Origin of the sequence: Paenibacillus sp. NRS-1782 (assembly GCF_050467685.1) — a bacterium.
Classification (GTDB): Bacteria; Bacillota; Bacilli; order Paenibacillales; family Paenibacillaceae; genus Paenibacillus; species Paenibacillus terrae_A.
This window is the reverse complement of the sequence record NZ_JBITPH010000051.1, coordinates 57672-173014: the sequence shown is the minus strand read 5'-3', so window position 1 is coordinate 173014 and position 115343 is coordinate 57672. Positions and strand designations below refer to the sequence as shown.

The window sequence follows — 115343 nt, the reverse complement described above, 5'->3', positions numbered from 1 at the left end:
CCCCAACCGTGACTTCAACGGCGGGGATTTTTTGTTATATCAACATATTTATCAAAGCTGTCTGTCGAGCAGTTCCTCCAGCGCCTCTGCGATCCACTTCGACAAGCACATGCACGCCTTCAGGCTCCAACTGCATAATTAGCTCCAGTTTCTCGATATAATGAAAGCCGTCGGATACCTTGACCCGAGCGATGCAGCAGGTGGAAGTGGTTTTCTTGTCATCGTGCTCTTCGATATATTCTGTTTTGAGTTCGATGTCAATTTTGCCGATTCCTGCGCTTGCCAAGATCTTGTTGAAAAAACTCTGCTGGTTGTCGTGCCTTTATCGCAGCCTGATGGCAAATTTTCCGTGCTAATCGCAGTTCACTTTATGGGGTGGTATAAAGCAATTACGGCAACGTGGCTCATACGCCTCTGAGTCGCCGATCATTACAATAGGCCCTACAGTGGAAGGCTTTCCGTTCACCATACGCTGGGTATATACAGCTTCCGAGCTTCCACATACGGCACAAAAGGAAGCTAGCTTTTCGATGTCATCTGCCATGGCGAGTAAACCGCCGACATATCCGAATTCCTTACCCCGGTAGTCCAAATTGAGTCCATCTGCAATGACATGCTTGCCACAGTAGGCTAACTCCTCCACCAACGTCATGATATGACGACTGAAAAACTGTACTTCATCAAAGGCGACCACATCGGCATCCTTCGTTTCTTCCAAAATCCGCTGTACGAGCTCATCTGTGAGTTTTTTTGGAATGGAGATGGCAGGCAGCCGATATCCGATGCGGCTTACAATTTCGTCCTTGGCGTAGCGATTATCCTCAGCTGGTTTGTAAGCGACCACCTTGCGGTGTCCGTATTGAATTAATTTTTGACAGCGGCGAATGAGTTCGCCGGATTTTTCGCTAAACATGGGGCCTGTAATGATCGTAATTTGTCCTGTATGCAACGCGAATTCCCCTCTCTGTAACATGCGCATAACGCTGTGAATCTATTATTCCCGAAAGAAAAGGCCATTATAGATTACCATAATGTGCAGCAAACAGACTAGGGAAAATATATTGTATTTCGACATGTTATTGTATATCTGTTCTTGGAACGTAAAAGTGGATGTCATTGCTCTGTTGCCGTGAGCATGATAAGGTGAAGTGTAGTGGAATAAAGGGAAGAGGGGACAGGCATGGACCAAAAAGATACGGATTATAGTGCCAAAAAAGAAGCATTGCTGGAGCAAGGCTTGGTAAGCCCACAGGCTCAGGAGTTGATCACGGAGCTGGAGACAGAGCTTGATCTTCTGCGCAAGCAAAATGAATCGTTTCGCAAAGCACTACGGGCCAAATCAGCCCAAACGCCGAGGATGTCTACCAAGTTACGGGACGCCTTGTATGAATAATATATGTCAGATGCCGCGAGCGGGTTGCTAGACGGCCCGTGGTCTATGCATAAACACTATATTTTGTACAGTGAAATAAAGAGAGTACAATAAGCTATATATAATCAATGTTAATGGAGGAGAAGTATGACTATACATTGTGATGTTGCCATTTTGGGCGGAGGAACCGGGGGATATGTGGCAGCCATTCGTGCAGCCCAGCTCGGCAAGGAAGTCGTTATTATTGAAAAGGACAAGCTAGGTGGAACCTGTCTGCATCGTGGATGTATCCCGAGCAAGGCTTTGCTGCGTAGTGCAGAGGTATATGCGACGATTAAGGAAAGTACGCAATATGGCATTGAGACCTCGGGAGCGCAGCTTGTTTTCCCTAAGGTGCAGGAGCGCAAGGAAGCCGTTGTGGAGCAGCTACATCAGGGCGTGCAATTTTTGATGCGTAAAAATAAAATTACGATGCTGAGCGGCAAAGGGCGCGTGATTGGGCCGTCTATTTTCTCACCAAAAAGCGGTGCAGTTGCCGTGGAGCTGGAAGATGGCGAGATGGAGACGGTTGTTTCTGCCCATCTTATTATTGCAACGGGATCACGCCCGCGTGCACTGCCCGGATTGGAGCCGGATGGCGAATTTATTTTGAGCAGTGACGAAGCGTTGATGATGGAAGAACTGCCCGCTTCCCTGATTATCGTAGGTGGTGGCGTTATTGGCGTGGAATGGGCTTCCATGCTGAACGATTTTGGCGTGGAGGTTACGGTGGTCGAGGCGGCGAATCGGCTTATTCCAACCGAGGACGAGGATGTTTCGCGTGAAATGCAGCGCCTGTTAACCAAGCGTGGAGTCAAGGTTCTGACGGGCTCGCAAGTGCTGGCTGAAACGTACGGTAAGGATGAGGAAGGCGTACAGATTGACGTACAAAAAGGGGAAGAAATCGAAACCCTCAGCGCCTCCAAGCTGCTTATTTCGGTGGGGCGTCAGGCGAATGTGGAAAATATCGGGCTGGAAAATACGGATATCCGAGTAGAGCGTGGCTTTATATCGGTTAACGAGCATTTGCAGACGAATGAGCCGCATATTTATGCGATCGGGGATTGCATCGGAGGCTTACAACTGGCGCATGCGGCGAGCCATGAAGGGCTGCTGGCGGTCCATCATCTGTCCGGCGAAGTGGTTCACAGTGTACCGAATCATCTGATTCCGCGTTGTATTTATACACGTCCTGAGGCAGCCAGTGTCGGCTTGACAGAGCAAGAAGCCCGTGAGCGTGGACATCAGGTGAAGACAGGGAAGTTCCCTTTTCAAGCTATCGGAAAATCGCTGGTGTACGGTAGCCGGGATGGATTTGTCAAAGTGGTTGCCGACGAGAAAACGAATGATATTCTCGGTGTACATATGATCGGTACACATGTAACGGATCTCATCAGCGAGGCGGCTCTTGCGCAGCTGTTGGATGCTACGCCGTGGGAAGTCGGACAGCTGGCTCATCCGCATCCAACATTGTCGGAGATTTTGGGAGAAGCGATGCTGGCGGTTGATGGACAGGCAATAGGGATATAATTTTATCTTAATAAATCGGTGCTTTTCTTTTTGGGGAGAAAAGGATTATAATGGGGTTAGCCAGAGTTTAGTACCAGGTTTTAAGACAAGATGGTACTAGGTGCTGGTAGTAGGATGTTTGACACTTAAGGAGGTGCCTCAATGAGTTCAAAAGGCGCTGTAGACGCTGGCTTCAGACATGAACAGCTGGGACTGACTCACGGACAAGTTATTGACATGTACAGATATATGCTGCTCGCAAGAAGATTTGACGAGCGGAACATGCTCCTGCAACGGGCAGGGAAAATTAATTTTCACGTTTCCGGCATTGGGCAGGAGGCGGCACAAGTAGGTGCGGCTTTTGCACTGGACCGGGAGAAGGACTATTTTCTTCCCTATTATCGGGATTACGGATTCGTACTTGCGGTCGGTATGACGCCACGCGAACTGATGCTGTCGCAATTTGCCAAGGCGGATGATCCCAACAGCGGTGGCCGACAGATGCCCGGTCATTTCGGCAGTAAACGGCTGCGTATTGTGACAGGCTCCAGTCCGGTGACGACGCAGGTTCCACACGCAGTGGGTGTAGCGCTGGCTGCCAAGATGCAGAAGAAGGATTTTGTATCGTTCGTTACATTTGGTGAAGGCTCCAGCAACCAGGGGGATTTTCACGAAGGCTGTAACTTTGCAGGTGTGCAGAAGCTCCCAGTCATCATTATGTGTGAAAACAATCAATATGCGATATCAGTTCCGATTCATAAGCAAATGGCAGGTAAGGTGAGCGACCGTGCTTTGGGATACGGATTCCCTGGGATTCGGGTCGATGGTAACGATGCGCTGGCAGTGTATGCAGTCGTCAAGGAAGCGCGTGAACGTGCTATTCGTGGCGAGGGGCCAACGCTTATTGAAGCGATGATGTACCGCCTGTCTCCTCACTCCACCTCGGATAATGATCTGGCTTACCGGACCAAAGAGGAAGTGGATGAGAACTGGGCCAAGGACGGCGTAGCCCGTATGAAAAATTATTTGCTGGATTGCGGCATTTGGGATGAGGCCAAGGATGCGGATTTGTCGGCTGAGCTGCTGCTCGAGGTCAAGGAAGCGATTGAATATGCGGATAAAGCGCCTTTTCCGAAGCCCGAAGATACGCTACTGCATGTTTATGCTGACAGCGATGGGGAGGGCCAGTAATTATGGCGGTTATGGAATATATTGATGCGATTCGTCTTGCCATGAAGGAAGAAATGGAGAAGGATGAAACGGTTTTTGTGTTAGGTGAGGATGTTGGTGTTAAGGGTGGTGTCTTTACGACCACCAAGGGTCTTATGGATCAATTTGGTGAGCAGCGTGTCATGGATACGCCATTGGCAGAGTCGGCTATTGCCGGAGTTGCGATTGGTGCGGCCATGTACGGAATGAAGCCAATTGCCGAAATGCAATACTCGGACTTCATGCTTCCGGCAACCAATCAGATTATTAGTGAAGCAGCTAAAATTCGCTATCGCTCTAACAACGATTGGAGCTGCCCTATTGTAATCCGTGCGCCTATCGGTGGGGGGATCTTTGGCGGATTGTATCACTCACAGTGTCCGGAATCTATCTTTTTTGGTACACCAGGTCTGAAAATTGTAGCGCCTTTTACACCTTATGACGCCAAAGGATTACTGAAGGCAGCCATTCGTGACCCTGATCCGGTGCTGTTTTTTGAAAACAAAAAATCCTACAAGCTCATCAAGGGTGAAGTACCTGATGATGATTACATTGTTCCGATTGGTAAAGCCAATTTACTGCGTGAAGGTGACGATATCACGGTCATCGGGTACAGCCAACCGCTACATTTTGTTATGCAGGCTGCTGAGGAGCTGGAGAAGGAAGAGGGTATTACCGCACATGTTGTGGATTTGCGCACACTCCAGCCCTTAGACCGTCAGGCCATTATTGAAGCTGCAAAGCATACAGGCAAGGTACTCATCGTGCATGAAGACAACAAAACGGGCGGCATCGGTGCCGAGGTATCCGCTATTATTAATGAGGAATGTCTGTTCGAGCTGGATGCGCCGATTGAGCGCCTGTGCGCTCCAGACGTGCCTGCCATGCCGATCAGCCCGCCGATGGAGAAGTTTTATATGTTGAACAAGGATAAGGTTAAGGAAGCGATGCGCCGTCTTGCAATGTATTAATATAGAGCGGATTGGACGAAAGCATTCCAAAAGTGTAGCGGGGGTTGCGGTAAAATGTGCCCTCCTATGATGTTAAGGAGTTGAAAAAATGTCAGACCAAAAACAATGGACCGACGTGACCATGCCCCAATTGGCAGAATCGCTTGTATCGGCGACAATTGCAAAATGGCTGAAACAACCTGGCGAAACGGTGGAGCAATTCGAACCGATTTGCGAGGTCATTACAGATAAAGTGAACGCTGAAATTCCATCCACATTGGACGGAATTATGGGTGATCTGTTAGCTGAGGAAGGTCAGACGGTAGCCGTTGGAGAATTGATATGCCGTATTCAGACGAAGTCGGTTGCACCTATGGCATCAACTGGAGCGACTCCCGTTGCGCCAGCACCTCAAGGCAACGCACAAGCACAAGTACAAGTACAATCCCAACAGGGTGCTGCCTCAGATCAATCCATGCGAGGTCGGTTTTCTCCGGCGGTGCAAACACTGGCTGCTCAGCACAGCATAGACCTGAATCGGGTGACAGGCACAGGCATGGGTGGACGAATTACTCGCAAAGATGTGCTGAGTTATGTACAACAGGGTGGTTCCGCTCAGGCAGGGGGAGTATCCGAACAGCCAACTGCAACGACACCAGCGCAAGGCTCTCCTTTTGCCGGAAGGCAGCAGTCTGCTGTTCAGCAAAGTACACCGATTCAAAATATGGACCCTGCAATTCCGGTGCGCAACAGCGGCATTCATTTGACGGAAGCTCCGAAAGCTCCTGTGATCGAAGTTGAGGGTGGCAACAATAACAGATCGGAGTATTTTATCGACGTTACACCGATTCGCAGTGCGATTGCCCGCAATATGCGGCAAAGTGTCTCTGAAATTCCACATGCCTGGACGATGATTGAGGTGGATGTAACCAATCTGGTGATGCTCCGCAACAAGATCAAAAATGAGTTCAAGCAAAAAGAAGGCATTAACATTACGTACCTGGCTTTCCTCATGAAAGCGGTCGTGAATGCCATCAAGGAATATCCGATCATGAATTCGGTATGGGCTGTAGACAAAATTATCGTCAAAAGAGATATCAACATTTCGCTGGCTGTGGGTACAGAGGACGCAGTTCTTACACCTGTTATTAAAAAAGCGGATCAGAAAAACATTGCTGGACTGGCGCGTGAAATTGAAGATTTAGCACGTAAAACACGTGAAGGTACGCTCAAGCTGGACGATATGCAGGGCGGGACGTTCACTGTGAACAACACGGGCTCCTTTGGTTCAATACTGTCATATCCGGTGATTAACTATCCGCAGGCTGCGATTCTGACCTTTGAATCCATCGTTAAAAGACCAGTGGTGATTGATGATATGATCGCGGTTCGCTCAATGGCTAACCTGTGTCTGTCGCTGGATCATCGCATTTTGGATGGTGTGATTTGCGGACGATTCCTGCAACGGATCAAAGAAAACCTGGAAGGCTACACCTTGGATACGAAGCTGTACTAATCATCCGAACAGTTGGGTAAATGGACGGAGAGGAAGTGACAGGCCGTGAACAGACGACCGCTGGATGTAACCTATACGAATAGGATGGAGTACGCCCATGCATGGGATATCCAGAAGGATATTGTAGGGAAGCTGGATGCGGGGGAGGCGAGAGAAACACTTATGCTTCTCCAGCACCCGCCAACCTACACGATTGGCTCTCAGCGGCATCCTGAGCATTTGCTTCTCACTCCGCAGCAGTTGAAGGCTCAGGGAATCAGCGTTTTTCAGATTGACCGTGGGGGAGACATTACATATCATGGTCCGGGGCAACTGGTCGGATATCCCCTGCTTATGCTGGGCAACCAGAAGGCACTTGACCTGCACGGATACCTCAGGAGTCTGGAAGAGGTGATCATTCGGTTGTTGACTTCCCATGGTATTGAAGGAAGTCGCAAGCCTGAATACACAGGGGTATGGGTCGGGAATCTTAAAATCGCGGCCATAGGAGTCAAATTCAACAAATGTAAGCACCGTCGGGGCTTTGTGACCAGTCATGGTTTTGCCTTCAATATCAAATCAGGGATACAGCATGAGGGCTTTCAGGGTATCGTTCCATGCGGAATTCAGGAATATGGAGTAACTTCATTGGAGGACTGCACACAGCAGACTTTTTCAGTGGAGCAGATTGCGAAGGAGATTGTACCTTACTTTGAGGAGCAATTTTCATTTGCGGCGGAATGGCAAAGTCATTCCCTCCTATAAAGCAAAGGCGGGTTATTCTGTGATGTACACGGAAGCCCGCCTGTTTTCTTGTGCCACAGCTTGTCCGCCTACAGTCTCCATGGAGCACTGGGATGGGAGGATATCTGGAGCGGCGCAATCCATTATAGTGGCATAATCAACGGCTCAATCACCATGAACAGCGTAGAGCCAATCATCGCGGCGAGCATAATGTAGACGAAAAAACGAACCCATTTTTTGTTCTGCATGTGTAACTCCTTTAGGATAGGTTTAAGTCAGATATAAGACTATCTATCCGTATTGTAGCGTAAACGGGAAAGAGAGGGAAGTTCAATGACAGCAAAAGTAGTGAAAGACCGAATCGTACAAGAATTTATGGAACTCGTACAGGTGGATAGCGAAACCAAGCACGAGCAGGAAATATCGCGTGTTCTGAAAGAAAAATTCAATGAACTTGGGCTGGAGGTAATAGAAGATGATTCGCGCGAAAAAACCGGACATGGTTCGGGTAATCTGATCGTAACCTGGAAAGCGGAAGGCGCGGAGCAAGCACCTAAATTGTTTTTTACCTGCCACATGGATACCGTTACACCAGGCAAAGGCATAAAGCCGCAGCTGGGTGAGGATGGCTGGATTCGCAGTGACGGTTCAACCATTTTGGGGGCAGACGATAAGGCAGGGATCGCCGCTTTGTTCGAGGCGATTCGTGTCGTGCGTGAGCAGAAAATTCCCCATGGACAAATTCAGTTTGTGATTACGGCAGGTGAGGAGTCCGGTCTGTTCGGCGCACGGGCAATGAAACCGGAATTGCTGGATGCGGACTTTGGGTATGCATTGGATTCCAATGGTGAAGTAGGCTCCATTTGTGTGGCTGCGCCAACGCAGGCTCGTATTGAAATGAAAATTACTGGAAAATCTGCTCATGCGGGTGTAAATCCCGAAGATGGCATCAGTGCCATTCAAGTAGCCTCCAAGGCCATTTCCAACATGAAGCTGGGACGGATTGATAAGGAAACGACTGCTAACATCGGCAGCTTCGAGGGCGGCGGAGCAACGAATGTTGTATGCGATTTTGTGCTGATCCGGGCAGAGGCACGCAGTATTGTGCAGGAGAAGGTTCATCATCAAATCCAGCATATGCGTGAAGCATTGGAAACTACCGCGTGTGAATTTGGTGCACAAGGAGAATTCCGTAGCGAAGTTATTTATCCGGCATTCAGCTTCACAGAGCATGATGAAATTGTGCAGGTTGCGCAGCGTGCTATACAAGGGCTGGGACTGGCAACGCCGACCTTCCATTCCGGTGGTGGCTCGGATGCCAATGTATTCAACGGACTGGGAATTCCCACGGTGAATCTGGCTGTTGGCTACCAGAACATTCATACGACACAGGAAAAAATCAAGGCAGATGATCTGGTGAAGGTTGCCGAAGTGGTCGTAGCTCTTATCCAAGAGGCGACGAAGTAAGACTGGCGCGATACACATAAGGTTCAGGCTAAAGACAGGGGTAGCGTTCCCTTGTCTTTAGACCTGAACCTTTTTTGGAACCATGAGCGAGGCGATCGTGGTAGCGGAGTCGTGTTCTTTTTGCCATTGCCGCAGTAGGGCTTGAATCTGCCAGGCTTTGCCGACAATATGGAGAGTGGTTTCGGTACGGTAGCTTTTCATTGGCGAATCTCCTTTGAACAGGGAAATTTGTTATAATACCACCATATGTCCGAAGTGGACAAGTTAGACTAAAGCTGGCGATGGATAATGAAGAGATAAATGATGAAGGAGGCAACATGCTGATGAACAATCATAAGAAAGATCCAGTGAACGAACAGGTGAACAACCCAGACCGCAAGCCTTATTCCAATCCTGCGTTGGAGGAAAAAACGGTATCCACGCAGCCCATTTTTGAAGGAAAGGTGATTACGTTACAGGTGGATACGGTAGAGCTTCCCGACGGCTCCACGGGTAAGCGTGAAATCGTGAAGCATCCGGGGGCGGTGGCCGTGTTGGCGCTGCATGAGGGGAAAATGCTGGTCGTGGATCAGTACAGACAGGCGATGGGCCGCTGTGAGGTGGAAATCCCGGCAGGCAAGCTGGAGAAGGGCGAAGATCCAATGGAAGCGGCGGGACGCGAGCTGAGAGAAGAGACAGGCTATACTGCCAAGTCGCTGAAGCTGCTACATTCCTTCTATACTTCCCCCGGATTTGCGGATGAAATCATTCATCTGTATGTGGCTGAAGAACTGGAACTGGGAGAAATGGAACTGGATGAGGATGAGTTTCTGGAGCTGTTTGAGGTGACGCTGGAGGAAGCACAGGCACTCATTCGCGAAGGTCGGATTAGTGACGCCAAAACGATTCTGGCCGTCTATGCGTGGCAGCTTCACCAACACACAGGGAGCTTCTAAGCGGTATGAATGGAAATACGGTGGAACTTACAGATTACTATGCTGATCTCCATATTCATATCGGCAGAACGGAAAAGGGAGATCCGGTCAAAATTAGCGGCAGTCGGGACCTGACTTTTGCCAAAATTGCCAAGGAAGCATCTGGTCGCAAGGGGATCGGACTGATCGGTATCATTGACTGCCATGCCCCGAACGTGCAGGAGGATATCCACGCTTATTTGCAAACAGGTGAAATGGCGGAAATCAGGGGTGGCGGTATCGCGTACCGGGATACGGTTGTGCTACTGGGAACGGAGTTGGAGATTCGGGCGGAAGGTCGTCCCGAGGCGCACATCCTGGCCTATTTTCCCAATTTGGCGGCGATGGAGGATTTTACGCAATGGATGGCTCGGCACATGAAAAATGTTAATCTCAGCTCGCAGCGTATCTATGCCCCCCCACGCGAGCTACAGCAGCAAATTTACGGCCGTGGAGGCATAATGGTGCCAGCGCATGTGTTCACCCCTCATAAGGGCATATACGGCAGCTCTGCGGCCCGTATGGAGGAACTGCTGGATATGCAGCTCATTAGCGGGGTGGAGCTGGGGTTAAGTGCGGATTCGTCTATGGCCGGATTGATATCGGAGCTGGACCGTTTCAGCTTCCTGACCAATTCGGATGCCCATTCGCTCGGCAAAATTGGACGGGAGTATAACAAATTATCCATAGCAAAGCCAAGCTTTGATGAATTCAGAATGGCTTTGGAGCGCCGGGAGGGACGACGGGTGTCTGCTAATTACGGATTAAATCCGAAGCTGGGCAAGTACCATCGTTCCTACTGTCAAAGCTGCGGTACGATTATGGACGAGCAAGAGATGGCGGACGAACGCTGCCCTGCCTGTGGTCATACCAAGCTGGTGCGGGGCGTACTGGATCGGATATGGAGTATTGCTGACCGTGAGCAGCCCGTGATTCCATCGCATCGTCCACCTTACATTTACCAGATTCCGCTGGAGTTTATCCCCGGTCTGGGCAAAGCCAAGCTGAACCATCTGCTGAATGCGTTCGGAACAGAAATGAATATTTTACATGAGGTCACACAGGAACAATTGGCGGCGGTTGTCGGAGAAGTGTTGGCAGAGCAAATTGTCCTTTCCCGGGAGGGACGACTTTCCCTCGTCTCCGGTGGTGGCGGAACCTACGGCAAAATAGCCAAGTCTTAGTAAAGTCTTGTCCGCATAAAGTCATGTCCTATTAAAGTCATATCGGCGTCTGCTTGTTCATAACCATTAAATATCTATGCCGTTGGCTTGGCACATCACTCGTGAATCTTCTTTTGCAGCGCAAGCTGCCCCGAACCCTAGCCATCAGCCGTCGGATTACGGTTGTTTTTTGGACAAACAAGCAGATGAAAGGGGCAGGACGCCGATGCAATGGTTTCGTCATACGTTAAAGGACCAGACGCCGTATTATGTATTTTTGGCCGTGCTGTTTCTGGTAGGAGTCGTCTTTGGTGCACTGATGGTCAACGCGCTCTCGCTGGAGCAGCTTCAGGATTTGTCGCGTTATCTGAAGGATTTTTTTGTGACGGTTAATCAAAATGAGCAGGGCTTTGCTGGTTCGCAAGCGACCTCAACCTTTTGGGATAGTGTGTCTCTACATCTGAAATGGGTCGGTTTAATCTGGGTATGTGGTCTTTCGGTCATCGGTCTTCCCGGCATTCTCGTACTGAATTTCCTCAAGGGTGTGTTGATCGGATTTTCGGTAGGGTATATGGTAGGACAATATTCGTGGAAGGGGCTGTTATTTTCCCTCGTCTCCGTGGCTCCTCACAATTTAATCGTCATTCCGGTACTGCTCGTGTGCAGTGTGGCTGCGATGACCTTTTCCATTCATATGATCAAAACTAAAATACTCGCTACACGGCCATCTGACGGAATGCTGCGTCCGTTGCTGTCCTACGCAGGGCTGACCGCTGCAATGATGTTGCTCCTCATTGGAAGCGCGTCCTTTGAAACTTGGGTCACCCCGGTTATGATGCAGTGGGTTACTCCCATGCTGACTGCTTCCGTGTCTCCTTGACTCCGTTTCAAAATGTTTGACTTTATTTGTATAGACCCCCTATAATAATAGGAGTGAAAAAAAGTGTAGTGGGCAGTAGCTTTTGCAGGGGGAGGGAGACACATGGAAGCACGGATCGAAAAAATTAAGCAGCAGTTGCAATCCCAGGGCTACAAACTAACGCCTCAGCGGGAAGCCACCGTCAGAGTTTTACTTGAGAACGAAGATGATCATCTGAGTGCGGAAGATGTATTTATGCTCGTTAAAGAGAAAGCTCCCGAAATCGGTCTGGCAACCGTATACCGTACCCTAGAACTGCTAAGTGAACTGCACGTCGTGGAGAAAATCAATTTTGGTGATGGCGTTGCGCGTTATGACCTGCGTGGCGATACGACCAAGCATCACCACCACCATTTGATATGTGTGCAGTGTGGCAGTGTGGATGAAATACTGGAGGATTGGCTTGGACCGCTGGAAGAGCGTCTGGAACGGGAATATAACTTTACCGTAGTGGACCACCGTTTGGACTTTCACGGTATTTGTTATCGTTGCAAGGCTAAGAACGATACGACCGCTCAGAAATTTTTGGGTAAAACCAAGAAAAACAAATCTCAGGATTAATAAGCTGACAACCCAAGCTCTCACCGGCGAAGACGCGTTCGGGGAGAGCTTTTTTGGTTCAGAATCCGCTATACGAGATTAAGCAGTATAAAAATGAACAGCTTGTCATACCCTTCCATATAGAGCCTTAATAGGGCTATAATCTGGAAAAAAGGCGGCTGATTTACATGGTACTATCGTTGCGGAGAGGACTGAAATGGCTGCGTCTGGTCATACTGTTCGGGGCTTTGGCATGTATGTTCTACTATAGCCTTGGGTTGTTCAGGGATTGGATTACACCTGTGGATCATTACCGTATACCGGAAGGACATGCAGTCAAGGTATTCGGCGGGCAGGAATTATCCGACGTATCCGAGCATAAGACGGCAGTGTCGGAGCGTCTACGTTTCTTTTACTGGTATGGAGAATAGTCCATGTAGACGCTGAGACCCATCTGACTGAACCGTTGTATGCAGGACAAGGAGACTTCTGGAACTCATGAAAATGTATATTCAACCTTTTGTTCGATATATGGAAGACGAAAAGGGCTTGTCGCCCAGCACATTGGAAGCGTATCATCGGGACGTGCAGCAGTTTGTCGAGTTCGCTGAAAGCTGCGGCATTGAGCAGCCGGACAATATTCAACGCTCCCATCTGGTGCTGTATTTGGGACGTTTGAAGGAACAGGGAAAAGCGGCAGCGACCATTTCGCGCAGCGTAGCCTCTATCCGCTCTTTTTTCCATTTTCTCATTCGGGAGGGAATTACGGGGCATGATCCTTCTGTCTTGCTGGAGCTGCCGAAGGCCAACAAAAAGATGCCTTCTGTGCTCACGCAGGATGAGATAGGGCGTCTGCTGGCAGCGCCGAATGTTTCCACTCCGCAAGGGGGACGGGACAAGGCGATGTTGGAACTGCTGTATGCGACAGGCATCCGTGTATCCGAGCTGATCGCCCTGAACGTGCGTGATGTACGCACTGACCTGCGTTTCGTTCACTGTGGCGGTGAGGTGGGGAAGGAGCGTGTCGTGCCGATCAGCCGTGAGGCATCGCAGTGGGCACAAGCGTACATGGACGAGCAGCGTGCGTTGTTGCTGCGGTCCGGGCAGGGTGAGGAGGCTCAGATAGAACAGGAAGCCTTGTTTCTCAATATGTCCGGTCAGCGTCTCAGCAGACAGAGTTTCTGGAAAATGATCAAGAAGTATGGTCAGGAAGCAGGTATAAGCGGGGATATTACACCGCATACCCTGCGGCATTCTTTTGCGGTACATATGCTGGAGGGCGGAGCGGATTTGCGCTCCGTACAGGAGATGCTAGGCCATGCCGATCTGTCCACGACGCAGGTTTATGCGCAGACAGCCAAGCGAAGTATGAAGGAAGTCTACGAAAAGCATCACCCGCACGGCGGCAATCGTCCGTCCAGCGACAGCAAGGATCGTATATGACGAACGATAACGGCAACTATAACTAACGATTGTACAAGACAGGAGAGATATTGATGTCAACAGCCAACCAAACTACGATTCAGGAAGCAGCAGATTATATCCGTGCCAAGAGCGGAATCCGTCCGGAAATCGGCCTTATTTTAGGCTCGGGTCTCGGCATTATAGCCGATTTGATTCAGGATGGAATTAGTATTCCCTACCAGGATATCCCTCATTTTCCCGTATCGACGGTAGAAGGTCATGAAGGAGAATTGCTGCTTGGTACCATTGAAGGTCGCGCTGTAGTTATGATGAAGGGCCGCTTCCATATGTATGAGGGCTATGGCCCGCAACTTACAGCTTTCCCGGTTCGGGTCATGAAGCAATTGGGCATTCAAAGCTTGCTGGTGACAAATGCGGCAGGCGGTGTCAATACGTCTTACGAGTCGGGCGATCTGATGGTTATCTCGGATCATCTCAATCTGACCGGACAAAATCCGTTGATTGGACCGAACGATGCGGCTCTGGGTGTTCGCTTCCCTGACATGTCGGAGGCATACAGCCGTCGCTTGCGCGAGATTGCCAAGCAAACCGCTGCTCAGCAGGGCTTCAGCTTGCAGGAAGGCGTATATGCCGGATTGCTGGGTCCAAACTATGAAACGCCTGCTGAAATCGTTATGCTGCGCACACTGGGTGCAGATGCGGTAGGTATGTCCACGGTGTCCGAGGTCATTGTAGCTCGTCATGCAGGTATTGAGGTGCTGGGCTTCTCCTGTATCACGAACATGGCGGCAGGCATTTTGGATCAGCCTCTGTCCCACGATGAAGTAATGGAGACAGCAGAGAAGGTACGTGAGAAATTTTTGAATCTCGTATTGGCGATTATTCCACAAATGTAGGTTGTCACATCCCAAGAACCCCGTTCCAAACGCCATTTAAGGCGCAGGAAAACGGGGTTCTTTTTTGCGTGCTGTTCGGTTGGTAGTTTCTAATGTGATGGAGGCGTGCTGTATGCTTGTCGTAATTTCCTTTTCTGCTACTGTCTGTCTATGCCGTTCCTGTACCTTGATCACAATAACAACAAATATGATCCAGTAGATGGCCAGAGAATTCAGAAAGCGGCTATCCGTAATATTGTTCAATACAATGAATAGGAAAAAGACAGCTGCCGTCAGCCATGTATACATATCGGTTTTACCAATTCTGAATTTAAATAAAGTGGTCATGGCGAGTGTAATGGTTGCCAACATTCCTGTGAGGCCGATATCAATCCACAGATCCCGAAACCCGCTATGGCTGCTTGTCAGATCAAATCGGATTCCATTGGCATAGATGCTGGGCCGGTTTGCCCAGAAGGAGCCGTAGCCATGACCAAACCAGTAGTGACTGTCAATGGCGCCTGCAATCCCCTGCCAGATCTCTGTTCTTCCAGTCAAGGTTGTTGTCTTGCCGAATTCCGATGCAATTGCATCCCCGTAACTAAAGGCGAACACGATACCCAAAAGCACAAGCAGGCAGGAACTGCTAATGAAGAAACCACGCAGCGAAACGCTTCGGATTCTTTTGAATAGCAATATAAACAGGATGAACATAAACAGGGAAGAAGTGAGCAGCAACGAGGTGGTGGATTGGCATTTGATGAGCAGTAAGGCATTCAGCAAAACAAAGCCAACATGCAAAGCTTTGCGTGTTCCCCTGAAAAAATAAATGACATGTGAAACAAAACATAGCAGAGAGAGCGTTCCCAGTGTGTTTTTATGACCAGAAATGCCTTTCCACAGCCCTGTATGTTCGACGCCCCCATGAATGGCAAAGGAGGGAACGAGCACTACCGCCAGTAGATTAAGTACGCTCAAAATACTTAACGTAATGACCAGCAGGCGGATGCAGCCTTGCGTCGTATAATGGGTAACCAGATAAAGTCCAAAGGTGGAAAAAGTAACGAATTTAAGCACCATCAGCATGGATGAGGTCTGTTCCTGTTCAGCCCATAAACAGGAGGCAGCTATGTACATCATGAGCAAGGTCAGCAACGGATTATCAGCCAAGGTTGCGATCAGTGGCTTTAGCGAGGGCAACAGCATCAGATAGCTAAACAACAGGATAAGCAGGGAAATTGCGATCACTCTGGGAGACAAGCCCTGACAGGCATAAGGAATGGAAAAAGCCAGTAAACCGACCACTGTAAGGACAGTCTTCACACATTCACCACCCGGATACGATATGTATCTATTTTATACAAAATGTATCTTTTTGTACAATAATAAATTGTTATTTTCTCATTGTAGAGCAGCTGTCCCGTGCATATACTCAGTCCATGCTAAGAAAATGCAAAATCTTTTGGCTCTGTCTGGAAGATATATTTTCAAAGTTTTTATAAATGGGGGTGTTCGGGTGACGGATCGTTTCACAGATCGTTTGAAGTTGAATTTGAGTGGTACGGGCACAGAGCTAACGCCGCCGCAATTAAACGAAAATTTTAAAAGCATTGAAAAGGAATTCATCCAACGTAGTGTAAATGCAAGCTGGTTTGGAGCAGCAGGTGATGGTGTTCAGGACGATACGGAGGCTTTGCAGGAACTGATCAATAAGACTCCCGACTATTCCATTCTTCATATCCCAAGTGGACGATACAAAATAACCTCCACCCTTCAGATTCGCAAACAGGGCGTACGCATTTTTGGCATTCATAAGGGCAGATACCGACAGGGTAAGGGGGTTACGTCGATTGAATACTATGGTACGGGTCCTTGTTTTCAAATTGGAGACGAGAGTCTTCCATCGTTTAGCGGCTTTCAAAATGTACAGTTTCATGACCTGGCCATCCGGTACGAAGGGACGGATCGAGCATCATTAAATAATCCTTTTTCTCAGGAAGTAAAGCGCGGATATTATGGAAAAGGTACTTTAGGCATTCAAGATTGGAAGGGCGGCGGAGTAACGCTGGATAATGTGTTAATTGAGCATTTTGAGACAGCTTTTTGGGGCTACGAAAGCGATGTGGATTTATTTAATTGTACGGAGATTAATTACAATAAAACGGGTATTCACTTGCAGAACAGAAGTTCACAGTTTACCAGCCTTGCGCTTTTTACACTGGGGAATGATACGGCGCTCGATCTGAATAGCTCCAATGGGGCCAGATTTTTGGCCAGCCAGCACATTAAGGAAGGAAGCTCAAGTGATATCCCCATTCGAATTGATGATTTTATGAATGCCGAATTTATAGGCTGCTGGTTTGAGGGGCTAAGCTTAGAACATAGAGTGACGGTTCCGTCTTTTATTCAAATTGGGGCCACGAAGGAGACGAAGAATGTCGCTCTTCGCGACTCCATTTTAGCTATCGCAGACAAATTCAGGGACAAAAATGACGACAACTACGGATCAGTGTGTGACTATTTTGTAGATGTGGTCATTGGTAAAAAAATTTTAGTGGATGAGGTGGGTGGATATCCACGCAATTTGAGGAATTTGGTTTCCTTCTCTGGTAGCTCATCCACTCAGCAGGTGACGCTTCGTTCGCATTTGGATTTCAATTACGTAGATAACCGTTATTATAAAAACAACGGGACAGGGCAGGCTTTACTACTAGTGGAGAAATATTCGAACAACGGAATAGAGCATTTGGACAAAACCTTTGTCAAAGCCTATCTGGGAGCAAGACAAAATATCCTCGCAGGCAGTTGGCAGAAGGTAAAATTCAACCGGATCAGCTATGATGAACTGACCGAGTTTGAGGCAACGGGCAGCCGTTGGCGGGCCAAACAAGCCGGAAAGTACAGAATACAAGCCTATATTTCGACCGATCCTCAAGTGGCTGGCAATCGTACACGGCTGGCGCTCCATGTGAATGATGAGCAGGTTGCTGGCAGCTCGGCGTATGCCTATCTTGATGATCGGGTGATTGGCGGGCCGAACTACAGTGCCTTGAGTGGAACGATTGAACTGAAGCTGGAGGCCGACTCTTTTATTGATATACGGGTGTACAGCCAAAATAAAACGGATATTTTACCGGGTGGAGGACTTACGTACCTCACGATCAGCCGAATGTAAGTCGCTGTCACGCAGACCATAGACGTTCTTTCATTTTTGGGTAGTAATTGTTGTGAAACTTCCTTAAGGTGTTTAATGCGAAGGGTTTCATCTGCTTTGCATAATGATCGTAGATACCCGACTTCATATAATTCTCAAGCAGACCTTGGAATAGCACTGAGGTGCTTAAACCCGCTGTATGTTTGTGCCATTGCATGTTTACCGATCATGGTACATTTATTATAGGATTTAGCGTTGCCAAACATCATTTGGCTGAGAAACCTGAAAAGGCAGGAATTAATCATTTTCGATAAAATTGTGAAGGCTGGCTATGATCACACCAAAAAGTTGGTGCGTATCTGGTGGGATGGCCCGGTTGATTTCTCATTACTGGAGAGAATGATTGAATTCAATATTACGAAGAAGGCAAACTGTTCAACTTTTTGGCGGAAATAGGCATAGCGGATACCCTAAAAGAAATGACCCTGCTCTCATATACAATGGAGAGCGGGGTCTTTGGGATGGTCATTCATCAATTGGTTTGGGCATTGCACCGAAATAGTCTATAACAACGCTGCGAAACGCGATAGCTGCTTTCGAGATATATCTGTTTTTTTGCGACAATAAAGCAATCTCCCGCACAAGTCTCTGATCTTCTATCGGAAGATATGCAATGCGTTGCTGTGGGTTTCTTGCTGTACTTGGTATAAAGGCAAGCCCAATCTCCGCTTCCACTAGTGCGATTAATCTTGCAGGCTCATCTCCTTCATATACATACTTCGGTACAAACCCGACTGATTGGCATTTGGAGTCTACCAGATCACGAATGCCGTATCCTTTTTTCACACCCACAAACCACTCATCCTTAAGCTCTGCTAATGTGATGCTGCTTCGATCCGCATATCGATGACCAAGAGGCACCGCTACTACGATGGGGTCCTCGAATAGGATCTGACAGTCGATATCATCACCTTGGATCGGAGGAGAGGACAGGCAAAAATCGATCTCCCCTCGATGAAGAAGTGTAGACATGTCTTCCAAATTTACCATTTGTACATGAAAATGGGTGTTCGGCTTATTTTTCCGGAATTCCCGCAAGATACCTGGCAATGTGCTTGCTGTGGTGACCGCCAATTGGAGTGTACCGTGATCCGGGTTGGAGAGGTCAGCAATTTCCTGCTTTCCCTGTTCCAATTCGAATAGGGCTTTTTCGGTCCGGTGAAGGAATGTTCTTCCGAATTCGTTTAGCCGCAGCTTTCTGCCCAATCGATCAAATAACGGTGAACCCAAGTCATCCTCCAATCGCTGTATCGTTTTGCTCAGTGAGGATTGAGTGACATGCAACTTACCCGCAGCTTCCGTAACATGTTCACACCGGGCTAACGTCAGAAAATAGCGTAGCTGAAGAAGCTCCATTTCGCACCACTCTCTTATTCCTTTTAGTTCATCAAATCATAACATAAAATGCGTTGGAATAAATAACAGGATTCCATTAAGATGATCAGAGAAGAAGGGGGTATATACAAAATGAACGCTCGAAATATATGGTTAATGATATCTGTCGGCTTGGGAATCATGCTGAATCCGTTAAATTCCTCCATGATATCTATAGCCATTGCAAGACTGCAACATGTGTATCAACTTGATGTTACGACCGTTTCGTGGATTATTTTTTCCTTTTACATTGCGAGTGCTGTTGCTCAACCGGTCATGGGCAAGTGCAGTGATCTGTTCGGCCGCAGAAAGATATTCCTTATCGGTCTGGTTGTTGTCTTCGTTTCCTCCATGTTAGCTCCGTTATCTCCCGGCTTTTCTTGGCTCATCGTATTCCGGATCGTTCAATCTGTCGGCACAAGCATGATGGTAGCCGTCGGAATGGCGATTGTAAGAATCCATGTTACTGAGAAACAGGCAGCCGCCTTGTCAGTCCTTGCGATGTTCCTATCTGGAGCAGCAGCGGTAGGCCCTTTTATTGGTGGTGTATTGATTCATTGGTGGGACTGGCCCAGCATATTCCTTGTTAATATTCCATTTGTAATCGCTAGCTTTATCTTCGCCTGGAAAACCATTCCCAAAGAGGAGTCATTCAAATCCACCTCTGGTGACATGTCCATCAGGAAATGGCTCCTGCTGATTGATGCGCCGGGCATATTCTTGTTCACAGTCGCATTGGTGACTCTGCTAATTAGCTTGCTTTCAGTCAAATCAATCGGACATCTTTCAACATGGCACCTTATGGTAGGGGGGATCGGATTGATTGCAGTAGCAACTTTTATACGACATGAATTGAAAACACCATCCCCCTTTATTCCTCTGCGGGCATTTGCTATATATCCCGAAATGACCTGGGTGAATGTACAATTTATGCTGGTTAACACTCTTTTTTACGCTCTGTTTTTTGGAATACCGTCTTATTTGCAGCAGGTACGTCATCTCAACGAAATTCAAACAGGAATAATTATGCTAACCCTCGGTTTATGTTCACTGATCAGTTCTCCTCTCGCAGGACGCTGGATCGACAAATCTGGAACGCGGCTGGCTTTAATCCTTTCTGCAGTGTTAATGACATTCGGGTCCGTATTAATCATCACCATGAATGAAGCTTCGCCGATGTTCAGTGTAATCCTCGCCTTGGCTGTATTTGGAATAAGTAACGGATTGAATAGCGTCGGTATGCAGGCTGCCCTGTTCAAGAGCACACCAAAAGAAATGATTGGTGTCTCCTCGGGTATTTTTAATACATCGCGATACCTCGGTACTATTTTGTCGTCATTGTTAATTGGAATCATCATGGGAGATACGTTCAGTGTAATGGGAATCCACTTGCTAGGGGTCATCCTTACGGTATTTTCCACATCTTTGATTATCATGAACTTACGTCCCAAGCGATCCTCGGGCACGCAAGCGTTATAGTTCGGACATAATCAGGATTCAACGTCGAATTAGAACCGCCGTAATGTCGTTTTTTTGTTTTGAGCTATTTAAAACATCGGATATTCGTCCAACCCTTAGGTGAGGAAGGTCACTCGCTCTGGTTCTGACAGCATGTCCAATCATGAGTAAGGCATCCAGGAGATGGGGTTTGCCCGTGAAGTTGCGGATCGGGTTGTCTTCATGGACGGTGGCTATGTTGTAGAGCAGGGCACCCCTGTTGAATTATTCAGGATAAAAAATCTTTTTGAAATAATGGGTACAGTTTAATTTTGAAAATTAGCACCATGCTGACTCAGCTTGGTGCTATTTGATGTTTTCAGGCGTATGGAATATTTTTCATCCAATCTGACGACAATGGTTAGCAGCACGCGAATAGGCCGGAGGAGTAGCTTACGGGCTCCGGTGCTTTACGCCAATATGTTGAGGAGGGAACCGATTGTGAAGAAAAAAGTGGTAGCGTTCATCCTGGCTTGTCTGGTAGCCTTGACTGCTGTCCCCGTCGGCGGTTGGGCCGAGGAAAGCAAACCTGAAAGCAAGCCCAAGGAGGGTTCTGCGGCTGAGCTGGCTCCCGAGGCTCACTCGGCGATTCTGATGGATGCGGATACGGGTACAGTCATCTATGAAAAAAATAGCCGTGAAAAGCTTCCTCCGGCGAGTATTACCAAAATTATGACTATGTTGCTGACGATGGAGGCTATTCATGATGGCAAACTCAAGCTGACCGACAAAGTACGGGCCAGCGAATATGCGGCTTCGATGGGCGGATCTCAAATTTTTCTGGAGCCAGGAGAAGAAATGACGGTCGATGAGATGCTTAAGGGAGTGGCGATGGCTTCCGGCAACGATGCTTCCGTGGCGATGGCTGAGAAAATTGCGGGCTCTGAGCAGGTTTTTGTCGAATTGATGAATGCCAAGGCGCAGCAGCTTGGTTTAAAGGATACCCACTTTGCCAATTGCAATGGTTTGCCGGTAAAAAATCACTATTCTTCTGCGCATGATATTGCGGTCATGAGCCGTGAACTGTTGAAATATCCTCAAATTACAAAATATACAGGAGCGTATCAGGACTATTTACGCAAATCCTCGGCCAAGCCGTTTTGGTTGGTGAATACGAATAAGCTGGTTCGTTTCTATACAGGAGCGGACGGGCTGAAAACAGGCTATACAGGGGAAGCGAAATTTTGCCTTTCCGCTACGGCCAAGCGTGATGGTATGCGTGTAGTCGCTGTCGTACTTGGCGAACCGAATACTAAAACACGTAACAATGAAGTATCTTCCATGTTCGATTATGCTTTTTCCCAATACACGATGAAATCAGTGTACAAACCGGGTGACCTTCTGGGAAGCGTGAAAGTCGAGAAGGGTGTACTGCCGGAGCTGAAAATTCAGGCAGATCGTTCCTACAGTGTGCTGGTGAAAAAGGGAGGAACGAAGGAAACACTGCGTCATGAGCTGCAACTGGCTCCAAGTCTGAAAGCTCCTGTCCGTGCAGGGGATCCGGTCGGCAAGCTGGTTGTCTATCAGGATGGTAAACGGCTTAAGGAATTTAACATAACCACACCTGTAGCAGTGGAGAAGGCTGGATGGTGGAAATTGTTTAAACGTACTATGTCGAATCTGTTTTCTTTGTAGATTTTAAGGGGTTTTCTTCTAGTTTTGTCGGAGGGCAGGAATCGTCTGCGGCTGCGTAGAAATCCTTGTCCAAGACCGGGAGGAGAGTGAGTAAGCATGAACCTGCAAATTGAAATGGAGCATCACCGAGGGGTGCTGATTGTAAGGCTGTCCGGTGAGCTTGATCACCATACGTCGGACATGGTCCGTATGCAAATGGATGAGGCGATTCAGCGCCGCCAATGCGAGCATATCGTGCTCAGCTTGAAGAATCTACAGTTTATGGACAGCTCCGGCATTGGCGTTATCTTGGGACGTTACAAGCTGATTAAACAAAAGGGCGGGAAGATGGCTGTCTGTGATGTCAATCCGCCGGTACACCGACTGCTGGATATGTCAGGTCTGTTTAAAATCATGCCTGTATATGAAGATGAGGGAAATGCGCTCACGGAACTGGAGGTGGTGTCATGAGAGAAAGTACAGGAAACAATTTCATGAGCTTGCAATTTGCCGCCAAATCCGAGAACGAAGCGTTTGCCCGCGTCGCTGTCGCTGCTTTTATTTCCAGGCTTGATCCGACGATGGACGAGCTAAGCGATATGAAAACCGTGGTGTCCGAGGCGGTGACGAACAGTATTATTCACGGCTATGACAGCGATCCCTCTGGAGTCGTGACGATTAAGGTTGGGATTGAAACGGACGTGGTTACATTGGTGATTGAAGATGCAGGAAGAGGGATTGAGGATTTGGAGCTGGCGAAGCAGCCACTGTATACGTCGAAGCCTGAATTGGAACGGTCCGGCATGGGTTTTACCATTATGGAAAATTTCATGGATGAGTTTGAAGCAGTCAGTGAGCCGGGCGGAGGCACGTCGGTCCGGATGAAGAAAAGGATTGAATCCAAGAAAGCTTTATATAATTAGGGGTTGATCCTATGGAAGCAGGAGGAAAAAAAACTTCGAACAGCTATTTGGAGGATGCGGAAGTCAAACGGCTCATTGCACTGAGTCAATCCGGTGATAATGATGCCCGTGAGACGCTGGTCAATAGTAATATCCGGCTCGTCTGGTCTGTCGTGCAGCGCTTTATGAACCGGGGATATGAACCTGACGATCTTTTTCAGATCGGCTGTATCGGTTTGTTAAAATCGGTGGACAAATTCGATCTAAGCTATGAAGTCAAATTTTCAACGTATGCGGTCCCGATGATTATTGGGGAAATTCAACGTTTTCTACGCGATGACGGCACGCTCAAGGTTAGCCGCTCCTTAAAGGAGACGGCCAATAAGGTCCGCAAAATGAAGGACGAGCTGTCCAAACGGCTGAACCGTTTACCTACGATCAAGGAAGTCGCAGATGAACTGGGAGTTACACCAGAGGATGTTGTTTTTGCCCAGGAGGCTAACAAGCCGCCAACCTCGATTCACGAAACGGTGTTCGAAAATGACGGTGATCCGATTACGCTCATGGATCAGATTGCTGATGAATCGCAGGAGCGATGGTTCGATAAGCTGGCGCTGAATGAGGCCATCGGTGGGCTGACTGAGCGGGAACGGCTCATCGTATATCTGCGCTATTATCGCGATCAGACCCAATCGGAGGTCGCAAGCCGACTTGGTATTTCCCAGGTGCAGGTATCACGGCTGGAAAAAAAGATTTTGCAGTCGATTCGCGATCAGATTGCTCAATAATATCGGTTAGGAATTTTGCTAAATCCTCATGTCTGTGTAATTCAAAAGGGTATTCCCAAGCCATGTTAATGGTCGGGAATACCCTTTTTGCGCGGAGAAAAAGAAAGGGCACGGAATATGTTTCTTAGCTTCGCCTCATACTAACCGGTAATTACGAGGATAAGGAGGGGATCGGATGACTCATAATCCGGCTCCTACAGTGGCTCCCATAGTCTACTTACGTCTCCGCAGTCGTGTACGCATGTTACAGGGACATGACTTGCGTTTGGGAGATGTAGCCCATCTGCTGGCAGATCCCGAATGGGAAAACGATCTGTTGGAGCTTGTTCTCAAGCGGCCGCAGCAGCAGGACGGTAATCTGATACTGGTGGACATGCTGCAAATCATTTCGAAAATTAGAGAACGCATTCCGGGTGTTGTCGTGGAATCTCTCGGCAAGCCGCATGTGCTTGTGGAAATCGTGGAGAAACCGCGTAAGCCATCCAGGATATTGTTTGTTCTGGTATGGTTGCTTCTGTTCTTTGGATCTGCGCTCACGATTATGAATTTCCACGCTGACGTCAGCATGATGGAGGTGCAGGTGCGGATTGTTGAGATGATTACCGGACACAAGGATGAGCATCCATATCTGTTCCAGATTGCGTATTCGATCGGCATCGGCTTCGGCATGATTGTGTTCTTTAATCATTTATTCAAAAAAAAATGGAACGAGGAGCCGACGCCGCTGGAAGTGGAAATGTATCTGTACCAGGAAAACGTAGATCAGTACGTTGTAGCGGAGGAATATGAAAAGATGGCCCGCATGCATACGAAGGATAAGCGCCGATGATGATGTATGTACAGGGTGTACTTCAGATCATTTTAGGTATCGCTGGAGGCGTAGCGGTGGGTGGTGGCGTGATCGCACTTTTTATTGTGCTGGATATGATTCCTCGGCTGGCACAGCTAACCCGTACCTATAACCAATCACGAGCATACGAAAAATCTATGATTTTGGGTTCAGTGGTGGGAACGGTGGCCGATTTTTGGAATATTTGCTTGCCGTTGCCGGGTGTACTTACGTGGATACCGGGGTTGTTTTGCGGAGTGTTTATCGGTTTACTTGCCGCAGCACTGACGGAGGTACTGAATCTCTTGCCTATACTCGCCAAACGGCTCCATATGACCGTGTATATGTTTGGCCTGCTGATGGCGATGGTGCTGGGTAAGGTGACGGGTTCGTTTTTTGACTGGTTCGTATACAACCGATAACGAGGAAAGTGAAGGGGGCAATAGAAATGGAGCATAGACCGGATCAAGATCGTCAGGAGGACGAAGCCATCGGGAATGAAGGTTATACTGCTGGCAAGGAAGAGATGAGCCCGTGGAAAAAAAGGCAGGCACAGGAGTCAGCACATTATAAGCATAAAAAAGAGAATGAGCGCTCTGATAACGTAGAGGAATCCGTCCTTTACTGGCAGGGTAAGGATGATATATCGCCAAGAATGAAGGATAATCGTGAAACGCTTAAATCAGTAATCGGTCTGGGGGAGACCTTTGACGTCGTATTCAGGGAGATGACACTAGGAGGGCGTCATATCGGCTATCTGTTTCTGAATACCTTTGCCAAAGACCAGGTCATGGTTGAAGTGCTAAAGCGGCTCACCTATCTAACACCCGATGAACTGTCTACGGATGGACTGCAATCGTATTTTGAAAATTATATTCCGCATATTCAGGTGGAAAAGAGCGAAAAAATGTCGGTTGTCATCAACAAAGTGCTGACAGGCTATAGCGCCTTCTTTATGGAAGGTGAGCGCTTTTCGGTCATTTTGGATACCCGTAATTACCCGGTACGCAATCCCGAGGAGCCGTCACTGGAGCGCGTCGTACGCGGTGCCCGTGACGGCTTTACAGAGACGATGCTGACGAATGTGGGTCTGGTTCGCCGCCGTTTGCGGGACCCCGGCCTTAAATTTGAGGCGATGCAGGTTGGTCGCCGCACCCGGACAGACGTATGCTTGGGCTACATTGATGATATCGTGGATAAAGTGATGGTGGATACCGTACGCGACAAAATTAAAAACGTCGATCTGGACGGCATCCCGCTGGCGGATAAGCAATTAGAGGAGACGATAATTAATAAAGGCTGGAATCCATACCCATTAGTGCGATATTCGGAGCGACCAGATGTTGTGGCTTCGCATATTATGGAAGGACGACTCGTTATTTTCGTCGATACCTCACCCAGCGTGATGATTTTGCCTACCACCTTTTTTGACCTTTGTCAGCATGCAGAAGAGAATCGGCAAACGGCTTTTATGGGGAGTTATTTGCGCTGGGTTCGCTTTATAGGGATTTTTGCCTCGATGTTTTTGCTTCCGATGTGGCTGCTTATGGTCATCAATCCCGAGCTAAAACCGGCGTTTCTCGATTTTATCGGTCCTCAAAAGGAAGCCCATCTTCCGTTGATCGCCCAGTTTATCATTGTGGAGCTAGGGGTCGATCTCATGCGCATGGCGGCTGTCCATACACCGACACCGCTGGCTTCCGCGATGGGCTTGATCGCCGCCATTTTGGTCGGGGATATTGCGGTCAAAACGGGGCTGTTCGTCAACGAAGTTGTGCTGTATATGGCTGTGGCTGCTATCGGTATGTTCGCAACACCGAGCTATGAATTGGGATTGGCGAATCGGCTAATCCGGCTGTTTTTGCTGATCGCTGTGGCTATTTTCCACGTTCCGGGTTTTATCGTTGGCACGACACTGATCATTGTGATGTTGACACTGCACCGGTCATACAATTCTTCCTACCTGTGGCCGTTCATTCCTTTTAATGCCAAGGCTATGGCTTCCATCTTGTTCCGTATGCCTGTGCTGAATGCGCCTAACCGTCCGTCATCGAACAAAACGCGGGACAATACGCGCATGCCGAACACGGATGCAAGCACGGATTCGAACTCTGGCAACAGGCAAGAACATTAATATAAATGATCTGCATAAAAATCCATTCTTCTTGATGCTTTTTTTGCTATACTGGTGTTAACATTCGATGGAATATGACTTTGTTTGTTCCAGAAAGAGAGGCGCCAGAACATGTATTTGCATGGAAGCAGTAAAATTAACAGCAATGGACATTTGGAGATTGGCGGATGTGATACAACGTTTTTGAAGGAGCGTTTTGGAACACCGCTATATATTGTAGATGAACAGTTAGTACGCCAGCGTTGCCGGGAGTTTATAGAAGCTTTTCATGAAACCGGGTTGAAGTTTCAAGTTGCATATGCAAGCAAAGCATTTTGCGTAATGGCGATGTGTGCTTTGGCTGCAGAAGAAGGGATGTCGCTCGACGTCGTTTCCAGTGGAGAGCTGTTCACCGCGCTGCAAGCTGGATTTCCGGCAGAGCGAATCCATTTTCACGGCAATAACAAAACACCGGAAGAAATTGAAATGGCGCTAGATGCGCAAATTGGTTGCTTCGTGGTTGACAGCGAGATGGAGCTGCATTTGCTTCAGGCCCTTGCCTCCGAGCGGAAACAGCAGGTAAATATTTTATTGCGGGTTACACCGGGGGTTGAAGCGCATACGCATGAATATATGGCCACAGGCCAAGAGGATTCAAAGTTCGGTTTTGACATTGCGAACGGTACAGCACGCCATGCGGTGGAGCAGGCTATCAGGCTGGATCATCTGAACTTACTGGGAGTACATTCCCATATCGGATCGCAAATTTTTGAAGTGAACGGCTTCCAAATGGCTGCCGAACGGGTTGCCGCTTTTTCCAGAGAAATCAAGGAACAGCTGCAGTTTTCTTTCAAGGTTATTAATCTGGGCGGGGGATTCGGCATTCGTTACACAGAAGAGGACACACCACTGAAAATTTCCACCTATGTCCAGGCTATCGGCGAAGCGGTAAAAACTCATTTTTCCGGGCTTTATGATGAGCTTCCAGAAATCTGGATTGAGCCGGGACGCAGTATTGTGGGCGATTCAGGCACAACCTTATACACGGTAGGAAGTATCAAGGATATTCCGCAGGTACGGAAATACGTCTCGGTAGACGGTGGAATGACGGATAATCCGCGTCCAGCGCTATATCAGGCGAGGTATGAGGCCATGCTGGCTAACCGAGCGGACGATGTGAACGAGGAGACGGTATCCATTGCGGGCAAATGCTGTGAAAGCGGCGATATGCTCATTTGGGATGTCGAGCTGCCGCGTCCGACCAACGGAGATTTGCTCGCTGTTGCTTCAACCGGTGCCTACAATTATTCCATGGCGAGTAATTATAACCGGATACGCCGACCAGCGGTTGTATTTGTAAACAATGGTGAGGCTGAGCTGGTGGTGCGTCGGGAAAGCTATGAGGATATCGTTCGGAATGATGTCGTGCCACAGCGCCTGGTTCGTGACCAAGCCGGTACATCGGTTCATCCCAACGCCAAGATAACGGTTTCTTCCTGATTTTGATAAGCGTGACGAAGTAGACCATTTAGCCGGAAGGGATATACCGGGGATAATGGTCTCTTTTTTTGGACAAGGCTTTGCTAAGCACGGCAATTCATAGTAAACTGGAACTTGATGCTATTTAGCTTTCAAAACAGGTTGAAAAGGAGCTATAAACAATGAAAAAAGGTAGAATAGATCTTGAAAATGGCGGTATCGTGGAAATTGATTTTTTTCCAGAAGAAGCGCCAAACACGGTTGCTAACTTTGAAAAACTGGCAAACAGCGGCTACTACAACGGCTTGAGCTTTCACCGTGTCATTCCAGGCTTTGTTGCCCAAGGTGGTTGTCCGACAGGTAATGGTACAGGCGGCCCTGGCTACACAATCGACTGCGAAACAGCTACGAACACAACGAAGCATGCCAAGGGCGTTCTGTCCATGGCACATGCAGGCCGTAACACTGGCGGAAGCCAATTCTTCATCTGCTACGCTCCACAGCCGCATTTGGATGGAGTACATACTGTGTTTGGTCAAGTGACCAAAGGTATGGAATTCATTGATGCTGTAAAACAAGGCGACAAAATGAAAGAGGTTAAAGTATTTGACGCGTAATATACCGTTAAATGCATGATCTTTTTGTATAACGTTACACCTAAGCCGTTCTGTCTTTGGACAGGGCGGCTTTTTGTTGTCTTTTGTTTGTCGGTTTGCTGTTTTATAGCAATCACACAGGTATTAAAGTGAATAATATCACATTCGAAAAGTAAGCGTTGTGATAGCCTTTTCATTAGAATGCATCTTCCATTTTTGGATATGAGATTTTCAAGCACAGTAAGGGTTGAAAAGAAGGGGGCTTATCACATTGTCTATTTTAACGCGTACAAATCGACTCGGATTTTTTGAAATCCGGCTGGAATCTATTGGTGGACTCGGTGCTAATCTGGCTGGTAAAATGCTGGCCGAAACGGGCGTGCTTGGTCTGGGGCTTAATGCTTCCAATTTTTCGTCCTATGGTTCTGAAAAGAAGGGGTCCCCGGTCAAAAGCTTTGTACGGTTCTGTGATCCGGGGGTAGATATCCGTGATCACAGTCCGATCGAGCAACCGCATGTGGTAGGCATTTTTCATGAAACATTGTACAAAACGGTCAATGTCATCAGCGGGCTTCCAGCGGATGGGATCGTTGTGGTCAATTCCACGCGTCCGGCAGAGGAAATACGGGCTGATTTGGGAATGGTATCCGGCACGCTGGCGGTAGTGGATGCGATGGGCATCGCACTGGAGGAGCGGACCAAGCTGAACACGTCCATGTTGGGTGCGCTGTTCCGAGTCTGTGATTTTTTAGATCCGGAGGCGATGAGATCGGTTATTCGCAGTACCTTTGAGAAGAAAAATCCGCAGCTGGTGGAGCCCAATTTGCGTACGTTTAACCGGGGCTTTGAGGAAATGGAGCTGCACGTATATCCAGTTACAAACGATGCCCAGGATCACATTTTTGAACGGCCACAGCCTTTGCTGGGCAATGAAACACAACCCTCGGGAGGTGTTATTGCCACACAGGGAAACAGCATGACGAGAGATGTCAGCGGTTCACGTCAGGGCTTTGTGCCTGAATATGAAGCTGATAAATGTACGCATTGTGCCAAGTGTGATTCCATTTGCCCGGATTACTGCTTTGTATGGGAAGAGCAGGCGGACAAACGGGGAAGAATACTGCCATTTTTGCAAGGCATTGATTACCAGTATTGCAAAGGATGCTTGAAATGCGTAGATATTTGCCCGTCGGGGGCATTAAGCTCGCGCCGTGAGCAATGGGGATGGGCCGAGCAGCATCGGGTTGCGCATTCGTTTCCGGTATATGAAGGAGGTCGTGTGTAATGGCGAAACTGGAGGAGGAGCTCAAGCAGACAGGCGCCGCACAGGTGACAACGTTCGAATCCGGCAATGAAATGGCGGCGACGGCGGCTGCGCAGATCAATTATCATATGATGGGATATTTTCCGATCACACCCTCGACTGAAGTGGCGCAATATCTGGATCAGATGAGAACGAGAGGTCAGCATGACATTAAGCTGGTCGCAGCAGACGGTGAGCACGGTTCGGCAGGGATATGCTATGGTGCTGCGGCAGCAGGAGCGAGGGTTGTGAACGCAACAAGTTCGCAGGGCTTTCTGTATATGCTGGAGCAGCTGCCTGTGCAGTCCGGCACTCGTTTTCCTATGGTTATGAATCTGGTGACCCGGGCTATCAGCGGCCCGCTGGATATCCGTGGGGATCACTCAGACTTGTATTATGGTTTGAATACGGGCTGGGTGATTTTGACCGCAAGCACGCCGCAGGCTGTGTATGATATGAACATCATGGCGCTGAAAATCGCAGAGCACAGTGATGTTCGGCTGCCTGTGATGGTCGCTTATGACGGTTTTTACACGTCCCATCAGAAGCGTAAGGTGCAATATTTTGCCGATGCCGAAACCGTGCGCGGTTTTGTGGGGCCGAACCCGAATCTGAATTATCCGAATATTTCCGATTTTGACCATCCGGTTACTGTCGGGGCGCATATGAACGGCGATGACCTGACGAATAATCATGCTCAGTTATCTGAGGCGTTAAAGCTGTCAGAAGGAGTATATGAGCAGGTTGCCGCAGAATATGCCGCATTATCCGGGCGGGAATATCCGATTTTGGATCTCTATCATATGGAGGATGCCGAGGTTGCAGTATTCCTGCTGAATTCGGCGGCTGAATCGGCTAAGGACGTAGCCGATCAGCTCCGCGCGCGCGGCATTAAGGCCGGTGTGATTCGTCCGAATATCATTCGGCCGTTTCCGGCCGCGCAGCTGCGCGAGGCATTGCGCCATGTCAAGGCGCTGCTGGTGGGTGAACGTGCGGATTCGTACGGCGCCGATGGCGGTAATTTGACGCACGAAATCAAGGCGGCCTTGCAGGAGGACCCGCTGAACCGGACGCTTGTATTGTGCCGCATTTTTGGCTTGGGCGGCAAGGATTTTTATGCGGAAGACGCTGAGGCGTTCTTCCAGCTTGCGATTGAGGCGGCGGAAGCCGGACGGACCGAGAAGCCTTTTGCTTATTATGGGCTTAATCCGGGGTCCCCGGACAAGGTCATGCCGCAGGTTATGCAGCCGCCACGGGGAGATGCGTACCGTACGGGTCTGATTCAGGTTACGCCGGATGAGGCGACCGGGAAGCTCAAGGTCAAGGTGCCGCCGCTGCGTTCGCTGACGACCAAACCACGCCGTCTCACGCCGGGTCATGGGGCGTGTCCGGGCTGTGGAGCGCTGTCTGCGTTGGAGCTGTTTTTCAAAGGCATCGAGGGCGATATCGTCGTGTTGTTCCAGACAGGCTGCGTATACGTGGTCACGACTGGTTATCCGTATACATCACACAAGCAACCGATGATTCATAATCTTTTTCAAAATGGGGCTGCTACGCTCTCTGGAGCGCTGGAGGCTTACATGGAGATGAAGCGCCGTAATGAGATTGAGATGGCAGATGATCCGACCTTTATTATGATCAGTGGTGACGGCGGGATGGATATTGGCATGGGTTCGGCTGTCGGGGCTGCTCTGCGCAACCATAAGCTGATTATGCTGGAATATGATAACGAGGGGTACATGAATACAGGCTCGCAGCAATCGTACTCGACTCCGGTAGGCCACATGACGAGCACATCAGGTGTAGGGAAGATGCAAAAAGGGAAGCAGGGTCACCACAAGGATACGGTGCAAATTATGGCAGCCTGCAACATTCCATATGCCTTCACCGCAGCCGAAAGCCATCCGCAGGATATGCTGCGCAAAGCGGCCAAGGCACAATGGTATGCGAATAACGTGGGGACGGCTTATGGTAAAATCCTGTGCGCCTGTCCGCTGAACTGGAAATCCGAGGATAGACTGGGTACCAGTATTGTGGGTGCCGCTGTGGAATCTTGCTTCTTCCCGCTGTACGAAATTGAGCAAGGCAGTACGACGATTACGTACAATCCGGAGGACAAGGGAAAACGGATTCCAGCCGCGGAATGGCTCAAATTAATGGGCAAAACGAAACATCTTCTCAAGGAGGAAGCCACGCTGGCTACTTTTGAGCAGGAGATTGAGCGTCGCTGGAGTATCCTAAAAAAGAAACATGAAATTTCGGAGCTATAATCCATTTTTTTGTATAATAAGCTTTCAGCATTGTTATAAGATGTTTCCATACTGGTTCGATCAAGATTCTTTGCGCTTGTTGCGCGAAGAATCTTTTTTGTCGTTTATGGGATGAAGCATAAAAAATCAGGTAATGATTTCCGATATAGGAGTGGAGGCCTACGTGAAACATGTTGAATTAGAGCTTTTTCTGAATTTTAAGATGCAATGAGGTGCAGGTATGATTAAGCTGAATACAGCTGAGATAATCGAAATTATAAAGAAGCAAATTCCCAAGGTCATGAATATCACGCCAGTGGAGCTGAAATTTACGGATGACTTTGGACGGACATCGCTGGCAGCGACGGATCACAAATTCACGCTGACGAACCAGCATTATTCTGCCAAGGTGATGGATTGTGTACTGGAGACGCAGGTGCGCCCCATTTTAATGTGCGAAATTATTTATTTTCTGAAATGTGAGTTTATCGACGGGCATGTTGATGTACGACTGGATTACGATATATGCGCGGAGGGTGGTCCTAGACCAACCGCTTCAGCGGTCATTACGTTCGATCATGCTACGCAGCTCGGGGTCGAAGAACTGGCCGATCTGATTGATCTGGCGCTTCACATGAATGATAAAACATGGTTTGAAGAGCTTTCCAGCCAATATGTTAAAACAAAAACAGAAGCGTCCATTAGATAACTTGCTTTTTTTAGAAGTCGGTGCTAATATACGAAACAAGTTTAATGCTAATTTAATTGAATAAGAGCAAGATCCTTCGGGGCGGGGTGCAATTCCCCACCGGCGGTGATGACGTGTCTGTAAATCGCTTCTGCGATGAACAGTGCGACTTAGTCCGTGACCCGGATGCTGAGCGATCAGCAGAAGGTGGACCTGGTGCAATTCCGGGACCGACAGTATAGTCTGGATGGGAGAAGGATACGAAGCGCATGTGCATGACGTGACATGTGCCGATTTTTAGCATACGTAATGGTACGTACGGCTTATTTCGTTGCAGATGGCATACGGAAGATTGCTTGTTCATCAAGCTTTTTTCGGAGGCTCTTCTGAGCGTATTTGGTTGTATGCTCATTCATGCTTTCTATTGGCAAACTTATCATTCATGTGGTCTCAAGATGTATATGGACTGCGCCTGTATAATACAAATTCGACTCTCATCACCCCCATGACGGATATGTTCCGGACTGGGGGTTTTTTGCGCTTACGCCTGTTGAATCAGGGATAAACTGAACTTTAGATGGAAAGGAGTGAAGGCATGTTTACCGGACTGGTTGAGGAAGTGGGACGAATTCAGCAGATTTCCAGAAGCGGAGAAGCGATGGTGCTGGGCATTACGGGTTCTGTGGTATTGGGCGATTTGAAAATAGGAGACAGTGTTTCCGTGAATGGTGTTTGCCTGACCGCAACACAGGTGGGTACTAAGGATTTTAAGGTAGATGTAATGCCGCAAACCTTTCGCAGCAGCAATCTGAAAGAATTGAAATCCGGTAGCCGGGTCAATCTGGAGCGGGCTATGGCGGCGAATGGCAGGTTCGGAGGGCATATCGTACAGGGACATGTGGATGGAACGGGCACGATTCGTCGGGTGACATCAGACCAGAATGCGGTTGTGTACGAAGTTACACCTACAGATCAGGCAATATTCAAATATATTCTTCTCAAAGGCTCGATTACACTTGACGGTATCAGCCTGACGGTTGCCCAGCGGACGGGAGATACCTTTGCCGTATCTATCATCCCCCATACCTTATCCGAGACGGCCTTGCATGCCAAACGTGAGGGAGACACCGTCAATATTGAATGCGACATTTTAGGTAAGTATGTGGAGCAGCTTTTGAACTACGGGAAATCATCGGTGACGGAGGGACTGGAAAAAGCTCCTATGAGTCTGGATTATTTGGCGAAGCACGGCTTTGCCTGATGCCACAAGAAATAAGGAGGAAAGCGTAATGGAAAGCGGGAGCAGAGAGAGCCATTCAAATATAGCGGCTGACGTAGTGGAATATGGTGTGCTGGAGCAGGAAGTGGAAATTCGTCTGGATTCCATTGAAGAAGCGCTGGAGGATTTAAAGAACGGTAAAGTCGTGATCGTGGTGGATGATGAGCAACGGGAAAACGAAGGCGATTTTATCGCTCTGGCTGAAAAGGCGTCCCCCGAGGTCATAAATTTCATGATTACCGAAGGCCGCGGGTTGGTCTGTGTGCCGATTACAGGGCAAAGAGCCAAGGCACTGGGATTACAGCCGATGGTGGAGAAGAATACAGATTTCCACAGCACAGCCTTTACCGTGTCGGTGGATCATAGAGAGACGACAACGGGGATTTCAGCAGCCGAGCGTTCATTGACCGTGCGTGCGCTGACCGACGAGATAGCCACAGGGAGCGATTTTCGCAAGCCCGGTCACATGTTTCCGCTGATCGCTCACGATGGGGGTGTTTTGCAGCGTGCGGGTCATACTGAGGCGGCTGTTGATCTGGCCCGGCTTTGCGGCTCCAAACCCGCCGGGGTCATTTGCGAAATTATAAAGGAAGATGGGTCCATGGCTCGGGTGCCTGATTTGGTAGTGATCGCCAAGCGTCATCATTTGAAGCTGATCAGTATTCAGGCTTTAATTGATTATCGTCGTCGTTTGTCATTGTAGGTTCAGTTTTGTCACTCATTATTTTAAAAAAGAGAGGTTGATTTATATGGCACGTTTTCTGGAAGGTAATCTCGTATCGGATGGTTTGAAGTATGGTATTGTAGTGGGTCGGTTTAATGAGTTTATTACAAGTAAGCTGTTAAGCGGGGCAATCGACGCACTTCAGCGGCATGGAGCAGAGGAAGATGAGATTGATGTGGCCTGGGTACCAGGCGCTTTTGAAATTTCACTGATTGCTCAAAAAATGGCTGCAAGCGGTAAATACGATGCTGTGATTACGCTGGGTACGGTGATCCGTGGTTCTACCTCGCATTATGATATCGTCTGCAATGAAGTGGCCAAGGGTGTGGCGGCAAGCAGTCTGAAAACAGGTGTGCCTGTTATTTTCGGTGTAGTGACGACGGAAAACATTGAGCAGGCTATTGAGCGTGCAGGTACGAAGGCTGGTAATAAAGGCTGGGATTCCGCACTGGCTGCGATTGAGATGGCGAATCTGGGCAAGCAGTTCTAATTTTGCGATTACCTGAATAGAACGGCATAACGATAGCCGGAAAAAGGGATTGGATTGTTAAGCAAGGCGATGACGTATATACTACAGAAAGAGGGATTGATAAAGTCGAGCATAAGTGCTAACGGGGAAAGGTATTGTTGAATGATGATTGGAGTAAGGCAGGGGGAAGCACATTGACAGTCGTAAATTACAAGCTGGAAACATTCGAGGGTCCGCTGGACCTGCTGTTGCATCTGATTGATAAGGCCGAGATCGATATTCAGGATATCCCGATTAGTGATATTACCGATCAGTATATGGCTTTTTTGCACAGTATGCAGGAGCTGGAGCTGGACATTACGAGCGAGTTTCTGGTGATGGCGGCGACGCTCTTATCCATTAAGAGTAAATTGCTGCTTCCCAAGCCACCTGTAATGGAATATGATGACTTGGACTTTTATGAAGAAGAGGATTATGATCCACGGGATGAACTGGTACGCAAGCTGGTGGAGTATCGTAAATATAAAGGGATTGCCCGCCATCTGAGCGAACGTGAATGGGAACGAAGTCTGATCTATGGCAAGGAGCCGGAGGATTTGAGCGAATTCCTGCCCACCGAGCCCGCCAATCCGGTGCATGGGCTACATGCAAGCGATTTGGTCGCGGCCTTTCAGCGTGCGCTGCGTAAAGCAGAGCGACGTACAACGGTAACCCGTATTCACCGCGATGAGATTTCGGTCAGGGACCGTATTCGGCAGGTCATTGGGGCGTTGGAGCTGGTAGGTACGGGAGGACGGCTTCTGTTCTCCAAGCTGATGCATGAGGATATGTATCGGCATGAAGTGGTAGTCACCTTTTTGGCTATCCTCGAACTGATGAAAATGAAGCAGATTTTCTGCTATCAGGAGAAGCTTTTCGATGATATTGTAATGGAGTGGAGAGGGGATTTACGGGTTAATGGATTATCTGAAGCTGAAATCAATTATTGAGGGACTGCTGTTTCTCGCGGGAGAGGAAGGGTTGTCCGCCAAGCAGATCGCCGACATTATAGAGCAGCAGCAAGAGCTGGTTGAACAGAGTCTGGAGGATATGAAGCAGGATATGGAGCAGGGAGGAAGAGGTTTGCAAATTGTCCGTATCGCCGGGCATTATCAGCTGGCAACCTTATCCGAACATGCACCTTATTTTGAAAAGCTCGCCTATTCTCCAGCACGTGCTTCGCTGTCTCAAGCGGCTTTGGAGACACTTGCCATTGTAGCCTACCGTCAGCCCATTACAAGAGTTGAAATCGAAGATATTCGCGGTGTCAAATCTGAGCGGGCTATACATACTCTGGTCAACAAGGAGCTTATTGAGGAAAAAGGTCGGGCTGAGGCCATAGGACGGCCGATTTTGTATGGAACGACGAAGTCATTTCTGGACTATTTCGGTTTGGGTTCTTTGGCGGATTTGCCGCAGCCTGAGCTGTTTGAGGACTCGGATAATCTGGAGGAAGAGACACAATTGTTGTTCGAACGTTTGGAGAACAGCCAGCCGGATATGAAGGATACGGAGTCTTGATGCCTGGCAGAAGCCTGTTTTACGGGTTCCTCTTCATGGCTACAGGTTCGAAATTTAGAAAACAGCCAGTCCTCGCATAATGGGGCTGGCTGTTTAGCGTTTCAGGATGCATGTTTTCCGGGCGAAGGGTCATACTATTTTTGCCATGGTATATCCATGGAGAAAAAAGGAAGGGAGGACTCGCCAGTGTGGAAATGGATCGGTATCGCCATCATCGTCGTTTTGTTACTTGTGCTGGCTGTTCTGCTCTCTCGTATCCGATTGAAGCTGGATATTGCCAAGCATGATAGTGATGACCGGGCGCATCTGGAGATCAGATTTCTGTACGGGTGGATTAAAATAAATTATGACATTCCGGCTATTCTGCTGGCAGGTTTGCAAAAAGGGCTTCTCTATCGACTCGATCGCAACAAAAACATACATAAAACGGATGCCACCATTGACAGCGGCACCATTGATAAAGAGAAAATGAAGCGATTTATACACGATGTTCGGATACTTCTGAAAGGAACGCGGTCCTTCCGTCGATGGATACGTCATACGCTAGCCCATGTGACGATGTCGAAAATGGAATGGTCCACCAATATCAGTCTTGCTGACGCTGCTTATACGGCTACCTCTACCGGTATTCTGTGGGGGCTGAAAACAGCACTGATCGGTTTTGCCTCCAGCTTTGTGCGCATGAACTGCACACCCAAGCTGTTTGTCGTGCCCTATTGGGTGGATCGTCTGCGTTTTACTACCACTTTGACCTGTGAGGCAAGTATTTCACTGGGTTATGTCGTTTATTCGATGCTCATGCTGGCTTACCGCATATGGCGCGTACCAGGCGGTCCAGAGGCGTGGAAACGTGTATTCTCCAAGAAACCAGTAAAGCATGAGGAATAATGAGCCATACATATTTCCTTGAACCCCTGCGCACAATAGCGAAAGAAAAGGCAGTCTACGCTTGAACAAAGCAGAGGAGGAATAATCATGTCAGATCACCCGATTCAAGGGCTCATGCAAACCGCAATGGAGAACATCAAAGCCATGGTGGATGTGAATACGATTGTGGGAGACGCGGTGGAAACACCCGATGGTTCCGTTATTTTGCCGATTAGTAAGGTGGGATTTGGCTTCGCAGCCGGGGGCAGCGATTTTAATGTAGATGAAGAGGCTCTTCATACATCATCGTCGTCAGGTACTCACAGCAGCAAGGAAGGACATCCTTTTGGTGGCGGTAGCGGTGGCGGGGTATCCATTCATCCAATCGCTTTTCTGGTTGTTGGCAAACAAGGTGCACAAATCGTTCCGCTGGATAATCAGACTCATCTGATTGAAAAATTGATCGACTCTACACCATACCTGATTGATAAAGTCCAATCTATCTTCCGGAATGCCGACGTGGATATGCATACTCCGCCTCCTCAGGTCCCGGTAGATGTTAACACAGATCACAATCACACTGGTCCGGCTTCTTTGTAAGGGTTATGGAGTAGGATTTTTAGCACAGGAGGGTATTCCAAAGCCAACTATTGGCTAAGGAACACCCTCCTTTTTACATACACCTAACTATCATACTTTTATGCACGGATATACTGTCTTCCACCAATACTCGCATGTATACGGGCAGGGTACTCTTGTGAAGGGCTTAACACAAGTTCTTTTTCCCGGTTTCCTTCAGGGGCAAACTGCGACAGATAGGCAAAATCGGGGTAGATCACTTCATTTGTCAAATAAGCAGAAGTGGTGGCCCCCGGTCGTCGATGACGATTGAGGGAGTCAATGATGCCTTCCGCTGTTCGAATGCCAATGCCGTGACCATAAAACGAGTCTTCCCTTAGCTTGACAACATTTTCTCCTTTCCACTCTGGCGTTTCGGGTGATACATTGGGATTGTTGAAATACAGGATGTCGCCAGGAACAGCCTTGTGACTCCCTTGCTCCTGTATGAGTCTGAGATCACTGTCATAGTGCCAATCATACAGCAGCATATCAGCAAAAATCCGATTAAATTCACTTTCCAGAATGGAATCCAGCACTCCTTTGTAGAGTACAATGACCATAGCGGTCGCACACTCAAAGGCATATTTATGTCCATTCACAAAAATATCCCTGATCCCCTGCGCCGGAGTGATACCTGCTTTGATCTGAAATCCGCCTTTTTCCGTCAAATTCCAAAATTGCTCATTACAGCGTGCGGTATCAAAGGTGGCAAAGGATACACCGCTTCGATTCAAAGCTTCCGCTGCCTCGACAATTCGGCTTCTTAAGATCGTTTCAAACTGTTGCCGCTGCATGTGGGCACCTCCATTCATTCATCAAGTTTAGTAACTATTATATATATGTCATCTGGAGTGCAAGTTGCCTGGTTTCCTTCAAAAAGTAAGCGGAAGAAAGGGACGGTACACCCATATTCCTGGAGGGATTTTCTGTTATAAAGGTGGACATACTTTGAACAGCTTGGACATAGAATGTTACAAGACTTGTTCAAAACCGGAGGAATCCAAATGTTTAAAAGAAAGCCGAAAAACTACGCAGGATACAGCCAGCTTTTGCCTAAGACACGCGTTTTTGTGTTGCCGATGGCACTGCTGCTCGTCTTGACATTGCCACTCACACTGCTAAGTACGCAGGCTGCTTGGGGAGCAGTGAAGAAGGAGGAATTCCCACCTGCTTTTACTACACATGCACAGGCCTCATCTCTAATGGATGTCACATCAGGAAGAATCATATATTCCGCCGAGGGTGACCGAGAGTTGCGTATTGCCAGTCTGACCAAAATTATGACCGCGATCGTAGCCATTGAACATGGACGCTTGCAGGATCCGGTAAAGGTGAGTCCGACGGCTTTTGCCAAAGAGGGCTCCTCGCTTTTTCTCCAAAAGGGTGAACAAATGACACTGGAAAATATGCTGTACGGCTTGATGCTCCGTTCTGGTAACGATGCGGCTTCCGCCATTGCTGAGCATGTGGGAGGGACGGAGGAAGGATTTGTTCATTTGATGAATGAGAAGGCGGTTGAGCTTGGACTAAGCCATTCCCACTTTGCTAATCCGCATGGACTGGATGCCGAGGGTCACTATTCCTCTGCCAATGATTTGGCTCGGCTTACCGCTTATGCGCTGCATAATCCGACCTTTGCCCGCATTGTGAAGACGGAGTTAAAAAAAGCGCCTAATCCAAATGAATCATGGGATTATTCATGGCATAACAAGAACAAGATGCTGAGGCTCTATGAGGGAGCTGATGGTGTGAAAACGGGTTATACAAAAAAAGCGTTTCGCTGTCTGGTCAGCTCAGCCACACGGGACGGTCGCCAGCTTGCTGCCGTTACCCTGAATGACGGAGACGACTGGAACGACCATGCTCGCATGCTCGACTACGTTTTCCAATATTATCCACTCATTCCGATTACGGACAAGCAGCAGCCGATTGACGGTTATCCGCTGCTGACAGGCACAAGCTTTGCCTATCCTTTGCATGATGGGGAGAAGGAGCAGCTGCACAAAAGACTGGTCCTGTATAAAAAGGCCACGTCTGACAGAGCTGACGTATCCTTTGGTTTGCGGGGACGTGTCGAGTTCCTGCTGGAAGGCAAGCTTATTGGCTCGGTTCCTGTGTATGACAAAGGGAGCTTGCTGCCCGTCCGAAGCACAGTACAGCCACAACAGGAAATTCCGACAGCACAAGCTCCTGCAAGCCGTGGCATCCAAGAGCGTACCTGGACGAGCGGATGGAGCGAGATTTTAAGAAATCTGTTCGGAGCATAGGGGTTTGGTTACATTCATCGGTGAAAGGGAGTGATCGGCCTTGATCCATCTTATATGGGTGGCCCTGATTTGTATTGGATTTGTGTTTGCCGCCGCTCAGGGAAATATTGAAGTGGTGACCAAGGCGGCATTTGATGGGGCGGCTACGGGCGTTACGGTATGCTTTGGACTGATTAGTGTGCTTGTATTTTGGATGGGGATGATGAAGCTGGCGGAAGACGGTGGGCTTTTGCAGAAAATATCCAAACTGCTCGCCCCGTTAGTAGCCTTTCTGTTTCCTGATGTTCCGCGTAATCATCCGGCAATGGGGTATATCTTGTCCAATATGAGCGCTAATCTGCTCGGGCTGGGAAATGCGGCGACCCCGATGGGCATCAAGGCGATGCAAGAGCTGCAATCGCTCAATCCCGACAAGCAGACCGCTACACCTGCTATGTGTACGCTGCTTGCTTTGAACACGGCCAGCATTACGCTTATTCCAACCACACTGATCGCGATCCGGCTCAATTATCATTCTGCCAATCCGACAGAAATCGTTGGGACAACGCTGGTGGCGACTGCCATAGCCACCTTTGCCGCGATCGCGGCGGATCGCTGGTACCGTAGCCGAGAGCTGCGTCGTCCTCCAGCCAGTCCACCTTCCACATCATCATTGCCGTCACAGAAAACACAGGCTCCACAGGGCACGCCAGTAGCTGCGTCCTCTCCGGCTACGCCGCCCGTTTCTTCACCTGCCGTTCAGGGAACTGGAATGACGGCTGCCAAGGGCAGAAACACCACTTGGAAAGGATGAGGGAGGCATGCTTTATTTCATTAACCTCGTATCGACGTGGGCCATTCCGGTTATTCTTGCCTTTATTCCTTTATATGCTTATGCCCAAAAGGTACCAGTCTACGATTCCTTTGTGGATGGAGCCAAAGACGGCTTCTCTACGGCCATCAGTATCATTCCTCATCTCGTAGGCATGATGGTGGCTATCAGCATTTTTCGAGCGTCCGGCGCTCTGGATTACCTGATATCCTGGGTAACGCCATGGATCAAAAGCTGGGGCGTACCTGGTGAGGTACTGCCATTAGGACTGTTGCGCCCGTTGACGGGCACCGGCTCGCTTGCGTTTACGACGGATCTGATCCGCACGTATGGCCCGGATTCCATGATCGGTCGTATTGCCTCCACGATACAGGGCAGCACAGACACGACACTCTATGTACTGACTGTATATTTTGGCGCGGTAGGTATTCGAAATGGGCGTTATGCCTTGAAGGTGGGGCTGTTTTCAGACGTGGTCGGTTTTGTGGCAGCGATTGCGATTTGCCTGCTTGTCTTTTGATTCCTGCATTGATTTGTGAACGGGGCTTGTGATTTTGTTCATGGATGGGTATCATTAGCATGAGGTGAATTAGCGAACATGGAAAGATTGCAGAAAATACTGGCCCAGGCTGGTGTAGCTTCCCGACGTAAATGTGAGGAGCTTATTCAGGCGGGTAGCGTGGAAGTGAACGGGGTTACCGTAACAGAGCTGGGAACGAAGGCAGACCCTGATCAGGATATAATTACGGTAAAGGGTAGACCAATCAAAACCGAGAAAAAAATCTATTTAATGATGAACAAGCCTAAAGGCGTGATTACGAGTGCTTCCGATCCGGAAGGACGTAAAATCGTGTCCGACTATCTGAAAGGCGTTAAGGAACGCGTCTATCCGGTAGGTCGTCTTGATTACGATACGGAGGGGCTGTTGTTGCTCACCAATGACGGCGAGTTCGCCAATCTGCTCACCCATCCGAAGCATCATGTGCCCAAGACGTATGTAGCGACAGTCAAAGGCGTTCCGCACGGAACCGAGCTGGACAAGCTGAAAAAAGGGATCGTGCTGGAGGATGGCATTACCGCACCCGCTGAGGTAGAATACAAGGATGTGGACCCGAACGGCAAAGAGTCTGTGATCCAGATTACTATTTATGAAGGCAGAAACCGTCAGGTCAGACGAATGTTTGAGGCCATTTCCCATCCGGTCATCAAGCTTAAACGAATTGCCTTCGGCGATCTTTTGCTGCAAAACCTGAAGCGCGGTCTGACGAGACCCCTTACTAAGGACGAAATCAACCGTCTCATTCAACTTGCACAGTCAGACAACACGAAAAAGAAACGGACAGGACGGGGGTCATAACCCCGGCCTTTTTGGTGTAAAGAGAGCTGAATGAACAGAGTAAGGTTTGACCGGACACGGGAAAATAGTAAAATAGAGAGAATGCTTTTTTTAGCGAAGGGGCTGGGAATATGTCAGAACAAAGCAACCGCATATTAATTGTAGATGATGAAGAACGCATTCGCCGCCTTCTGCGGATGTATCTGGAAAAAGAAGGATATGAAATTGATGAAGCTGAGGATGGCGAAATTGCACTCCAGAAAGCGACTGCAAGTGATTACAGCATTATTCTGCTCGATGTGATGTTACCGGGCATGGATGGAATTGAAGTTTGCACACGTTTGCGACAGACCAAAGCTACACCTGTGATCATGCTGACTGCCAAAGGCGAGGAAGTGAACCGCGTACAGGGCTTTGAAGTCGGGGCCGATGATTATGTGGTCAAGCCTTTTAGCCCGCGTGAGGTGATTTATCGGGTGAAGGCGATTTTGCGCCGTTCGTCAGAAACTGCTTTTTTGACCAAGGAGACGGTGCCGAGCAACAGCATTGTTTTTCCGAATCTTATTATTGAGCATGATGCGCATCGTGTAAGTGCAGGCGGGATTGAAATTAGTCTCACTCCTAAAGAGTACGAGTTGCTGCATTATTTGGCTGTATCGCCGGACAAGGTGTTTTCGCGCGAAGAGCTGCTGAAAGACGTATGGAATTATGAATTTTTTGGTGATCTACGAACGGTGGATACGCATGTCAAACGGCTTCGTGAAAAGCTGAACAAAGTATCACCGGAGGCAGCGGCTATGATTACAACGGTTTGGGGTGTCGGCTATAAGCTGGAGGTTCCAAAATAACGTGAGCTTCTGGAGATCGCTGGTAGGCAAGCTGTGGATTACCATCATTTGTTTGGTAGGCTGTGTGCTTATTTTTCTGGGACTTTTTTTGTTGCCTTACATCAACAGGAATTTCGCCGCATATGAATCGACGGAAATCAAGCATTTGTTCACCTATACATGCATTGTCGGCTTTTTACTTACGACTTTTTTTGCTCTGTTTCTTTTTACTAAAATCACGCAGCCTATGCAGCTGTTGATTCAGGCGGCGAATGCGATCCGTGAGGGAAGATATGATACACGACTTTCGCTGGTAACAAGTGACGAGATTGGCGAACTGGCGAAAACTTTTAATCATATGTCTACGGAGCTGGAAGCGACGATCCGCAGTCTGAATGAGGAGAAGAATCATCTGTCCAGCGTGCTGAGAAGCATGTCTGATGCTGTAATGACCTTCGACAGAAGCGGACAAATCATTTTGACGAATCCGCCTGCACAAATTCTGCTGGATAGATGGAAAAAGCTGGAGTGGCAAGAGCATGATCAGGAGGAATTCGGAGTGTCTGTACCTGGGCCGTTGCTGCCGTTGTTCCACACCGTTATGGACAGGGGAGAGGACGCCGGAGACTATATTCATGTAAAACAGGGCTCTTGGTCGGTACAGATGGCGCCGTTGTACACGGATAATGTGATTCGTGGCGCTGTCGCTGTGCTCAGAGACATCACGGAGGAAGTCAAGCTGGAGAAGATGCGGAGTGACTTTGTTGCTAATGTGTCCCATGAAATTCGTACACCGCTTTCCATGATGCAGGGCTACAGCGAGGCCTTGCTCGATGGAATGGCTGGTTCACCAGAAGAATCCGAGGAATTGGTGCGGGTCATTCATGATGAATCGTTGCGTATGGGAAGACTGGTCAAGGATCTGCTTGATCTGGCTCGAATGGAGGCAGGTCATACAGACATGCACCGTCAGGAAGTGAATGTCAATGAACTGATCGAGCGTGTTCAACGTAAATTTACGGTGCGTTCGAAGGAACAGGGGCTGACGCTTGATTATTATCATGAGCAAGGTCAGCCTCTACTGCTACCTGAAGCAGATGAAGACCGATTGGAGCAGGTGCTGACCAACTTGTTAGATAATGCGTTCAGGCATACGCTCGGTGGAAAAAGTGTTACCATTAGTGCGGATCAGATTTTGGGGGAACGGCATGAGCTGATTCGCATTCGGATTAAGGATGAAGGTGTGGGCATTGCCAGTGAGGACCTGCCTTATATTTTTGACCGCTTTTACAAGGCAGACAAGGCTAGAGTACGGGGCGTGGACAAAGGAACCGGTCTTGGGCTTGCTATTGTCAAAAATATTGTAGAGGCTCACGGAGGCTCTGTCTCCACAGCCAGCGTATTGGGAGAAGGGACGGAGTTCACTATTTTGCTGCCGATCTCCAAAAAAACAAAGTCGGGCTCTGTAACAGGCTTGTAAGCCAACAGAAGAATGTACCCCGGTTCGCAGGCATCCTCGGAAGAGGGTGCTTTTTGTTGAAAAATCAACATTTATCTTGTTCAACGTGGAACATTCAGCTTCTCAGAGCAGTAGGTCTGATGCTGGTATTGGGAATGAGGCGTGAATATATAAAAAAGACGCCCGGTTCGCCGGACGCCTCTCTGATTAGGTAAAGCATGTTAACATTATTCAGCAATGCTGATACCTTAATCGAGTACTACTTCTTGAGCGGTATTCAGTTCAGGCAAGCCAACCAGTTGGATCAGCACGTCTTTAGGAACGGCTTTATCAACGGTCAGAATCATGATGGCTTCACCACCGATAATTTTACGTCCTACCTGCATGGAGGCGATATTCACGCCGTTCTCCCCAAGCAGAGTGCCGACACGCCCGATAATGCCGGGTTTGTCATTGTGGGAGATGAGCAGGAAATGCGCTTCTGGTGCCACGTCCACCGGGAACTGGTTCAACTGGACGATACGTTCGCCATAGCCTGCGAGCAGGGTACCTGCTACACGTTGCTCCTCTCCACTTTGCGTTTTGAGCGTGACGGTGATCAGGTTGGTAAAGCCCTTGGTAGCCGGAGCCTGAGACACGACAAGATGGATGTCACGTGTTTTGGCAAGGTGGACAGAGTTTACAATGTTAACATCGCTGCCCAGATGGCGACTGAGCACACCTTTCAAAATATAACGTGTCAGTGGTTGTGTATCCACTGAAGACAGATCACCTGCGTAATCCACCTGGATTTCACGTACAGCCTGATTCGTCACTTGAGCGGCAAAGCTGCCCAGCTTCTCGCCAAGCGAGAAATAAGGCTGCAATTGCGTCATCACGTTGGATGGCACCGGAGGCATGTTGACCGCATTTTTGAACGGCTCATCACGCAAAATGTGCAGCACCTGCTCGGATACGTCGATCGCTACATTCTCCTGAGCTTCTACCGTGGATGCACCCAGATGCGGAGTAACGATAATTTTCGGATGGCTCAGGAAAGGGTGATCCTGTGCTGGCGGCTCCGATTCGAATACGTCAAAGGCTGCGCCGGCAACGATGCCTTCATCAATGGCTTCAACGAGAGCCATTTCATCGACAACGCCGCCGCGGGCACAGTTGATGATACGCATCCCTTTTTTCATCACTTCAAACTGCGGACGGGCAATCATATGCTTCGTTTCCGGTGTTAACGGTGTGTGTACCGTCATGAAATCCGCGTTGCGGATAATTTCGTCCACACTTGCCAGCTTGATGCCCAGCTTCTCAGCGCGTTCTTCCGTCAGAAACGGATCATAGCCGAGAATGCTCATGCCGAAGGCTTTGGCACGTTTGGCCACCTCGCTGCCGATGCGTCCCATACCGAGTACGCCAAGCGTTTTGTTACGCAGCTCAACACCGAGGAATGTTTTACGATCCCATGTACCGCCGATGGTTTTGGCATACGCCTGTGGAATATGACGCGCCAGAGCCATCATCATGGCAAAAGTATGCTCACATGTCGTAATTGTGTTGCCGTCAGGGGCATTAATGACGATAATTCCGCGTTGTGTTGCTGCTTCCAGATCAATATTGTCCACTCCGACACCAGCGCGTCCGACAACCTTGAGGTTCTTACCTGCTGTCATGATGCGTTCTGTTACCCGGGTTTGGCTACGAACGAGCAGTGCATCATAGTCACCAATAATTTGAACTAATTCGTCCTCGCTGAGACCTGTGTTCTTGTCCACCGTTACATCGTCTGCATCCATCAGTTGCTGGATGCCCAGGTCACTGATCGGATCGGATACTAAAACTTTAAACATTTGGTTTCCTCCTCAAAGTTAACTTCTTTTATGGACAGGATGTACTTCAACTGAAATACATTCCATAAAGAACGTGAAAAAAACTTGAAATGCTTCTGAAAAACAGAAGATCGCGGACAGCACTAACGTGATAACGCATTGACGCAGAAAAGGGGTAAAATAGCATTTGGCACCAAGCTGACGGTTAAAAAGGTCATATGCAGAACCGCTTTGCGGTTTGCGGGCATCAAAAAAACTCCCGAATCGCATACTATCTCCATAGTAAGGGACGAGAGTTTATCGTGGTACCACCCTAATTCGCAGCCGTTTCACAACGGACTGCCTTCAGCGGTCATAAATATGACCGAAAGGATAACGGTTTTCTGCCGATTGCATCTAATGCCGGGAAATCATCCGAGGCTTCGGTGCAATAACTCAGGAGCGCTAAAAGTAATTACTCCGCCACCGGCTTCCACCCAAGCACCGACTCTCTGAAGACGAAATCAAGACCTTTTCTCCATCATTGTTGTTGTCGCTAATAATTTTTTCATAATGTATCATGGCTTACATGGACATGTCAATAGGACATGTGACATGCGTGGACACCGGGCTAGATACATAGCTGCAGAATAATAAGTTTTAAGCCTTCTTGAATCCGTTCGACTTTTTGGCTATGATGCTTAAGAAGACTATGCAGAGGACTAACTACTATGAAAAAGCTTAAAGTGAAATGGAAAAGAGCGCAAATTCATGAATTGAATGACCGCTTGCTGCTTTACAATTTGTATCTAACCCAGGGACTGACCCTGATAGTCGGCGCAATCTGGATTATTTTTCAGAAAAGAAATGTGCTGGAGTTGTTTGCGTGGCCGAACAGTCTGCATGTCTTATGGTGGGGGTTGGGACTGGCTGCGGCTATGCTGCTAGTGGACCTGCTCCTGTCACGGGTTATGCCCGAGGATGCTATGGATGACGGGGGCATTAACCAGATGCTGTTTCAAAATCGACCCATCTGGCATATTGTATGTATAGCAGCCATCGTTTCGATCTGTGAGGAACTATTATTCAGGGGGGCGATTCAGTACAGCTTTGGGCCTTACTGGACAAGTATCTTGTTTGCGGTCATCCATATCCGGTATTTGCGGCATTGGATTCCGACAGGCTGGGTTTTTCTGAGCAGTTACGGTTTGGGGTACATATACGTGCAGACCGGTAGCCTGTGGGCGCCGATCATTTGTCATTTTGTGATTGACCTCATATCCGGTTTGGCGCTACGCTTTCGGAGGTATGAAGCATGAATCAGGAACTTAGCAGAGTGCAGACCTATGGCACCCGCCGAAATGGACGCAAAGGCAAGGGAGATAACAGTCCAAAACCAGTTCGCTCCCGTGCTTCACGTCCCGCACCGGAATGGACTGACGTTGCTGCTGCACCGGAAGTTGCTGTGACGATGGAGGATGATGCTCCTGTCAGCGAGTACCAGACACGGGCAGAAATGTTTCCGTCCCGCCGTATCCGGGTGAGTAAGTGGTTTTTAAATTTTTTGAGCACACTTTTTGTGCTCATTACAGCAGCATTGCTGTGGTGGGGCATCAAAGGGGCACCACCCATTAGTAAAATGCTCTGGTAATTATAAACCAGTGTGATCGCTTGTGCCTAGAGTTATTTATAGGTGCAGGCACTGCAAACGGTATACTAAAAGAGCCTCCTTACCCGCTTATATGACTTGCGGGAAATGGAGGCTCTTTTGCAATCGTTTAGGATCGGTAATAGAAGCACAAGGGCCTGTTAGCTGGCAGGTACCTCAATACTTTGTGGATCGACAAATTGGTAACCCTTTTGCTCCAGACGGGTCAACAGGCTATCCAACGCTTCTGCGGTCCATGGCAACTCATGCATTAAAATATTGCTACCCGGATGCAATTGCTCCGTAACATTCTTGAGAATTGTATCCGTTTTATTCGGCTGTCTCTTTTTCATTGTCCAATCGAGCGAACCAACGGACCATGTCGTATATAAAAGTCCGTAATCCTTGGAGACCTTGCGGCCGACATCCCCACCTGCACCATGAGGAGGACGGAAGAACACAGGCGTTTGCCCCGTTGTTTCCTCAACAATTTTTTGCACCGATTCAATTTGCTTTTTCACTTCGGCCTCCGATTTGTTCTTTAGCACAACGTGATCCCAGCTATGGTTGCCGATAGGCTGCCTACGGTCATGTATGAGCTTGAGCTGCTCAGGGTGCTCCTTCACGCGGTAACCGTTTACGAAGAAAATGGCTTTGGCCTTGTGCTTGTCCAGAATATCAATGATTTTGTTGATCATGACCGCTACCTTGGGTCCGTCGTCAAAGGTCAGTAAAACAATCTTTTTCTCCGCCTCTTGTTGGTTAGGAACCACGTTGTAAGCCTTGTCCCAATGATACGTTTTGTTAACGGTATCCGTTGAATTTGTAGCCTCGTTGCTGTCGGCGACAGTCTTGCCAGTTTGCGGCGTTGTTTGGGCTATTAAGTTATTACCATGATTACTGCCTGCTTGCTCACTGTTGTTGGTTGGGGAAGAAGCTGCGCCCAGACCTTTGTCTGTGTTGTTACTGGTTTCAGACGTTGTATGGGTCTGGTTATTGCTTATGACTGCCGATTCTGGCTTGGGCGCAGCGCAAGCACTTAGCAGCAGACATGCGGTCAACAAAATGGCTGCTGTTTTTGTACCCATTAACTCACCTTCCTGTATTTATACCGTATGAGTTTGTCTCTGCTGACGAACACTATGCTTGATTCTACCACAAAGGGAGGTTCTAATTTTGAAAACATCTTCGTTTTTCCTGGGAATCGTTTTGGGCGCAGTGGCGAGCACTATGATCTCCCGTAACCGCAGTATGTTAGGCTTATCTATGGACATGGATGGAAAAAAAGGCGGTAATTTGGTTCAAAAAGCCCGTACCAAAATGATGGACGCGGCGTTCCCCGGAATGGGTGATATTACGCTTAATAAGCAAGACACCCATAAGGATCAGGATCACCGTTCCACAACAGATAAAACAGCTCATAGCGCCCATACAGCCCAAACTAAAGAAGAAAATATGAAGCTGATTAAAGATTTTATCAGCACCAGTCCCGATGTTAAGCGTGAGGTCGAGCAAATCCTGAAAGAAACTCATACAGCCGTACCGGGTTTGTAACCCGGAACCTCTATCCTGAATCATTTTGCGGCTTTTTTGTAAAAGCCGTTCAAATGATTCTTTTTTTTATCATTTTTATTGCGTGCATTTACGATTATAAAATGATAACATGATTACATAGAACCATTTTCTTCACAAGCACCATAAATGCATCATAATCTGTTAATAACACTCGGCTGCCAGGAGGAGGGTCCAGTATGAAAATAGAAAGATTAAGCCAGGACAAGATACGGATTTTCCTTACCTTTGATGATTTGAGCGAACGCGGTATTCAAAAAGACGACATGTGGCAAGAGATTCCAAGAGTCCATGAGCTGTTCACCGAAATGATGGATCAGGCATATAGCGAGCTGGGCTTCGACGCCACGGGACCTTTAGCCGTCGAAGTATTTGCGCTTCCTGCTCAGGGTATGGTAGTTATCGTCACTCGAGGGAAATATGACCACCAGCAATATGGTTCGGGTCCTGATGATGAGCTTCCAGAGGAAGTATATGAAATGGAAGTTACGCTGGAGCACAGCGATTCCATCGTCTACGCGTTTAGAGATTTCGAAGTACTCATAGAAGCGGCTCACATGCTCCGTAGTAACACCACGGATGCAGGTAAGCTGTATCATTATAGAGGAAAATGGATTCTGCATTTGGAACCGGAAGAAGTAGAAGAGTCCAAGCTTGCGGCCTTGATCGCGGTTCTTGCTGAATTTGGGGAAGGCTCATCCGTAACACCGGCAATGCTGGAGGAGTATGGCAAGCTGGTCATTCCTGAACAGGCGATTGATGTCATCTGCACTCATTTCGACAGCCGCTCTTAATGAGCTTAAAGAAAAGTAATATCGAAGTGACTTTGTCGGCTCTGCGCTGAATGCAGGGCCGACTCATTTTTATGGAGGGATGATCGGTGCTTCTGTTTTCTGTTTTAGCGGCAGCAACTGCGCCGGGTCTCGCCTTATTAATGTATTTTTACTTGAAGGACAGATATGAATCTGAGCCGCTGCACATGGTTATCAAAGTGTTTTTGCTCGGCTTTTTGGTGGTACTGCCTGTCATGATTTTTCAACGTGGGTTGCTGCTTTGGCTGGGGGATAGCACGTTATTTCAGGTATTCGGCATTTCGGCCGGAGTGGAAGAGTTTTTCAAATGGTTTTTGCTGTACCACTTTATATATAATCACACCGAGTTTGATGAACCTTATGACGGTATTTTGTATGCCGCCGCAATCTCCCTTGGATTTGCAACCGTTGAAAATCTGTTGTACGCATGGGCAGGCCACGCTTCTGTTAGTATGATGCTGATGAGATCATTGCTTCCAGTATCCGGTCATGCGATGTTTGGAGTCATGATGGGCTATTACATGGGGAAGGCCAAGTTTTCAGAGGACTGGAAAAGCAAATATATGTTGCTTCTGTCACTGGTACTTCCGTGGTTCTGGCATGGCATATATGACCTGATTCTAACGACAATTTCGCATGACTGGATCTGGTTTATTATTCCTCTGATGGCATTCCTCTGGTATGGAGGGATGGCGAAAATCAGTAGGGCCAACAACCGCTCTCCATTTCGACTATTCAAACGGGAAGAAAAGGTTAATATGTAACGAATTGGGGCACACTGATCTGACAAACCTGTTAGAGAGAGGTGTCTTTTTTTTGCGTATTAAAGTGAGAATACATTGTAAAAGGTGTGGTGAACGTTTCGTACTGAGAGGACGGATGGAGCAAGGGGGTGTTCAGACCGGCTTTAAGCGCTGTATCTGCGATCACTGTGAGTTTATTATCGAAGTTATGGAAAACCATGCATAAGAGAGCATTCTTCTTGTCACACTATCGTTAGTGTACTTGAAGAAAGGAGACTCCCAAAATGTATAGACGACTTAGTACCGTAATGTTTCCGATTGTGACCCTGATTATGATAGGAGCTTTTGTGTGGGGTTATCGGGAAAGCCAGATGAGAAAAGAGGTGTCTCTTCAGGCAAATAGCATGTCGATTAAAGCGGAAAATCAATACCAGCGTGCGTTCCATGATTTGTCGTTTCGTATGGACCAGTTGCACTCCCAACTTGGTAACGCGGTTGCTGTCCATAATACTTCACACGCGATGCATCGCAAATGTTTGATGAACGTGTGGAGGATTACAAGTGAGGCCCAAAATGATGTTAATCAGTTGCCTCTCAATATAATGCCATTTAATCATGCAAAGGATCTGTTGTCGCATCTATCTGCATTTGCGTATCAGACGTCTGTCCGTGATTTGGATCACGAGCCATTGAACGAGAAAGAATTATCAAACCTGAAAACCTTATACACTAATTCCAGAGAAATTTCGAAGAATATGCATGAAGTCCGGCAAAAAGTCCTCAGCAAAAATTTGCGTTGGATGGATGTCGATACAGCGCCAGGCTCAAAGACCGGGCCTAAGGACAACACCATTATTGACGGCTTCCAAACGGTAGACAAAAAGGTGGAGAACTATAAGGAGCTGGATTGGGGACCATCCGTGGCTAGCATCTATAATAAGCGCTCTGTGAAGAAGCTGAGTCTTCCTGCTGTGAACGCGGAGCAAATTAAGCGGAATGCGGCAGAATTTACAGGGAAACCGGAAAGCCAAATCCGTGTCCATGAAAATGGTAAAGGAACGGAATGGGCCTCTTATACAGCTACTCTGAATAACAATCAGAAGCCTGTAGCCAGCATGGACTATACCAAAAAAGGCGGCAAGCTTATTTCTTATCATGATATGAGAACGGTTGGCCCGAAAAAATCAACTCGCAATGAGGCAATCCGCTATGCGAGTGAATACCTCCAACGTAAGGGATATCCGGGGATGAAGCCTGTTTCTTATGATGAAAGTGGAAATTTAGCCAGCATCACATTTGCCACTCTACAAGGGGATGTGATCATCTATCCAGAAAAAATCACAGTTAGATCCGGTCTGGATAACGGGCAAGTGATCGGTTTTCAATCAAGTGACTACGTGTACGAGCACAGCCATCTCCGCCGTATTCCGAAGGCTAAGCTGGATGTGAAGGCAGCACGTGCGAAGCTGAACCCTGAGTTTCGTGAGACTTATCACCGGAAAGCGCTAATTGAAAATGAACTGTCCAAAGAAGTTCTGTGTTACGAATTTGGCGGGAAAATCAACGGTTCCATTTATCGAATCTACATTAACGCTGACACGGGGATGGAAGAAACGATTGAGCAAGTTAAAGATTCGGACGAACCGGCTTCTGGAAGTAACGTTTAAGAGTAAATAGGGTAAATACGTAAAAATGAACCATTAATCACGCTAGACCTCCTTCATTAAGGAGGTTTTTTTGTACTTTTGACATGGTTATAACAAATATAATGCTTAAAATAGGCACAAAGTCGTGGTATTATATACCTTAATAAGGCTTTTAAATGGACAAGGATGGTGGGCGGTTTGTTTCCTGCAATTAATGATGTGCTATATATACAAGTGGCTGGTACCGATCATGCGGATGAACATTTTGAATTTAAGTCGCGTATTGCGGAAGAGGAATCCCAGAACTTTCTAATAGAAATACCCATGTCCCAAACGAGCGGGCAACTGAAAAAACTGTTTTTAGGAGAAGAATTGTCGATATTTTTTATGAGCGAGGGCGGGATAAAAAACTATTTCAATACCCATGTTACTGGTTTTAAAGAGGATGTGCTCCGGATGGTCCGCATTCACAAGCCTGTCCCAGACAGCATCAGCAAAATTCAGCGTCGAAATTTTCTACGGGTTCAGGCCAACCTGGAAATAGCAGTAAAGTATGGATTAAACGAATCGAGGTTTGTAGCTGAGACGCATGATGTAGGAGGCGGAGGCGTTTCTTTTCAGACTCAAGAATCACATCACCTGGAAGAAGGTGAATCATTGTCCTGCTGGATTTTAGTCCCTTATAAAAATGGAACTCAGGAGCATGTCCCGTTCCAATCCGAAATTGTACGTATTCAGCAAATGGAAAATGGTCGCAGGCTAATCATGCTGAAATATGAGAAAATTGCTGATCAGGAGCGTCAAAAGCTTATCAAATATTGCTTTGAACGTCAGTTGGAATTCCGGGGGAAATAGCAATCATCCCGGTTTATTCTTTTTTTGTTAGCCTGCCGTTCATTTTGCATCAACTCTGAATGTGTGGTATAATTTTCACGTCGCAGGCAATGCCTGCTTTTTTCTTGAGGTTAGGTTAGGAGGAATTACCCGTTGGCAAGGCAACATGTATCTTCAAGTAATAAAATAAATGTAGCCATTGATGGACCTGCTGGTGCAGGGAAAAGTACGGTGGCCCGCTTGGTAGCGAAAGCACTTTCTTATGTCTATGTAGATACCGGAGCGATGTACCGGGCAGCAACTTGGTACATGATGTGCAGGGAAATTCCGGCGGAAAATGTACAAAAAGTGCTCCAATTTGTGCCTGAGCTGGCGATTGAATTAGTACCGGACCCTACAGGCCAAAAGGTTTATTGTAACGGGGAAGATGTAACGACAGTGATTCGTTCGATGGAAGTGACAGGCAAGGTGTCACAGTATTCGAGTATTGCGGGGTTACGTTCGCGTTTGACTGAAAACCAGCGTGAAATGGCCGCGCGTAAAGGTGTCGTTATGGATGGTCGCGATATTGGAACCACTGTGCTTCCTGATGCGGAAGTCAAGGTGTTTATGACCGCAAGTGTTCAGGAACGTGCCTCTCGCCGGTTTAAAGAACTAGGCGGAGCTGATGATATCACTCTGGAGCAGCTTGAACGTGACATTGCGGCGCGTGACAAGCTTGATGAGGAGAGGGAGGTATCCCCGCTTCGTTGCAGTGACGACGCTATCGTGCTGGATACGACCCATATGGGCATTCAGGATGTCGTCGATACTATTGTATCTTACTGCACCACGGCGAAGGATGGAGAGATCAGCCAATGATATATGCTGTATGCGTCCGTATTTTGCGTCTCATATACCGCTTTCTGTTCAGACTTGAGGCGGTAGGCAGCGAAAATGTTCCCGCTGAGGGCGGAGTACTGTTATGTTCTAATCATATTAGTAATCTGGACCCTCCGACAGTTGGCATTTTGCTGGATCGAAAGGTTCATTTTATGGCGAAAGCCGAGTTATTTAATACTCCTGTACTTGGTCCGTTGATTGACAAGCTGGGAGCTTTTCCGGTCAAGCGCGGTGGTGTGAGCAAGGAATCCATTAAGCTGGCCTTGACCATTTTGCGTGACGGCAAGGTTATGGGAATCTTTCCAGAAGGCTCCAGAGGAGCCGGAGGAATCGGTAAAAAGGGTGCTGCCAGCTTTGCGCTGCGTAGTGGAGCGGCTGCCGTTCCGGTCGCCATTGTTGGTGATTACAAGCTTTTCCGTAAAACGAAAGTGATATACGGCAAACCTGTTAATTTGGATGCTTTCCAAAAAGGCGCCGTTATCGAAGGAGATCCACTTGAGCTGGCAACAGAAGAGATTATGTCTCGTATTCGTACAATGCGAGACACCGGCAAGCCTACGATTAACTGAAAGGCTTGCATGAATTGTGTCTAATCTCGGAAAACTAGAACAGAAATTTATCAGTGTTTTGAACTCTGCTACGCGCAGGTTTAAATAAATGGTTTTTTTGAATTGAGGAGGGTATTGACATGTCGGAAGAAATTAAAAATCAAGAAGCTGCTGAAGCGGCAAATCAAGACGAGCTCGATCAAATCGTCTCCCTGAAAAAAGGTGACACCGTTAAAGGTACAATCGTGAAATTGGAAGATAACCAAGCGGTAGTAAGCATTGGATATAAATACGATGGGATTATTCCAATTCGCGAGTTGTCTTCTGGTTTGGACAACGCAGAAGAAGCAGTACAAGTAGGCCAAGAGGTTGAAGCTAGAATTATCAGCATCGACGACGGCAAAGAAAAACTTGTCCTGTCCAAACGTGCAATTGACAGTGAAAATGCTTGGGAAAAGCTGGAGCAGCTGTTTGAAAGTAAAGAAGTACTTGAAGTGGTTGTTAATGATGTCGTTAAAGGCGGCATCGTTGTAGACGTGGGTCTGCGCGGATTTATCCCTGCATCCATGGTAGAACGCCATTTCGTCGAAGATTTCAGCGATTATAAAGGCCGCACATTGCGTGTTGTCGTGAAAGAGCTGGATCGTGAGAACAACAAAGTAATCCTTTCTCAAAAAGACGTTCTAGAAGCAGAATTTGAAGCCAACAAGCTTAAAGTAATGGCTGAGCTGAAAGAAGGACAAGAAATCGTGGGTACGGTTCAACGTCTCACTCAATTCGGTGCTTTCGTTGACGTAGGCGGCGTGGATGGTTTGGTTCACGTATCTGAAATTGCCTGGACTCATGTTGACAAACCTTCCGATGCGGTTTCTGAAGGAGAACAAGTAAAAGTGAAAGTCCTGAAAGTGGACCCTGAAAAAGGAAAAATCAGCCTGAGCATGAAAGCTGCACAGCCTGGTCCTTGGGAATCTGCTGCTGGACAATTTAACAACGGTGATATTGTAACAGGTGTTGTTAAACGTCTGGTTAACTTCGGTGCATTCGTTGAAATCGCTTCTGGCGTGGAAGGTTTGGTTCATATTTCCCAAATTTCCCACAAACACATTGGAACTCCACAAGAAGTTCTGGAAGAAGGACAAGAAGTTAAGGTTAAAATTCTTGAAATGAGTCCTACTGAAAAACGTGTTAGCCTGAGCATTAAAGAAACTGAGGAAGCTCCAGAAGCTGCTCCAAGAGCAGAAAGAGCGCCACGTGCATCCCGCGCGCCTCGTGAGGAACTGAACAATCCGAACGTTTCTTTGAACAATTCGGGTCTGAGCATTACGCTTGGCGAACGTTTTGGCGATAAACTGAACAAATTTAAATGAGTTTGAATCAATACACTTTATAAGCATAACGTACACCATCGGCGGACCCAGAGGGTTCGCCGATTGTTGTTACGTGACAATATCGCTAACAGGCATGTTTTTTGCTATGATGAGAGCGGAAGAATTGACAGGAGGAGTGAATGTATGGCAAGACCCGTTGTGGCTATTGTCGGTCGTCCGAATGTGGGTAAATCCACCATTTTTAATCGGATTATCGGGGATCGTTTATCCATAGTGGAAGATAAGCCTGGAATCACCCGTGACCGTATTTATGGTATATCGGAGTGGAACGGTAAATCCTTCAGTATTATTGATACTGGCGGCATTGAGATTGATGGGGAAGATGAAATTTTGAAATCCATCCGGATGCAAGCCGAACTAGCTATAGAAGAAGCAGATGTTATTGTATTCATGAGTGATGCGAAGGCAGGGATTACGCAATCTGATGAAGAGGTAGCCCAAATGCTGTATCGTTCGGGCAAGCCTGTTATTGTGGCTGTAAACAAGGTGGACAATCTGGAACGTGCGGATCTGATTTATGAATTTTATTCTTATGGATTCGGCGACCCCATTGCCATTTCCGGTAGCCACGGTATAGGTCTTGGTGACCTGTTGGATGCAATTACGTCCAAATTGCCTGAGCTGGAAGAGGACATTTATGAAGAAGATGTGATCCGTGTTGCCTTGATCGGTCGCCCGAACGTAGGTAAATCCTCGCTCGTTAACGCCATTCTGGGAGAGGAACGGGTTATTGTTAGTGACATTGCAGGCACAACGCGTGATGCAATTGATACGCCTTTTGAAAAAGACGGTCAGAAGTATGTGCTGATTGATACGGCGGGTATGCGCAAACGTGGTAAAGTATACGAGACGACAGAAAAATATAGTGTGATGCGTGCCATGCGTGCTATTGAGCGTGCAGATGTCGTACTGGTCGTTATTAACGGCGAGGAAGGTATTATTGAGCAGGATAAGCACATTGCCGGTTACGCTTATGAAGCGGGTAAAGCCTCGCTGTTTGTTGTAAACAAATGGGATGTCGTGGATAAGGACGATAAAACGATGCGCCAATTTGAAACTAAAATCCGCGATCACTTTTTGTTCATGACCTATGCTCCGATTGTGTTCTTGTCTGCGAAAACAAAGCAGCGCTTGCAAAAGCTACTCCCTGTTGTCCAGCATGTGGCGCAGCAGCATGTCTTGCGTATTCAGACGCATTTGCTGAACGATGTTATTTCCGATGCGGTTGCGATTAATCCTCCGCCAACTGACAAAGGACGCCGTCTGCGTATTAACTATGTGACTCAGGTTGCTGTTAAGCCACCTACGATGGTTGTATTCGTCAATGATCCGGAAATGATGCACTTCTCTTACGAGCGTTATCTGGAGAACAAAATTCGCGCCGCCTTCAACTTTGAAGGAACTCCAATTCGTATCTTTACACGGCGCAAGTCTGACGAAAGTTAGGAGCGAATAGGTTGATTTTACAAATCGTTGCCATCGTACTCAGTTACTTGCTTGGCTCTGTGAGCTTCAGTCTGCTGTATGGAAAATTAAAAGGAATCGACATTCGCCAGCATGGAAGTGGCAATGCCGGCGCGACGAATACGCTTCGCGTGCTAGGAAAAGGCCCTGCCATTCTGGTACTGCTGCTGGACGTACTTAAAGGGATTGTTGCGGTGCTGATTGGGCACTGGCTTGGCGGAAATTCACTCTGGTTACCGGGTTTGTGTGGCGTTGCGGCGATTGCAGGTCATAACTGGCCGGTATATTTCCACTTTCGTGGAGGAAAAGGTATTGCTACCGCCATTGGTGTATTGGTCTCGATTGCAATAATTCCGGCATTGTATGCCGGAATTATTGCGATTCTCGCAATCGTAATTACGCGTTATGTTTCTCTTGGCTCGCTGATTTTTGTCATTTTGACCCCTTGGATCTTGCTGGTACTTGGTTATGAATGGCCGTTCTTCTGGACGGCTCTGGTTATTTGTGTGTTTTCTGTGTGGAGACATCGCACCAACATTGCCAAACTGGTACAGGGGAAAGAAAACAAACTTGGCTCCAAAGGAGGAGATCGTCTTGTCTGAGAAAATAGCTGTGCTGGTCGCGGGCAGTTGGGGAACGGCTTTGGCTTCCGTCCTTGCGGCCAATAACAACCATGTCTCTGTCTGGACGAGAAACGAACAGCAAGCTGCTGAAATCAATGAGAAGCATACGAATGACCACTATTTACCTGGCTCCATTCTGTCTGAACGGATTATGGCTACAACCGATATGGGAGTTGCGGTGTCTGGTGCTAAAGCAGTCGTAATCGTAGCTCCTTCCGCTGCTGCGCGTCAGGTGGCGCGTAGTCTGAAAGCATTCTTTAGCAAGGACATGCTGATTGTGCATGCCATTAAAGGCTTTGAAACAGAAACACTCAAACGTATGTCCACGGTGATTTCAGAAGAGCTGGAAGTCGCGGAGGGTGATATTGCCGTGCTGTCCGGTCCGAGCCATGCGGAAGAAGTAGTGCGGAAATGCCCTACGACGGTTGTCGTAGCATCATCTAATGAGAAGGCTGCACAGGCTGCACAGGAGCTGTTCATGAACTCTTATTTCCGTGTATATACGAACCGGGATTTGTTGGGTGTGGAGTTATCTGGAGCGTTGAAGAACATTATCGCTCTGGGAGCGGGGATGTCGGACGGATTAGGCTTCGGGGATAATGCAAAAGCCGCTTTGTTGACCCGTGGGTTGGCAGAGATTACACGTGCCGGAGTAGAAATGGGAGCCAATCCGTTGACCTTTTCCGGGCTTGCGGGTATAGGCGATCTGGTCGTCACCGCAACGAGCCGTCACAGCCGTAACTGGCGTGCAGGCTCGTTGCTTGGGCAGGGGCAAAAGCTTGATGATGTGCTAGAATCCATGGGCATGGTAGTAGAAGGCATTCGGACGACAAAGGCAGCCTATGCGATCTCGCAAAAGCTGGGCGTTCAGATGCCTATTACTGAAGTGCTGTACGGGGTACTATTTGAAGGACGTGACGTCCGTAAGGCCGTTGAGGCGCTCATGGGGCGCGACCCGAAAACCGAAATGGAAGTTATGCCTTTGCAAACATGGGAACAATGGCATTCGTAAAGGTTTAGCTACACATAAAAACATACAAAAGGCTGTCTCGCAAGTGGATTCTATCTACGGCTGAGACAGCTTTTTTCAGTTAGGCGTATGGCATGTCTTTTGTAAGCTTAATCACCTTTGGCCTCCACCATTCATACACTGAGTTGAGCAATGGCGGAGGAGGGGAGAATGTGAGTAAAAACTTTCCGAAAGATGCGTTGAAGGCCATTAACAAAAAAGGCGGCAAAAACATATCTGAAAATGCGGTGAAAAAGCTGGCAAGCACCGTGAAAGCGGACACGCTTCAAAGTGAAGCACAGTTGCGTCAGCTGATAAAGCAGGTATCTGCGATGGCCAACATTCCGGTGTCGGAGGATACAGTAAGGGATATTGTCGGTGCCGTCAAAAAGAGCGGAATGAATCCTTCCAATATGGAAGCGTTGATGAAAATGATAATGAAAAAATAAAAAATTCGGCCGTATACCGGCTGATTCTATTCTCCGTGAACCGAACAGGTTCACGTTTTTTTATTTTCCAGCAGATTCTCGTCTGCTCTCTTGTGCATAAAATGTCGAACTACCCACCATAACATGTTATAATGTTGCCCAACAGGAAACGGGATGATGGATTGAAAGGGAGGAAACAATGTGATGAAGGCTATACCTTCGGTGCGATTGAACAAGCTGCCTCATGAGCTGACGGCTGCGCTGAGCAGCTTGGCGGACGGCTGGGAATCCGTTGCTGTTCCGTGGATGCTGGGAGGAAGCTGTTCGCTGCTTGTGCAGGGGGTTGAGCTGGATCGATTGCCCCGAGATATTGATATTTACGCAGATATTCACGCAGCAAAGGAGCTCCATGCGAAAGCACCGGGTATAATGATCGATCGACAGCAGGTAGATCGTAGTGGTTCATACGTTTCATTACTGAGCCACTATGAGCTGGAGGGATTTCCAGTTGAGCTTGTGGGTGGTTTCGAGGTGCTGTGTGAGGGAGCTTTATATCGTTTGGAGGTCGAGCGGTTGCTATGGACGGCTGGAATCCGACTGGACCTGGGGCGTTCTTCACTGCGTCTGATGCCACTCAGTCATGAGCTGCTATTTAATCTATTACGAAACCGCTCCGACCGATATGAGGCGATTGCAGACGCCATAAAGCGTGATCCACAGCGACATATAGCCGTACTGAACCAACTGCTGATCAGCAACATTTGGACATATGACCAACTGGCTAAGCTACAAGAGCTTTTGCCGTGGCCCGAGTTGCATTTCAGAAGCTGAATGAAGCTGTAATTGGCAGGTTCGTGGTTGCTAAAAGAATGGAGGGCCGTTCATGGATGTGCATATTACGTTTAAGCCATCAGACAGGCGCGTACAGGTTGGTCAAGGCACGACATTGCTCCATGCCGCACGTAAAGCGAACGTGTTTATTCCAACCCGTTGTGATGGAAAAGCGGCCTGTCTCATGTGCAAGGTGCATATTTCACAGGAATGGGCTGTACACGCAGGCCAGCCAAGTGATGCAGAGCGCCGCAAGCTGGGATCTCTGCTGGATGAAGGCATCCGCTTGTCCTGTCAGGCTCGCGCCCAGAGTAATGTTGAGGTGATGATACCAGAGGATAAGCTCAAGGCTGCTGTTCGGCGACAGCTTGAGCGTCAGGCACAGGAAGACGAACTGTGGTAAAGCTTAAACTCATAAGCATAAGAAACAAAGGATGTTATCCGACGACTATGAAACTTATACCCTAAAGTGAACGCTCAAAAAAGTGTTCCTAATATGGGTGCCAGTTTGCTTAGTAAGTCAGAGAGACATCCTTTTTTTATTATAAATCTAGCATCGAAGTCATGGGGAATCCCCGTCACGCATATATTAGGTGAGTGGACCCAAACGTAAAATATCGTTTTGCAGTAATCTCTGTGACGTACTCTATTTTTTCGAAAAACTAAACATATTTTACGGAGGGGATACATATGATGGTATCAGTCCAAATGCATGTACGAGTTTACGCCGTTTCGCCGATTCCATCAGTCTCCTGAACCTCGGCGGCGGACGACTTCCGGGCATTTTAAAGGCTGTTCTGCCGCATCTGGGATCAAGCAGTTGGTTGAACACGAAGCGGATGCTCATTAAGCATTTTTCCTTCGGAGACTTTTGAGGAGGGGATTTCATTGGAGAAAGTGGACATTTTTAAAGACATTGCCGAACGAACCGGAGGAGATATTTATCTTGGGGTCGTCGGCGCAGTCCGAACAGGTAAATCAACTTTTATCAAGCGGTTTATGGAGACGATTGTTCTGCCGAACATTACAAGTGAGGCGGACCGTGCCCGCGCCGTAGATGAGTTGCCACAAAGTGCGGCAGGGAAAACGATCATGACGACAGAGCCTAAATTCGTACCGAATAATGCCGTCCAGATCAAAGTAACGGAAGGACTGGATGTGAATGTCCGTCTGGTCGACTGTGTAGGATACGCAGTAGAGGGTGCGAAGGGCTACGAGGATGAAAATGGTCCGCGGATGATCTCCACGCCATGGTTTGAAGAACCGATTCCGTTTCAGGAAGCGGCGGAGATTGGCACGCGCAAGGTCATTCAGGAGCATTCGACGCTCGGTGTTGTCGTCACGACAGACGGCACGATTGCGGAGATTCCGCGTAGCTCTTATGTAGAGTCGGAAGAGCGAGTCATTGAGGAGTTGAAAGAGGTAGGCAAGCCGTTCGTGCTGGTCATCAATTCCACGCATCCGCGCAGCGATGAAACACTTCAACTTCGCAGTGAGTTGGCAGCCAAGTATGATATTCCTGTCATGACGCTCAGTGCAGCAACGATGACAGAAGATGATGTTACAGGCGTGCTTCGTGAAGTATTATATGAATTTCCAGTGCATGAGGTGAATGTGAATTTGCCGAGCTGGGTTATGGTACTGAATGAAGATCACTGGCTGCGCAGCAATTATGAGAATTCCGTCCGCGATACGGTAAAAGACATTCGACGCCTGCGTGATGTAGACCGGGTGGTTGGCCAGTTTATGGAGTATGAATTCATCGACAGGGCCGGTCTGAGCGGGATGAATATGGGTCAGGGTGTGGCGGAAATTGATCTGTTTGCACCGGATGAGCTGTACGATCAGATTTTGGTCGAGGTGGTCGGGGTAGAGATTCGCGGCAAGGATCATCTGCTGCAAATGATGCAGGATTTTGCCCATGCCAAACGGGAATATGACCGCTTCGCCGAGGCGTTGGAAATGGTCAAGACGACCGGATACGGCATTGCTGCTCCGTCGTTGGCCGAGATGGCGCTGGATGAACCGCAGCTCATTCGTCAGGGCACCAGATTTGGTGTGCGGCTCAAGGCCACAGCGCCTTCTATTCACATGATTCGTGTCGATGTTGAATCGGAGTTTGCTCCGATTATCGGAACAGAGAAGCAAAGCGAGGAGCTTGTGCGCTATCTAATGCAGGATTTTGAAAATGACCCGATCAAAATTTGGGAATCGGACATTTTCGGACGCTCGTTGCATTCCATTGTGCGTGAAGGCATTCAGGGCAAGATCGCAATGATGCCAGACAATGCACGCTACAAGCTTCAGGAAACGTTGGGCCGCATTATTAACGAAGGCTCCGGTGGTCTGATTGCTATCATTCTTTAAACGTAAGTAAATGAAGATGGTGTAAGAAACAATAACGCAGAGAGCTATCCGCTCTTTGCGTTATTTTGATGTGCAATTGTCGTATTTTGTCATATATGATCGTAAAATATTTTTTGTATTTATAAAACCTATTTACATACTTGGTTTAACGCGATATATTAAGTATCAAATTTGAATCATTTTGTTGAATGAACGAGGGGGAAACGAAGCATGAATATCCAAAAAAATAAAAAGCTGGGACTAGGGGCTATGATGCTGCTGGTGCTGGTTTTGCTGGTCACTGCATGTGGTGCGCCGAAAACAGAGAATGGTGCTCAAGGGACAAGCAGTACAGGATCGAACACTACAGATGCAAAAACAGACAGTTTAAATTTAAAAGGCAAACGAGTTGCATTAATTATGGAGTTTAACACAGGAACGTTCTCACAGCAGTATGTTCAGGGCGTGGAGGAGGAGGTTAAGAAATTTGGCGGTACGCTGACCAAATTTGTGGCAGACAACGATAAAGCTAAAATGGCCTCCTTGCTCGATAGCGCGATTAATCAGCAGTTTGATGTCATTTTGACGGATCATGGTGATGCGTTGCTGGAAACAGGATTAAAAAAAGCGATTTCTCGCAATATCCCGGTTATCGTATTCGATGCTGCGGTCAACGTTCCGGGGGCTGTCGTACTTTCACAGGATGATCAAAGCATGGCCGAGCTGACGCTGGAGCAAATGAAAAAGGATATCGGCGGCAAAGGGAACATCGTAAAAGTATGGGTTGCCGGGTTTGCACCGATGGAGCGTCGCCAGGTTGCTTACGATAAGTTTTCCAAAGCTAATCCGGATATTAAAGAAATTGCAACTTTTGGCTCAGCTCAAAACCCAGCTCTGGACACCCAATCCAAAATGGAGGCTGTGTTGAAACAATATCCTAAGGGTGAAATTACAGCGGTTTGGGCTGCCTGGGATGAATTTGCCAAAGGTGCAGCACGCGCCATCCAGCAGGCTGGACGCACGGAAATTAAAGTCTACGGTATTGATATGAGTGACGAGGATCTGCAAATGATTCAGGACCCGAAAAATCCTTGGGTAGCTTCGGCTGCTGTAGATCCTACAGATATCGGACGTGTACAAGTGCGCTATGCATATCAGAAGCTGCATGGGGACAACCCGGAGGAGCAAGTGGTATTGAAGGCGGTCTATGTGCAGCGCGAAGCATTGCCGGATAAGCAAATTTCCACATCCGAGCTGTCTCAATATGTAAAAGGATGGGGCAAAAGCGAGCAAGGCTACAAGGATTGGATGAAAGAATATGAAACGGCCAAATAAACTTTAGGATAAAGCATAAGGCGCGCTTCGGCGCGCTTTTATCATAAGCAGGCGTGAGGGAGGTACCATGAGTTCACAAGTGTATACACTGGAAATGAAGAAAATCAGCAAACAGTTTGCTGGTGTGGATGCGCTGCGGTCCGTGGATTTTACGGTGCATGGCGGCGAAATTCACGCTCTGCTGGGCGCAAACGGAGCAGGTAAAAGTACACTGATGAAAATTTTATCCGGCGCGTATCGTTCCGATCAGGGAAGCATTGTAGCAGGAGGCAAGGAGCTGAGCATTGGTTCACCGTGGGAGGCGAAGAGAGCGGGGATTCACTGTGTCTATCAGGAGGTCGATTCGGCGCTTGTGCCGCAGCTGAGCGTGGCGGAGAACATTGTACTGGATGATTTGTCTGCACCTGAAGGGCGCTGGTGGGCTGCGCCGGGTTCTATGCGTAAACGTGCGCGCGAGGCGTTGGGACGGCTGGAGGCCGATATTGATGTGCGGCAATACGTTTCTGAGTTGACGTTGGCTGAAAAGCAGCTAGTACTCATTGCGCGTATTTTGACACAGCAAGCAAATACAATCATTTTCGATGAGCCTACAGCGCCGCTCAGCGAAGAAGAAACGCGGCGCTTGTTCCGCACCATCCATACGCTCAAGGCGGAGGGTGTTGCATGTATTCTTATCACGCACCGATTGCTAGAGGTCATCGAACACAGCGACCGCGTTACGGTGATGCGTGATGGGGAGCAAGTATTCACGGGTTCATCCTCTGATTTGAGTGTAGGCGACATCGTTACGCATATGCTTGGTAAAACATTTGAGGAGGAATTTCCGAAAACGGATGCTCCTATCGGTGAAACGGTGCTGGAAGCCAGAGGGCTTTACAGGGGATTACGGGTCCACGGTGTCGATTTGCATGTCAGACGCGGGGAGATCTTGTCTATCGTAGGTTTGGTCGGTGCGGGCAAAACGGAGCTGTCCCGGCTTCTTACAGGCGCCGATAAGCCCGATAAGGGGGAACTGGTCTTCAAAGGTCACTCCATTCGTCTGAGAGAGCCTGCAGACGCGATAGTTCAGGGGATTGTGTCCATACCTGAGGAACGGCGCAAGCAGGGTGTATTCATCGAAGAGACGGTAGAACGAAACCTTAGTCTTCCGCTATTGGGCAAGTTGAGTGTGCTTGGTTTTATCAGTCGTCGCAAAGAACGTACAAATGGTAACGAAGTCGTTGCTTCCCTTGGCATTAAGACGCCATCTCTGCGTCAGAACGTTAAATATTTGAGTGGCGGGAATCAGCAAAAGGTTGCGATAGGTAAATGGCTGCATTCCGGGGCAGATGTGTTTGTTTTTGACGAGCCGACCAAGGGTGTGGATATCGGGGCAAAAAGTGATATTTTTCGTATCATTGGTGAATTGGCGGCCCAGGGAAAAGCGGTCATCTATCTAACTTGTGAATTTGCTGAGGGCATCGGTATTGGTGATCGGATTGCGGTGATGTATGACGGAAAAATAATAAAGGAATTTGCGCGGGGCGAAGTGGAGCAGGAACAGCTTCTGTTGTATGCCAGCGGCGGTGAAGAGGTGCATTCATGAAGGAAAAATGGTTAAATGTCTCCTTTCGTTATGGGGCTATAGTCGTAATTATAGGTGTGTTGGCATTTTTTTCAGCCACATTGCCCTATTTCTGGACGTATGATAATTTGATGGACATTCTTGGCTCAATTGCGATTGTGACTTTTGTCGCAATTGGTGTGACGTTGTCTCTTATCGTGGACGGTTTTGATCTTTCGGTGGGTGCTACGGTGTCTCTGACTACTATTGTTTCAGCTTCATTGATGGTCTGGTATGAACAGCCTGTTGCGGTGGTCATTATTGTGTCTCTGGTTGTCGGTGCGGTGGTGGGACTACTGAACTCATTGTTGATCGTTAAGCTTCGTATTCCCGATTTGCTGGCAACCCTTGCGATGATGTATATTGTAAGCGGGATTCATAAAACGTATGCTCAAGGCTACACCATTTATAATCATATGCAGTTTCCTGATGGCAGCAAGGCGCCAGGAGAGATATCTCCTGCTTTTCTTATTTTGGGACAAGGCAAATGGCTGGGCATCCCGATTTCGGTTATTTTGCTGCTGCTAGCGGTAGCGGCAGTGCATATTTTCTTAACCTACACAAAGCATGGGCGTCAAATGTATGTGACCGGAGGAAATGAGGAAGCAGCTCGTCTGTCAGGCATACGGGTAAAAAAAGTCCGGACACTGGCCTATGTCGCTTCAGGCGTATTTGCGGCCATTGCTGGTATTTTGTATGCTTCGCGAGTAGGATCGGGCCAAATTGATGCAGGATCTCCCTTGCTGATGGAAGCAGTAGCCGCGGTTTTTGTCGGCTTTTCGGTCTTTGGAGCGGGTAAACCGAATGTCATTGGCACGTTTATCGGTGCGGTTTTGATCGGGGTATTGGTGAACGGTCTGACGATGATGAACGTGCAGTATTTTGCTCATGATATCGTCAAGGGAGTTGTGCTGGTGCTCGCGCTGGCCATCACTTTTTATGTGCTAAACCGTCGCCGTACTTGAAATTGTCTGTGGACTGTATTACTATAAACCTTGTTCCACGCAAGAAGGGTGCCATAAAACGCCAGTTTCGGCGATATTGTCTCTATATTGCGGAGGTTAGGTATATTCTATGTATATTTAACGGCGAAACGGAAACAGATGATAACATTATGCAAGGCATATGCCGCCCGGGTTATTTTATACAGGCGACTTCATATCGGTTCTACAACACCGATAACCTTAATGCTGGACTACACTTGAATTGGGAGGTGAATATTATGAATAAAACGGATTTGATCAATCAGGTTTCCGAAAGCACTGAATTGTCCAAAAAGGACGTAACTAAAGCCGTTGACGCTGTATTCGAAGCGATCTCCGGAGCGCTACAAAACGGAGACAAGGTGCAACTGGTAGGTTTCGGGAACTTTGAGGTTCGTGAACGTTCTGCACGTAAAGGACGTAACCCGCAAACAGGAGAAGAAATCGAAATCCCTGCGAGCAAAATTCCGGCATTTAAACCGGGTAAAGCGCTCAAGGACGGAATTAAATAAGATTTCTTACATATTCCCATTGCGCTGGAAAGACCGTGAATTTGATTCACGGCCTTTTCTTTTTGTCCTGTTATTCCGTAGCAGATGCTATGCGGGACGAAGAAGGGGAAGCAGTTCTGTCGTTCCATGAGGCATAGGCGATCAGCACCAGCGGTTCACCCGTCAGCTCGGCAAATTCATGCTCCAACTGCTGAAGCCGCTCTACTTGGTCAGGGCTCAGATTAGCGGGACGATAGTTTTTCATCAGAGTTGCTCCTTTCGTTAGCGGGGACTGCACGGATAGTATGGCTCGGGACCCGGTAATTGTTGCAGTTTGCGCCAAAAGCATGTGGTTGACAAAACAAGCTCGAATCTCCATCATAAAAAGTATAGCTTCGGCTCTCAGGGGGGAAATGGATATGGAAGATAACGTGAAGAGTAGTAGTGAGTACGTTGTGATTAAAGCAAAAAGCAACGGATGTCAGGTTTTTGGTTTGACAAGAGGCCAGGATACACGCCTGCACCATTCAGAAAAATTGGACAAGGGTGAGGTGCTGATCGTCCAATTTACGGATCATACCTCTGCTATTAAAATTCGCGGCAAGGCCGTTGTGATGACCAAGCACGGGGTCGTGGATACAGAGGATTAAAATGCAGGCATAGCCTGCTTTTTTTTGTTGTACAATGAGAGTGAGGACCTTTACCGTAGCAAACCCATAACAGGGTAGGGGTCAGGGGAGGCTCTGATGAAACCTTGGATTGTGCTATGCGGCTCGATTCTCCTAACCACCGCCGCTGCTGTACTGCTACCATCCTTACAGGCGCTGGATTCGGGAACCGCAGCTGTTCGGGAGACACAGGCGACGATATCGTCGCAGCAGCGGGTGCTGCTGACTGATGACAATCTGGTGGATACGCTGGAGGAGCTTTCTTTGACGACACCAATTGCCAGCGTAAGCTGGGAACATTCAGTTCTGACTCTGGATGTAAAGCTGTCCAAGGAAGAAACTGCCCCGCTTGAAATCTATCAAAATATGGCGGAGATTGCCGCCTTTAGTTTTTATGGAACAACGAACGTACGGCAATTACTGCTTCGGGTAGTGACGCAGGACGAATGGTCAGGAGAACGGCATCTTCTGCTGGCATCCGATATACGCCGGAATGAATGGACGATTGAAGCACTGGATCAGCTGAGAAGCCGGGAAGGTGCGGACTTGCCGGAGGAACTGAAAGCCCGCTTCCATATTACGGTAACTCCTATGTGGCAAAGCAGGTTTAACGGTGTATACACAAATTAGGTATTTCTGTTGTTAGACCTACAGTACTTTAGTCGCGAATCATTTTAAATTGTGATATAATATAAGGCATTGCAATTATTTGAGTACACCAGAAAGTCATGGCTCGGAGGCTTAGGATGAAACCGTATCGCGTACCCCAATTAGCAAGGAAATATGTGGAATACGACATGATTCAACAACATACGGAAATGCCGGCTTTTCCTGACAGTCGTACCCGCCTGTTGTTTATGTTTTTGAACCGGAATGCGCAGGAGCTACATGCCAGCGAGGAAGAGCTCTACGCATTGGTCACCTCGCTTTTGCAGATGGGGCTGGATACGCATGATATGATTGATACTTTATCCGGTATACGAAGTCCGGAGGAAATGCGTTCCAGACAGCTGAAAGTGTTGGCTGGGGATTATTTTAGCAGCCGCTTTTATCAGCTGCTTGCATTGGCAGGCCACATCACGACCATTTCGAAGCTGAGTGATGCTGTATGTGAAGTGAACGCTGGTAAAATGAGCCTGTATTGGGAGATGAAGCATCTCCGTCTGAATTCGGCACGGTATTTAACTCAGATGGTTCGTTTTAAAAAGGAGCTTTTTCTATCCTTTACTTCCCTTGTGGCAGAGCAGGATCGGGAAGTCTGGGAGCAGCTTCTCAACGAATTTTCCCTCTGTGATACGCTGGCAGAGGAATGGCACAAGCGTACAGGATCGGACAAGTCCCGTTTCGGATATATGTTCTGGCATGTTTATAGTAATGCTGACCAGAGCGAACGGGAACTGCTGTCTGAGAGTGGTTCAGACACTAATGTATGGTACAAGCTTGTTCTGAAGTACAAAGCCGAGGACGCGATACTGAACAAACTCCAGACGACTGTTACACACATCCGACAGATCCTGTCAGATGATCAAAATACGGGGATCGAGGAATTCGAACGCATGCTGGAGCCTTTCCTGAAGCTGCTGAATAGTCCACACCCGGTTGTGAGGGAAGGTTAGGTGAACGTCATGGGATCAAGCGACACCAAGCCGAAAGAGCAATTCGTTCATGGCGTGTTTGAAAGCATCGCGGGTAAATACGATTTGATGAACGATATACTGAGCTTTCGCAGACATAAGGCTTGGCGTAAATTTACGATGAAAAAAATGAACATGCACCATGGGAATACGGCAATCGACCTTTGCTGTGGTACGTGTGACTGGACGCTCGCGATGGCGCGTGCAAGTGAAAGTGGTCACATCGTAGGGCTGGATTTTAGCCAGAACATGCTGAATGTAGGCGAGCGCAAGATTACATCAGAAGCCCGTGAAAAGCAGATCATGCTTGTTCAGGGCAACGCGATGGAGTTGCCTTTTGAAGACAATTCTTTTGACTACGCGACGATTGGCTTCGGTCTGCGTAATGTGCCTGATTTGCGCCGCGTATTACAGGAAATGCAGCGTGTCGTCAAACCTGGCGGGCAGGTTGTATGTCTGGAACTATCCAAGCCTACATGGCAGCCGTTCAAGGGGATTTACTATGCATACTTTAAACACATCCTGCCCATGCTCGGCAAATTGTTCGCCAAACGTTATGAGCAATACAAATGGCTCCCTGATTCGTTGGCGCTTTTTCCGGGAAGGGATGAGCTGGCTGGCATCTTCCGTGAAGTCGGATTAAAGGATGTACAGGCTCATTCTCTCACTGGAGGCATTGCGGCATTGCATATTGGAATCAAGGAGAGTCAGCATGTTTAAGAAAATTGCTATTTTTTTGGAAATGATTAAAATTGAACATACGTTATTTGCGCTCCCATTTGCATTTATGGGGGCTGTATTGGGGTCAGTTGTTGTGACAGGCACGCTTCCTTCGTGGTCACAGATCGGATGGATTTTGCTGGCTATGGTCGGCGCACGTAGCGCGGCTTTCGGTTTCAATCGTATGATCGACCGTGTTATTGATGGGAAAAATCCGCGTACGGCAGGACGTGCCATCCCGGCGGGGCTGCTCAAGTCCAGCGAAGTGGTTCTTTTTATTATTGTTAGCTTGGCGCTACTATTTTGGGCATCGCTCAATTTAAGTGCATTGGCGTTCAAGCTGTTCCCACTGGCTTTTTTAATGCTTGTTTTTTATTCCTATACCAAACGTTTCACCTGGCTTTGCCATATTGTGCTTGGCTTGACAATTGGCTTGGCGCCACTGGGTAGCTGGGTAGCTGTGACTGGGCAAATAGATATGACGGCAATTGTTTTTTATCTCACCGTTGCCTTCTGGACGGCTGGCTTTGATATTATTTATGCTTGCCAGGATATTGATTTTGACCAGAACGAGGGGGTTTACTCCATTCCTGCCCGTTTTGGTATAGCAGGTGCGCTTAAAATTGCTCGTGCATTCCATGTGATTACGGCGATCGGGTTTATTGTGATGTTTTTTATTGCTGATTTAAGCTGGTGGTATCTGGCGGGCATGATTATTTCTTATATGATGTTATTTTATCAGCATTATATCGTTACTCCGAAGGACCTGAGTCGTTTGCAGACAGCGTTCTTTACGATGAACAGTGTGCTTAGCATTGTTGTATTTACTTTTACACTGGTTGATTTGGTGGTGCGTCAATACTTATGAATCATAATCAGGTGAGCAACCATCAAGGCAAACGAATCGTTATTGGCATTACAGGCGCGAGCGGAAGTATTTATGGGATACGACTGGTAGAGATACTGCTGGATTTGCAATACACCGTTCACCTGATTGTTTCCAACGCCGGCTGGCGGGTACTGAAAGAGGAATTAGGCTGGAACGTGACTGACCGGGAAGGGGCTCTGAATGACAAATTCGGAGGCCGTCCCGGTTCTCTTGTATACCATCCGTTTACGGATATTGGCGCTTCGATTGCGAGTGGCTCATATTTGGTGGACGCGATGGTTATCATGCCCTGCTCGATGGGAACATTGTCCGCAGTGGCGCATGGCTCGTCCGATAATCTCATGGCGCGTGCAGCAGACGTGATGTTGAAGGAAGGCCGTCCGCTCATTTTAGTGCCGCGTGAGACACCGCTGCATGCCATTCATTTGGAAAATATGCTTAAGCTTGCAAGGCTCGGGGTCAAAATGATTCCTGCTATGCCGGCTTTTTACTTTCATCCGAAGACGCTGGATGATATCGTACTGTTCCTCGTAGGCAAAGTATTGGACAGCTTGCGTATTGAACATCAACTGTTTACGAGATGGGGGGATTCCGATGCCGACACCGGACACCAAGACAATCACAATCGGAAAAATTAAATATACAAATGCTTGGCCCGTTTTTCATTATTTTAATCCTTCACACCTCCTCCATCCGGCGGAGCTGGTTTCCAGAGTCCCGGCTGAATTGAACCGCAGTATGCTGAAAGGAAATCTGGATATCAGTGCGATGTCCTCCTTTGCTTATGCATCCGGTGCCGAAGATATGCTGCTGTTGCCAGATCTGTCTGTCAGCGCAGACGGTCCTGTGCAATCCATTTTGCTGTTCTCTCGCAAGCCGCTCGATGAAATTAAAAACGGAACAATTGCGTTGACGAATACATCTGCTACATCCGTGAATTTGCTGAAAATTTTGATGCAGAAGGCGTGGGAAGGCCAACCTTCTTATTTCGACTGCGAGCCGGATTTGGATTTGATGCTGGAGCAGGCGGATGCGGGGCTGTTGATTGGAGATCATGCAATCAAGGCATCCTGGCGGCGTGATGGTCTGTACGTTACGGACCTTGGAGAAGAGTGGAAACGCTGGACGGGGTACAGTATGACCTTTGCCGTATGGGCAGTACGCCGTGCTTTTGCTACACAGAATCCTGATGCGGTGACTGAAGTAGCGAATGCATTTCGTGCAAGCAAGCGGCGCAGCCTGTCTGATCTGACGTCTGTTATCTCCGAAGCCTGCAAGGAAATTGGAGGTCTGCGGGATTATTGGGAGCGCTACTTTACTAATCTGTGTTATGATTTTGGAGAGAAGGAACAAAAGGGTTTAGAGCTATATTTTCAGTATGCGCATGAACTGGGGCTGCTTGACCGACGAGTGAAGCCGCTTCTCTGGAGTGACAATACGCTGACACGGGTGAAAGAATGAAACGATTGGATTTGTTTGGTTTATTAAAGAAGGATATGAACTTCATAGAAGAAGAGCTGTACCGCAGCATCGACAGCACAGAGCCGTTGATTAATGATACGTCGCTTCATCTGCTCAAAGCGGGAGGCAAGCGTTTGCGGCCGGTATTTGTACTGCTGGGAGGCAAGTTTGGGGAATACGATCTGGACAAGCTCAAACGCATAGCGGTACCGCTGGAACTGATTCATTCTGCTTCCCTCGTTCACGATGATGTGATTGACGATGCGGAGATGAGGCGCGGCCAGCCAACTGTGAAGTCCAAATGGGACAATCGGGTGGCCATGTACACCGGAGACTACATATATGCACGTGCGCTTTCGATCGTCGCGGGACTGCCGAATCCAGACATTCATCGGGTGCTGTCCAAGGCACTGGTGCAAATGTCCATCGGTGAAATGGAACAAATTCGCGATTTTTTTAACGTGGATCAGAGTGTACGTAATTACTTGCTTCGCATACGTCGCAAAACGGCATTGTTGATTGCGGTCAGCTGCCAATTGGGAGCTATGGCTGCGGGTGCGAGGGAAAGAGTAAATTCTCTTTTGTACACCTATGGCTACAATGTAGGTATGGCCTTTCAAATTCAGGATGATTTGCTCGATCTGTGTGGCACGGAAAAAAAGATTGGCAAGCCGCCGGGCAGTGATATGAGGCAGGGGAATATTACGCTTCCGGTGATTTATGCGCTAGGACAGCCTGAGCTGCGTGACGATCTATTGGCTGAAATCGGTCGTATTCAGGCTGGGGACGGGCAGGGAGATGCTCGCAAAGCGGTGGATATGATTAAAAAAAGTGAAGGAATCGCTAAAGCAGAAATTCTCGCCGACCGATATATAAAAAAAGCGCTATACGCGCTGGACTTACTGCCAGATGTCAAAACGAAAAAGACGCTGCGCGATATTGCTCATTTTGTTACCCGCCGCTCCTACTAAAGTTGTGTCTTGGGACTGCTGTGACAAAATACTTTAACCGTTTCCAAGCTTTCTGTTATAATACAGATTAGTACTGTATAAATACATTAGATTGGATTGGGAGTGAGTCGATGGATCGTACGTTTTTGATGGTTAAACCGGATGGAGTACAACGCGGACTAATTGGACGTATTATTAGTCGTCTGGAAGACAAAGGCTTCAAAATGACGGCTGGTAAGCTTGTGCAGGTATCTAGAGAACAGGCGGAACGGCATTATGCGGAGCATGTGGGCAAGCCCTTTTTTGAAGAGCTTGTAGGCTTTATCACTTCTGGTCCTGTATTCGCCATGGTTTGGGAAGGGGATAACATCGTTAGCCTGTCCCGCCTGCTGATTGGTAAAACACAAGTGACAGAGGCTCTTCCGGGTACGATCCGGGGAGACTTTGCTGCACATACACCGTTTAACCTCATTCACGGTTCAGATTCACCGGAGAGCGCGGAGCGCGAGATTGCGAATTTTTTCACGCCGGAGGAAACCGTTCGGTATGAAAAAAGTGTGGCGACCTGGGTGTAAGTTTAATTTCGAATGAAGAAGGATGGTAGCATGACGGATATGGAACTGGGTCAGACGGACCCCGATTACACAGCGTTTATCCGCAAAATCAAGGACAGCACAGGTATTGATCTTGCACAATACAAGGAAGCACAGATGAAAAGGCGGTTAACGACGCTTCGCAACAAAAACGGGTTTCCCAGTTTTGTTTCTTTTTATGATGCCATGATGAAAGAAAAGCCCCTGTTCTATGAATTTCTGGATCGGATGACGATCAATGTTTCAGAGTTTTGGCGTAATCCCAATCGGTGGGAAGTACTGCGGGATACGATTTTGCCACAGCTGCTTGCAGGTAAGCAGAAGCTCAAGCTGTGGAGTGCGGCCTGCTCGACTGGCGAGGAGCCGTACAGCTTGGCTATGGTGCTAGACGGCAAGGGAATTTTGGGGAATTGCTCCATTACGGCCTCTGACATTGATGACGGCGCACTGGCTAAAGCCAAGGAAGGCAGATATTTGGAGCGTTCGCTCAAGGATGTGCCTGAACAGGTAGCTAGTAAGTATTTCAAGCCGGATGGTGCGATGTATCGAATTGACGACCGTTTGAAGCAGGCTGTGAAATTTCAAAAGCAAAATTTACTTCTGGATCGGTTTGAGGACGGCTACGATCTCATTATCTGCCGTAATGTCATGATTTATTTTACGGAAGAGGCCAAGCATAAGCTGTACCAGAAGTTTGCTGCCAGTCTTCGTCCCGGCGGTGTGCTGTTTGTCGGCAGTACAGAGCAAATTTTTTCTCCAAACCAATATGGTCTGGAATCAACGGAAACCTTTTTTTATCGTAAAAAAGCATAAGCCTGGACATATAGTCCATTGTTTTGTAGCTAGCTGTGCCTAACAACGAGTACGTTGGCTGTTGTCTTATCAGAAGCGCACGTCCTTTGGCTTTGACCAAAGGGCGTGTTTTTTTGTTTATCTGCACTCTCGTGGCTTTTCTTGTCAAAGAAAGGTGCGTATACTATAATGAAGCACAGTTAAAGATTTTAGCGATGCACAGTTTAACAGTTTAAAGGGGGAACGCGTCATGAGTTTACGTTACTTAACCGCGGGGGAAACGCATGGTCCCCAGCTTACTGCGATTGTAGAGGGCATGCCGAGCAATTTAAAATTGGATTTTGAAGAATTGAATTTTCAGCTACACCGTCGTCAGAAGGGGTATGGACGGGGTCGGCGTATGCAGATTGAAAAGGATACGGCCAACATTGCCGGAGGCGTTCGTCACGGGTATACCACAGGTGCGCCGATTGCTCTGATTGTGGAAAACAACGATTGGAAGCATTGGCAGAACATTATGAATATTGAGCCCATCGAAGGTAGTGACGAGGAAAAGCGCCGGGTTCACCGTCCGCGTCCGGGTCATGCAGATTTGAACGGCGGATTGAAATACAATCTGAAGGATCTGCGCAACGTGCTGGAACGTTCCAGTGCCCGTGAGACGGCAATTCGTGTTGCCTGCGGCGGTTTGGCCCGTCAATTGCTGGCAGAGTTTGGAATCAAGGTCGCTGGTCAGGTTATCCGCATTGGAGAAATCGAGGCACCTCACCGCGAATTGCCGATTGACGAGCTGATTGCCGTGACAGAAGCTTCTTCAGTGAGAGTAACCGATCCGGAAATCGAAAAGAAAATGGAAACCTACATTGATCAAATCAAGCAAGAAGGCGATTCGGTTGGTGGCGTAGTGGAATGTATTGTGGAAGGTGTTCCCATTGGTCTGGGCAGTCATGTTCAGTATGATCGGAAGCTGGATGCACGCATTGCCCAAGGAGTCATGTCCATTAATGCGTTCAAAGGCGTGGAAATCGGTATTGGCTTTGAAGCTGGAGAACTGCGTGGTTCGCAGGTGCATGATGAGATTTTGCATGATGACGAACGTGGATATCACCGCCGTACCAATCGTTTGGGCGGTTTCGAGGGTGGCATGACCAACGGAATGCCTGTCGTGGTTCGCGGCGTGATGAAGCCGATCCCGACGCTGTACAAGCCGCTGCAAAGCGTGGATATTGATACGAAGGAAGCGTTCACCGCTCAGGTTGAGCGTTCGGATGCGTGTGCGGTACCAGCGGCAAGCGTAGTCATGGAGCATGTCGTAGCCTGGGAGATTGCGAAGGCTTTGCTTGAAAAATTCGGCGGGGATTCGATTGAAGAGATCCGTGCGAACATTGCATCCTACGAAGAACAACTGGGACGGTACTAAGATGAGTACGCTGACGGTACAACTTGGAGAACGTTCCTATCCCATTCATATCGGGCGTGGACTGCTGCATCGGGCCGGAGAGCTTTTGAAGGAACGAGAAATTGCGCAAAAAAGTCCATTGTTGATTGTTTCTGACGAACACACAGCAGAATTTTATTTGGCGACACTGGAGAGCAACCTCCAGGCAGCAGGATACATGACGGTTTCCTACGTCGTTAAGCCGGGTGAAAAGTCCAAATCACTTGCTGTGTATGAGCAGGTGATTACAGCAGCTATCGAGGGCGGTTTGGACCGAAATTCAGCTGTTATCGCACTTGGTGGTGGTGTAGTGGGCGATCTGGCAGGATTTGTGGCAGCTTCTTTTATGAGAGGCGTCAAGTTCGTACAGATTCCAACTACAATCCTTGCGCATGACAGCAGCGTGGGCGGTAAGGTCGGCATCAATCATCCTTTGGCGAAAAATATGATTGGAGCCTTCCATCAGCCGGAATTGGTATTGTATGACGTGGATACGTTGTCTACATTGCCTCCGCGTGAGGTATCCGCTGGGCTGGCTGAAATGATCAAGCATGGCCTGATCTGGGATGCTGAATTTGCCCAGTGGTGCCGTGATCATGCAACTGACTTGCTGGCTTTGGATGCAGCGGCCCTGGAGTATGGTCTGGAGAAGGGCTGTTCTGTGAAAGCCGAAGTGGTGTCGCGCGATGAACGTGAAAACGATTTACGCGCTATTCTAAACCTCGGTCACACCATTGGTCATGCGATAGAGGCGATTGCGGGGTATGGCGAGTTTTTACATGGGGAAGCGATTTCTATTGGTATGGTCGGCTCTGCACTTCTGGGTGTGAAGCTGGGGGCAGATCCTTCTTTGGTTACAGAAACGAGGGATATGCTCGCTTCGCTTCGTCTACCGACCTCTCTTCCCACTCATCTCGAAACAGATCGTCTGCTGGATGCGATGATGCATGACAAAAAGTTTAAGGAAGGCAGTATTACTTTTGTCGTCCCACGCAGCATCGGGCGTGTGGAGGTAGTGAAGGATATTTCCGTCTCTTACATCCGACAAGTAATTGAACAGCTAAAAGAGGAGGCGTAACGATGTACAATCGTGGAATTCGTGGGGCGACGACCGTAGCGAACAATGAAGAAAACGAAATTTTAGAAGCGACATGCCTACTGTTAGATGAAATTGTGTCCTACAATGGAATTCAGCCGGAGGATATTAGCAACGTATGGATTACGGTGACCCATGATCTGAATGCTACTTTCCCGGCAAAGGCGATCCGCCAGCTTGACGGCTGGGATATGGTTCCGCTTATGTGTTCGTTAGAAATTCCCGTAGAGGGCAGCTTGCCGAAATGCATCCGTTTGATGGTACAGGTGAATACGGTTAAAACACAGCGGGAAATCAAACATGTATATTTGAACGGAGCGCAGGCACTGAGACCGGATTTGGCATCCCAAAGGAAGTAATCGCCCGTTTTTAAAGTTGATGGTTGCCAAAGTAACATCGTATGAGATATAGTGTGTGTAGCAGAGTTGAGTAGAGTTAGGCAGAGTTGAGATGAGAAGAGTGCAGTTGAGCCAATTCCATATGAAGATTACAGAGACCAGCGGTAGCGGGTAAGCTTTTGTCCACGGAGAACCTTCCTGGATGGAGAGGCTTATTTGAAGTAACCCAGGTTATGCAAAGGGATGAGTTTATTACTTTGTATATTTGCTGTAGTATTTTGCATATGGCAGCATTCTTATAATTTCAATAACTGACAGCCTCTACCTTCCGGGTAGAGGCTTTTTTTATATTCTCTCCTTTGGGTTCTGCGCCAATTTGGAAAGGAAGTGATCTCATGTTAACGCCGCATGTGGAGCAAGTGATAACGATGGCGAATGAATTTAACCTGATTCCTGTGTACAAAAAAGTGCTGGCCGATATGGAGACGCCGATCCGGATTTTCCGTCGGTACGCTGAGCGGGACCGGGCCTTTCTGCTGGAGAGTGTAGAAGGAGGCAAGCAGTGGGCGCGATATTCATTCATCGGGACGGACCCGTTCCTGATGGTTTCCGGCAAAAAAGACCGTTTGATTCTGGAGCAGCATGGTAAGCGACAAATATTAAACGACAAGCCGCTTGAAGAGCTCAAGGCCTTGCTTCGCAAGTACCGCAGCCCGAAGCTGAAAGAGATGCCTCCATTTACAGGCGGGGCTATCGGATTTTTTGGATATGATCTGCTGCAATACTACGAAAAACTGCCAGAGCATTCAGTAGATGATTTGAATATGGATGACATTCGTTTTATGTTCTGCGATCAAGTTATCGTTTTTGATCATGTGAAGCAGCAAATTTTGCTGGTGGGCAATGTTCATGTAGGAGAAGGCTTCCGCGATGAGGACATCCGTGCTGCTTATGCCGAGGTGGAGCGCAAGCTGGAGGCAACAGCGCAGTACCTGCGTAAGCAAACACCTCCAGAGACGATGGGAGCAGCCTCTATTCCTGACGATGTGGAGTTGGGAGAGATTCAATCGAATGTAACGAAGGAGCAGTTTATTTCAAACGTGGAGCAGGCGAAGGAATATATTCGCTCAGGCGATATTTTTCAGGTTGTGCTATCCCAGCGCTTTCACATTGACACAGAAGCCTCTCCTTTACAGGTATACCGCGTGCTGCGCACGATGAACCCGTCTCCTTATATGTATTATTTGAAAATGGATGACGAGATCATCGTGGGCACTTCGCCGGAGGCACTCGTCAAGGTGGAAAACGGTCGGGTGGAAACCCGTCCTATTGCCGGAACGAGGCCGCGTGGCGTGACGGAGACAGAGGATATAGCGCTCGCTGAAGAGTTGCTGAAGGATGAAAAAGAACGTGCCGAGCATCTGATGCTGGTCGATTTGGGAAGAAATGATCTGGGACGTGTATCTCAGTTCGGTACGGTCAAATGCGATACGTTTATGGAAATTGAACGCTATTCCCACGTGATGCACATTGTATCCAATGTATCGGGGGAACTACGGGAGGATAAAGATTTCTTCGATGCTTTCCTGTCCTGCTTGCCAGCGGGTACAGTATCAGGGGCTCCGAAGCTGCGGGCGATGGAGATTATTGCCGAGCTGGAGCGGGAAGCGCGTGGGCCTTATGCAGGAGCCATCGGATATTTAGGCTTCTCGGGCAATATGGATGCTTGCATCACGATTCGTACGATTGTGTTTAAAAAGAACCGGGCCTATGTTCAGGCGGGTGCAGGGATTGTGTGGGACTCGGTTCCAGAAAGCGAGTATCAGGAAACGGTGAACAAGGCCAAGGCGATGCTGAAAGCGATCCGCACGGCTGAAGCGATGTTCCCGGCGACGGTACAGCCCTACAACAGCGTCATCAATCAGGATTATTTGTATACTCCGTAGCACACAAAAAATCTGATTTTTAGGAGGAGACGACGATGGAACGACATGACATGATGCAAGTAGGGTTAAGCCGGGTCATTGAGGGGCAGCATCTTTCACGTACAGAGGCCCGTAGCGTGATGGAACAGATTATGAGTGGAAATGCCACGCAAGCGCAAATTGGCGGGTTGCTGACGGCTTTGCGCATCAAGGGGGAGACAGTGGAGGAAATCACCGGATTTGCTGAGGCCATGCGCAGCTACGCAAGTCCCGTGCAAATTGGAGAAGGTGATACCCATTTGCTGGACACATGTGGAACCGGAGGTTCGGGTATTCACAAGTTTAATATTTCCACGATATCTGCTATTATTGCGGCTTCTGTATCTGTACGGGTAGCGAAGCATGGCAATCGCTCTGCAAGCGGACGTGCTGGGAGCGCCGATGTGCTGGAGGCCCTCGGGGTCAATATCCATTTGACGAGTGATCAGGCGCGGTCATGTCTGGATCGCATCGGCATCTGCTTTTTATTTGCGCAGTTGTATCATCCATCTATGAAGCATGCTGCCGCTCCACGCCGGGAGCTTGGAGTACGGACGGTGTTTAACATGCTTGGTCCCTTGACGAATCCGGCAGGTGCGGATCGGCAGTTGCTGGGGATTTATGATGCGGGAAAAACGGAAGTGATCGCTGAGGTGCTGAATCGACTCGGTTCCAAGCGGGCCATGGTCGTCAGCAGTCTGGACGGACTGGATGAAATCAGCATTTCAGCACCGACACAGGTATCTGAGCTAAAGGATGGTCAGGTTCATACGTTTGAGCTTAACCCGTCGGATCTGGGTTTGCAGACGCACCGTCTCGATGAAGTGCTGGGTGGAGATGCACAGGTTAACGCGGACATTATCCAAAGGATTTTGAACGGGGAGCGCGGAGCTTATCGGGATGTCGTGTTAGCGAATGCTGGTGCGTGCATCTATGTTTCGGGCGCAGCAGCAACCTTGACGGATGGAGTAGCACGGGCAGCGGAAGCGATTGACTCGGGGCTGGCCCTGTCCAAGCTGGATCAATTAATTCAGGCAACGGGGGAATATCAATATGTATCTTGATCGAATTGTAGTGACGAAGCGACAGGAAGTAGAGCAGCTTAAGGAGCATTTTCAAATCAGTAAAGCCGAACGATTGGTTGCCGATTTACCTGCGACGAGAGGATTCGAGGATGCTATAGCTCTGCGCCGCAATCGTCCGCTCGGACTGATTGCCGAGGTGAAGAAGGCTTCCCCCTCCAAGGGGTTGATCCGACCGGATTTCCATCCGGTGGACATTGCACGGGCATATGAGGAAGCTGGAGCGGATTGCATTTCTGTCCTGACGGATGTGACGTACTTTCAGGGGAGTCCTGAATACTTGCACCAAATTCGTGAACAGGTAAAGATTCCGCTGCTGCGCAAGGATTTTATCATTGATGAACGGCAAATTTATGAAGCTCGTCTGCTGGGAGCCGATGCGGTGCTGTTGATTGCGGCTATACTGGAGCCACGTGTTTTGGGGTCATTTTTACAGATTGCCAAAGAACTGGGCCTGGACGCATTGGTAGAGGTGCATGACAGTGAGGAGCTTAAAGCTGTGCTGGATCTGGGGACAGCAACCTTGGTTGGTGTGAACAATCGAAATCTGCGGACATTTGAGACCCGGCTCCAGACGACAGAGGAGCTGATCTCACTGATTCCTCATGGGGTCACGTTTATCAGCGAAAGCGGCATTGCCGGACCCGAAGATGTGAAGTATTTACATTCAGTAGGCGTACACGGCATCCTGGTAGGAGAGCATCTGATGCGCAAGGATGATGTAGGACAGGCTGTAGCCGATTTGATGGACGGGGTTAAGGCATGAACAAAACGGGCATAAAAATTTGTGGACTTCAAAGCGTTGAAGTGCTAAAATCTATGGTAAACTTACCGGTCGATTATATAGGTTTTGTGTTTGCCGACAGCAAGCGCCGAATTGACGGCGCACAGGCTGGAGAGCTGCTTCGCCTATTGGATGAATGGACCCCAGGCAGCAAACCGCGCAGCGTGGGCGTATTTGTGAACCCTGATGACGCACTGTTAAATGATGTCATGGAAAAAGCACCATTGGATGTCATTCAACTGCACGGGCAGGAGAGTCCGCAGCGCTGCCGGGAGATCAGGGAGCATTTTGGCGTACAGGTATTCAAGGCATGGTCTGTGGACAGTAAAGGACAGACGGTGAAGGGTCAGACAGAATGCCTGACGGACGAATTGGATGCCTATGCCGGAACGATTGACGCTTTACTGCTGGATACATATGATCCCCTATATGGTGGCGGCTCCGGCAAAACGTTTGCGTGGGATCGGATTCCTGCCTATCAGGCTTGGACCCAACAATATGAAATTCCTTTGTTTGTAGCCGGCGGGCTGACTGCCGATAATGCGGAAAAGCTGGTTACCGAGTACCATCCCGAAGGGCTGGATGTGTCCAGCGGTGTAGAGACGGATGGAGTCAAGGACATTGCAAAAATCACAGCATTCGTAGAAAGGGTGAAGCAGGCATGACACAATTACCTGATAATAACGGACGTTTTGGAACATTTGGCGGACGTTTTGTACCGGAAACATTGATGAACGCACTGATTGAATTGGAGGAATCCTACCGGAAGTATGCGGATGATCCTGATTTTAATGCAGAGCTGAACGGACTGCTAAAGGATTATTCGGGCCGGGAAACGCCGCTCTATTATGCGGAGCGTCTGAGTCAGCATTTGGGCAAGGCTAAAATTTACTTGAAACGTGAAGATTTGAACCATACTGGAGCCCACAAAATTAATAATGCGCTGGCGCAGGGACTGCTGGCGAAGCGTATGGGCAAGCAGAAGGTCATTGCCGAAACAGGCGCAGGCCAGCATGGTGTTGCGACGGCGACCGTCGCGGCATTGCTCGGACTGGAGTGCAAGGTGTTTATGGGGGAAGAGGATACCGTACGCCAGCAGTTAAATGTATTCCGTATGCAACTATTGGGTGCAGAAGTCATTCCGGTTACATCGGGCACACGTACACTCAAGGATGCCGGGAATGAAGCTTTGCGGTATTGGGTGAGCCATGTCCATGATACGTTCTATATTTTGGGCTCGGCGGTCGGACCACATCCGTATCCAATGATGGTGCGCAACTTTCAGCGTGTCATTGGCGACGAAACCCGCCGTCAAATTCTCGAAAAAGAAGGCAGACTTCCAGATGTCGTGGTAGCGGCGATCGGTGGCGGAAGTAATGCCATCGGTATGTTCTATCCTTTTATCGAGGATCACGAGGTAGCATTGCTTGGCGTCGAGGCGGCTGGAAAAGGCGTGGAAACGGAATTTCATGCAGCAACGATGAGCAAGGGAACGCAAGGTGTATTCCAAGGCTCTATGAGTTATCTGCTTCAGGATGAATACGGACAGGTACAGCCTGCGCATTCCATCTCGGCGGGATTGGACTATCCGGGGGTTGGGCCGGAGCATTCGTATTTGAAGGATATTGAGCGGGCCAAGTATGTTCCGATTTCCGATCAGGAAGCCCTGGATGCTCTCCAATTGTTATGCCGTACGGAAGGTATTCTTCCGGCGTTGGAGTCGGCACATGCAGTTGCACAGGTCGTTAAACTGGCACCTACCTTGACGGCGGATGATATTATTGTGATCTGTTTGTCGGGTCGCGGTGACAAAGATGTGGACTCCATTATTAAGCATTTGGGAGGAAATCCGTCATGAATTTAATTGATCAGGTGTTTAGACGCCTCAAAAATGGAGGGAAAACGGCATTAATTCCGTTCCTGACGGTAGGCGATCCGGATGTGGACACGACGGTAGAAATCATTCGGCAACTGGAATTGGCTGGAGCCGATATATTAGAGCTGGGCGTTCCATATTCGGACCCGCTGGCTGACGGACCTGTCATTCAGCGTGCGTCTGAGCGTGCGTTGAAACGGCAGATCTCGATCCGCACGTGTATGGAGACGGCTTCTCTGGCTCGGGCGGCGGGATCAAGCCTGCCTTTTATTTTGTTCACATATTATAATCCTGTGTTGCAGATGGGCATGGATGCTTTCTTTGCAGGCTTGCAGAAGCATGGCATCAGCGGCCTGATTATTCCCGATCTTCCGCTTGAGGAAGCAGAAGAGCTGGGAGGACGGGCAGCAGAGGTTGGTGTGCATCTGATTCCGTTGGTTGCTCCAACTTCTGAACAGCGGATTGAACGAATTGTTCGTCAAGCGCGCGGGTTTGTATACTGTGTATCCTCCCTTGGTGTGACCGGGGAAAGAGCTTCATTTTTTGAGGGTATAGAGGGCTTCATCGCGCAGGTCAAGCGGCATACGGATATTCCGGTGGCGGTTGGGTTCGGTATCTCTACTAGGGAGCAGGTAGCCCGTTTTTCAGACATCTGTGATGGAGTCGTCGTCGGAAGTGCCATTGTGCGTCAGGTGGAGGAAGCGATCCCGCTGTTGGACGATTCTGCGCGCAGAGAAGAGGGACTTTTGCAAATTCGTAATTTTGTGGCACAATTAAAGCAGTAGCTTGCGTCAATATAGAAAGCAGCGAATATAGTTTTGAATGGATTAGAGGAGGTAGGGGTATGCAACCTAAACCGCATATTGTACATTTGCCGGTATATCAGCCCGGTAAACCGATTGAAGATGTGAAGCGCGAACTGGGACTTGATGAAGTAATCAAGCTCGCCTCGAATGAAAATCCGTATGGCAGCTCTCCTAAAGTATTGCAGGCCATTCAGGAGGAATTTGCGAATATTAGTGTATATCCTGACGGCAGCGCGGTAGCTTTAACACAGGCGCTGGCTAAACATACGGGCTTGCAAGAGGATCAGTTTATTTATGGCTGTGGCTCTGACGAGATTATTGCGTTGATTACGCGTGCTTTTCTTCTTCCCGGGGAAGAAAGTATCATGGCCGATCAGACCTTCTCCGTATACAAGAGCAATGTAGAGATTGAGGGAGCGGTTGCTGTTGAGGTGCCTTTGCGTGACGGGGTGCATGATCTGGAAGCCATGTTGTCTCAGATTAACGACCGTACGAAAATGATCTGGATCTGTAATCCGAACAACCCGACAGGCACGATTGTACCTGAAGCAGAATTGATCGCATTTTTGGATCGGGTGCCGAAGCATGTTATGGTTGTGCTGGATGAGGCGTATTTCGAGTTTGTGACGGATAGCACGTATCCAGACGGTATTCGTTTATTGCCAGCCTATGAAAATCTGGTTGTATTGCGCACTTTCTCTAAAATCTACGGTCTGGCATCGCTTCGCATCGGATACGGTATGGGAGCTGTGGCAACGATTCGCCTGATTAATCAGGTTCGTGAGCCGTTCAATACTTCGCGGGTAGCACAGGCTGCGGCGGTTGCGGCGTTGGAAGATCAGGATTTTGTGCAGGAATGCCGTGACCGCAACGCAGAGGGCAGAGCCTATTTGCAAAATGAATTAAAGCGTCTTGGACTGGAATATTTTCCGGCACATGGTAATTTTATTATGCTGGATGTACGTCGCCCGTCGGGTGAGGTATTTCAGGAGCTGCTTCGTAAAGGCGTGATTATTCGCGCTGGTCATCACAAATATCCGACATACATTAGGGTGTCGGTTGGATCACAGCCGCAAAATGAGTGGTTTATCCGTGCGCTGGAACAGGTCCTGGGGGCGGAAGCGGCGAAAGCGCGTCTATAATTTCCGCAGATGGGATTTGATAATTGATGAAGATTGCCATTTTCGGCGTGGGATTGATCGGTGGGTCCCTTGCGCTTTGTTTTAAAGGGAAGCCGGGCATTACCGTTGTCGGTCATGCTCATCTCCCCGAACTCATGGAGCCGATGTTGAGCCGTGGTGTCGTGGACACTGTGACTCTTTCGGTTGAAGAGGCGGCAGAGGATGCCAATTTTATTTTTTTATGCGTACCTGTCGGCTTACTGGAGCATTATCTGGAGCTGTTAAGCAGGTTGCCGCTTAAAGAGGGTTGTATTATTACCGATGTAGGCAGTACAAAATCGTCGATTGCCAAAAAAGCGTCGGAAATCTCTTTGCGACATGCTTATTTTATTGGTGGCCATCCGATGGCCGGCTCGGAGCGTTCCGGTGTGAAGGCTGCTTCTGCGTTACTGTTTGAGAATGCCTACTATGTACTTTCCCCCGCAGAAGGTGTGCCTGAGGAAGCATACAGTTCGCTGGAGCGTCTGTTGAAATATACAGGAGCTCAGATTGTGCGTGTCCAGCCTGATATGCACGATGACATTGTCGGGGCGATCAGCCATCTTCCGCATATTATTGCAGCGGCGCTGGTGAATCAGGTGCGCAAGCACAATGACGAAAATCCGTTGTACCGTACGCTGGCTGCTGGCGGCTTTCGCGATATTACGCGAATTGCTTCCAGTGATCCGATTGTGTGGCGGGACATTTTGCTGAGCAATCGTGATGTTTTGCTAGGTCTGCTGGAAGAGTGGAACGGGCAGATTGAGCGTTTTACCCATTTACTGAGAATACAAGACGGAGAGGGAATCGCTGACGAGTTTTTGACGGCGGGGCATTTCCGCAGTGAGCTGCCGGAACGCCGCAAAGGTGTCATCGTCTCAACGTTTGATCTGTATATTGATGTACCGGATACCCCGGGAATTATCGGTCGAATTGCAACAGAGCTGGGAGATAACAGCATTAACCTGAGCAATATGCAAATCATTGAAAGCCGGGAGGATGTTCCTGGTATTATGCGGCTTTCCTTCCGCCAAGAACGGGACTGGGAGCGCGCCAAGGCGTTGCTGGATTCAATGAGCTATAAAGTGGTGGTATAGAAAGGAAAGTGTGATTGTTGGTTAAGGCGGATAGCACCGCTTCGCTTCTCCAGATTCAAATGGACCGCTCCGCTACTGGCCGCCTTAAAATCACCACATTTTCTGGGAGTAAAGTAGTAGGAAAAGATTTAAAACAGGCGGGCGGAGATTCTTTTCGCCCGTTTGCTACGTTATTCGAAGGTCTATGAGCCAGTTTAGTGGGTATAGATAGCGTTTGATAAATGAGTTTTGTTGTTAGACGAAAAATGGAGATAATAATCTAAGAAATTAAAGCCGACTAAGGCTTTTAAAAAAAGACGGATTGTCAAGCCAAGTGCGACAGTTCCTGTGTGAAAGATTCGTGAGCGGTTTTCCACCCCAGACATTTTCGGGGGCGATGGTTGATTAAATCAAGCGAACGCTTCAATGCTACATCGGATACTTGGGCAAAGTCCGTACCTTTGGGAAAGAACTCTCGAAGCAAGCCGTTCGCATTCTCATTCGCCCCTCTTTGCCAGGAAGAGTATGGGTCAGCAAAGTAGATCTGCACGTCATGTGTGGTTTCCAGGTTTGCATAGTAGGCGAATTCTTTGCCTCGATCTGCAGTTGCGGTTTGAAACGCCCCGGCAGGGTACTGAGAAGCCGCAACGCCACAGGCAATCTCCAACGACAATGCCGTGCGATCAGGCATTTGAATCGCGGTGTACAGACGGGTTTTCCGTTCAATGAAGGTTGCCACACAACCTTTGCTTTTCCCACGACCAGACACCACTGTATCTAGCTCCCAGTGTCCAAAGGTGTCCCGGGAACGCACCTCCTTGGGGCGTTCGGAAATCGACTTACCCACGGCAAACTTCCCTCGTTTTTCAGCAGGCTGTTGCCGTTTACCTTTGTACCGTAGCACCTTCACGTCCGCTTGGGCCAGGCGGCCTGTATAGAGCCAGCGATAGATGGTTTTGCAGCCCACGGTGGGCTGGCCTTCTGCTCTAAAACGCTCCACGATCTGCTCAGGTGACCACGTCGCATGCAACTTCTCTTCGAGCTTTACCGCCTGTTCCTCTGTCCATTTTCCTTGGGGTACGGAGGCTCTACGGCGCTGCTCGTAACCATGTTGGGAGCGCTGTGCATCGTAGGACGCTAGCTCAGCATTCCGACGGATTTCCCGGCAAATGGTCGCATGATGTCGCCCCAGTTCCTCAGCGATGGTTCTTGAACTTTTCCCCTGCTGATGCAGGATTTCTAGCTTGCTTCGTTCGATTATGCTAAGATGTGAGTAGCTCATGGTGGATTCTCCTTGTGTGAATGTGGGTGTAGGAACTTTCATTCTACACGAATCCGGCCATGGGCCCTTTTTTATTTATTTCCAGTAGGTGTCGCACTTCATATTACAATCCGTCAAAACAAAAAAAAGACCACCCGGGTAAAGCCCCGGGTGGTAGCTGCTCTTATGGAGTAGCTGAGTAGGATAGGAGTGGAGAGAAACCATACTGTACTTTTATTATATGTATACGTTTTCATTTTGTCAATGTTTTTTAAAGCGTTTTCTTGCGGGTAATTATTCTTCCAGCATATTCAAAAGGGACAGATTCAAGATTATGTCACTTTATCTTCAAAAAACTTAAAATCAATCGGAAATGCCTTATATCAGAAACAGTCGCTAGCGTTACGTAGCCTGTGTTGGAAATCATGGGGATTTTGGACTTTTTTACTGAGGACTATTTTGTGGTACAATGGGAAAGTCCATTGTGGATGTTGGGGATAGCACCGTTATTGTTGGCACTACATAGGGTAAAAAAAACAAATGTTCCATGATGCTGTTTCATCCATTTGCGCAGAGTGCGCAACTTTTTTTGGCCTGTTCGGTATATATAGACAGAATCGGATGGGAGAACAGCACATGTATGGGCGAGGAGGGTCTCACTCGGATGATGACAGATTCCCAGATGATTCAGGAAATCAAACAAGGAAATGTTGAGGTTTATTCAGAATTAATGAGGCGGCACCAACGTAAAATTTTAGCTTTTGTTTATCATATGCTAAAAAGTTCGAACCTGGAAATGATTGCTGAGGACTTATGCTCGGAGACGTTTTATAAAGCGTACCGGAGCCTTCACTCTTTTCGCGAGGTAGATGCATCGTTCTCCACATGGTTATATACGATTGCACGTAATACGGTGCTGAGCGAGCTTCGCAAGCATCGTAGCGGTCAGGTTCCATTGGAGGAGAGCGGTTATGTGCCGGTTGCTCCATTGGATGTGATTCCAGAGCAAGCCGTCCTTCGCGGCGAGAAGGTAGAGATGGTTCGTGAAGCGATCAACAGATTGCCAGAGAAGCAGCGGTCTGCGCTGATTTTGCGTGAATACGAGCAATTGGACTATCAGGAGATTGCTACGATTTTGGGGCAGACGGTCAGTGCGGTGAAATCGTTGCTTTTCCGGGCCAGAACCAGTGTGAAGACGCAGTTGGAGCCTTATTTTTTTGAGCCTCTCTATGAGGAAAACGAAGGGATGAGCAGCCAATGAAATCCAGGGACGCTGAGGATTTGTTCGCTACAGGCAAAAATGTATCGAAACAAGACTCGGAGCACAGACGGGCCAAAAGCTCGTCTGCCGGATGGGAGCATGGTTCGAAAGAAAATGAGTGGAATTTGTCAAAAGAAAGTGGATCCGCTATTCGCGATATTTCCTTTGAGATAACAGATGAGCAGGCGGAAGCAATGAATCGCAGGGTCATGGATCGGATTTATGAAGAGTCACCGTGGCTTGTTCCCGGCGAGCATCGGCGTGCGCGTGTGAACCCTGCATCTCGTAAGTATATGTCCGTGTGGATCGCCGGATTTTTGGCGGTATTTTTGTGTAGCTTTTTGTTTTTGAACTGGAATGGAAGCTCCTCTCAAGAAAACCCTCCTCAAGCGGCACCTGTCATGGATACGGGTATTTTACCGACAGGCTTGCTGGAAACTACAAGTACATCTCCACAATATCAATACCACATTAAAGATGTGAATAGTGGCATTATGGACCCGCTGGTTGCAAGCATTGTTCCTACTTACCCGCAATATTGGATGTTGCTGTCTGTGTTGGCACTTGCGCTTGCCTTATTTTCTCTGGGCTGGATTCATCGTGCGAGACGGGTTAGAAATTAGCAGCACAGCTGGGCTCCAATACGGATTCATAACAATGCCTGAATAACTAAATAGCGGAGGAAACAACACGATGCTTATTGGCTTGATCAGACATGGATTAACGGATTGGAATGCGGTAGGTAAAATCCAGGGCCACAGTGATATTCCGTTGAATGAGGAAGGGCGCCAGCAGGCACGCTTGTTGGCAGAGCGCTTAAAAGATGAGTCCTATCATTGGGATGGACTTATTACAAGCAGCCTTTCGAGAGCCAAGGAGACGGGAGAGATTATTGCATCTGCTCTTCATCTTCCTTTGCTGGAGCCAGACGATCGGCTGAGAGAACGTGCTTATGGTCAGGTCGAGGGCATGACGCAGGTCGGGCGTGAGCAGAAGTGGGGGAGCGACTGGCATCTGCTGGATCTGGGACAGGAGAGCGATGAAGCTCTTCAACTCCGCGGATTGGCTTTTATGGAGGCCATTTGGTCGGAAAACAGGGACAAGAACCTGCTGGTCGTTTCTCATGGCGGTTTTTTGGCTAATTTGTATAAGGCTTTGTATCAGGAAAAGTTTACCGAACGAATTGGTAATCTGTCACTGAGTGTTCTCCAGCGTGAGGATACGGATTGGACGCCGCTGTTGTATAATTGCACCAGACATTTACAGGAAAAAGGCGATTGTAACTTAAAAGGTTGACCAAAGACCACGAACCTTTTGAAGTGACCCCATAAAGTTAGACAGGTTATATCATTAGGCAACTTGTTGGGCATGAGTTCGGTACTGTACCGGACTCATGCCTTTTAGTTTTGCCTTAATTCGCTTGTTATTGTAATAATCAATGTATATTGATAGCTCTTGTTTAAAATGTATGATACTTTCGAATTCCATTAAATACAGAAATTCAGATTTCATGATGCCGAAAAAGTTCTCGATGACGGCATTGTCGTAGCAGTTACCTTTACGGGACATACTTTGCTTGAGACCCCGTTCTTTGAGGGTGTGACGATACTGTTTCATCTGATAATGCCAACCTTGATCGGAATGAATCAGGGGCGTATCTTCATCCTTTAGTCGATTGAAGGATTGATCTAACATCGTTGAAACCAGGGAATAGACTGGCCTTGAGCCGATCGTATACGTAATGATTTCCCCATTATAAAGATCCAACATAGGAGATAAATATAGTTTTTCTCCAAATAATTTAAACTCAGTTATATCGGTAACCCACTTTTCATTTGGCTTTTCAGCGTGGAAGTTACGTTCTAAAATGTTTGGTGCAATCTTGCCAATCAAGCCTTTATATGAACGATACTTCTTCATGCGTACCAGGCTTTTTAAGCCTAATACCTTCATCAAACGTTGCACCTTCTTATGATTAACACGATGACCGCGATTCACTAACTCATCTCGAATACGGCGATAACCGTAACGCCCCTGATGCTCCTCGTAAATCGCTTGAATCATGTCTTTTAACTCAGAGTCTTTGTCTGACCTATCAAATGTATTCACCCAGTAGTAATACGTGCTACGTGGGATATCTGCAAACTGTAGGAGTGCTTTCACCGAAAATTCGTTCCTTAGTTCATAGACTGCTTGCGCTTTGTCTTGTTTGGTGATTTTTCCTTGTTTTGAACTAAGGCATTCAACTTTTTTAGATAAGCGTTCTCCATAAGCAAACGTCCTACCTCTTTTTGCAAAGCTTCTACAGATCCCTCTACAGGCCTTGTATCATTCAGTTGTTTAGTATCCTTTTTCATGGATGAGGGCCTTTCTTTCTTTGGTTGTAGGGCGTCTATTCCATGTAATTCTAAGCTTCTTTGCCAGCTTAAAAGGGTACTATGACTCGCAATATTAAATACCGCAGCCGTCTCTCTAATAGACGTTCCATATTTTTTTATATGATTAAGTACGTCTAGTTTATCCTGTACAGAATACGATGTATAGCGCTTTTTAAAGACCTCTTCACCATGGTACTCGTATTGTCTAATCCAATTTAATAGGACAGTATGATGGAGTCCTATCGATTTCGCAATCGATTCCATGCTTTCCGATCCATTTTGATAACGCATAACTGCTTGTAATTTTTCGTCCGGACTAAACTTAGCCATAGAAAAACTGCACCTCCAATGTTAGATGGTGTCTAACAATTGGGGTGCAGTTCACTACTCAGTGTAGAAGCTGTGGTCTTTTTGTTTTTTAATTATAGCTTTGCAAAAAAGAGGTTTAGAGTCTGAACATTCCGTCAAAGCTGTGGGTACAACAGGTAAGAATCAATTCCGGATGACAGTCCAGTGACGAGGCGATGGAACGATGAATCTGGCGGATATGCTGACATTTGCGGATATTGTGCATTTGAACAGAATCGCGGTGTATTACGAATGTGACTGTAAGCCCAATTCCAAACATGAGCTGATCCAGGGCATTTTGACAAAGCTCGGCAGCAGCAGTTTTTTTGAGATGCAGGTCAGGGAGCTGAAGTTGTCAGAGGTAAGGTTTTTGAACACACTGCTATTCGATGACCGACCTTATTTCAGTATGGAGGAATTGATTGCGGTTGCCAAACAATCTGCCGAGGAGGATGGGGATTCCGGTGAGCAACCGCGGGACATCGTGGCCCGTTTACGCAACAGTGGCTGGCTATTCAACGGTTCGACGCACAATACGAGGTATTTGTATCAAATTCCGTTGGACATGAAGGAGCGTTTCCGTCGTGTCATGGTGCAAGACTTGCAAAACGGAATGATCCGGGTAAGTGAGCCAACGTCGTACCGGGATGAAGGACATCTTTTGGCGGAGGATTTACGACTTTTCCTTCAGTACATGGAGCAGCATGAAGTTCCGCTTAACCCCGAGGGGGCTTGGTATCGTCGCAATCAGCAGCAGCTGATGGAGCATTTGCATATTGCGGAGCCGCTTTTGGGCAAAGGGGGCTGGCGTTTTGGATATGGCTCCTCCTTTAAGTTTTATCCCGACCGAATGGCATTGCTATATGATTATGCCCGTCACTCCAGGTTTATTGAGGAGAAGGGGGATCGTGTTGTGCTGACGGCAAAGGGGGAGGCACGCAGGGAGTACGCGATCGAGGATGAGATGATACAGCTATTCAGGTTTTGGTTAAGATTGTATAAAGGAGCCGTTCCCAATCTACTTTCTCTGGTCTACTGGATAGGAGAATGTGCCAGGCCCTGGACGTCCTCGGAGTCACTTTTTGTACATATCGGCCCGCTAATCAGACCGTTCTACTATGATACGCCCCGTTCGGTTTTTGATCAGAGAATTATACGAATGATGCTCCACTTGGGTATGCTTCGTCTGGGTGAGCATTCGACGGGGCCATCTGTACAGATGACCGCCTGGGGGCTGAAGCTGGCAGGGGAGTGCCGCATTGGGCGGAACGACACGGGCATGCGGCTCCATTGACAAGCAGCATACATGTTGGTAGAATTCACCCAAAATGAGAGGGTGAAGTTGATGCTGATTCACTATAACGGGAACATGCCACAGCTCCATTCATCTGTCTATGTGGCAGAAGGAGCAAAAATTGTCGGAAAGGTAATGATCGGCCAAGATTCCTCAGTTTGGTTCAATGCCGTACTGCGCGGGGATATGGCGCCTGTCATCATCGGTGAACGCTGCAATATCCAGGACGGTGTCGTGGGACATGTGAACACGGACCAGCCCCTGGTGCTGGCGGATGATATTTCGGTGGGACATGCTGCGGTTATCCATGGTTGTACGGTAGGCAAAGGCACTTTAATCGGTATGGGGGCTATTGTACTCAACGGAGCTGAGCTTGGTGAATATGCTTTAATAGGAGCAGGGTCGGTCGTTACGGAAAATACCAAAATACCACCCTATACTCTTTCTCTCGGTACACCTGCCAAAGTGGTGCGAGAATTGACAGACGCAGATTTGCAGCGGATGTCACGTACGGCACTCAGCTATGTAACGAAAGGAAAAGAATATAGGATCTCTTAAACTCATGTTGGAGGTGCATCCTATGGATAAAATGAAGGTTACTTATGAAGTAATGTTGGGTTTGTCTGCTGAAATGGTTTTGGACGAGGCATTACGTAAACACCGGAGTGAAAAGCTCTACAAGGATATTGATGAGGCGCTGGCCTCCGGAGATGAAGTAGCTTTTCGTCATCTTACGGATGAACTGAAAGCGATCAATTGAGCCGTTTCAGGAGATCTGACCTTGGGTAACAGACGAATTGGCAATACAAGACTATAATCATCAAGCCTGACCGTAGCAGAGGCCAGGTTTTTTTGATACGCTTTTATATGATATAGTCAATGTAGGATGGAGCCTGTACGGGGCATCTATCGTATGAACGGAGGATGAGGACGTGTCGTTGTCTTATTTATGGAGCCGGTCGTTCTTGACGAGCCGGCCTTTTTTGTGGCTGTTGTTCTGGTGTAACCTGGCTGGAACCGTGTATGGGTACATATGGTATGGAGGGCAATTGGAATACACACTAAACTACCACCCGATATGGCAGATTGTATTTGTACCTGATAGTCCGACGGCCAGCCTGTTTTTTACGATTTCTGTATTATTTTTGCTTTATCCTCCGCGTATGAAGGGCTTGAAGGTCATTCGCCAGCTGATGGAGGCGTTAGCTGTGGTTACGAGTGTAAAATACGGCATCTGGGCCTCAGCTATTATTTTTTGGGGTGTCGCGCAGGGAGGGCATATGATATGGCAGGATTGGATGCTGGTAGCATCTCATACGGCAATGGCAGTCGAAGCCTTGCTGTTCGTTCGTTTTTTTACCTGCAAATGGGCGGCTCTGTGCGTAGCAGCTTTGTGGACACTGTTAAATGATACGGTCGATTATACATTCGGCATATATCCGTATCTTCCGAGGACGCTAACGGATGATGTACCACAAGTGCGTACTTTTACCTATATGCTGACCCTTTTCAGTATCGCAGCCTCATGGCTTGCCATGTATGTGCGTGATCGAATGGCTTCCTCACTTAATAAGGCCAAATCATTGGAATAGTCTAATATTAATTTTATGATTTAATTTTTACGAACTGGAGAATTATTGATGGATATCGTTATAAATAAAAAAGAATATAGATTTAAAAAGGGAATTCGTGATGATCTTAAAATAAGAAAGAGCTTTAACCAATTAGCAAAACAAAGTTTTGATCTGAATTTTGAAGTTTGGCATGAATTAGGATTCTGGGATGAAAAATATATTCCTTATGTACTGTTAGATGGGGATTGCGTGGTGGCTAATGTATCTGTGAGTCTGATGGATTTTAGTTTGTCAGGTGAACAGAAGAAATTTATTCAAATCGGAACCGTAATGACAGATCCTAACTACAGGAATCAAGGACTGAGTCGCTTTTTGATAGAACGTGTATTACAGGATTGGCATGGGAATTGTGATGCAATGTATCTTTTTGCGAATGATGATGTGAAGGAGTTTTATCCTAAATTTGGTTTTTCTGCTGCACAAGAGTATCAATGTACCCGGAAAGCACCAGATAAAAGCATGGACGCTCCAGTTAAAAAATTGAACATGGAGGCGACGTCAGATTTACAGCTATTGAAAAGAAAATGTTCCTCTTTAAATCCTTATTCATATTTTTCTATGGAAAGCAGTGAATGGTTAATTTTGTTCTATTGCACCTCTTTTTTTAAAGATAAGGTGTTCTATATCCCTCTGTATGACACGATTGTCATTATGGATTTTGAAGAAAATATCATGAATTGTTACGATATTTTTGGAACGGGGGATATTCCTATAGAATTGATTTTATCTGTAGTCATGGAAAAAGAAACGAAGAAAATTGTTTTTGGCTTTACGCCAGAGCCGATGGACGGTTGCGAAATTTCTCTTCTGAATCAAGAAGATACCACACTATTTTATAGATCTAACAATGAAAGTATATGTACAGAACATAAACTGATGTTTCCTATTTTGTCACGGGCATAACCTGCCCTGGAAGATAGCAGCACGCTAAAGCCAAGTTCTAGTCCCTGTAACCTTGCCATACAGTAAGGTGAGGAGGGATGTCCCATGGTTTGGAGTCAGGCGTTTCGTGGTGTGCTGCGTGTCGTTTCGGGAGTTGTATTATCTATGGTCTTGTCGCTTTCCGTTTGTTTCCCTCCGGGCATTGCGGAAGCGCGGGATCAGCCCAAGTCCACCAGTAATGCAAAGGAAATAGAGGAACTGGATCGTGCGGCTGCGATGTTGTACCGGGATGTAATGGATGGGAATATTGAAAAAGCACGCGCCGATGTAGCGGAGGTAAGCCGATGGTTCAGCACGGGTCAGGTACAGGCTGCACTGTCTGTGGAGGCCATTCATGTTTTATCCGGCAGCATTCTTGAGGTACAGGAAGCTACACAATCCGTGCAAGCATCGCCGGATGAATGGGTGAAGGCCGCTGCCAATTTGCGACTTGCGGCAGATGCGATTGCACATCCGCGCCAGCCTTTATGGCAGCAGTATTATAAAATTTTAAAAGAAGATATCAGTGGCTTAAATAGCCAGTTTGCTAAAGGAAATATGAAAGGTTTCGCTGCTGGAGCAACAGTGCTGGAGGATCATTACGAGACGATCCGGACGGCGGCGTTGATCAGCGGTAAAACAACAGAGGTTGTTCGAGCAGATTCATGGATTTCTTACGTTAAAGGATTGGGAAATCAGCAAAATGTGGATGCTTCAGCGATTAGAGGGGCACTAGAGCAGGGAAACCCGACGTTTAATGCCTTGTTTGGACGTGAAAAAGACGCTACTGCGCTGGCTCCATTCATCCCATATGAAAGCGAGCGACGAGCAGAACTGGCAATCGGGCTGATGATTCTGCTGACACTTGCTTATGTGGGGTACCGTAAATATCGATCCGGTTTCTCCAGTTAAGACTGAAATGCTGCAACGAACTTCGCTGCCATTGATCCAATGAATATACGCCTGACCACTTGCCCGGAATTCCGGGCTATTCCTCTTTGAAGCCCTCCCCGTGTACATCATGCACATCCTGAATGATGATGAACGCTCGTGGATCAACCGACTTCACAATTTGATGCAAACGCCGTATTTCCTGACGGGATACCACGCAGTATGCAACATGCTTGGTCTGCTTCGAAAATGCCCCTATAGCCGGAATGATAGTAACACCGCGATCCATATCCTGTGTAATAATATCCACAATATCCATCGTATGGTCACTGATAATCATGAAGGCTCTGGCTGAATAGGCTCCTTCCTGTATAAAATCAATAATCTTGGACGCGATAAACACAGCGACCAGCGTATACAGGATTTTTTCCTTGGGTATGTACAGCAGCGATGCGCCGATGATGACGATATCAATCACCAGCAAAATTCTCCCCATACTCCATCCAAACTTCCGGTTCAAAATACGAGCAATAATATCCGACCCGCCAGTGGTACCGCCAAACCGGAATACGATGCCCAATCCTGCCCCGAGCGTAACCCCGGCATATAATGAAGAAAGTATAAAATCGTGTTCAGTCTGAAATGTGCCCATCCACCCGAGGTGAATCATTTTTTCAAACAACCACAGAAAAAAAGTGAGCGCCCCGATGCCGACTCCGGTATAAATAATTTGCTTGCCGCCAAGCATTTTCCATCCAATTAAAAATAGAGGAATGTTCAGGAGCAATGTGGAGAGGGATGGAGATATCGAGAAAGCATAGTTCAGCAGGAGGGTGATGCCTGTGATGCCGCCTTCCATCAGCTTGCTGGGTATAATGAAATAAAGCAGGCCAAATGCATAAATAGCAGTGCCGAGCACAATGGGTAATATGATTTTAAGCTGTTCAATAGACTTGGATGTTTTCATATAATCCCTCACAATGGCAAATTAAGATGAACGATTTGATATTGATTTTGGAGCAGATCGTAGATCCTTATGTTTAGTATACCTTTTTATGGTAGCTTTAAAAGACAGACCATTACAAGACGTGAGTAATTTCACATTAAAAAATATTTGTTTTCAAATGTGCTTTACGATAACATATGAATAAACCTGCACATTAGAGGGGATTGTGTTTCATGGAAAAATCGCTTGATGAAATTCAACGTGAGGTAGACCAATATATTTCCCAATTCAAAGAAGGATATTTCAGCCCGCTGGCAATGCTGGCCCGGATGTCCGAGGAAGTCGGGGAGCTGGCCAGAGAAGTCAATCATTCCTTTGGCGAGAAACCGAAAAAAACGGATGAGGCCGACAATTCGATTGAGCTGGAATTGGGGGACATTTTGTTCATCACGGTCTGCTTTGCAAACTCGCTTGGTATTAATTTGACCGATGCTCATGATAAGGTCATGCATAAATTTAACACACGTGATGCAAATCGCTGGACCAAAAAGGACACCGTTTAGGCGTTTTGTACATATGCTGTACCAAACCGGTTACCCGGAGGTGCAGTGTCATGAAGGCGGAGGAATACGTTCAGAAAGCTTATCAGTGTATTTTACAGAACGATTTTGAGCAGGCCGTGGAATGGTTTGAAAAAGCGATTTCCACCCAGCCTGATCACGCGGAGCATTATTTCCGCTGTTCGGTCACCTATGCCCGCAGCGGGCGGATAGAGCAAGCGCTTGCTTATGCGGGCGATGCAGTTCGTCTGGCTCCGCAGCAGGATGAATATGTGTTGCATTTGCATACGCTGGAGGCCAGACAGCAGACGGAGAAGGCCAGAAAAATGCTGGATGTCGACAGAGCTACGCCACAGGTGCGCAGAGATGCAATCCTGCTGCTTGAACGGGCGATTGCCCTTGATCCGCTATGTGGTGACGCTTTTATGCTGCTTGCATTGGTTTATGATGAAATGAACGAATATAAGCTGGCTGTGCAGGCTGCTCGTGAGGCGGCTGCGTTGTTTCCTCACAATGAACAGCTTGCCAATCTCATGAAGAAGTTATGCCAGCAAATGAATGAACAGATCTAGCATGAATTGATGCATAAGGAGTTGTAAGAATGCCAGAGCAAATAAAAGTGGCTGTCGTTGGAGCAGCTGGTCGTATGGGCCGTGAGGTTGTAAAATTGGTTCTCCAGGATGAAGAACTTCAGCTGGTAGCTGCAGTAAACAGAACGCATGCCGGCAGTGATGCCGGCCTTCTCGTCGGACTTCCGGAAGCGGGCGTCGCTATTATGGAGGATGTTGAGCAGGCTTTGCTGGATAGTCGTCCGGATGTGATGGTAGATTTTACAGGTCCTCGTTTTGCGTACGCACATACAACGCTTGCCATCAAGCATGGCGTTCGTCCTGTTATCGGGACAACGGGATTTACACCGGAGCAGATTGATGAACTGGACAAGCAGTGTCGGGAACAGCAAATTGGCGGTCTGATTGCGCCTAACTTTTCAATAGGAGTTATTTTGATGATGCGGTTTGCTGCTCAAGCTGCTAAATACTTCCCTCATTTGGAGATTATCGAATATCACGGCGATCAGAAATTGGACGCGCCATCGGGAACGGCAATTAAGACCGCAGAACTGATCGCTGAGCAGCGTCAGGAGTTGCGTCAAGGGAGCCCGGAGGAGGAGGAAACGCTCGAAGGATCACGCGGCGGCTACTACCAAGGTTTCCGTATCCACAGTGTCCGTCTTCCGGGTGTATTCGCACAACAGGAAGTTATTTTTGGAGGATTTGGACAATCCCTCAAGATTCGTCAGGACTCTTACGAACGAGCAGGCTACATGCCCGGCGTCAAAATCGGCATTCAAAAGGTAATGGAGCAGCCTGGACTTGTATATGGATTTGAGCATTACATGGATTAAGAATAACGCGAATGAATGGACGAACGGTGATTACAGAATGAGGCAGGGGGAATTTCGAATGTTCAAGATTGCATTTATAGCGCATGACCGCAAAAAAGATGAAATGGTTAACTTTATAACCGCGTATGAGCATGTTTTTACAGGACATCAATTGTATTCAACAGGTACAACGGGTCTGCGCATTATGGAGCAAACGAAGCTTCAAATTCACCGTTACATGTCAGGACCGCTCGGAGGGGACCAGCAAATCGGAGCCATGGTCGCGCAAAATGATATGGATCTGATTATCTTCCTGCGTGATCCGCTAATGGCACAGCCGCATGAGCCGGATATTAATGCGTTGCTGCGTCTGTGTGACGTACAGGGTATTCCTTTGGCGACGAACGTCGCGACAGCTGAAATATTGGTTAAAGCGCTGGACCGGGGCGACTTTGCTTGGCGTGAGCTGGTACATAAATATAAACCAGGCATTGATCAGCAGGATGGTATAAAATGACACTGGACATATTGATTTTTGGAGCTCATGCCGATGATGCTGAAATTGGTATGGGAGGTACGATTGCCAAGCATACAGCCGCTGGTTTAAGGGTGGGCGTGTGTGATTTGACGCGTGCGGAAATGTCATCCAATGGCGATGTAGATACCCGCATGGCAGAAGCTGAGGACGCTTCAAAAGTGCTGGGCCTTGCTGAGCGGACGAATCTGGGACTGCCTGATCGAGGTTTGTATGTGACACCTGAGAATGTAGCCGCAGTGACCACGGAAATTCGGCGTCATGCTCCGAGAATCGTATTTGCTCCCTACTGGGAGGATCGGCACCCGGATCATGTCATGTGTAGCAAGCTGGTGGAGGAAGCGGTGTTTAACGCCAAGCTGCGGCGATTGATGCCGGAACAGCCTGCGGTGCTGGTCGAGCAATTATATTTTTATTTCATTAATGATATCGGCAGAACGGATCTGATTGTGGACATTACGGAGCATGTTGAAGCCAAAGAGCAGGCATTACTATGCTATGCTTCCCAATTTCAGGCTGCACAGGGTAAAGACACGGTATCCACGCCATTAAACCAGGGGTATGTCGAGCGTGTAAAAGCCCGGGATTCGTTGTTGGGTCAGCGTAAGCTGATTTCGTATGCAGAGGGTTTTGCGTCCAAAACGCCTCATCTGGTTAAGCTATTCACATAAGGGATTATAAAAATCCAGACACATAAACAATAAACAGAATCCGTTCGTGTAGCGGTTATAGATACGCACTGATTGGTGCGGCACCGACATTGAAAAGTCATTACCGGTGGACGGAAGGAGGCAGCTTAACTTGAATGACAAATTGAAAATCGGAATTACCTGCTATCCGTCGTTAGGCGGTTCCGGCGTAGTGGCTACAGAACTGGGCAAGCTGCTTGCCGAAAAAGGGCATGAGGTCCATTTTATTGCCAACAGTATTCCGTTCAGATTAGGCGGGGAATTCCAAAAAAATATTTTTTATCATGAGGTTGAGGTTAACGACTATTATGTATTCAGATATCCGCCTTATGATCTGTCGCTGGCGACCAAAATGGCTCAGGTCGCACAAATGAAAAATTTGGATGTACTCCATGTTCACTATGCCGTACCGCATGCGGTATGTGCTTATTTGGCCAAAGAAATGGTGGGTGACCATCTCAAAGTGGTAACCACGCTTCACGGTACGGACATTACGGTGTTGGCGCAGGATGAATCTTTGAAGGATCTAATCCGGCTAGCGATTAACAAAAGTGACGCGGTAACAGCGGTTTCGAAGGATTTGATTCGGGAGACGATAGATGCGCTGGAGATTACACGCCCGATTGATTTGACCTACAATTTTGTGGATAAAAGAGTGTATTATCCGCGGGATGCAGCTGCGCTACGGAGAGATTTTGCCCAGCCTAATGAAAAGATTATGATGCACATTTCAAACTTCCGTCCGGTCAAAAGAGTGGGGGACGTGCTGGATATATTTGAAAGAGTGCAACGCAAAGTACCTGCAAAGCTGCTGTTGGTTGGGGAAGGACCCGACCTTCCAAAAATTCGCTGCAAAATTGAAAGCTTGGGCTTGCAGGATAAAGTATTCTTTTTGGGCAAGCAGGATCAGATCGCTGAAGTGATTTCCATGGCGGATGTGCTGCTGCTTCCATCGGAAAAAGAAAGCTTTGGACTGGTTGCACTGGAAGCGATGGCTTGTGGAGTACCAACGATTGGTTCCGAGGCAGGAGGAGTGCCTGAGCTGGTTGTTCACGGGAGTACAGGTTATCTTGCTGAAATCGGCAATACGGAGAGGATGGCGGAATATGCGGTGCAGCTGTTATCGGACGAAGCGATGGCAGAGCGTTTTCGTGAAGCCTGTCTGGTGCGGGCTCGTACTGTATTCTGTGATAAGCTGATTACCCGTCATTATGAGGAAATATATTACCGTGTGTTGGGACGCGAGGTGCCGGATCTTAAACCGATGAGCGTTTAAGAAGGCGGACTCGCGTCCGTTTTTTGTATGTTAAGTCTTTTGAAAACTTTATAAGCAAAGGGGGAAACCCTGTGAAAATAAACACTTGGCAATATGCTGACCCAGAAATGGCTATTCATGGAAAGGAAGTCATTCATACACTAACCACAACCGGCTACGAGGCTTACTGGGTCGGCGGTTGTGTGCGGGATGAACTATTAGGACGCGCTATTCATGATATGGATATGACCACATCGGCTGAACCGGAACAGGTCATAGCACTGTTCCCCCATGTCATTCCAACTGGAATTCAGCATGGGACGGTTACGGTGATGCAGGGCGGGCATCCGTTCGAGGTGACCACTTTTCGAACAGAGAGCGGTTATACCGATCATCGCCGTCCGACAGAAGTCGCTTTCGTGAAGGATATCCGCGAAGACCTGATGCGGCGGGATTTCACGATGAACGCGATTGCAATGGATGAACAAGGGAAAAGGGTGGACCCGTTCGGAGGGAAAGCCGATTTACGCGCCGCTATTGTTCGTTGTGTGGGACGAGCCGAGGAACGTTTCGAAGAGGACGGGCTGCGAATGCTGCGTTGCATTCGTTTTGCCTCCGTATTCCGGTTTCGTATAGCCTACAACACATGGAAAGGCATGATCCGTCGTAAAGAGGGACTTCGTTACATTGCGATGGAACGCGTGCGGGCTGAGCTGGAAAAGATGCTGGCAGGACCGGACCCGTTGCGTGGACTGGAAATGCTGGGTCGCAGCGGCTTGCTCGCGCGTACGAAGGCTCCCGTTCCCTGGGAACAATGTGAAGCACAGGCGCTTAGCGGGATGGTACAACTGCCGGAAGAACTACGATGGGGTTTGCTGCTGCTGTCTTGCAGACTTACCTCAGAGGCAGCGGATGAGCTGTTAAGAGCATGGACTTTCTCCAACGCTGTACGTTTGCGGCTGGTACATCTGTTAGAATGGGAGCGTGAGCTAACGGACAGGGCTGTTGGGATAGCAGACAGTTCCACTTCAGTGGAAGATGAAGGAATCAACGATGAGGCGCTACGCCGTAGTTGGATTCGACTGTTAATTAAATGGGGACGGGATACCTCGTCAGACTGGCTTGAGCTTTACAAAACACTGCCTGCTTCGTTCCGCAAATTACCGCCACAGGCAGAAAAGCAAGTAGCGAGAATGGCTGAACTGGCAGAAGCGTGGACGAAGCAAACCGCAGTCGTTCGTATCAAAGATTTAAATATTACAGGAAATGAACTGGTTCAGGCGATGAATCAACCGGGTGGTCCTTGGCTCGGTCAGACAATGGAACGACTTTTGCTGGCGACCGCCTGCGGAGATATTCCAAATGTAACAGAAGCATTGCTTCAAGAAGCGAAACGGGTGATGAGCAGTGAATAATCATGAAAGACTGTTAGGCATACTGGAGGAAGATACATCAGATTATGTATCCGGGGAGGAAATCAGCCGCCGCCTCTCGGTGAGCCGTACAGCCGTATGGAAGCAGATCAACAAACTGCGTGAGCTGGGCTACAACATTGAAGCTTCCTCGCGTAGGGGTTATCGGATTGTGTCCCGACCCGATCGACTGGAAGTCTCTAAACTGGCATATATGCTAAATACCCAATCGTTCGGACAACGTATAGTTGTGCTGGACTCGACGGTCTCTACCCAGCAGGATGCGATGCGTCTGGCAGAAGAGGGTGCACAGCAGGGGACGGTAGTTCTGGCGGAGGAACAGACGGCGGGCCGGGGACGTTTGGGCCGAAAGTGGTTTTCACCTCGGGGCAAAGGCATCTGGATGAGCATTGTGTTGCGACCAAGCCAGCCCTTGGCCTTCACTCCACAGTTAACGCTGCTTACAGGCGTAGCGGTATGCAGAGCCATTCGTCGGTTGACGGGTGTGGAAGCTGGCATCAAATGGCCGAATGACCTGCTTGTTCATGGGCGCAAAGTGTGTGGTATTCTGCTGGAATCTGCAACAGAGGATCAACGGGTCCGCTACTGTATTGCAGGTATTGGCATTGATGTTAATTTAAATACAGAGGATTACCCAGAAGAGCTGTCACGGTTGGGGACATCCCTGAAAATAGAGGCTGGTCGCGAAATTGATCGTACTGCACTGATTGTCGCTGTGCTCGAAGAGATGGAGCAGCTATGTGCGCTATATGCGGATCAGGGCTTTAAGCCTATTGCTATGCTGTGGGAGGCGCTATCCGTGACGATGAATCGCTTCGTGCGGGCACATACGGGACAAGGAAAAGCGGTGGAAGGTACAGCCGTTGGTTTGGACCCTTCCGGTGCGCTAGTGATTGAAACGAAGCAAGGAGAGCGAATACAGGTCGTTTCCGGTGATGTACAATTGCAGGTGTAGCCTTAGCTGAGCATAGCGACTATAATTGTTCTTTTTCTATGCAAAATTTCACGTGAAAAAGCGGATGTTTTTTGTTATACTGTGCAGGAGGCGGCATCGGACGGTCCGAGCTGCACTCCGGGGCACATGCTCCACCACTGCAAGCAAGTTAGACCATCATAACTTCATTTGAAGGTTACGTTGGATTCTGCTCTGAGCCGAACAGGACCGAGACAGAAGGGACGATCTCAAAATGAGTGTCTTTTTTGGCTGTTCGGACCTTTTGATGACGCAATTGTACAGGCGCTCATAAAAGGTTATTTTTTGTGCCAAAAAAAGATGGAAGGGAGCCATGTACCATGGCAGGCAAGCAAGCACTGAATATTGTGAAAATGAAAAAAATGAAGCAGGAGGGCATTCCGCTGAGTATGCTGACCGCCTATGATTATCCCTCGGCTAAAATAGCCGAAGAGGCGGGAATTGACATGATTCTCGTGGGTGACTCGCTGGGCAACGTCGTACTCGGCTATGATTCGACCATTCCCGTAACACTGGATGACATCGTGTATCATTCCCGAGCGGTAGCCAGAGGCGCGGAGCATACGTTTATTGTAGCGGACATGCCGTTTATGACATATCACAGCAGCGTATCGGAAAGCCTTCAGGGCATCCGTCGGCTGATGCAAGAAGGACATGCGCATGCTGTCAAATTGGAGGGCGGTACAGAGATTGCCGACGTCGTAAAAGCGACTGTTCAGGCAGGCGTGCCCGTACTTGGTCATATCGGTCTTACACCACAGTCGGTCAATCAACTTGGCGGCTACCGCATTCAAGGCAAGGACGAAGCGGACGCACGGCGGCTGCTGGCAGACGCCAAGGCGCTGGAGCAGGCGGGTGCCTTTGGCATCGTGCTGGAATTGGTGACTGAGGAAGTGGCAACGGCTATTTCCAAAGAACTATCCATTCCGACCATCGGAATTGGTGCAGGACGCGGATGTGACGGTCAGGTGCTTGTTTATCACGATCTGATTCAATATGCTTCACCTTATTACAACAAACGTTTTGTCAAAACCTATGCCGATGTTGGCGGCTTGATTCGCACCAGCATTGAGCAGTATGTGAGCGATGTGAAGGGACGAGCCTTCCCGGCTAAAGAGCATGTGTTCAGCGCCGACGACAGCGTTGTAGAGGCTCTCTACGGACACAAGATAGAGCAGGCAAAGGTGGAATCTCGGTCATGATTATCGTAAGAGAAGTGGCTCAGCTTCGACAGGCAATTGCTGAACGTCGGCAGCTTGGTGCTGCTACACAGCAACATACAGTCGGCTTTGTGCCGACGATGGGGTATTTGCATGAAGGCCATGCAAGTTTAATGCACAAAGCGCGTGAAATGGCAGATACGGTGGTACTGAGCATTTTCGTCAACCCGATTCAATTCGGGCCTAATGAAGATCTCGACAGCTACCCCCGCGATGAAGAGCGTGATTTGGAGGTGGCGCGGCGTGAAGGTGTGGATATCGTATTTTTGCCAACTGTAGCAGAAATGTATCCGCAGCCAACCCGTACGAAAATTCGCGTATCCTCTTTAACGGATCGGTTATGTGGTGCTTCACGTCCAGGGCATTTTGACGGTGTGACCACCGTGGTTGCCAAGCTTTTTAATATGGTAGGTCCTGATCTGGCCTTCTTCGGCATGAAGGACGCGCAGCAGGTAGCGGTGCTCCAGCAGATGGTGACCGACCTCAATATGAATGTCACCATCGTTCCTTGCCCCATCGTCAGAGAGGCCGACGGTTTGGCCCTCAGCTCGCGTAATGTGTATTTGAGCGCGGAACAGCGAGAGCAGGCGTTGGTACTGTCACATTCACTGCGTAAGGTGTGTGAAGTGAGCGAGGATGTTGTGCAAAACTCGCTTACGATCCTTCAGCTGTACCAAATGGTGGAGTCCACTATTACTTCTTCACCTTTGGCAGACATTGACTACATTGAAATCTTAACCTTCCCCGGCCTGGAGCCCCTTCCTCCCGAGCAGCGGCTAAGCGATGTTGAAGAAGACATCATTGTAGCCCTGGCTGTAAAGTTTGGGAACACCCGGCTGATTGACAATATAAGAATACAGAAGGCGGAGGTGCTCTCCCATGTTTAGAACGATGATGAAATCCAAAATTCACCGGGCGACGGTTACCGAAGCCAACCTCAACTATGTGGGTAGTATTACCATTGATGAGGATTTAATGGAGACTTCCGATCTGCTGGAGAATGAAAAGGTACAAATTGTGAACAATAACAACGGAGCCCGGCTGGAAACCTACGTTATTCCAGGACCGCGTGGCAGCGGCGTAATTTGTCTCAACGGCGCAGCAGCGCGTCTGGTGCAGCCTGGAGATACGGTCATTATTATTTCCTACGCTTCCATGTCGAATGAAGAGGCCAAAACATACAAACCGACCGTTGTATTCGTCGATGAACATAATAAACCGGCCCAAACGGCCAACAAGGAAGTACACGCCACGATCTTGTAATGAATGGGAGTACGGATGAAACCCGCCCTTTAAGCGAAAGATGTGAGTGTATTAATCCATCTTTCGTAAGGGCGGGATGCACATGTTCCAGCATGTATTCGCAGAAATGAACAGCATGTTAGATGATATCGTGAAGCATTACCCATCAGCCCAGGGCTCCCGCAGGCAGGAGTTGCTACAGCACTGGAGTTTGCTGCGGAGAATGAGTGATGGAATTATGGATGAATGGCTGGCCTTTGAGGAAAAAATGGTTCGCCTGCGGGCTGCCGGTTTTTCCACAGAGTCTTGTATGTCTGGCACGGAGCTATCTGAAAAGGCACTGCCTGAAAAGGAGCTGCCAGCCTTTACTCGGGGTCAAGGGTATTACCAACTGCTCATGTATCCTGAGGCCATCTGTCAGTTTGAACAGGTGCTACAGCATTTTCCGAACAGCTGGCAGAGCCGTATGTATATGGGGATGGCGTATTTTCAACTGGAGGATACAGCGGAGGCTGTGAGCCAATTTCAGAAGGTGCTGCACCTGACAGAGCAGTCCGGGCTGAAAGCGGTCATCTATAATGCTCTGGGCTGTCTTATGGCGAAGCAGGCTGATGTAGAGGAGGCGCAAAAATGTTTTGCTCTCGCGCATCAGTTCGATCCTGCATTGCTCGAGCCGCTGCACAATATGGAGGCCTGTTTGTCTGGTGCCGAAATGCTTCGGTACGACAGCTCCATGATGACCTGGCTGTAGTTGTCAGACTTCCGATTGAGACGAGGCATGCCCACCTTCACAGGCGGTGTGTGCATCGTCTTTTTTGGCTGCCTTAATTTCCAAACAGGCGATCTTCTGATATGCTGTTATACAGAGTTATTATTTTTGTATGTGTCAAAAGAAAGGATTAAGCCCGAATGAAATTTGCGGTATTGGATTTTGAAACGACAGGCACCCAGTCCGCGGATGACATCATTCAAGTCGGACTTGCAATTATAGATCATGATAACAGCATTTCCCGTGTTTACGGTTCTTATGTGAACCCTGGCAGATCCATTCCGCCTTTTATTACCGGGTTGACCGGGATTACAGACGATGACGTCAAGGAGGCTCCTGCCCTTGAAGAGATGATGATGGAGCTTGTGCCTATGCTGGACGATGTCGTGCTGGTCGGTCATAATGTGGCGTTTGATTTTAATTTTTTGCAAAACGCTTTGGATCGGTGCGGGTACTTGCCGTTTACTGGAAGAATTTTGGATACGATGGATTTTCTGAAAATCATGTTTCCATCGCTATCTTCCTATCAGTTGGGTTTTGTTTCTTCTGAGTTCGGGCTGGCGCATGACCGACCTCATCAGGCAGACAGCGATGCGTTGGCTACGGCTGAAGTGTTTTTAAAATGTCTGGATGAGCTTCACGCGCTGCCTTTGATTACGATACAGCGGCTCAGCGATTTGTTCGCGGAGGAAGACAGTGACCTCGGATGGTTTTTGGACGGGGTGCGTGAAGACAAAGAGCATGATCCTATTCAGGATTTGGAAGGTCATCAGTTTTTTCGTCAGCTTGCGCTGAAGGTAGAGGATTGGACGGAGCTAAATGCCCCTCGCAGAGAGGACGATCCCAATCCGCTGGCAGGCGTTTCCTTTGAGGAATACATGGATGATGTGCGAGACAATTTACGTTCATCCTTGAGCCAATATGAGGAACGCGAAGCGCAGACGCAAATGATTGAGGGTGTCAATCAGGCGCTGAGTGAGGACAAGCACCTGTTGATCGAGGCGGGTACGGGGACAGGCAAGTCCCTCGGTTATTTGCTCCCTTCGCTATATCACAGTGTGAAAAATGGACAGCGAGTCATGGTTAGTACGCATACGATCAACCTGCAGGAGCAATTACGCGAGCGTGATATTCCGATGCTGACCAAGGTGATCCCTTTCCCGTTCCGGGCTGCCATTTTTAAGGGCCGGGGACATTATTTGTGTCTGCGTAAGTTTGAACATAAAATAAACAGAAGAGACTTCGCAACGCCGAAGGAAGATTTAATTACAGCGGCCCAGATGATTGTCTGGCTGACGTTAACAGAAACCGGTGATGATGAAGAATTGAATCTGAGCAATCGTGGCGGAGATTTTTGGGAAACGGTGGCCAGTGATTCAGAGTCCTGTCTTGGTCGTTCTTGTCCATGGTTTCGCAAATGCTTTTATCATCGTGCGCGCCACGAGGCGGGAATAGCCGATGTGGTCATTACGAATCATTCCAAGCTTTTTACGGACGTAAAAGCGAGTCATCAGCTGTTGCCGAGCTATGAGCATCTGGTCATTGATGAAGCGCATCATCTGGAGGAAGTCGCTGGTAAGCACCTGGGCATGCATATGAAATATTTCACACTCGTGCATACGCTGACCCGGTTGTTCAAGGACAGCAAGAACGGACAATTGCCTTCGCTGCGTCAGCAGTTGGCAAAGTCGGGGCATGAGAAATCGACCGATTGGGCTTCTACCATTGACCAACTGTATCCGCTCGTGCTGGAGGTCAAGGAGACTTGGGATCTGCTGAGCGACAAGCTGTTTGGCATGCTGCCGGAGCGAAGTGATGCGACACCGGGCGAAACAGGGCAGTTTTCTTCCCGTCTCAAGCCGTCGGCCAAGCCTGCCAAGTGGGATCAGGCTGCTGCGCTGGAAAATCAGCTTTATGTAACGATGAGCGAAATTTTGCGCAGGGGCGACAAGCTGATGCTCGATGTGAAGGAAGAACATGACGATTATGCGGCTGACAGCCTCATTACAGATATTACGGGGCTGCTTAAGGATTTGGCAGGCATTAGGGAAAGCTTGCGCTTTTTCATGCGGATGGATGATGAGACGACCGTATATTGGCTCGAAGCGAGCGGACAGTTCCGCAGCAAGTCGCTACAATTTTATGCGGTGCCCGTCGATGTGAGCCGCCAGCTGAAAGAAATGTTTTTTGACAAGAAAAGGAGCATTATTCTGACGTCTGCTACCTTGTCGGTGGATAAGTCGTTTCAGTACATGACCGATCAGCTCGGCTTGCAGGAGGCCGCAGATCAAGGGCGGCTGATGACTACGCAGCTCCCGTCACCCTTTAACTACAGGGATCAGGTGTTGCTAGTCATTCCAAGGGATTTCCCGAGCGTGAAGGGCAGTGTAGGAGATGAGCATTTTGTAGATATGCTCGTCAGCTCGCTAGGTGCGACTGCCCAAGCGACGCGGGGGAGAATGCTCGTTCTCTTTACCTCCTATCGCATGCTCCGGCAGGTGTATGAGCCGCTTAAGGAGGCGTTAGCATCCAGTGACATCACCGTGCTGGGGCAGGGCGTGGACAGTGGGAGTCGCAGCAAGCTGACCCGACGTTTTCAGGAAGCTAAAGCTTCTGTGTTGCTGGGAACCAGCAGCTTTTGGGAAGGCGTCGATATTCCGGGCAAGGCGCTGACGTGTCTGGCTATCGTCCGCTTGCCGTTCCAACCGCCCAATCACCCGCTGCTGGAGGCTAAAAGTGAGCTGCTCCAGCAGCAGAAGAAAAATCCTTTTATGAAGCTGTCTGTTCCACAGGCTGTCATTCGCTTCAAACAGGGATTTGGACGTTTGGTACGTACCGCGAGCGACCACGGGGTTGTTATCGTTTATGATACGCGTGTGATCGAATCCTATTACGGGAAGCACTTTTTGTACTCGTTACCGGGACCAAAAATGGAGCATATGCCGACGGAGCAAATGGTGCCCCGTATCGCCGAGTGGCTCCAATCCGCCCCGGAGACAGAGGTATAACGGACGGACATCTATATATATCCGTTACAATTAGGGGGAGCATGTATGAAATCAGATAAAATTTCAGAGGCTGTCGTACGGAGGTTACCCGTATATTTACGTTATCTGAATGCACTGCACAAACGGGAGGTGGCTACGGTCTCTTCCCAGGAGTTAGGACAAAGACTGGATTTGAATCCGGCTCAAATTCGTAAGGATCTAGCGTATTTTGGAGATTTTGGCCGTAAGGGTATCGGCTATGATGTTACTTATCTTATCGAGAAAATACGCCATATCCTGAAAATCGATCAGCAAATTAACGTGGTATTGGTCGGAGCAGGTAATCTGGGGCAAGCCCTTTCGAATTATAATGCTTATTTAAAAGACAATATGAAAATTGTAGCAGTATTTGATGCTGTGCCAGATAAGGTCGGAACCAAGATCAATACGCTGGTCGTACAGCCAATGGATGAACTGGAAGCGACCGTGAAGGAACAAAACATTCGGATCGGGATTATTACCGTACCGGATTTTGAAGCTCAGAACGTGGCTGACAGGCTCATAAATAGCGGGATTGGAGCGATTTTGAACTTTGCCCCGACCACTCTCAAAGCACCAGCAAATATTCGAATACATGTCACAGATTTTACAACAGATTTGTTAAGCCTCGCTTATTATTTGGAAGACGGAAAGGAAGATATGCAACATGATGGAAAATAAATGGATGATTAAGAACGGCTCTTTTGCCGTGAACAGACCGGAAGCGGGGGTAATCCACGGCTATATGATCGTGGAGGACAGCCGCATTACCTATATTGGCGAGACTTTGCCAGCGGGTGAGGAAGAGACGGAAGCAATTGATGGTAACGGGCTGCTGTTTTTACCTGGCCTGATTAATACACATGGTCATGCGGCGATGTCTCTGCTGCGCGGGCATGGGGACGATCTGGCTCTTCAAGTATGGCTTCAGGAAAAAATGTGGCCGATGGAAGCCAAGTTTACGTCTACGGATGTGTACTGGGGTACGTCCTTGTCCGTGCTGGAAATGCTGAAAGGTGGTACAACCACCTTTTTGGACATGTATGATCATATGGACGAGGTGGCTCGTGTAGCTGAAGAGTCCGGCATTCGTGCCAGTCTGATGCGTGGAACGATTGGATTATGTTCGGAGGAAGAGCAGCGGATCAAGCTGGCTGAGGCTGTGAATTTTGCGCGTAATTGGCATGGAAAAGCAGACGGTCGCATTACGACTATGATGTCTCCGCATGCGCCGTATACGTGTCCGCCTGCGTTTATCGAAAAATTCGTGCAGGCTGCGCATGAGTTGGACTTACCGTTGCATACGCATATGTCCGAAACGATTGCCGAAGTAGAGCAAAACGTACGCGACTACGGCTTGCGCCCGGTTGCGCATTTGGATAAGCTCGGCTTTTTCTCCCGTCCATCGCTTGTTGCCCATGCTGTTCATTTGAATGACGAAGAAATAGCTTTGTTGGCTGAACGTGGTGTAGCGGTTTCGCATAATCCGGGCAGCAACTTGAAGCTGGCGAGCGGTGTGGCAAGAGTGCCTGATCTGCTCCGTGCAGGCGTTACTGTCTCTCTCGGAACAGACGGTCCCGCCAGTAACAATAACCTGGATATGTTCGAGGAAATGCGTCTGGCTGCACTCATTCACAAGGGAGTATCTGGCGACCCAACCGCAGTTCCTGCGGGTGAGGCGTTGCGTCTAGCAACGGAGTACGGAGCGAAGTCGATTGGCTTGAATGAGGTAGGGGCGCTGGCAGCAGGCAACAAGGCTGACTTTATCGCGCTTGATCTCAATCAGGCTCATTTCTTGCCGCGTACGGATCTCATTTCCCATGCGGTATACTCTGCAAGCGCCAAAGACGTAGCCCATGTATGGGTTAACGGTCGTCAGGTTGTGAAAAACGGTGAGTGCCTGACTATGGATGAGGAACGTATCAAGCATGAGGCACAAGCCGCCTTTGAAGGGCTGCTGTCGCGCTAATTCAGGTGTCACATCCCCTTAGAGAGGAAGCACAGGTTTGAAAAATAAGAAAAAATGGATAGTGGTCGCCATTCTGGCCGTCATACTGATCCTGGTCAGCATTTTCTGGTATTATTCCTATGTTACTCAAGACCAGGTGACTGAGAGAAATGCCGCTATCGTAAAGGCCAAACAATCGGGTGGTCTGGTTACCACGACTCAGACGTGGAAGTCGGTGTGGGATCAGGTATACTGGGTAGTTCAAGGGAAAAATGCTCAGAATGAAAATATTATGGTGTGGGTCCCTTTTCAAAAAGTGGAGGGTCAACCTAATGTGCCTGTCGCAGATAATAGCAGTGTTCATACCGAGCTACTGAAAAACGGAGTCGACGAGCAAAAAATGACAGCCATGATCCAGCAACAGCTTCCAGGTATAGATATTGTAAGACTTGAGCCGAGTGTGTTTAACGGTCAATATGTGTGGCAGTTGTTTTACGATGACGGCAGTCATCATTACTATACCTTTTATCGCTTCTCGGATGGGGGAGCGATGGGGATAAAGTATATTTTGCCTAATTATTAGAGTGCTGTGGGGAGTGGCTGATGGTGGTTTGGGAGTGCTAGGAGCGCTGCGTAGTCCATTTGATCTTACGATCGCTGTTGCTTCTTCAGATTCAATGGCTCATTCCGCTGGCTGACCGCCATGATGCCACTCCAAGCACCACTCTTTTCATTAGAGCTGGTGTAAGAAGGCACGGACGCCGCTGCGTTTATCTCCGTTTTGGGTTTTACACGCTAAAAAGACGTAAATACGATGGAATTTCGTATTTACGTCTTTTTAGCTAACACCCCTCGCGAAGCTTGGCTGCAAGCCAGCGAAGCATCTTTGCCTACCTACCCAACTGCCCTCCTAGGGCAAAATTCATCTTTATGACTGTGCAGCAGCGGAGTGGAGTGGAGGATTTGAATCTGGAGAAGCGATAGCGTTCGCCTTTGTCATGGGATTCTAACCGTTAAATGTTTTATATAATCAAAAGAATCCCATGGCAACAGCGATCGTAAGATCAAATCATTCACGGAGCGTCTCACCATAACCAAGGATTTTGCCTACCCCCAACTCCCCCACACATTGCCTTCGATATTAGATATACGTTATGATATACTATAATTTATAAGTGATAGACAAAAATGATAGAAAAAGACCTGCTGATCACTATAGATCATGCAGTCTGGTTTATGTGTTGACATTCGTCCCGTGTCTTCTGTGTTTTACATTTTGAGAGGAGGATGTTATTTGAAATTACGTGCAGTTCCTATCGTTGTTGCGGCGGTTCTGGCAGCATCGCTGTTGTTCGGAGGGTGGTTCATTTACCGTCAGGTTACAATGCAGAGTCCTCTGGAAAAACTGGTTTCCCAATATCCCGGCGTCACAAGCGCTCAAATAGATATTAAACCGGATCAGGTTGTTTTGAATCTGGATCTCAAACCGCAGGCAGATGTCGCCGGATTAGTCAATGTATTTAAGCAAAAAGGACAG

The 115343-nt window shown here is 48.2% G+C and carries 121 protein-coding genes, 2 pseudogenes, 1 riboswitch and 1 other annotated feature (1 of these 125 only partly in view); of the genes and pseudogenes, 110 read left to right on the top strand and 13 right to left on the bottom strand.

The window, feature by feature from the left end:
* Nucleotides 1-76: 76 nt before the first annotated feature.
* Together ACIFQM_RS20440 and ACIFQM_RS20435 are read right to left on the bottom strand one after the other, a co-directional pair.
* A pseudogene (locus ACIFQM_RS20440) lies at nt 77-289 on the bottom strand (sporulation protein); the annotation flags it as partial.
* Nucleotides 290-352: 63 nt separating this feature from the next.
* Complete coding sequence (locus ACIFQM_RS20435; protein ID WP_430042649.1) at nt 353-949, bottom strand: thymidine kinase; 597 nt, start codon at nt 947-949, stop codon at nt 353-355.
* 231 nt (nt 950-1180) lie between these two features.
* Here ACIFQM_RS20435 and ACIFQM_RS20430 point away from each other — a divergent pair, with 231 nt between their 5' ends.
* From ACIFQM_RS20430 to lipB, 6 genes are all read left to right on the top strand, one after another.
* Complete coding sequence (locus tag ACIFQM_RS20430; protein WP_044647639.1) at nt 1181-1393, top strand: hypothetical protein; 213 nt, start codon at nt 1181-1183, stop codon at nt 1391-1393.
* Between the two features lie 126 nt (nt 1394-1519).
* The gene (lpdA, locus tag ACIFQM_RS20425; protein ID WP_430042650.1) at nt 1520-2941 is read left to right on the top strand and encodes a dihydrolipoyl dehydrogenase; all 1422 of its coding nucleotides are present in this window, start codon (nt 1520-1522) and stop codon (nt 2939-2941) included.
* Between the two features lie 141 nt (nt 2942-3082).
* The gene (locus ACIFQM_RS20420) at nt 3083-4111 is read left to right on the top strand and encodes a thiamine pyrophosphate-dependent dehydrogenase E1 component subunit alpha (protein WP_430042652.1); all 1029 of its coding nucleotides are present in this window, start codon (nt 3083-3085) and stop codon (nt 4109-4111) included.
* Between the two features lie 2 nt (nt 4112-4113).
* Nucleotides 4114-5100: an alpha-ketoacid dehydrogenase subunit beta gene (locus tag ACIFQM_RS20415; protein ID WP_430042654.1), complete on the top strand. Its 987-nt coding sequence runs from the start codon at nt 4114-4116 to the stop codon at nt 5098-5100.
* 88 nt (nt 5101-5188) lie between these two features.
* Nucleotides 5189-6595, top strand: a complete 1407-nt coding sequence (locus ACIFQM_RS20410) for a dihydrolipoamide acetyltransferase family protein (protein WP_430042656.1) — start codon at nt 5189-5191, stop codon at nt 6593-6595.
* A 45-nt stretch (nt 6596-6640) separates the two neighbouring features.
* A complete protein-coding gene (lipB, locus tag ACIFQM_RS20405) occupies nt 6641-7339 on the top strand; it encodes a lipoyl(octanoyl) transferase LipB (protein ID WP_430042657.1) in 699 nt (232 codons plus the stop codon).
* 122 nt (nt 7340-7461) lie between these two features.
* Here the strand turns inward: lipB and prli42 are convergent, their stop codons facing one another.
* Nucleotides 7462-7566 (bottom strand): stressosome-associated protein Prli42, encoded by a 105-nt coding sequence (prli42, locus tag ACIFQM_RS20400; RefSeq protein ID WP_430042659.1) that lies wholly within the window; start codon nt 7564-7566, stop codon nt 7462-7464.
* A gap of 85 nt (nt 7567-7651) precedes the next feature.
* Here prli42 and ACIFQM_RS20395 point away from each other — a divergent pair, with 85 nt between their 5' ends.
* Nucleotides 7652-8785 carry a tripeptidase T gene (locus ACIFQM_RS20395; RefSeq protein ID WP_430042661.1) on the top strand — a complete coding sequence of 378 codons (1134 nt, stop codon included), beginning with the start codon at nt 7652-7654 and terminating at the stop codon, nt 8783-8785.
* Between the two features lie 57 nt (nt 8786-8842).
* Here the strand turns inward: ACIFQM_RS20395 and mciZ are convergent, their stop codons facing one another.
* On the bottom strand, nt 8843-8986 hold the full coding sequence (gene mciZ, locus ACIFQM_RS20390; protein WP_430042663.1) for a Z-ring formation inhibitor MciZ: 144 nt from the start codon (nt 8984-8986) through the stop codon (nt 8843-8845).
* A 122-nt stretch (nt 8987-9108) separates the two neighbouring features.
* On the opposite strand from mciZ, the gene ACIFQM_RS20385 reads away from it, so the two are divergent.
* The 7 genes from ACIFQM_RS20385 to ACIFQM_RS20355 all read left to right on the top strand — a co-directional run bounded on the left by ACIFQM_RS20385 (nt 9109) and on the right by ACIFQM_RS20355 (nt 14681).
* On the top strand, nt 9109-9720 hold the full coding sequence (locus ACIFQM_RS20385; RefSeq protein WP_430042665.1) for an NUDIX hydrolase: 612 nt from the start codon (nt 9109-9111) through the stop codon (nt 9718-9720).
* A gap of 5 nt (nt 9721-9725) precedes the next feature.
* On the top strand, nt 9726-10922 hold the full coding sequence (locus ACIFQM_RS20380; RefSeq protein WP_430042668.1) for an endonuclease Q family protein: 1197 nt from the start codon (nt 9726-9728) through the stop codon (nt 10920-10922).
* Between the two features lie 205 nt (nt 10923-11127).
* Nucleotides 11128-11781, top strand: coding sequence for a stage II sporulation protein M (spoIIM, locus tag ACIFQM_RS20375; protein WP_430042913.1), 654 nt, complete (start codon nt 11128-11130; stop codon nt 11779-11781).
* Nucleotides 11782-11883: 102 nt separating this feature from the next.
* Nucleotides 11884-12381, top strand: a complete 498-nt coding sequence (locus tag ACIFQM_RS20370; RefSeq protein ID WP_137063517.1) for a Fur family transcriptional regulator — start codon at nt 11884-11886, stop codon at nt 12379-12381.
* Nucleotides 12382-12548: 167 nt separating this feature from the next.
* Nucleotides 12549-12791, top strand: a complete 243-nt coding sequence (locus ACIFQM_RS20365) for a YqzK family protein (RefSeq protein WP_044647628.1) — start codon at nt 12549-12551, stop codon at nt 12789-12791.
* 67 nt (nt 12792-12858) lie between these two features.
* Entirely contained in the window at nt 12859-13803 is a 945-nt protein-coding gene (xerD, locus tag ACIFQM_RS20360) for a site-specific tyrosine recombinase XerD (RefSeq protein ID WP_430042670.1), read from the top strand.
* A 53-nt stretch (nt 13804-13856) separates the two neighbouring features.
* Nucleotides 13857-14681, top strand: a complete 825-nt coding sequence (locus ACIFQM_RS20355) for a purine-nucleoside phosphorylase (protein ID WP_430042672.1) — start codon at nt 13857-13859, stop codon at nt 14679-14681.
* Between the two features lie 36 nt (nt 14682-14717).
* Here ACIFQM_RS20355 and ACIFQM_RS20350 read toward each other — a convergent pair whose 3' ends face one another.
* A complete protein-coding gene (locus tag ACIFQM_RS20350; RefSeq protein ID WP_430042674.1) occupies nt 14718-15983 on the bottom strand; it encodes an O-antigen ligase family protein in 1266 nt (421 codons plus the stop codon).
* Between the two features lie 193 nt (nt 15984-16176).
* Here ACIFQM_RS20350 and ACIFQM_RS20345 point away from each other — a divergent pair, with 193 nt between their 5' ends.
* Together ACIFQM_RS20345 and ACIFQM_RS20340 are read left to right on the top strand one after the other, a co-directional pair.
* Nucleotides 16177-17835, top strand: a complete 1659-nt coding sequence (locus tag ACIFQM_RS20345) for a glycosyl hydrolase family 28-related protein (RefSeq protein ID WP_430046387.1) — start codon at nt 16177-16179, stop codon at nt 17833-17835.
* A 194-nt stretch (nt 17836-18029) separates the two neighbouring features.
* Nucleotides 18030-18270, top strand: a pseudogene (locus tag ACIFQM_RS20340) (iron chaperone); the annotation flags it as partial.
* A gap of 69 nt (nt 18271-18339) precedes the next feature.
* Here the strand turns inward: ACIFQM_RS20340 and ACIFQM_RS20335 are convergent.
* A complete protein-coding gene (locus ACIFQM_RS20335; RefSeq protein WP_430042678.1) occupies nt 18340-19230 on the bottom strand; it encodes a LysR family transcriptional regulator in 891 nt (296 codons plus the stop codon).
* Nucleotides 19231-19341: 111 nt separating this feature from the next.
* Between ACIFQM_RS20335 and ACIFQM_RS20330 the strand changes: the two genes are divergently transcribed.
* From ACIFQM_RS20330 to ytfJ, 20 genes are all read left to right on the top strand, one after another.
* Complete coding sequence (locus ACIFQM_RS20330; protein ID WP_430042680.1) at nt 19342-20727, top strand: MFS transporter; 1386 nt, start codon at nt 19342-19344, stop codon at nt 20725-20727.
* 459 nt (nt 20728-21186) lie between these two features.
* On the top strand, nt 21187-22380 hold the full coding sequence (locus ACIFQM_RS20325) for a D-alanyl-D-alanine carboxypeptidase family protein (protein WP_430042683.1): 1194 nt from the start codon (nt 21187-21189) through the stop codon (nt 22378-22380).
* 96 nt (nt 22381-22476) lie between these two features.
* Nucleotides 22477-22830: an anti-sigma F factor antagonist gene (spoIIAA, locus tag ACIFQM_RS20320; RefSeq protein ID WP_430042685.1), complete on the top strand. Its 354-nt coding sequence runs from the start codon at nt 22477-22479 to the stop codon at nt 22828-22830.
* Nucleotides 22827-23282, top strand: coding sequence for an anti-sigma F factor (gene spoIIAB / locus ACIFQM_RS20315; RefSeq protein WP_430042687.1), 456 nt, complete (start codon nt 22827-22829; stop codon nt 23280-23282). The genes spoIIAA and spoIIAB overlap by 4 nt, the downstream gene beginning before the upstream one ends.
* A gap of 11 nt (nt 23283-23293) precedes the next feature.
* The gene (gene sigF / locus ACIFQM_RS20310) at nt 23294-24049 is read left to right on the top strand and encodes an RNA polymerase sporulation sigma factor SigF (RefSeq protein ID WP_014282155.1); all 756 of its coding nucleotides are present in this window, start codon (nt 23294-23296) and stop codon (nt 24047-24049) included.
* Between the two features lie 175 nt (nt 24050-24224).
* Complete coding sequence (locus ACIFQM_RS20305) at nt 24225-24878, top strand: stage V sporulation protein AA (RefSeq protein ID WP_404518917.1); 654 nt, start codon at nt 24225-24227, stop codon at nt 24876-24878.
* The gene (locus ACIFQM_RS20300; protein ID WP_430042914.1) at nt 24878-25300 is read left to right on the top strand and encodes a stage V sporulation protein AB; all 423 of its coding nucleotides are present in this window, start codon (nt 24878-24880) and stop codon (nt 25298-25300) included. The genes ACIFQM_RS20305 and ACIFQM_RS20300 overlap by 1 nt, the downstream gene beginning before the upstream one ends.
* A gap of 26 nt (nt 25301-25326) precedes the next feature.
* Nucleotides 25327-27012: a spore germination protein gene (locus ACIFQM_RS20295; RefSeq protein WP_430042690.1), complete on the top strand. Its 1686-nt coding sequence runs from the start codon at nt 25327-25329 to the stop codon at nt 27010-27012.
* A 111-nt stretch (nt 27013-27123) separates the two neighbouring features.
* Nucleotides 27124-28491, top strand: coding sequence for a diaminopimelate decarboxylase (gene lysA / locus ACIFQM_RS20290; RefSeq protein WP_430042692.1), 1368 nt, complete (start codon nt 27124-27126; stop codon nt 28489-28491).
* Nucleotides 28492-28652: 161 nt separating this feature from the next.
* Nucleotides 28653-29087 carry a peptidylprolyl isomerase gene (locus ACIFQM_RS20285; RefSeq protein ID WP_430042694.1) on the top strand — a complete coding sequence of 145 codons (435 nt, stop codon included), beginning with the start codon at nt 28653-28655 and terminating at the stop codon, nt 29085-29087.
* A 250-nt stretch (nt 29088-29337) separates the two neighbouring features.
* Nucleotides 29338-30351, top strand: coding sequence for a 2-oxoacid:acceptor oxidoreductase family protein (locus ACIFQM_RS20280; RefSeq protein ID WP_430042696.1), 1014 nt, complete (start codon nt 29338-29340; stop codon nt 30349-30351).
* Nucleotides 30351-32639, top strand: coding sequence for a thiamine pyrophosphate-dependent enzyme (locus tag ACIFQM_RS20275; protein WP_430042698.1), 2289 nt, complete (start codon nt 30351-30353; stop codon nt 32637-32639). The genes ACIFQM_RS20280 and ACIFQM_RS20275 overlap by 1 nt, the downstream gene beginning before the upstream one ends.
* A gap of 220 nt (nt 32640-32859) precedes the next feature.
* Nucleotides 32860-33327 carry an IDEAL domain-containing protein gene (locus tag ACIFQM_RS20270; protein WP_430042700.1) on the top strand — a complete coding sequence of 156 codons (468 nt, stop codon included), beginning with the start codon at nt 32860-32862 and terminating at the stop codon, nt 33325-33327.
* A gap of 68 nt (nt 33328-33395) precedes the next feature.
* A riboswitch (FMN riboswitch) is annotated at nt 33396-33569 on the top strand.
* A 332-nt stretch (nt 33570-33901) separates the two neighbouring features.
* Nucleotides 33902-34567, top strand: coding sequence for a riboflavin synthase (ribE, locus tag ACIFQM_RS20265; protein WP_430042702.1), 666 nt, complete (start codon nt 33902-33904; stop codon nt 34565-34567).
* Nucleotides 34568-34595: 28 nt separating this feature from the next.
* A complete protein-coding gene (gene ribB, locus ACIFQM_RS20260; RefSeq protein ID WP_430042704.1) occupies nt 34596-35288 on the top strand; it encodes a 3,4-dihydroxy-2-butanone-4-phosphate synthase in 693 nt (230 codons plus the stop codon).
* A 46-nt stretch (nt 35289-35334) separates the two neighbouring features.
* Entirely contained in the window at nt 35335-35799 is a 465-nt protein-coding gene (gene ribH / locus ACIFQM_RS20255) for a 6,7-dimethyl-8-ribityllumazine synthase (protein WP_137063501.1), read from the top strand.
* Between the two features lie 173 nt (nt 35800-35972).
* Complete coding sequence (locus ACIFQM_RS20250; RefSeq protein WP_430042706.1) at nt 35973-36767, top strand: segregation and condensation protein A; 795 nt, start codon at nt 35973-35975, stop codon at nt 36765-36767.
* Complete coding sequence (gene scpB, locus ACIFQM_RS20245; RefSeq protein ID WP_430042708.1) at nt 36736-37338, top strand: SMC-Scp complex subunit ScpB; 603 nt, start codon at nt 36736-36738, stop codon at nt 37336-37338. Before ACIFQM_RS20250 ends, scpB begins: the two co-directional genes overlap by 32 nt.
* A 186-nt stretch (nt 37339-37524) precedes the next feature.
* The gene (locus ACIFQM_RS20240) at nt 37525-38226 is read left to right on the top strand and encodes a DUF2953 domain-containing protein (protein WP_430042710.1); all 702 of its coding nucleotides are present in this window, start codon (nt 37525-37527) and stop codon (nt 38224-38226) included.
* Between the two features lie 87 nt (nt 38227-38313).
* Nucleotides 38314-38805 (top strand): GerW family sporulation protein, encoded by a 492-nt coding sequence (gene ytfJ, locus ACIFQM_RS20235; protein WP_430042712.1) that lies wholly within the window; start codon nt 38314-38316, stop codon nt 38803-38805.
* Between the two features lie 98 nt (nt 38806-38903).
* On the opposite strand, the gene ACIFQM_RS20230 is transcribed toward ytfJ, so the two are convergent.
* Complete coding sequence (locus tag ACIFQM_RS20230; RefSeq protein ID WP_430042714.1) at nt 38904-39620, bottom strand: protein-glutamine gamma-glutamyltransferase; 717 nt, start codon at nt 39618-39620, stop codon at nt 38904-38906.
* Between the two features lie 210 nt (nt 39621-39830).
* On the opposite strand from ACIFQM_RS20230, the gene ACIFQM_RS20225 reads away from it, so the two are divergent.
* The 6 genes from ACIFQM_RS20225 to ACIFQM_RS20200 all read left to right on the top strand — a co-directional run bounded on the left by ACIFQM_RS20225 (nt 39831) and on the right by ACIFQM_RS20200 (nt 45547).
* Nucleotides 39831-41093, top strand: a complete 1263-nt coding sequence (locus tag ACIFQM_RS20225; protein ID WP_430042716.1) for a D-alanyl-D-alanine carboxypeptidase family protein — start codon at nt 39831-39833, stop codon at nt 41091-41093.
* A gap of 40 nt (nt 41094-41133) precedes the next feature.
* Nucleotides 41134-41886, top strand: coding sequence for a nucleoside recognition domain-containing protein (locus ACIFQM_RS20220; protein ID WP_430042718.1), 753 nt, complete (start codon nt 41134-41136; stop codon nt 41884-41886).
* A gap of 7 nt (nt 41887-41893) precedes the next feature.
* A complete protein-coding gene (locus ACIFQM_RS20215; RefSeq protein WP_430042719.1) occupies nt 41894-42424 on the top strand; it encodes a spore maturation protein in 531 nt (176 codons plus the stop codon).
* Between the two features lie 78 nt (nt 42425-42502).
* Nucleotides 42503-43261 carry a pseudouridine synthase gene (locus ACIFQM_RS20210; protein ID WP_025685819.1) on the top strand — a complete coding sequence of 253 codons (759 nt, stop codon included), beginning with the start codon at nt 42503-42505 and terminating at the stop codon, nt 43259-43261.
* A gap of 110 nt (nt 43262-43371) precedes the next feature.
* On the top strand, nt 43372-44088 hold the full coding sequence (locus ACIFQM_RS20205; protein ID WP_014282126.1) for a response regulator transcription factor: 717 nt from the start codon (nt 43372-43374) through the stop codon (nt 44086-44088).
* A gap of 1 nt (nt 44089) precedes the next feature.
* Nucleotides 44090-45547: an ATP-binding protein gene (locus ACIFQM_RS20200; protein ID WP_430042721.1), complete on the top strand. Its 1458-nt coding sequence runs from the start codon at nt 44090-44092 to the stop codon at nt 45545-45547.
* Nucleotides 45548-45774: 227 nt separating this feature from the next.
* Here ACIFQM_RS20200 and serA read toward each other — a convergent pair whose 3' ends face one another.
* Entirely contained in the window at nt 45775-47367 is a 1593-nt protein-coding gene (gene serA, locus ACIFQM_RS20195; RefSeq protein ID WP_430042722.1) for a phosphoglycerate dehydrogenase, read from the bottom strand.
* 261 nt (nt 47368-47628) lie between these two features.
* Nucleotides 47629-47879, bottom strand: a binding site (T-box leader).
* Between the two features lie 177 nt (nt 47880-48056).
* On the opposite strand from serA, the gene ACIFQM_RS20190 reads away from it, so the two are divergent.
* Together ACIFQM_RS20190 and ACIFQM_RS20185 are read left to right on the top strand one after the other, a co-directional pair.
* Nucleotides 48057-48644, top strand: a complete 588-nt coding sequence (locus ACIFQM_RS20190) for a type II CAAX endopeptidase family protein (RefSeq protein ID WP_283652267.1) — start codon at nt 48057-48059, stop codon at nt 48642-48644.
* Complete coding sequence (locus ACIFQM_RS20185) at nt 48641-48976, top strand: hypothetical protein (RefSeq protein WP_430042724.1); 336 nt, start codon at nt 48641-48643, stop codon at nt 48974-48976. The genes ACIFQM_RS20190 and ACIFQM_RS20185 overlap by 4 nt, the downstream gene beginning before the upstream one ends.
* A gap of 158 nt (nt 48977-49134) precedes the next feature.
* Here the strand turns inward: ACIFQM_RS20185 and ACIFQM_RS20180 are convergent, their stop codons facing one another.
* On the bottom strand, nt 49135-50061 hold the full coding sequence (locus ACIFQM_RS20180; protein WP_430042726.1) for a polysaccharide deacetylase family protein: 927 nt from the start codon (nt 50059-50061) through the stop codon (nt 49135-49137).
* An 88-nt stretch (nt 50062-50149) separates the two neighbouring features.
* Between ACIFQM_RS20180 and ACIFQM_RS20175 the strand changes: the two genes are divergently transcribed.
* The 19 genes from ACIFQM_RS20175 (at nt 50150) to ACIFQM_RS20085 (ending at nt 68532) form a co-directional block, all read left to right on the top strand.
* Nucleotides 50150-50527, top strand: coding sequence for a hypothetical protein (locus ACIFQM_RS20175; RefSeq protein WP_430042728.1), 378 nt, complete (start codon nt 50150-50152; stop codon nt 50525-50527).
* 197 nt (nt 50528-50724) lie between these two features.
* Nucleotides 50725-51339, top strand: a complete 615-nt coding sequence (locus ACIFQM_RS20170; protein WP_430042729.1) for a genetic competence negative regulator — start codon at nt 50725-50727, stop codon at nt 51337-51339.
* An 86-nt stretch (nt 51340-51425) separates the two neighbouring features.
* On the top strand, nt 51426-52121 hold the full coding sequence (gene prsW / locus ACIFQM_RS20165) for a glutamic-type intramembrane protease PrsW (RefSeq protein ID WP_430042731.1): 696 nt from the start codon (nt 51426-51428) through the stop codon (nt 52119-52121).
* Between the two features lie 263 nt (nt 52122-52384).
* Nucleotides 52385-53767 carry a germination protein YpeB gene (gene ypeB / locus ACIFQM_RS20160; protein WP_430042733.1) on the top strand — a complete coding sequence of 461 codons (1383 nt, stop codon included), beginning with the start codon at nt 52385-52387 and terminating at the stop codon, nt 53765-53767.
* Between the two features lie 177 nt (nt 53768-53944).
* Entirely contained in the window at nt 53945-54601 is a 657-nt protein-coding gene (locus tag ACIFQM_RS20155; protein ID WP_430042735.1) for a flagellar brake protein, read from the top strand.
* Between the two features lie 132 nt (nt 54602-54733).
* Nucleotides 54734-55441: a (d)CMP kinase gene (gene cmk, locus ACIFQM_RS20150; RefSeq protein WP_430042736.1), complete on the top strand. Its 708-nt coding sequence runs from the start codon at nt 54734-54736 to the stop codon at nt 55439-55441.
* Complete coding sequence (locus ACIFQM_RS20145) at nt 55438-56031, top strand: lysophospholipid acyltransferase family protein (RefSeq protein WP_430042738.1); 594 nt, start codon at nt 55438-55440, stop codon at nt 56029-56031. Before cmk ends, ACIFQM_RS20145 begins: the two co-directional genes overlap by 4 nt.
* A gap of 119 nt (nt 56032-56150) precedes the next feature.
* Complete coding sequence (gene rpsA, locus ACIFQM_RS20140) at nt 56151-57377, top strand: 30S ribosomal protein S1 (RefSeq protein ID WP_430042740.1); 1227 nt, start codon at nt 56151-56153, stop codon at nt 57375-57377.
* Nucleotides 57378-57521: 144 nt separating this feature from the next.
* Nucleotides 57522-58844: a ribosome biogenesis GTPase Der gene (gene der, locus ACIFQM_RS20135; protein ID WP_430042742.1), complete on the top strand. Its 1323-nt coding sequence runs from the start codon at nt 57522-57524 to the stop codon at nt 58842-58844.
* 11 nt (nt 58845-58855) lie between these two features.
* Nucleotides 58856-59464, top strand: a complete 609-nt coding sequence (plsY, locus tag ACIFQM_RS20130) for a glycerol-3-phosphate 1-O-acyltransferase PlsY (protein WP_430042744.1) — start codon at nt 58856-58858, stop codon at nt 59462-59464.
* Complete coding sequence (locus ACIFQM_RS20125) at nt 59457-60497, top strand: NAD(P)H-dependent glycerol-3-phosphate dehydrogenase (RefSeq protein WP_430042746.1); 1041 nt, start codon at nt 59457-59459, stop codon at nt 60495-60497. The genes plsY and ACIFQM_RS20125 overlap by 8 nt, the downstream gene beginning before the upstream one ends.
* 170 nt (nt 60498-60667) lie before the next feature.
* A complete protein-coding gene (locus tag ACIFQM_RS20120; RefSeq protein WP_430042748.1) occupies nt 60668-60943 on the top strand; it encodes a stage VI sporulation protein F in 276 nt (91 codons plus the stop codon).
* A gap of 183 nt (nt 60944-61126) precedes the next feature.
* Nucleotides 61127-61753: a hypothetical protein gene (locus tag ACIFQM_RS20115; RefSeq protein WP_430042916.1), complete on the top strand. Its 627-nt coding sequence runs from the start codon at nt 61127-61129 to the stop codon at nt 61751-61753.
* A 52-nt stretch (nt 61754-61805) separates the two neighbouring features.
* Complete coding sequence (locus tag ACIFQM_RS20110; RefSeq protein WP_430042751.1) at nt 61806-62156, top strand: 2Fe-2S iron-sulfur cluster-binding protein; 351 nt, start codon at nt 61806-61808, stop codon at nt 62154-62156.
* Nucleotides 62157-62641: 485 nt separating this feature from the next.
* Nucleotides 62642-64120 (top strand): stage IV sporulation protein A, encoded by a 1479-nt coding sequence (gene spoIVA / locus ACIFQM_RS20105; protein ID WP_137063472.1) that lies wholly within the window; start codon nt 62642-62644, stop codon nt 64118-64120.
* A 210-nt stretch (nt 64121-64330) separates the two neighbouring features.
* Complete coding sequence (locus tag ACIFQM_RS20100) at nt 64331-65434, top strand: sugar ABC transporter substrate-binding protein (protein ID WP_430042754.1); 1104 nt, start codon at nt 64331-64333, stop codon at nt 65432-65434.
* 67 nt (nt 65435-65501) lie between these two features.
* Nucleotides 65502-67019: a sugar ABC transporter ATP-binding protein gene (locus ACIFQM_RS20095; RefSeq protein WP_430042756.1), complete on the top strand. Its 1518-nt coding sequence runs from the start codon at nt 65502-65504 to the stop codon at nt 67017-67019.
* Nucleotides 67016-68002 carry an ABC transporter permease gene (locus ACIFQM_RS20090; protein ID WP_430042758.1) on the top strand — a complete coding sequence of 329 codons (987 nt, stop codon included), beginning with the start codon at nt 67016-67018 and terminating at the stop codon, nt 68000-68002. Before ACIFQM_RS20095 ends, ACIFQM_RS20090 begins: the two co-directional genes overlap by 4 nt.
* Before the next feature lie 257 nt (nt 68003-68259).
* Nucleotides 68260-68532, top strand: coding sequence for an HU family DNA-binding protein (locus ACIFQM_RS20085; RefSeq protein WP_014282101.1), 273 nt, complete (start codon nt 68260-68262; stop codon nt 68530-68532).
* A 70-nt stretch (nt 68533-68602) separates the two neighbouring features.
* Here the strand turns inward: ACIFQM_RS20085 and ACIFQM_RS20080 are convergent, their stop codons facing one another.
* A complete protein-coding gene (locus ACIFQM_RS20080) occupies nt 68603-68776 on the bottom strand; it encodes a hypothetical protein (RefSeq protein WP_430042759.1) in 174 nt (57 codons plus the stop codon).
* Nucleotides 68777-68930: 154 nt separating this feature from the next.
* Here ACIFQM_RS20080 and mtrB point away from each other — a divergent pair, with 154 nt between their 5' ends.
* The 21 genes from mtrB (at nt 68931) to ACIFQM_RS19975 (ending at nt 87859) form a co-directional block, all read left to right on the top strand.
* A complete protein-coding gene (mtrB, locus tag ACIFQM_RS20075) occupies nt 68931-69161 on the top strand; it encodes a trp RNA-binding attenuation protein MtrB (protein ID WP_430042760.1) in 231 nt (76 codons plus the stop codon).
* Nucleotides 69162-69257: 96 nt separating this feature from the next.
* The gene (locus ACIFQM_RS20070) at nt 69258-69809 is read left to right on the top strand and encodes a hypothetical protein (RefSeq protein ID WP_430042762.1); all 552 of its coding nucleotides are present in this window, start codon (nt 69258-69260) and stop codon (nt 69807-69809) included.
* 116 nt (nt 69810-69925) lie between these two features.
* Nucleotides 69926-70795, top strand: a complete 870-nt coding sequence (locus tag ACIFQM_RS20065) for a heptaprenyl diphosphate synthase component 1 (protein WP_430042764.1) — start codon at nt 69926-69928, stop codon at nt 70793-70795.
* Nucleotides 70796-70804: 9 nt separating this feature from the next.
* Nucleotides 70805-71533, top strand: coding sequence for a demethylmenaquinone methyltransferase (locus ACIFQM_RS20060; protein ID WP_430042766.1), 729 nt, complete (start codon nt 70805-70807; stop codon nt 71531-71533).
* Nucleotides 71526-72401 (top strand): UbiA-like polyprenyltransferase, encoded by an 876-nt coding sequence (locus ACIFQM_RS20055; RefSeq protein ID WP_430042768.1) that lies wholly within the window; start codon nt 71526-71528, stop codon nt 72399-72401. Before ACIFQM_RS20060 ends, ACIFQM_RS20055 begins: the two co-directional genes overlap by 8 nt.
* Nucleotides 72398-73060, top strand: a complete 663-nt coding sequence (locus ACIFQM_RS20050) for a UbiX family flavin prenyltransferase (protein WP_430042769.1) — start codon at nt 72398-72400, stop codon at nt 73058-73060. The genes ACIFQM_RS20055 and ACIFQM_RS20050 overlap by 4 nt, the downstream gene beginning before the upstream one ends.
* Entirely contained in the window at nt 73017-73883 is an 867-nt protein-coding gene (locus tag ACIFQM_RS20045) for a menaquinone biosynthetic enzyme MqnA/MqnD family protein (protein WP_430042771.1), read from the top strand. Before ACIFQM_RS20050 ends, ACIFQM_RS20045 begins: the two co-directional genes overlap by 44 nt.
* Nucleotides 73880-74854 (top strand): polyprenyl synthetase family protein, encoded by a 975-nt coding sequence (locus ACIFQM_RS20040; protein WP_430042772.1) that lies wholly within the window; start codon nt 73880-73882, stop codon nt 74852-74854. Before ACIFQM_RS20045 ends, ACIFQM_RS20040 begins: the two co-directional genes overlap by 4 nt.
* A gap of 110 nt (nt 74855-74964) precedes the next feature.
* Nucleotides 74965-75408: a nucleoside-diphosphate kinase gene (ndk, locus tag ACIFQM_RS20035; RefSeq protein WP_430042775.1), complete on the top strand. Its 444-nt coding sequence runs from the start codon at nt 74965-74967 to the stop codon at nt 75406-75408.
* Nucleotides 75409-75438: 30 nt separating this feature from the next.
* Entirely contained in the window at nt 75439-76239 is an 801-nt protein-coding gene (locus ACIFQM_RS20030) for a CheR family methyltransferase (protein ID WP_014282091.1), read from the top strand.
* A 229-nt stretch (nt 76240-76468) separates the two neighbouring features.
* Nucleotides 76469-77638, top strand: coding sequence for a chorismate synthase (gene aroC, locus ACIFQM_RS20025; protein WP_430042777.1), 1170 nt, complete (start codon nt 76469-76471; stop codon nt 77636-77638).
* Nucleotide 77639: 1 nt separating this feature from the next.
* Nucleotides 77640-78734, top strand: a complete 1095-nt coding sequence (gene aroB, locus ACIFQM_RS20020) for a 3-dehydroquinate synthase (RefSeq protein WP_430042919.1) — start codon at nt 77640-77642, stop codon at nt 78732-78734.
* Nucleotides 78735-78736: 2 nt separating this feature from the next.
* Nucleotides 78737-79111 (top strand): chorismate mutase, encoded by a 375-nt coding sequence (gene aroH, locus ACIFQM_RS20015; protein ID WP_430042779.1) that lies wholly within the window; start codon nt 78737-78739, stop codon nt 79109-79111.
* A gap of 374 nt (nt 79112-79485) precedes the next feature.
* A complete protein-coding gene (gene trpE / locus ACIFQM_RS20010; RefSeq protein WP_430042781.1) occupies nt 79486-81036 on the top strand; it encodes an anthranilate synthase component I in 1551 nt (516 codons plus the stop codon).
* A 35-nt stretch (nt 81037-81071) separates the two neighbouring features.
* Nucleotides 81072-82118: an anthranilate phosphoribosyltransferase gene (gene trpD, locus ACIFQM_RS20005; protein WP_430042782.1), complete on the top strand. Its 1047-nt coding sequence runs from the start codon at nt 81072-81074 to the stop codon at nt 82116-82118.
* Complete coding sequence (gene trpC, locus ACIFQM_RS20000) at nt 82108-82902, top strand: indole-3-glycerol phosphate synthase TrpC (RefSeq protein WP_430042784.1); 795 nt, start codon at nt 82108-82110, stop codon at nt 82900-82902. The genes trpD and trpC overlap by 11 nt, the downstream gene beginning before the upstream one ends.
* On the top strand, nt 82899-83585 hold the full coding sequence (locus ACIFQM_RS19995; protein ID WP_430042787.1) for a phosphoribosylanthranilate isomerase: 687 nt from the start codon (nt 82899-82901) through the stop codon (nt 83583-83585). The genes trpC and ACIFQM_RS19995 overlap by 4 nt, the downstream gene beginning before the upstream one ends.
* On the top strand, nt 83582-84778 hold the full coding sequence (gene trpB, locus ACIFQM_RS19990) for a tryptophan synthase subunit beta (RefSeq protein WP_014282083.1): 1197 nt from the start codon (nt 83582-83584) through the stop codon (nt 84776-84778). Before ACIFQM_RS19995 ends, trpB begins: the two co-directional genes overlap by 4 nt.
* A complete protein-coding gene (trpA, locus tag ACIFQM_RS19985) occupies nt 84775-85581 on the top strand; it encodes a tryptophan synthase subunit alpha (RefSeq protein WP_430042789.1) in 807 nt (268 codons plus the stop codon). Before trpB ends, trpA begins: the two co-directional genes overlap by 4 nt.
* Before the next feature lie 59 nt (nt 85582-85640).
* Nucleotides 85641-86744, top strand: a complete 1104-nt coding sequence (gene hisC, locus ACIFQM_RS19980) for a histidinol-phosphate transaminase (RefSeq protein ID WP_430042792.1) — start codon at nt 85641-85643, stop codon at nt 86742-86744.
* Nucleotides 86745-86770: 26 nt separating this feature from the next.
* Nucleotides 86771-87859, top strand: a complete 1089-nt coding sequence (locus ACIFQM_RS19975) for a prephenate dehydrogenase (RefSeq protein WP_430042793.1) — start codon at nt 86771-86773, stop codon at nt 87857-87859.
* Between the two features lie 304 nt (nt 87860-88163).
* Here the strand turns inward: ACIFQM_RS19975 and ACIFQM_RS19970 are convergent, their stop codons facing one another.
* Nucleotides 88164-89120, bottom strand: a complete 957-nt coding sequence (locus tag ACIFQM_RS19970; RefSeq protein WP_430042794.1) for an IS30 family transposase — start codon at nt 89118-89120, stop codon at nt 88164-88166.
* 643 nt (nt 89121-89763) lie between these two features.
* On the opposite strand from ACIFQM_RS19970, the gene ACIFQM_RS19965 reads away from it, so the two are divergent.
* The 3 genes from ACIFQM_RS19965 to ACIFQM_RS19955 all read left to right on the top strand — a co-directional run bounded on the left by ACIFQM_RS19965 (nt 89764) and on the right by ACIFQM_RS19955 (nt 91656).
* Nucleotides 89764-90360 carry an RNA polymerase sigma factor gene (locus ACIFQM_RS19965; RefSeq protein WP_014282079.1) on the top strand — a complete coding sequence of 199 codons (597 nt, stop codon included), beginning with the start codon at nt 89764-89766 and terminating at the stop codon, nt 90358-90360.
* The gene (locus ACIFQM_RS19960; RefSeq protein ID WP_044648459.1) at nt 90357-90983 is read left to right on the top strand and encodes a hypothetical protein; all 627 of its coding nucleotides are present in this window, start codon (nt 90357-90359) and stop codon (nt 90981-90983) included. Before ACIFQM_RS19965 ends, ACIFQM_RS19960 begins: the two co-directional genes overlap by 4 nt.
* 70 nt (nt 90984-91053) lie before the next feature.
* Complete coding sequence (locus ACIFQM_RS19955; RefSeq protein WP_430042797.1) at nt 91054-91656, top strand: histidine phosphatase family protein; 603 nt, start codon at nt 91054-91056, stop codon at nt 91654-91656.
* 54 nt (nt 91657-91710) lie between these two features.
* Here the strand turns inward: ACIFQM_RS19955 and ACIFQM_RS19950 are convergent.
* A protein-coding gene (locus ACIFQM_RS19950; RefSeq protein WP_430042799.1) for an IS3 family transposase occupies nt 91711-93068 on the bottom strand; the annotation gives its coding sequence in 2 pieces (ribosomal slippage) (nt 91711-92615 and nt 92615-93068; 1359 coding nt in all).
* 202 nt (nt 93069-93270) lie between these two features.
* Between ACIFQM_RS19950 and ACIFQM_RS19945 the strand changes: the two genes are divergently transcribed.
* The 6 genes from ACIFQM_RS19945 (at nt 93271) to ACIFQM_RS19920 (ending at nt 97847) form a co-directional block, all read left to right on the top strand.
* Entirely contained in the window at nt 93271-94380 is a 1110-nt protein-coding gene (locus ACIFQM_RS19945; RefSeq protein WP_430066014.1) for a hypothetical protein, read from the top strand.
* Nucleotides 94381-94431: 51 nt separating this feature from the next.
* Complete coding sequence (locus tag ACIFQM_RS19940) at nt 94432-94938, top strand: gamma carbonic anhydrase family protein (RefSeq protein WP_430042802.1); 507 nt, start codon at nt 94432-94434, stop codon at nt 94936-94938.
* Between the two features lie 22 nt (nt 94939-94960).
* Nucleotides 94961-95140 (top strand): IDEAL domain-containing protein, encoded by a 180-nt coding sequence (locus ACIFQM_RS19935; RefSeq protein WP_025682222.1) that lies wholly within the window; start codon nt 94961-94963, stop codon nt 95138-95140.
* Between the two features lie 172 nt (nt 95141-95312).
* Entirely contained in the window at nt 95313-95972 is a 660-nt protein-coding gene (locus tag ACIFQM_RS19930; RefSeq protein ID WP_430066012.1) for a DUF1405 domain-containing protein, read from the top strand.
* 48 nt (nt 95973-96020) lie between these two features.
* Nucleotides 96021-96917 (top strand): GNAT family N-acetyltransferase, encoded by an 897-nt coding sequence (locus tag ACIFQM_RS19925; RefSeq protein ID WP_430066010.1) that lies wholly within the window; start codon nt 96021-96023, stop codon nt 96915-96917.
* A gap of 84 nt (nt 96918-97001) precedes the next feature.
* Nucleotides 97002-97847 carry a sporulation protein YpjB gene (locus ACIFQM_RS19920; RefSeq protein WP_430046360.1) on the top strand — a complete coding sequence of 282 codons (846 nt, stop codon included), beginning with the start codon at nt 97002-97004 and terminating at the stop codon, nt 97845-97847.
* Nucleotides 97848-97923: 76 nt separating this feature from the next.
* Here ACIFQM_RS19920 and ACIFQM_RS19915 read toward each other — a convergent pair whose 3' ends face one another.
* Complete coding sequence (locus ACIFQM_RS19915; protein ID WP_430042809.1) at nt 97924-98793, bottom strand: YitT family protein; 870 nt, start codon at nt 98791-98793, stop codon at nt 97924-97926.
* A 212-nt stretch (nt 98794-99005) separates the two neighbouring features.
* Between ACIFQM_RS19915 and ACIFQM_RS19910 the strand changes: the two genes are divergently transcribed.
* The 17 genes from ACIFQM_RS19910 to ACIFQM_RS19830 all read left to right on the top strand — a co-directional run.
* Nucleotides 99006-99335, top strand: coding sequence for a nucleotide pyrophosphohydrolase (locus ACIFQM_RS19910; RefSeq protein WP_044648452.1), 330 nt, complete (start codon nt 99006-99008; stop codon nt 99333-99335).
* Between the two features lie 50 nt (nt 99336-99385).
* Nucleotides 99386-99904 carry a tetratricopeptide repeat protein gene (locus ACIFQM_RS19905; RefSeq protein ID WP_430042811.1) on the top strand — a complete coding sequence of 173 codons (519 nt, stop codon included), beginning with the start codon at nt 99386-99388 and terminating at the stop codon, nt 99902-99904.
* Nucleotides 99905-99933: 29 nt separating this feature from the next.
* Nucleotides 99934-100737: a 4-hydroxy-tetrahydrodipicolinate reductase gene (gene dapB, locus ACIFQM_RS19900; protein ID WP_430042812.1), complete on the top strand. Its 804-nt coding sequence runs from the start codon at nt 99934-99936 to the stop codon at nt 100735-100737.
* A 58-nt stretch (nt 100738-100795) separates the two neighbouring features.
* A complete protein-coding gene (gene mgsA / locus ACIFQM_RS19895; protein WP_430042815.1) occupies nt 100796-101233 on the top strand; it encodes a methylglyoxal synthase in 438 nt (145 codons plus the stop codon).
* Entirely contained in the window at nt 101230-101922 is a 693-nt protein-coding gene (bshB1, locus tag ACIFQM_RS19890; RefSeq protein ID WP_430042817.1) for a bacillithiol biosynthesis deacetylase BshB1, read from the top strand. Before mgsA ends, bshB1 begins: the two co-directional genes overlap by 4 nt.
* Nucleotides 101923-102052: 130 nt before the next feature.
* Nucleotides 102053-103216 carry an N-acetyl-alpha-D-glucosaminyl L-malate synthase BshA gene (gene bshA / locus ACIFQM_RS19885; protein WP_430042820.1) on the top strand — a complete coding sequence of 388 codons (1164 nt, stop codon included), beginning with the start codon at nt 102053-102055 and terminating at the stop codon, nt 103214-103216.
* 71 nt (nt 103217-103287) lie between these two features.
* Entirely contained in the window at nt 103288-104610 is a 1323-nt protein-coding gene (locus tag ACIFQM_RS19880; RefSeq protein ID WP_430066008.1) for a CCA tRNA nucleotidyltransferase, read from the top strand.
* Nucleotides 104603-105583: a biotin--[acetyl-CoA-carboxylase] ligase gene (locus tag ACIFQM_RS19875; RefSeq protein WP_430046354.1), complete on the top strand. Its 981-nt coding sequence runs from the start codon at nt 104603-104605 to the stop codon at nt 105581-105583. Before ACIFQM_RS19880 ends, ACIFQM_RS19875 begins: the two co-directional genes overlap by 8 nt.
* A gap of 338 nt (nt 105584-105921) precedes the next feature.
* Nucleotides 105922-106803 (top strand): 3-methyl-2-oxobutanoate hydroxymethyltransferase, encoded by an 882-nt coding sequence (panB, locus tag ACIFQM_RS19870; RefSeq protein WP_430042825.1) that lies wholly within the window; start codon nt 105922-105924, stop codon nt 106801-106803.
* Nucleotides 106800-107708: a pantoate--beta-alanine ligase gene (panC, locus tag ACIFQM_RS19865; RefSeq protein WP_430042826.1), complete on the top strand. Its 909-nt coding sequence runs from the start codon at nt 106800-106802 to the stop codon at nt 107706-107708. Before panB ends, panC begins: the two co-directional genes overlap by 4 nt.
* Nucleotides 107701-108084 carry an aspartate 1-decarboxylase gene (panD, locus tag ACIFQM_RS19860; protein WP_430042828.1) on the top strand — a complete coding sequence of 128 codons (384 nt, stop codon included), beginning with the start codon at nt 107701-107703 and terminating at the stop codon, nt 108082-108084. Before panC ends, panD begins: the two co-directional genes overlap by 8 nt.
* Nucleotides 108085-108166: 82 nt before the next feature.
* Nucleotides 108167-108814 (top strand): tetratricopeptide repeat protein, encoded by a 648-nt coding sequence (locus ACIFQM_RS19855; protein WP_430042829.1) that lies wholly within the window; start codon nt 108167-108169, stop codon nt 108812-108814.
* A 158-nt stretch (nt 108815-108972) separates the two neighbouring features.
* Entirely contained in the window at nt 108973-111840 is a 2868-nt protein-coding gene (gene dinG / locus ACIFQM_RS19850; RefSeq protein WP_430042831.1) for an ATP-dependent DNA helicase DinG, read from the top strand.
* Nucleotides 111841-111885: 45 nt separating this feature from the next.
* On the top strand, nt 111886-112539 hold the full coding sequence (locus ACIFQM_RS19845; RefSeq protein WP_430042832.1) for a redox-sensing transcriptional repressor Rex: 654 nt from the start codon (nt 111886-111888) through the stop codon (nt 112537-112539).
* The gene (locus ACIFQM_RS19840; RefSeq protein WP_430042834.1) at nt 112526-113827 is read left to right on the top strand and encodes an amidohydrolase; all 1302 of its coding nucleotides are present in this window, start codon (nt 112526-112528) and stop codon (nt 113825-113827) included. The genes ACIFQM_RS19845 and ACIFQM_RS19840 overlap by 14 nt, the downstream gene beginning before the upstream one ends.
* Nucleotides 113828-113864: 37 nt before the next feature.
* Nucleotides 113865-114389: a DUF5590 domain-containing protein gene (locus ACIFQM_RS19835; protein WP_430042837.1), complete on the top strand. Its 525-nt coding sequence runs from the start codon at nt 113865-113867 to the stop codon at nt 114387-114389.
* Between the two features lie 711 nt (nt 114390-115100).
* Nucleotides 115101-115343, top strand: the beginning of a protein-coding gene (locus ACIFQM_RS19830) for a hypothetical protein (RefSeq protein WP_430042838.1). 291 nt of this gene lie beyond the right edge of the window; the window shows 243 of its 534 coding nt (coding positions 1-243); it begins with the start codon at nt 115101-115103; its stop codon lies off the right edge, out of view.

Bases quoted from the DNA above. Each gene is read 5' to 3' on its own strand.
- ACIFQM_RS20430 (WP_044647639.1), top strand. From the start codon at position 1,181: ATGGACCAAAAAGATACGGATTATAGTGCCAAAAAAGAAGCATTGCTG.
- lpdA (WP_430042650.1), top strand. From the start codon at position 1,520: ATGACTATACATTGTGATGTTGCCATTTTGGGCGGAGGAACCGGGGGA.
- ACIFQM_RS20420 (WP_430042652.1), top strand. From the start codon at position 3,083: ATGAGTTCAAAAGGCGCTGTAGACGCTGGCTTCAGACATGAACAGCTG.
- ACIFQM_RS20415 (WP_430042654.1), top strand. From the start codon at position 4,114: ATGGCGGTTATGGAATATATTGATGCGATTCGTCTTGCCATGAAGGAA.
- ACIFQM_RS20410 (WP_430042656.1), top strand. From the start codon at position 5,189: ATGTCAGACCAAAAACAATGGACCGACGTGACCATGCCCCAATTGGCA.
- prli42 (WP_430042659.1), bottom strand. From the start codon at position 7,566: ATGCAGAACAAAAAATGGGTTCGTTTTTTCGTCTACATTATGCTCGCC.
- ACIFQM_RS20395 (WP_430042661.1), top strand. From the start codon at position 7,652: ATGACAGCAAAAGTAGTGAAAGACCGAATCGTACAAGAATTTATGGAA.
- mciZ (WP_430042663.1), bottom strand. From the start codon at position 8,986: ATGAAAAGCTACCGTACCGAAACCACTCTCCATATTGTCGGCAAAGCC.
- ACIFQM_RS20385 (WP_430042665.1), top strand. From the start codon at position 9,109: ATGAACAATCATAAGAAAGATCCAGTGAACGAACAGGTGAACAACCCA.
- ACIFQM_RS20380 (WP_430042668.1), top strand. From the start codon at position 9,726: ATGAATGGAAATACGGTGGAACTTACAGATTACTATGCTGATCTCCAT.
- spoIIM (WP_430042913.1), top strand. From the start codon at position 11,128: ATGCAATGGTTTCGTCATACGTTAAAGGACCAGACGCCGTATTATGTA.
- ACIFQM_RS20370 (WP_137063517.1), top strand. From the start codon at position 11,884: ATGGAAGCACGGATCGAAAAAATTAAGCAGCAGTTGCAATCCCAGGGC.
- ACIFQM_RS20365 (WP_044647628.1), top strand. From the start codon at position 12,549: ATGGTACTATCGTTGCGGAGAGGACTGAAATGGCTGCGTCTGGTCATA.
- xerD (WP_430042670.1), top strand. From the start codon at position 12,859: ATGAAAATGTATATTCAACCTTTTGTTCGATATATGGAAGACGAAAAG.
- ACIFQM_RS20355 (WP_430042672.1), top strand. From the start codon at position 13,857: ATGTCAACAGCCAACCAAACTACGATTCAGGAAGCAGCAGATTATATC.
- ACIFQM_RS20335 (WP_430042678.1), bottom strand. From the start codon at position 19,230: ATGGAGCTTCTTCAGCTACGCTATTTTCTGACGTTAGCCCGGTGTGAA.
- ACIFQM_RS20330 (WP_430042680.1), top strand. From the start codon at position 19,342: ATGAACGCTCGAAATATATGGTTAATGATATCTGTCGGCTTGGGAATC.
- spoIIAA (WP_430042685.1), top strand. From the start codon at position 22,477: ATGAACCTGCAAATTGAAATGGAGCATCACCGAGGGGTGCTGATTGTA.
- spoIIAB (WP_430042687.1), top strand. From the start codon at position 22,827: ATGAGAGAAAGTACAGGAAACAATTTCATGAGCTTGCAATTTGCCGCC.
- sigF (WP_014282155.1), top strand. From the start codon at position 23,294: ATGGAAGCAGGAGGAAAAAAAACTTCGAACAGCTATTTGGAGGATGCG.
- ACIFQM_RS20305 (WP_404518917.1), top strand. From the start codon at position 24,225: ATGACTCATAATCCGGCTCCTACAGTGGCTCCCATAGTCTACTTACGT.
- ACIFQM_RS20300 (WP_430042914.1), top strand. From the start codon at position 24,878: ATGATGTATGTACAGGGTGTACTTCAGATCATTTTAGGTATCGCTGGA.
- ACIFQM_RS20295 (WP_430042690.1), top strand. From the start codon at position 25,327: ATGGAGCATAGACCGGATCAAGATCGTCAGGAGGACGAAGCCATCGGG.
- lysA (WP_430042692.1), top strand. From the start codon at position 27,124: ATGTATTTGCATGGAAGCAGTAAAATTAACAGCAATGGACATTTGGAG.
- ACIFQM_RS20285 (WP_430042694.1), top strand. From the start codon at position 28,653: ATGAAAAAAGGTAGAATAGATCTTGAAAATGGCGGTATCGTGGAAATT.
- ACIFQM_RS20275 (WP_430042698.1), top strand. From the start codon at position 30,351: ATGGCGAAACTGGAGGAGGAGCTCAAGCAGACAGGCGCCGCACAGGTG.
- ACIFQM_RS20270 (WP_430042700.1), top strand. From the start codon at position 32,860: ATGATTAAGCTGAATACAGCTGAGATAATCGAAATTATAAAGAAGCAA.
- ribE (WP_430042702.1), top strand. From the start codon at position 33,902: ATGTTTACCGGACTGGTTGAGGAAGTGGGACGAATTCAGCAGATTTCC.
- ribB (WP_430042704.1), top strand. From the start codon at position 34,596: ATGGAAAGCGGGAGCAGAGAGAGCCATTCAAATATAGCGGCTGACGTA.
- ribH (WP_137063501.1), top strand. From the start codon at position 35,335: ATGGCACGTTTTCTGGAAGGTAATCTCGTATCGGATGGTTTGAAGTAT.
- scpB (WP_430042708.1), top strand. From the start codon at position 36,736: ATGGATTATCTGAAGCTGAAATCAATTATTGAGGGACTGCTGTTTCTC.
- ytfJ (WP_430042712.1), top strand. From the start codon at position 38,314: ATGTCAGATCACCCGATTCAAGGGCTCATGCAAACCGCAATGGAGAAC.
- ACIFQM_RS20230 (WP_430042714.1), bottom strand. From the start codon at position 39,620: ATGCAGCGGCAACAGTTTGAAACGATCTTAAGAAGCCGAATTGTCGAG.
- ACIFQM_RS20225 (WP_430042716.1), top strand. From the start codon at position 39,831: ATGTTTAAAAGAAAGCCGAAAAACTACGCAGGATACAGCCAGCTTTTG.
- ACIFQM_RS20215 (WP_430042719.1), top strand. From the start codon at position 41,894: ATGCTTTATTTCATTAACCTCGTATCGACGTGGGCCATTCCGGTTATT.
- ACIFQM_RS20210 (WP_025685819.1), top strand. From the start codon at position 42,503: ATGGAAAGATTGCAGAAAATACTGGCCCAGGCTGGTGTAGCTTCCCGA.
- ACIFQM_RS20205 (WP_014282126.1), top strand. From the start codon at position 43,372: ATGTCAGAACAAAGCAACCGCATATTAATTGTAGATGATGAAGAACGC.
- serA (WP_430042722.1), bottom strand. From the start codon at position 47,367: ATGTTTAAAGTTTTAGTATCCGATCCGATCAGTGACCTGGGCATCCAG.
- ACIFQM_RS20190 (WP_283652267.1), top strand. From the start codon at position 48,057: ATGAAAAAGCTTAAAGTGAAATGGAAAAGAGCGCAAATTCATGAATTG.
- ACIFQM_RS20185 (WP_430042724.1), top strand. From the start codon at position 48,641: ATGAATCAGGAACTTAGCAGAGTGCAGACCTATGGCACCCGCCGAAAT.
- ACIFQM_RS20180 (WP_430042726.1), bottom strand. From the start codon at position 50,061: ATGGGTACAAAAACAGCAGCCATTTTGTTGACCGCATGTCTGCTGCTA.
- ACIFQM_RS20170 (WP_430042729.1), top strand. From the start codon at position 50,725: ATGAAAATAGAAAGATTAAGCCAGGACAAGATACGGATTTTCCTTACC.
- ypeB (WP_430042733.1), top strand. From the start codon at position 52,385: ATGTATAGACGACTTAGTACCGTAATGTTTCCGATTGTGACCCTGATT.
- ACIFQM_RS20145 (WP_430042738.1), top strand. From the start codon at position 55,438: ATGATATATGCTGTATGCGTCCGTATTTTGCGTCTCATATACCGCTTT.
- rpsA (WP_430042740.1), top strand. From the start codon at position 56,151: ATGTCGGAAGAAATTAAAAATCAAGAAGCTGCTGAAGCGGCAAATCAA.
- der (WP_430042742.1), top strand. From the start codon at position 57,522: ATGGCAAGACCCGTTGTGGCTATTGTCGGTCGTCCGAATGTGGGTAAA.
- ACIFQM_RS20115 (WP_430042916.1), top strand. From the start codon at position 61,127: ATGAAGGCTATACCTTCGGTGCGATTGAACAAGCTGCCTCATGAGCTG.
- ACIFQM_RS20110 (WP_430042751.1), top strand. From the start codon at position 61,806: ATGGATGTGCATATTACGTTTAAGCCATCAGACAGGCGCGTACAGGTT.
- ACIFQM_RS20100 (WP_430042754.1), top strand. From the start codon at position 64,331: ATGAATATCCAAAAAAATAAAAAGCTGGGACTAGGGGCTATGATGCTG.
- ACIFQM_RS20095 (WP_430042756.1), top strand. From the start codon at position 65,502: ATGAGTTCACAAGTGTATACACTGGAAATGAAGAAAATCAGCAAACAG.
- ACIFQM_RS20090 (WP_430042758.1), top strand. From the start codon at position 67,016: ATGAAGGAAAAATGGTTAAATGTCTCCTTTCGTTATGGGGCTATAGTC.
- ACIFQM_RS20085 (WP_014282101.1), top strand. From the start codon at position 68,260: ATGAATAAAACGGATTTGATCAATCAGGTTTCCGAAAGCACTGAATTG.
- ACIFQM_RS20080 (WP_430042759.1), bottom strand. From the start codon at position 68,776: ATGAAAAACTATCGTCCCGCTAATCTGAGCCCTGACCAAGTAGAGCGG.
- mtrB (WP_430042760.1), top strand. From the start codon at position 68,931: ATGGAAGATAACGTGAAGAGTAGTAGTGAGTACGTTGTGATTAAAGCA.
- ACIFQM_RS20070 (WP_430042762.1), top strand. From the start codon at position 69,258: ATGAAACCTTGGATTGTGCTATGCGGCTCGATTCTCCTAACCACCGCC.
- ACIFQM_RS20065 (WP_430042764.1), top strand. From the start codon at position 69,926: ATGAAACCGTATCGCGTACCCCAATTAGCAAGGAAATATGTGGAATAC.
- ACIFQM_RS20060 (WP_430042766.1), top strand. From the start codon at position 70,805: ATGGGATCAAGCGACACCAAGCCGAAAGAGCAATTCGTTCATGGCGTG.
- ACIFQM_RS20055 (WP_430042768.1), top strand. From the start codon at position 71,526: ATGTTTAAGAAAATTGCTATTTTTTTGGAAATGATTAAAATTGAACAT.
- ACIFQM_RS20050 (WP_430042769.1), top strand. From the start codon at position 72,398: ATGAATCATAATCAGGTGAGCAACCATCAAGGCAAACGAATCGTTATT.
- ACIFQM_RS20045 (WP_430042771.1), top strand. From the start codon at position 73,017: ATGCCGACACCGGACACCAAGACAATCACAATCGGAAAAATTAAATAT.
- ACIFQM_RS20040 (WP_430042772.1), top strand. From the start codon at position 73,880: ATGAAACGATTGGATTTGTTTGGTTTATTAAAGAAGGATATGAACTTC.
- ndk (WP_430042775.1), top strand. From the start codon at position 74,965: ATGGATCGTACGTTTTTGATGGTTAAACCGGATGGAGTACAACGCGGA.
- ACIFQM_RS20030 (WP_014282091.1), top strand. From the start codon at position 75,439: ATGACGGATATGGAACTGGGTCAGACGGACCCCGATTACACAGCGTTT.
- aroC (WP_430042777.1), top strand. From the start codon at position 76,469: ATGAGTTTACGTTACTTAACCGCGGGGGAAACGCATGGTCCCCAGCTT.
- aroB (WP_430042919.1), top strand. From the start codon at position 77,640: ATGAGTACGCTGACGGTACAACTTGGAGAACGTTCCTATCCCATTCAT.
- aroH (WP_430042779.1), top strand. From the start codon at position 78,737: ATGTACAATCGTGGAATTCGTGGGGCGACGACCGTAGCGAACAATGAA.
- trpE (WP_430042781.1), top strand. From the start codon at position 79,486: ATGTTAACGCCGCATGTGGAGCAAGTGATAACGATGGCGAATGAATTT.
- trpD (WP_430042782.1), top strand. From the start codon at position 81,072: ATGGAACGACATGACATGATGCAAGTAGGGTTAAGCCGGGTCATTGAG.
- trpC (WP_430042784.1), top strand. From the start codon at position 82,108: ATGTATCTTGATCGAATTGTAGTGACGAAGCGACAGGAAGTAGAGCAG.
- ACIFQM_RS19995 (WP_430042787.1), top strand. From the start codon at position 82,899: ATGAACAAAACGGGCATAAAAATTTGTGGACTTCAAAGCGTTGAAGTG.
- trpB (WP_014282083.1), top strand. From the start codon at position 83,582: ATGACACAATTACCTGATAATAACGGACGTTTTGGAACATTTGGCGGA.
- trpA (WP_430042789.1), top strand. From the start codon at position 84,775: ATGAATTTAATTGATCAGGTGTTTAGACGCCTCAAAAATGGAGGGAAA.
- hisC (WP_430042792.1), top strand. From the start codon at position 85,641: ATGCAACCTAAACCGCATATTGTACATTTGCCGGTATATCAGCCCGGT.
- ACIFQM_RS19975 (WP_430042793.1), top strand. From the start codon at position 86,771: ATGAAGATTGCCATTTTCGGCGTGGGATTGATCGGTGGGTCCCTTGCG.
- ACIFQM_RS19970 (WP_430042794.1), bottom strand. From the start codon at position 89,120: ATGAGCTACTCACATCTTAGCATAATCGAACGAAGCAAGCTAGAAATC.
- ACIFQM_RS19965 (WP_014282079.1), top strand. From the start codon at position 89,764: ATGATGACAGATTCCCAGATGATTCAGGAAATCAAACAAGGAAATGTT.
- ACIFQM_RS19960 (WP_044648459.1), top strand. From the start codon at position 90,357: ATGAAATCCAGGGACGCTGAGGATTTGTTCGCTACAGGCAAAAATGTA.
- ACIFQM_RS19955 (WP_430042797.1), top strand. From the start codon at position 91,054: ATGCTTATTGGCTTGATCAGACATGGATTAACGGATTGGAATGCGGTA.
- ACIFQM_RS19945 (WP_430066014.1), top strand. From the start codon at position 93,271: ATGAATCTGGCGGATATGCTGACATTTGCGGATATTGTGCATTTGAAC.
- ACIFQM_RS19940 (WP_430042802.1), top strand. From the start codon at position 94,432: ATGCTGATTCACTATAACGGGAACATGCCACAGCTCCATTCATCTGTC.
- ACIFQM_RS19935 (WP_025682222.1), top strand. From the start codon at position 94,961: ATGGATAAAATGAAGGTTACTTATGAAGTAATGTTGGGTTTGTCTGCT.
- ACIFQM_RS19925 (WP_430066010.1), top strand. From the start codon at position 96,021: ATGGATATCGTTATAAATAAAAAAGAATATAGATTTAAAAAGGGAATT.
- ACIFQM_RS19920 (WP_430046360.1), top strand. From the start codon at position 97,002: ATGGTTTGGAGTCAGGCGTTTCGTGGTGTGCTGCGTGTCGTTTCGGGA.
- ACIFQM_RS19915 (WP_430042809.1), bottom strand. From the start codon at position 98,793: ATGAAAACATCCAAGTCTATTGAACAGCTTAAAATCATATTACCCATT.
- ACIFQM_RS19910 (WP_044648452.1), top strand. From the start codon at position 99,006: ATGGAAAAATCGCTTGATGAAATTCAACGTGAGGTAGACCAATATATT.
- ACIFQM_RS19905 (WP_430042811.1), top strand. From the start codon at position 99,386: ATGAAGGCGGAGGAATACGTTCAGAAAGCTTATCAGTGTATTTTACAG.
- dapB (WP_430042812.1), top strand. From the start codon at position 99,934: ATGCCAGAGCAAATAAAAGTGGCTGTCGTTGGAGCAGCTGGTCGTATG.
- mgsA (WP_430042815.1), top strand. From the start codon at position 100,796: ATGTTCAAGATTGCATTTATAGCGCATGACCGCAAAAAAGATGAAATG.
- bshB1 (WP_430042817.1), top strand. From the start codon at position 101,230: ATGACACTGGACATATTGATTTTTGGAGCTCATGCCGATGATGCTGAA.
- panB (WP_430042825.1), top strand. From the start codon at position 105,922: ATGGCAGGCAAGCAAGCACTGAATATTGTGAAAATGAAAAAAATGAAG.
- panC (WP_430042826.1), top strand. From the start codon at position 106,800: ATGATTATCGTAAGAGAAGTGGCTCAGCTTCGACAGGCAATTGCTGAA.
- panD (WP_430042828.1), top strand. From the start codon at position 107,701: ATGTTTAGAACGATGATGAAATCCAAAATTCACCGGGCGACGGTTACC.
- ACIFQM_RS19855 (WP_430042829.1), top strand. From the start codon at position 108,167: ATGTTCCAGCATGTATTCGCAGAAATGAACAGCATGTTAGATGATATC.
- dinG (WP_430042831.1), top strand. From the start codon at position 108,973: ATGAAATTTGCGGTATTGGATTTTGAAACGACAGGCACCCAGTCCGCG.
- ACIFQM_RS19845 (WP_430042832.1), top strand. From the start codon at position 111,886: ATGAAATCAGATAAAATTTCAGAGGCTGTCGTACGGAGGTTACCCGTA.
- ACIFQM_RS19840 (WP_430042834.1), top strand. From the start codon at position 112,526: ATGATGGAAAATAAATGGATGATTAAGAACGGCTCTTTTGCCGTGAAC.